The 111,185-nt window shown below is 67.9% G+C and carries 105 protein-coding genes, 1 tRNA gene and 1 other RNA gene (1 of these 107 cut by a window edge); 49 read left to right on the top strand and 58 right to left on the bottom strand.

Features of this window, described 5'->3' with window-relative positions; genetic code table 11:
- On the bottom strand, window positions 1–1,028 hold the 5' portion of the coding sequence (locus ACLF6J_RS01890) for a PQQ-dependent sugar dehydrogenase (RefSeq protein ID WP_134353768.1). Its footprint begins 34 nt before the window's first position; 1,028 of the gene's 1,062 nt are visible here — the first part of the coding sequence; its start codon is at window positions 1,026–1,028; its stop codon lies off the left edge, out of view.
- 134 nt (window positions 1,029–1,162) lie between these two features.
- Between ACLF6J_RS01890 and ACLF6J_RS01885 the strand changes: the two genes are divergently transcribed.
- Window positions 1,163–1,609, top strand: a complete 447-nt coding sequence (locus ACLF6J_RS01885; RefSeq protein ID WP_134354018.1) for a GIY-YIG nuclease family protein — start codon at window positions 1,163–1,165, stop codon at window positions 1,607–1,609.
- Between the two features lie 59 nt (window positions 1,610–1,668).
- On the opposite strand, the gene ACLF6J_RS01880 is transcribed toward ACLF6J_RS01885, so the two are convergent.
- Window positions 1,669–2,055 carry an SPW repeat domain-containing protein gene (locus ACLF6J_RS01880; RefSeq protein ID WP_047519453.1) on the bottom strand — a complete coding sequence of 129 codons (387 nt, stop codon included), beginning with the start codon at window positions 2,053–2,055 and terminating at the stop codon, window positions 1,669–1,671.
- A gap of 244 nt (window positions 2,056–2,299) precedes the next feature.
- Here ACLF6J_RS01880 and ACLF6J_RS01875 point away from each other — a divergent pair, with 244 nt between their 5' ends.
- A complete protein-coding gene (locus ACLF6J_RS01875; protein WP_134353769.1) occupies window positions 2,300–3,457 on the top strand; it encodes a DUF1611 domain-containing protein in 1,158 nt (385 codons plus the stop codon).
- On the opposite strand, the gene ACLF6J_RS01870 is transcribed toward ACLF6J_RS01875, so the two are convergent.
- The 3 genes from ACLF6J_RS01870 to zapE all read right to left on the bottom strand — a co-directional run bounded on the left by ACLF6J_RS01870 (window position 3,423) and on the right by zapE (window position 6,541).
- Window positions 3,423–4,007 (bottom strand): type II toxin-antitoxin system PemK/MazF family toxin, encoded by a 585-nt coding sequence (locus tag ACLF6J_RS01870; RefSeq protein WP_208526553.1) that lies wholly within the window; start codon window positions 4,005–4,007, stop codon window positions 3,423–3,425. The two genes, ACLF6J_RS01875 and ACLF6J_RS01870, sit on opposite strands and share 35 nt — an antisense overlap.
- Window positions 4,008–4,142: 135 nt before the next feature.
- Window positions 4,143–5,381 (bottom strand): ammonium transporter, encoded by a 1,239-nt coding sequence (locus tag ACLF6J_RS01865; protein WP_047519451.1) that lies wholly within the window; start codon window positions 5,379–5,381, stop codon window positions 4,143–4,145.
- A gap of 134 nt (window positions 5,382–5,515) precedes the next feature.
- The gene (zapE, locus tag ACLF6J_RS01860) at window positions 5,516–6,541 is read right to left on the bottom strand and encodes a cell division protein ZapE (RefSeq protein ID WP_134353770.1); all 1,026 of its coding nucleotides are present in this window, start codon (window positions 6,539–6,541) and stop codon (window positions 5,516–5,518) included.
- Window positions 6,542–6,687: 146 nt separating this feature from the next.
- Here zapE and ACLF6J_RS01855 point away from each other — a divergent pair, with 146 nt between their 5' ends.
- Entirely contained in the window at window positions 6,688–7,581 is an 894-nt protein-coding gene (locus ACLF6J_RS01855; protein WP_421076809.1) for a sulfurtransferase, read from the top strand.
- 19 nt (window positions 7,582–7,600) lie between these two features.
- The gene (locus tag ACLF6J_RS01850; RefSeq protein WP_134353771.1) at window positions 7,601–8,032 is read left to right on the top strand and encodes a SufE family protein; all 432 of its coding nucleotides are present in this window, start codon (window positions 7,601–7,603) and stop codon (window positions 8,030–8,032) included.
- On the opposite strand, the gene ACLF6J_RS01845 is transcribed toward ACLF6J_RS01850, so the two are convergent.
- Entirely contained in the window at window positions 8,016–9,170 is a 1,155-nt protein-coding gene (locus tag ACLF6J_RS01845; protein ID WP_134353772.1) for an alpha/beta hydrolase family protein, read from the bottom strand. The genes ACLF6J_RS01850 and ACLF6J_RS01845 overlap by 17 nt on opposite strands.
- 25 nt (window positions 9,171–9,195) lie before the next feature.
- Here ACLF6J_RS01845 and ACLF6J_RS01840 point away from each other — a divergent pair, with 25 nt between their 5' ends.
- The 4 genes from ACLF6J_RS01840 (at window position 9,196) to ACLF6J_RS01825 (ending at window position 14,395) form a co-directional block, all read left to right on the top strand.
- Window positions 9,196–9,777, top strand: a complete 582-nt coding sequence (locus tag ACLF6J_RS01840; RefSeq protein ID WP_047519441.1) for a DUF3000 domain-containing protein — start codon at window positions 9,196–9,198, stop codon at window positions 9,775–9,777.
- Window positions 9,770–10,963 (top strand): ribonuclease D, encoded by a 1,194-nt coding sequence (locus ACLF6J_RS01835; protein WP_134353773.1) that lies wholly within the window; start codon window positions 9,770–9,772, stop codon window positions 10,961–10,963. Before ACLF6J_RS01840 ends, ACLF6J_RS01835 begins: the two co-directional genes overlap by 8 nt.
- 73 nt (window positions 10,964–11,036) lie before the next feature.
- Window positions 11,037–12,242 (top strand): thiolase family protein, encoded by a 1,206-nt coding sequence (locus tag ACLF6J_RS01830; protein ID WP_047519437.1) that lies wholly within the window; start codon window positions 11,037–11,039, stop codon window positions 12,240–12,242.
- A gap of 8 nt (window positions 12,243–12,250) precedes the next feature.
- Window positions 12,251–14,395, top strand: a complete 2,145-nt coding sequence (locus tag ACLF6J_RS01825) for a 3-hydroxyacyl-CoA dehydrogenase NAD-binding domain-containing protein (RefSeq protein ID WP_134354020.1) — start codon at window positions 12,251–12,253, stop codon at window positions 14,393–14,395.
- Window positions 14,396–14,505: 110 nt separating this feature from the next.
- On the opposite strand, the gene ACLF6J_RS01820 is transcribed toward ACLF6J_RS01825, so the two are convergent.
- Genes ACLF6J_RS01820 through ACLF6J_RS01810 form a run of 3 tightly spaced genes read right to left on the bottom strand, consistent with a single transcriptional unit; the run spans window position 14,506 to window position 18,659 of the window.
- The gene (locus ACLF6J_RS01820; RefSeq protein ID WP_134353774.1) at window positions 14,506–16,137 is read right to left on the bottom strand and encodes a GMC family oxidoreductase; all 1,632 of its coding nucleotides are present in this window, start codon (window positions 16,135–16,137) and stop codon (window positions 14,506–14,508) included.
- Window positions 16,130–17,035 carry a YegS/Rv2252/BmrU family lipid kinase gene (locus ACLF6J_RS01815; protein ID WP_134353775.1) on the bottom strand — a complete coding sequence of 302 codons (906 nt, stop codon included), beginning with the start codon at window positions 17,033–17,035 and terminating at the stop codon, window positions 16,130–16,132. The genes ACLF6J_RS01820 and ACLF6J_RS01815 overlap by 8 nt, the downstream gene beginning before the upstream one ends.
- 1 nt (window position 17,036) lies before the next feature.
- Window positions 17,037–18,659: an FAD-binding oxidoreductase gene (locus tag ACLF6J_RS01810; protein ID WP_244093660.1), complete on the bottom strand. Its 1,623-nt coding sequence runs from the start codon at window positions 18,657–18,659 to the stop codon at window positions 17,037–17,039.
- Window positions 18,660–18,679: 20 nt separating this feature from the next.
- Between ACLF6J_RS01810 and ACLF6J_RS01805 the strand changes: the two genes are divergently transcribed.
- Window positions 18,680–19,258 (top strand): TetR/AcrR family transcriptional regulator, encoded by a 579-nt coding sequence (locus ACLF6J_RS01805; protein WP_134353776.1) that lies wholly within the window; start codon window positions 18,680–18,682, stop codon window positions 19,256–19,258.
- Complete coding sequence (locus ACLF6J_RS01800) at window positions 19,255–20,706, top strand: glycerol-3-phosphate dehydrogenase/oxidase (protein WP_134353777.1); 1,452 nt, start codon at window positions 19,255–19,257, stop codon at window positions 20,704–20,706. Before ACLF6J_RS01805 ends, ACLF6J_RS01800 begins: the two co-directional genes overlap by 4 nt.
- A gap of 16 nt (window positions 20,707–20,722) precedes the next feature.
- Here ACLF6J_RS01800 and dxs read toward each other — a convergent pair whose 3' ends face one another.
- The 5 genes from dxs to dut form a co-directional block, all read right to left on the bottom strand.
- Window positions 20,723–22,663, bottom strand: coding sequence for a 1-deoxy-D-xylulose-5-phosphate synthase (gene dxs, locus ACLF6J_RS01795; protein WP_131491126.1), 1,941 nt, complete (start codon window positions 22,661–22,663; stop codon window positions 20,723–20,725).
- A gap of 156 nt (window positions 22,664–22,819) precedes the next feature.
- The gene (locus ACLF6J_RS01790) at window positions 22,820–25,654 is read right to left on the bottom strand and encodes an aconitate hydratase (RefSeq protein WP_134353778.1); all 2,835 of its coding nucleotides are present in this window, start codon (window positions 25,652–25,654) and stop codon (window positions 22,820–22,822) included.
- Between the two features lie 153 nt (window positions 25,655–25,807).
- Window positions 25,808–26,542 carry a DUF3159 domain-containing protein gene (locus tag ACLF6J_RS01785; protein WP_134353779.1) on the bottom strand — a complete coding sequence of 245 codons (735 nt, stop codon included), beginning with the start codon at window positions 26,540–26,542 and terminating at the stop codon, window positions 25,808–25,810.
- The gene (locus ACLF6J_RS01780; protein WP_134353780.1) at window positions 26,539–27,126 is read right to left on the bottom strand and encodes a DUF3710 domain-containing protein; all 588 of its coding nucleotides are present in this window, start codon (window positions 27,124–27,126) and stop codon (window positions 26,539–26,541) included. The genes ACLF6J_RS01785 and ACLF6J_RS01780 overlap by 4 nt, the downstream gene beginning before the upstream one ends.
- Window positions 27,119–27,592, bottom strand: coding sequence for a dUTP diphosphatase (dut, locus tag ACLF6J_RS01775; protein ID WP_134353781.1), 474 nt, complete (start codon window positions 27,590–27,592; stop codon window positions 27,119–27,121). The genes ACLF6J_RS01780 and dut overlap by 8 nt, the downstream gene beginning before the upstream one ends.
- A gap of 12 nt (window positions 27,593–27,604) precedes the next feature.
- Here dut and ACLF6J_RS01770 point away from each other — a divergent pair, with 12 nt between their 5' ends.
- Window positions 27,605–28,075: a DUF3093 domain-containing protein gene (locus ACLF6J_RS01770; protein WP_134353782.1), complete on the top strand. Its 471-nt coding sequence runs from the start codon at window positions 27,605–27,607 to the stop codon at window positions 28,073–28,075.
- A gap of 66 nt (window positions 28,076–28,141) precedes the next feature.
- Here the strand turns inward: ACLF6J_RS01770 and ACLF6J_RS01765 are convergent, their stop codons facing one another.
- Window positions 28,142–28,435: a DUF4193 domain-containing protein gene (locus tag ACLF6J_RS01765; protein WP_029259298.1), complete on the bottom strand. Its 294-nt coding sequence runs from the start codon at window positions 28,433–28,435 to the stop codon at window positions 28,142–28,144.
- A 198-nt stretch (window positions 28,436–28,633) separates the two neighbouring features.
- Here ACLF6J_RS01765 and sepH point away from each other — a divergent pair, with 198 nt between their 5' ends.
- Window positions 28,634–29,680 (top strand): septation protein SepH, encoded by a 1,047-nt coding sequence (gene sepH / locus ACLF6J_RS01760; protein ID WP_134353783.1) that lies wholly within the window; start codon window positions 28,634–28,636, stop codon window positions 29,678–29,680.
- A gap of 30 nt (window positions 29,681–29,710) precedes the next feature.
- On the opposite strand, the gene ACLF6J_RS01755 is transcribed toward sepH, so the two are convergent.
- Window positions 29,711–30,832 carry an alkaline phosphatase family protein gene (locus tag ACLF6J_RS01755; protein WP_244093661.1) on the bottom strand — a complete coding sequence of 374 codons (1,122 nt, stop codon included), beginning with the start codon at window positions 30,830–30,832 and terminating at the stop codon, window positions 29,711–29,713.
- Window positions 30,833–30,876: 44 nt separating this feature from the next.
- Between ACLF6J_RS01755 and ACLF6J_RS01750 the strand changes: the two genes are divergently transcribed.
- Complete coding sequence (locus ACLF6J_RS01750) at window positions 30,877–33,318, top strand: DNA gyrase/topoisomerase IV subunit A (RefSeq protein ID WP_134353784.1); 2,442 nt, start codon at window positions 30,877–30,879, stop codon at window positions 33,316–33,318.
- Between the two features lie 58 nt (window positions 33,319–33,376).
- On the opposite strand, the gene ACLF6J_RS01745 is transcribed toward ACLF6J_RS01750, so the two are convergent.
- On the bottom strand, window positions 33,377–35,515 hold the full coding sequence (locus ACLF6J_RS01745) for a DNA gyrase/topoisomerase IV subunit B (protein WP_421076808.1): 2,139 nt from the start codon (window positions 35,513–35,515) through the stop codon (window positions 33,377–33,379).
- A 181-nt stretch (window positions 35,516–35,696) separates the two neighbouring features.
- On the opposite strand from ACLF6J_RS01745, the gene ACLF6J_RS01740 reads away from it, so the two are divergent.
- On the top strand, window positions 35,697–35,915 hold the full coding sequence (locus tag ACLF6J_RS01740) for a DUF7455 domain-containing protein (protein WP_047519411.1): 219 nt from the start codon (window positions 35,697–35,699) through the stop codon (window positions 35,913–35,915).
- 21 nt (window positions 35,916–35,936) lie between these two features.
- Here ACLF6J_RS01740 and ACLF6J_RS01735 read toward each other — a convergent pair whose 3' ends face one another.
- Window positions 35,937–36,977 carry an alanine racemase gene (locus ACLF6J_RS01735; RefSeq protein ID WP_134353785.1) on the bottom strand — a complete coding sequence of 347 codons (1,041 nt, stop codon included), beginning with the start codon at window positions 36,975–36,977 and terminating at the stop codon, window positions 35,937–35,939.
- On the bottom strand, window positions 36,974–37,684 hold the full coding sequence (locus tag ACLF6J_RS01730) for an alanine racemase (protein ID WP_244093662.1): 711 nt from the start codon (window positions 37,682–37,684) through the stop codon (window positions 36,974–36,976). The genes ACLF6J_RS01735 and ACLF6J_RS01730 overlap by 4 nt, the downstream gene beginning before the upstream one ends.
- An 80-nt stretch (window positions 37,685–37,764) precedes the next feature.
- On the opposite strand from ACLF6J_RS01730, the gene ACLF6J_RS01725 reads away from it, so the two are divergent.
- Complete coding sequence (locus ACLF6J_RS01725) at window positions 37,765–38,781, top strand: sugar-transfer associated ATP-grasp domain-containing protein (protein WP_047519407.1); 1,017 nt, start codon at window positions 37,765–37,767, stop codon at window positions 38,779–38,781.
- Window positions 38,782–38,843: 62 nt separating this feature from the next.
- Here ACLF6J_RS01725 and ACLF6J_RS01720 read toward each other — a convergent pair whose 3' ends face one another.
- The 3 genes from ACLF6J_RS01720 to ACLF6J_RS01710 form a co-directional block, all read right to left on the bottom strand.
- The gene (locus ACLF6J_RS01720; RefSeq protein ID WP_134353786.1) at window positions 38,844–39,539 is read right to left on the bottom strand and encodes a coenzyme F420-0:L-glutamate ligase; all 696 of its coding nucleotides are present in this window, start codon (window positions 39,537–39,539) and stop codon (window positions 38,844–38,846) included.
- Window positions 39,536–40,777, bottom strand: coding sequence for an RNA polymerase sigma factor (locus tag ACLF6J_RS01715; RefSeq protein ID WP_134353787.1), 1,242 nt, complete (start codon window positions 40,775–40,777; stop codon window positions 39,536–39,538). Before ACLF6J_RS01715 ends, ACLF6J_RS01720 begins: the two co-directional genes overlap by 4 nt.
- 168 nt (window positions 40,778–40,945) lie before the next feature.
- Window positions 40,946–41,887 (bottom strand): proteasome assembly chaperone family protein, encoded by a 942-nt coding sequence (locus ACLF6J_RS01710; RefSeq protein ID WP_131491133.1) that lies wholly within the window; start codon window positions 41,885–41,887, stop codon window positions 40,946–40,948.
- Window positions 41,888–42,000: 113 nt separating this feature from the next.
- On the opposite strand from ACLF6J_RS01710, the gene ACLF6J_RS01705 reads away from it, so the two are divergent.
- The 3 genes from ACLF6J_RS01705 (at window position 42,001) to sucB (ending at window position 46,672) form a co-directional block, all read left to right on the top strand.
- Window positions 42,001–43,473 carry a leucyl aminopeptidase gene (locus ACLF6J_RS01705; protein WP_134353788.1) on the top strand — a complete coding sequence of 491 codons (1,473 nt, stop codon included), beginning with the start codon at window positions 42,001–42,003 and terminating at the stop codon, window positions 43,471–43,473.
- Between the two features lie 3 nt (window positions 43,474–43,476).
- The gene (gene lpdA / locus ACLF6J_RS01700; protein ID WP_134353789.1) at window positions 43,477–44,850 is read left to right on the top strand and encodes a dihydrolipoyl dehydrogenase; all 1,374 of its coding nucleotides are present in this window, start codon (window positions 43,477–43,479) and stop codon (window positions 44,848–44,850) included.
- Between the two features lie 67 nt (window positions 44,851–44,917).
- A complete protein-coding gene (sucB, locus tag ACLF6J_RS01695; protein ID WP_134353790.1) occupies window positions 44,918–46,672 on the top strand; it encodes a 2-oxoglutarate dehydrogenase, E2 component, dihydrolipoamide succinyltransferase in 1,755 nt (584 codons plus the stop codon).
- A gap of 9 nt (window positions 46,673–46,681) precedes the next feature.
- On the opposite strand, the gene ACLF6J_RS01690 is transcribed toward sucB, so the two are convergent.
- Window positions 46,682–48,211 (bottom strand): hypothetical protein, encoded by a 1,530-nt coding sequence (locus tag ACLF6J_RS01690; RefSeq protein WP_134353791.1) that lies wholly within the window; start codon window positions 48,209–48,211, stop codon window positions 46,682–46,684.
- 158 nt (window positions 48,212–48,369) lie between these two features.
- Between ACLF6J_RS01690 and ACLF6J_RS01685 the strand changes: the two genes are divergently transcribed.
- On the top strand, window positions 48,370–49,080 hold the full coding sequence (locus tag ACLF6J_RS01685; RefSeq protein WP_047520099.1) for a DUF4191 domain-containing protein: 711 nt from the start codon (window positions 48,370–48,372) through the stop codon (window positions 49,078–49,080).
- Between the two features lie 57 nt (window positions 49,081–49,137).
- On the opposite strand, the gene ACLF6J_RS01680 is transcribed toward ACLF6J_RS01685, so the two are convergent.
- Complete coding sequence (locus ACLF6J_RS01680) at window positions 49,138–50,325, bottom strand: RimK family alpha-L-glutamate ligase (protein WP_047520097.1); 1,188 nt, start codon at window positions 50,323–50,325, stop codon at window positions 49,138–49,140.
- Between the two features lie 20 nt (window positions 50,326–50,345).
- Between ACLF6J_RS01680 and ACLF6J_RS01675 the strand changes: the two genes are divergently transcribed.
- On the top strand, window positions 50,346–50,837 hold the full coding sequence (locus ACLF6J_RS01675; RefSeq protein ID WP_052193283.1) for an ATP-dependent zinc protease: 492 nt from the start codon (window positions 50,346–50,348) through the stop codon (window positions 50,835–50,837).
- 27 nt (window positions 50,838–50,864) lie between these two features.
- Here the strand turns inward: ACLF6J_RS01675 and ACLF6J_RS01670 are convergent, their stop codons facing one another.
- Window positions 50,865–51,293, bottom strand: coding sequence for an RDD family protein (locus tag ACLF6J_RS01670; protein ID WP_047520095.1), 429 nt, complete (start codon window positions 51,291–51,293; stop codon window positions 50,865–50,867).
- Window positions 51,294–51,440: 147 nt separating this feature from the next.
- On the opposite strand from ACLF6J_RS01670, the gene glnA (ACLF6J_RS01665) reads away from it, so the two are divergent.
- Both glnA (ACLF6J_RS01665) and ACLF6J_RS01660 read left to right on the top strand, forming a co-directional pair.
- The gene (glnA, locus tag ACLF6J_RS01665; RefSeq protein WP_047520093.1) at window positions 51,441–52,865 is read left to right on the top strand and encodes a type I glutamate--ammonia ligase; all 1,425 of its coding nucleotides are present in this window, start codon (window positions 51,441–51,443) and stop codon (window positions 52,863–52,865) included.
- Window positions 52,866–53,036: 171 nt separating this feature from the next.
- Window positions 53,037–54,170 (top strand): AI-2E family transporter, encoded by a 1,134-nt coding sequence (locus ACLF6J_RS01660; protein ID WP_134353792.1) that lies wholly within the window; start codon window positions 53,037–53,039, stop codon window positions 54,168–54,170.
- A 34-nt stretch (window positions 54,171–54,204) separates the two neighbouring features.
- Here ACLF6J_RS01660 and ACLF6J_RS01655 read toward each other — a convergent pair whose 3' ends face one another.
- Genes ACLF6J_RS01655 through ACLF6J_RS01640 form a run of 4 tightly spaced genes read right to left on the bottom strand, consistent with a single transcriptional unit; the run spans window position 54,205 to window position 59,723 of the window.
- The gene (locus tag ACLF6J_RS01655; RefSeq protein ID WP_131491140.1) at window positions 54,205–55,125 is read right to left on the bottom strand and encodes a diacylglycerol/lipid kinase family protein; all 921 of its coding nucleotides are present in this window, start codon (window positions 55,123–55,125) and stop codon (window positions 54,205–54,207) included.
- Window positions 55,126–55,175: 50 nt separating this feature from the next.
- Window positions 55,176–58,151, bottom strand: coding sequence for a bifunctional [glutamine synthetase] adenylyltransferase/[glutamine synthetase]-adenylyl-L-tyrosine phosphorylase (locus ACLF6J_RS01650; RefSeq protein WP_134353793.1), 2,976 nt, complete (start codon window positions 58,149–58,151; stop codon window positions 55,176–55,178).
- 7 nt (window positions 58,152–58,158) lie between these two features.
- Complete coding sequence (gene glnA, locus ACLF6J_RS01645; RefSeq protein WP_047520084.1) at window positions 58,159–59,496, bottom strand: type I glutamate--ammonia ligase; 1,338 nt, start codon at window positions 59,494–59,496, stop codon at window positions 58,159–58,161.
- A gap of 2 nt (window positions 59,497–59,498) precedes the next feature.
- The gene (locus ACLF6J_RS01640; RefSeq protein ID WP_047520082.1) at window positions 59,499–59,723 is read right to left on the bottom strand and encodes a hypothetical protein; all 225 of its coding nucleotides are present in this window, start codon (window positions 59,721–59,723) and stop codon (window positions 59,499–59,501) included.
- A gap of 68 nt (window positions 59,724–59,791) precedes the next feature.
- Here ACLF6J_RS01640 and ppgK point away from each other — a divergent pair, with 68 nt between their 5' ends.
- Complete coding sequence (gene ppgK / locus ACLF6J_RS01635; protein ID WP_134353794.1) at window positions 59,792–60,538, top strand: polyphosphate--glucose phosphotransferase; 747 nt, start codon at window positions 59,792–59,794, stop codon at window positions 60,536–60,538.
- 71 nt (window positions 60,539–60,609) lie between these two features.
- Here ppgK and ACLF6J_RS01630 read toward each other — a convergent pair whose 3' ends face one another.
- The 5 genes from ACLF6J_RS01630 to ACLF6J_RS01610 form a co-directional block, all read right to left on the bottom strand.
- Window positions 60,610–62,091, bottom strand: a complete 1,482-nt coding sequence (locus tag ACLF6J_RS01630) for an arylsulfatase (RefSeq protein WP_134353795.1) — start codon at window positions 62,089–62,091, stop codon at window positions 60,610–60,612.
- A 109-nt stretch (window positions 62,092–62,200) separates the two neighbouring features.
- Window positions 62,201–62,557, bottom strand: an RNA gene (gene rnpB / locus ACLF6J_RS01625) — RNase P RNA component class A.
- Window positions 62,558–62,597: 40 nt separating this feature from the next.
- A complete protein-coding gene (locus tag ACLF6J_RS01620) occupies window positions 62,598–64,298 on the bottom strand; it encodes a bifunctional 3'-5' exonuclease/DNA polymerase (protein ID WP_134353796.1) in 1,701 nt (566 codons plus the stop codon).
- 22 nt (window positions 64,299–64,320) lie between these two features.
- Window positions 64,321–65,055 (bottom strand): zinc ribbon domain-containing protein, encoded by a 735-nt coding sequence (locus ACLF6J_RS01615; RefSeq protein ID WP_134353797.1) that lies wholly within the window; start codon window positions 65,053–65,055, stop codon window positions 64,321–64,323.
- Window positions 65,056–65,091: 36 nt separating this feature from the next.
- The gene (locus ACLF6J_RS01610) at window positions 65,092–65,514 is read right to left on the bottom strand and encodes a YchJ family protein (protein ID WP_134353798.1); all 423 of its coding nucleotides are present in this window, start codon (window positions 65,512–65,514) and stop codon (window positions 65,092–65,094) included.
- Between the two features lie 42 nt (window positions 65,515–65,556).
- Here ACLF6J_RS01610 and ACLF6J_RS01605 point away from each other — a divergent pair, with 42 nt between their 5' ends.
- Window positions 65,557–66,405 (top strand): aldo/keto reductase, encoded by an 849-nt coding sequence (locus ACLF6J_RS01605; RefSeq protein ID WP_134353799.1) that lies wholly within the window; start codon window positions 65,557–65,559, stop codon window positions 66,403–66,405.
- 12 nt (window positions 66,406–66,417) lie between these two features.
- On the opposite strand, the gene ACLF6J_RS01600 is transcribed toward ACLF6J_RS01605, so the two are convergent.
- Entirely contained in the window at window positions 66,418–67,254 is an 837-nt protein-coding gene (locus tag ACLF6J_RS01600; protein ID WP_134353800.1) for a helix-turn-helix transcriptional regulator, read from the bottom strand.
- 100 nt (window positions 67,255–67,354) lie between these two features.
- On the opposite strand from ACLF6J_RS01600, the gene ACLF6J_RS01595 reads away from it, so the two are divergent.
- On the top strand, window positions 67,355–68,119 hold the full coding sequence (locus tag ACLF6J_RS01595) for an SDR family oxidoreductase (RefSeq protein ID WP_134353801.1): 765 nt from the start codon (window positions 67,355–67,357) through the stop codon (window positions 68,117–68,119).
- Between the two features lie 37 nt (window positions 68,120–68,156).
- Here ACLF6J_RS01595 and ACLF6J_RS01590 read toward each other — a convergent pair whose 3' ends face one another.
- From ACLF6J_RS01590 to ACLF6J_RS01570, 5 genes are all read right to left on the bottom strand, one after another.
- Window positions 68,157–69,110: an L-lactate dehydrogenase gene (locus ACLF6J_RS01590; RefSeq protein WP_131491148.1), complete on the bottom strand. Its 954-nt coding sequence runs from the start codon at window positions 69,108–69,110 to the stop codon at window positions 68,157–68,159.
- Window positions 69,111–69,168: 58 nt separating this feature from the next.
- Window positions 69,169–70,056, bottom strand: a complete 888-nt coding sequence (locus ACLF6J_RS01585) for a TIGR01777 family oxidoreductase (protein WP_134353803.1) — start codon at window positions 70,054–70,056, stop codon at window positions 69,169–69,171.
- Between the two features lie 83 nt (window positions 70,057–70,139).
- Window positions 70,140–70,697, bottom strand: a complete 558-nt coding sequence (locus tag ACLF6J_RS01580) for a dihydrofolate reductase family protein (RefSeq protein ID WP_134353804.1) — start codon at window positions 70,695–70,697, stop codon at window positions 70,140–70,142.
- 74 nt (window positions 70,698–70,771) lie between these two features.
- Complete coding sequence (locus ACLF6J_RS01575; RefSeq protein ID WP_134353805.1) at window positions 70,772–71,461, bottom strand: potassium channel family protein; 690 nt, start codon at window positions 71,459–71,461, stop codon at window positions 70,772–70,774.
- Window positions 71,462–71,493: 32 nt separating this feature from the next.
- Window positions 71,494–71,566, bottom strand: a tRNA-Val gene (locus ACLF6J_RS01570).
- Window positions 71,567–71,719: 153 nt separating this feature from the next.
- On the opposite strand from ACLF6J_RS01570, the gene aceE reads away from it, so the two are divergent.
- The 6 genes from aceE (at window position 71,720) to ACLF6J_RS01540 (ending at window position 79,344) form a co-directional block, all read left to right on the top strand.
- On the top strand, window positions 71,720–74,446 hold the full coding sequence (aceE, locus tag ACLF6J_RS01565) for a pyruvate dehydrogenase (acetyl-transferring), homodimeric type (RefSeq protein WP_134353806.1): 2,727 nt from the start codon (window positions 71,720–71,722) through the stop codon (window positions 74,444–74,446).
- Between the two features lie 31 nt (window positions 74,447–74,477).
- Window positions 74,478–75,674, top strand: a complete 1,197-nt coding sequence (locus ACLF6J_RS01560) for a PucR family transcriptional regulator (RefSeq protein WP_047520064.1) — start codon at window positions 74,478–74,480, stop codon at window positions 75,672–75,674.
- A 99-nt stretch (window positions 75,675–75,773) separates the two neighbouring features.
- Window positions 75,774–76,694, top strand: a complete 921-nt coding sequence (locus tag ACLF6J_RS01555; protein ID WP_134353807.1) for an ACP S-malonyltransferase — start codon at window positions 75,774–75,776, stop codon at window positions 76,692–76,694.
- Window positions 76,691–77,692 carry a beta-ketoacyl-ACP synthase III gene (locus ACLF6J_RS01550; RefSeq protein WP_131491154.1) on the top strand — a complete coding sequence of 334 codons (1,002 nt, stop codon included), beginning with the start codon at window positions 76,691–76,693 and terminating at the stop codon, window positions 77,690–77,692. Before ACLF6J_RS01555 ends, ACLF6J_RS01550 begins: the two co-directional genes overlap by 4 nt.
- Before the next feature lie 68 nt (window positions 77,693–77,760).
- On the top strand, window positions 77,761–78,009 hold the full coding sequence (locus ACLF6J_RS01545) for an acyl carrier protein (RefSeq protein WP_017202249.1): 249 nt from the start codon (window positions 77,761–77,763) through the stop codon (window positions 78,007–78,009).
- 96 nt (window positions 78,010–78,105) lie between these two features.
- Entirely contained in the window at window positions 78,106–79,344 is a 1,239-nt protein-coding gene (locus ACLF6J_RS01540; RefSeq protein ID WP_134353808.1) for a beta-ketoacyl-[acyl-carrier-protein] synthase family protein, read from the top strand.
- 196 nt (window positions 79,345–79,540) lie between these two features.
- Here the strand turns inward: ACLF6J_RS01540 and ACLF6J_RS01535 are convergent, their stop codons facing one another.
- On the bottom strand, window positions 79,541–80,206 hold the full coding sequence (locus ACLF6J_RS01535) for a YczE/YyaS/YitT family protein (protein WP_134353809.1): 666 nt from the start codon (window positions 80,204–80,206) through the stop codon (window positions 79,541–79,543).
- A 94-nt stretch (window positions 80,207–80,300) separates the two neighbouring features.
- Here ACLF6J_RS01535 and ACLF6J_RS01530 point away from each other — a divergent pair, with 94 nt between their 5' ends.
- A complete protein-coding gene (locus ACLF6J_RS01530; RefSeq protein WP_134353810.1) occupies window positions 80,301–81,704 on the top strand; it encodes a PLP-dependent aminotransferase family protein in 1,404 nt (467 codons plus the stop codon).
- A 139-nt stretch (window positions 81,705–81,843) separates the two neighbouring features.
- On the opposite strand, the gene ACLF6J_RS01525 is transcribed toward ACLF6J_RS01530, so the two are convergent.
- Window positions 81,844–82,347 carry a DUF3145 domain-containing protein gene (locus ACLF6J_RS01525; RefSeq protein WP_134353811.1) on the bottom strand — a complete coding sequence of 168 codons (504 nt, stop codon included), beginning with the start codon at window positions 82,345–82,347 and terminating at the stop codon, window positions 81,844–81,846.
- 183 nt (window positions 82,348–82,530) lie between these two features.
- On the bottom strand, window positions 82,531–83,304 hold the full coding sequence (locus tag ACLF6J_RS01520) for a hypothetical protein (protein WP_047520053.1): 774 nt from the start codon (window positions 83,302–83,304) through the stop codon (window positions 82,531–82,533).
- 176 nt (window positions 83,305–83,480) lie between these two features.
- On the opposite strand from ACLF6J_RS01520, the gene ACLF6J_RS01515 reads away from it, so the two are divergent.
- The 3 genes from ACLF6J_RS01515 to ACLF6J_RS01505 are packed head-to-tail and all read left to right on the top strand — an operon-like array spanning window position 83,481 to window position 87,075.
- The gene (locus ACLF6J_RS01515; protein WP_134353812.1) at window positions 83,481–85,484 is read left to right on the top strand and encodes a DUF262 domain-containing protein; all 2,004 of its coding nucleotides are present in this window, start codon (window positions 83,481–83,483) and stop codon (window positions 85,482–85,484) included.
- 2 nt (window positions 85,485–85,486) lie between these two features.
- The gene (locus ACLF6J_RS01510; RefSeq protein WP_166804728.1) at window positions 85,487–86,734 is read left to right on the top strand and encodes an alpha/beta fold hydrolase; all 1,248 of its coding nucleotides are present in this window, start codon (window positions 85,487–85,489) and stop codon (window positions 86,732–86,734) included.
- A 59-nt stretch (window positions 86,735–86,793) separates the two neighbouring features.
- Entirely contained in the window at window positions 86,794–87,075 is a 282-nt protein-coding gene (locus tag ACLF6J_RS01505; protein WP_134353814.1) for a hypothetical protein, read from the top strand.
- Between the two features lie 80 nt (window positions 87,076–87,155).
- On the opposite strand, the gene ACLF6J_RS01500 is transcribed toward ACLF6J_RS01505, so the two are convergent.
- From ACLF6J_RS01500 to glgA, 3 genes are all read right to left on the bottom strand, one after another.
- Window positions 87,156–87,413, bottom strand: coding sequence for a type B 50S ribosomal protein L31 (locus ACLF6J_RS01500; RefSeq protein ID WP_047520045.1), 258 nt, complete (start codon window positions 87,411–87,413; stop codon window positions 87,156–87,158).
- A gap of 91 nt (window positions 87,414–87,504) precedes the next feature.
- The gene (locus ACLF6J_RS01495; RefSeq protein ID WP_047520043.1) at window positions 87,505–88,290 is read right to left on the bottom strand and encodes an ABC transporter ATP-binding protein; all 786 of its coding nucleotides are present in this window, start codon (window positions 88,288–88,290) and stop codon (window positions 87,505–87,507) included.
- 17 nt (window positions 88,291–88,307) lie between these two features.
- A complete protein-coding gene (gene glgA, locus ACLF6J_RS01490) occupies window positions 88,308–89,492 on the bottom strand; it encodes a glycogen synthase (RefSeq protein ID WP_134353815.1) in 1,185 nt (394 codons plus the stop codon).
- A 46-nt stretch (window positions 89,493–89,538) separates the two neighbouring features.
- Between glgA and ACLF6J_RS01485 the strand changes: the two genes are divergently transcribed.
- From ACLF6J_RS01485 to ACLF6J_RS01475, 3 genes are read left to right on the top strand one after another with little or no spacing between them, the layout of a single operon-like run.
- Window positions 89,539–90,780, top strand: coding sequence for a glucose-1-phosphate adenylyltransferase (locus tag ACLF6J_RS01485; protein WP_047520039.1), 1,242 nt, complete (start codon window positions 89,539–89,541; stop codon window positions 90,778–90,780).
- A 49-nt stretch (window positions 90,781–90,829) separates the two neighbouring features.
- Window positions 90,830–91,465: a phosphoserine phosphatase SerB gene (gene serB / locus ACLF6J_RS01480; RefSeq protein ID WP_134353816.1), complete on the top strand. Its 636-nt coding sequence runs from the start codon at window positions 90,830–90,832 to the stop codon at window positions 91,463–91,465.
- A 44-nt stretch (window positions 91,466–91,509) separates the two neighbouring features.
- Window positions 91,510–92,205, top strand: coding sequence for an alpha/beta fold hydrolase (locus ACLF6J_RS01475; RefSeq protein WP_134353817.1), 696 nt, complete (start codon window positions 91,510–91,512; stop codon window positions 92,203–92,205).
- A gap of 15 nt (window positions 92,206–92,220) precedes the next feature.
- Here ACLF6J_RS01475 and ACLF6J_RS01470 read toward each other — a convergent pair whose 3' ends face one another.
- Window positions 92,221–92,931: a beta-ketoacyl-ACP reductase gene (locus tag ACLF6J_RS01470; protein ID WP_047520033.1), complete on the bottom strand. Its 711-nt coding sequence runs from the start codon at window positions 92,929–92,931 to the stop codon at window positions 92,221–92,223.
- A 139-nt stretch (window positions 92,932–93,070) separates the two neighbouring features.
- Here ACLF6J_RS01470 and ACLF6J_RS01465 point away from each other — a divergent pair, with 139 nt between their 5' ends.
- From ACLF6J_RS01465 to ACLF6J_RS01450, 4 genes are read left to right on the top strand one after another with little or no spacing between them, the layout of a single operon-like run.
- Window positions 93,071–93,718 (top strand): DUF4190 domain-containing protein, encoded by a 648-nt coding sequence (locus tag ACLF6J_RS01465; protein WP_134353818.1) that lies wholly within the window; start codon window positions 93,071–93,073, stop codon window positions 93,716–93,718.
- A 50-nt stretch (window positions 93,719–93,768) separates the two neighbouring features.
- Window positions 93,769–94,116 (top strand): DUF3099 domain-containing protein, encoded by a 348-nt coding sequence (locus ACLF6J_RS01460; RefSeq protein ID WP_047520031.1) that lies wholly within the window; start codon window positions 93,769–93,771, stop codon window positions 94,114–94,116.
- Window positions 94,113–94,307, top strand: coding sequence for a hypothetical protein (locus ACLF6J_RS01455; protein WP_047520029.1), 195 nt, complete (start codon window positions 94,113–94,115; stop codon window positions 94,305–94,307). Before ACLF6J_RS01460 ends, ACLF6J_RS01455 begins: the two co-directional genes overlap by 4 nt.
- Window positions 94,304–95,116: an SURF1 family protein gene (locus ACLF6J_RS01450; RefSeq protein ID WP_134353819.1), complete on the top strand. Its 813-nt coding sequence runs from the start codon at window positions 94,304–94,306 to the stop codon at window positions 95,114–95,116. Before ACLF6J_RS01455 ends, ACLF6J_RS01450 begins: the two co-directional genes overlap by 4 nt.
- Before the next feature lie 15 nt (window positions 95,117–95,131).
- Here the strand turns inward: ACLF6J_RS01450 and ACLF6J_RS01445 are convergent, their stop codons facing one another.
- The 3 genes from ACLF6J_RS01445 to ACLF6J_RS01435 form a co-directional block, all read right to left on the bottom strand.
- Window positions 95,132–95,566 (bottom strand): cupin domain-containing protein, encoded by a 435-nt coding sequence (locus ACLF6J_RS01445; RefSeq protein WP_047520024.1) that lies wholly within the window; start codon window positions 95,564–95,566, stop codon window positions 95,132–95,134.
- A complete protein-coding gene (locus ACLF6J_RS01440; protein ID WP_208526560.1) occupies window positions 95,563–96,141 on the bottom strand; it encodes a pyridoxine/pyridoxamine 5'-phosphate oxidase in 579 nt (192 codons plus the stop codon). The genes ACLF6J_RS01445 and ACLF6J_RS01440 overlap by 4 nt, the downstream gene beginning before the upstream one ends.
- A gap of 66 nt (window positions 96,142–96,207) precedes the next feature.
- Entirely contained in the window at window positions 96,208–97,806 is a 1,599-nt protein-coding gene (locus tag ACLF6J_RS01435; protein WP_047520019.1) for an ABC-F family ATP-binding cassette domain-containing protein, read from the bottom strand.
- Window positions 97,807–97,969: 163 nt separating this feature from the next.
- On the opposite strand from ACLF6J_RS01435, the gene ACLF6J_RS01430 reads away from it, so the two are divergent.
- The 4 genes from ACLF6J_RS01430 (at window position 97,970) to ACLF6J_RS01415 (ending at window position 101,920) form a co-directional block, all read left to right on the top strand.
- Window positions 97,970–98,587 carry a DedA family protein gene (locus ACLF6J_RS01430; protein WP_134353821.1) on the top strand — a complete coding sequence of 206 codons (618 nt, stop codon included), beginning with the start codon at window positions 97,970–97,972 and terminating at the stop codon, window positions 98,585–98,587.
- A 5-nt stretch (window positions 98,588–98,592) separates the two neighbouring features.
- Entirely contained in the window at window positions 98,593–99,843 is a 1,251-nt protein-coding gene (locus tag ACLF6J_RS01425; protein WP_134353822.1) for a sensor histidine kinase, read from the top strand.
- Window positions 99,840–100,511 (top strand): response regulator, encoded by a 672-nt coding sequence (locus tag ACLF6J_RS01420; protein ID WP_134353823.1) that lies wholly within the window; start codon window positions 99,840–99,842, stop codon window positions 100,509–100,511. The genes ACLF6J_RS01425 and ACLF6J_RS01420 overlap by 4 nt, the downstream gene beginning before the upstream one ends.
- 98 nt (window positions 100,512–100,609) lie before the next feature.
- Window positions 100,610–101,920 carry an acyltransferase family protein gene (locus tag ACLF6J_RS01415; protein WP_134353824.1) on the top strand — a complete coding sequence of 437 codons (1,311 nt, stop codon included), beginning with the start codon at window positions 100,610–100,612 and terminating at the stop codon, window positions 101,918–101,920.
- A gap of 3 nt (window positions 101,921–101,923) precedes the next feature.
- Here the strand turns inward: ACLF6J_RS01415 and ACLF6J_RS01410 are convergent, their stop codons facing one another.
- Together ACLF6J_RS01410 and ACLF6J_RS01405 are read right to left on the bottom strand one after the other, a co-directional pair.
- Window positions 101,924–102,517 carry a CbiQ family ECF transporter T component gene (locus ACLF6J_RS01410; protein WP_134353825.1) on the bottom strand — a complete coding sequence of 198 codons (594 nt, stop codon included), beginning with the start codon at window positions 102,515–102,517 and terminating at the stop codon, window positions 101,924–101,926.
- Window positions 102,514–103,218: an energy-coupling factor ABC transporter ATP-binding protein gene (locus tag ACLF6J_RS01405; protein ID WP_134353826.1), complete on the bottom strand. Its 705-nt coding sequence runs from the start codon at window positions 103,216–103,218 to the stop codon at window positions 102,514–102,516. The genes ACLF6J_RS01410 and ACLF6J_RS01405 overlap by 4 nt, the downstream gene beginning before the upstream one ends.
- An 85-nt stretch (window positions 103,219–103,303) precedes the next feature.
- Here ACLF6J_RS01405 and ACLF6J_RS01400 point away from each other — a divergent pair, with 85 nt between their 5' ends.
- Window positions 103,304–103,888: a TetR family transcriptional regulator gene (locus ACLF6J_RS01400; protein ID WP_052193278.1), complete on the top strand. Its 585-nt coding sequence runs from the start codon at window positions 103,304–103,306 to the stop codon at window positions 103,886–103,888.
- A gap of 81 nt (window positions 103,889–103,969) precedes the next feature.
- Here the strand turns inward: ACLF6J_RS01400 and ACLF6J_RS01395 are convergent, their stop codons facing one another.
- From ACLF6J_RS01395 to sufB, 6 genes are all read right to left on the bottom strand, one after another.
- Window positions 103,970–105,124 carry a MalY/PatB family protein gene (locus ACLF6J_RS01395; RefSeq protein ID WP_134353827.1) on the bottom strand — a complete coding sequence of 385 codons (1,155 nt, stop codon included), beginning with the start codon at window positions 105,122–105,124 and terminating at the stop codon, window positions 103,970–103,972.
- 88 nt (window positions 105,125–105,212) lie between these two features.
- A complete protein-coding gene (locus ACLF6J_RS01390) occupies window positions 105,213–105,542 on the bottom strand; it encodes a metal-sulfur cluster assembly factor (protein WP_021200756.1) in 330 nt (109 codons plus the stop codon).
- A 9-nt stretch (window positions 105,543–105,551) separates the two neighbouring features.
- Complete coding sequence (gene sufC / locus ACLF6J_RS01385; RefSeq protein WP_047520007.1) at window positions 105,552–106,322, bottom strand: Fe-S cluster assembly ATPase SufC; 771 nt, start codon at window positions 106,320–106,322, stop codon at window positions 105,552–105,554.
- Window positions 106,323–106,325: 3 nt separating this feature from the next.
- The gene (locus ACLF6J_RS01380; RefSeq protein ID WP_131491174.1) at window positions 106,326–106,652 is read right to left on the bottom strand and encodes a non-heme iron oxygenase ferredoxin subunit; all 327 of its coding nucleotides are present in this window, start codon (window positions 106,650–106,652) and stop codon (window positions 106,326–106,328) included.
- Complete coding sequence (gene sufD / locus ACLF6J_RS01375; protein WP_421076807.1) at window positions 106,649–107,854, bottom strand: Fe-S cluster assembly protein SufD; 1,206 nt, start codon at window positions 107,852–107,854, stop codon at window positions 106,649–106,651. The genes ACLF6J_RS01380 and sufD overlap by 4 nt, the downstream gene beginning before the upstream one ends.
- On the bottom strand, window positions 107,854–109,272 hold the full coding sequence (gene sufB / locus ACLF6J_RS01370; protein WP_131491175.1) for a Fe-S cluster assembly protein SufB: 1,419 nt from the start codon (window positions 109,270–109,272) through the stop codon (window positions 107,854–107,856). The genes sufD and sufB overlap by 1 nt, the downstream gene beginning before the upstream one ends.
- Window positions 109,273–109,517: 245 nt before the next feature.
- On the opposite strand from sufB, the gene ACLF6J_RS01365 reads away from it, so the two are divergent.
- Window positions 109,518–110,636, top strand: coding sequence for a COX15/CtaA family protein (locus tag ACLF6J_RS01365; RefSeq protein ID WP_421076806.1), 1,119 nt, complete (start codon window positions 109,518–109,520; stop codon window positions 110,634–110,636).
- 65 nt (window positions 110,637–110,701) lie between these two features.
- Complete coding sequence (locus ACLF6J_RS01360) at window positions 110,702–111,139, top strand: tetraspanin family protein (RefSeq protein WP_244093663.1); 438 nt, start codon at window positions 110,702–110,704, stop codon at window positions 111,137–111,139.
- Window positions 111,140–111,185 lie beyond the last annotated feature (46 nt).

The following is a 111,185-nucleotide window of genomic DNA, read 5'->3' as shown; positions in this document are numbered from 1 at the left end:
CCGGTCGCAGGTCGACCCCGGCCATCCGTGTTGTTGGTCAGAACCCAGAGCGCGCCATCCGGAGCCACCGCCACATCGCGGATCCGACCGTACTCGCCCGAGAAGAACTCGGTGGACGCGGACAGGTCGTCCAGCGGTACCCGACGCACTCGCTCGCCGCGAAGGTTGGCGACGAAGATCGCACCGTCCGCGATCGCGATCCCGCTGGGACTCGCCGTATCGGGAGCCCACTGCTGCACGGGATCGATGAAGGTGCCACGATCTCCGACGCCCTCGACCTCCGGCCACCCGTAGTTGCCGCCCGCCTCGATGACGTTGAGCTCATCCCAGGTGTCCTGGCCGAATTCGCTCGCGTACATCGTGCCGCGATCGTCCCAGGCCAGTCCCTGCGGGTTGCGGTGGCCGAGGCTGTACACGGGTGAGCCCTCGAACGGGTTGTCCTCGGGTATGCCGCCGTCCGGTGCGATGCGGAGGATCTTCCCCGAAAGACTCCTCGGATCCTGTGCGCTCTCGCGATCGCCGGCGTCGCCGACGGTCACGTACAGCATGCCGTCCGGACCGAACGCGATGCGGCCTCCGTTGTGATTCGTCGCGGCCGCGAGTCCCGAGAGTACCGTGTCGGACTCGCCGAGCTCGATCGATCCCGGGGAGCCGGACAGCGGAAACCGCTGCACCCGGTTCTCGTCCGCCGCAGTGGAGTACGCGTAGAGCCATCCCTCCTGGACGGCGATGCCCAGGAGACCGCCTTCGCCTCGTGGCTCCGCTCCGTCGATCACCGCGACCTCACGCACGTCCCCGTCGTCGGAGACCTCCAGCACCCGCGCGGTGTCGCGCTCGCTGATCAGCGCGGCCCCCTCATGGAAAGCGATGGACCACGGCGCGGCCAGATCTTCGACGACCGTCGACGTCTCCCCCGGGGCTTCGCGCTGAGAGACGCTTTGCGGCAGCGGCGCGCAGGCGCTCAGAAGCAACGAGGACAACGACGCGATGCCCAACGCGCGCAGGACACGTCGCACCTTCGACTCCATCACCGCTCCTTCCGGACCGTACGCTTCCCCTCGAGGCTAAACGCACGACCACGCAGGCAGAAGACCCGGGGGCACCGTTCCTCGGTCGCATCGTCGGTTCTGTCCGACCGTGCGCGTATCCTGCCCCGGTGTCGATGACTCACGCTCTCCCCGGTCCGTGCGCGCTCTGCGGCGGCGACGCGGGCATCCGGAACGAGGACCTCTGGTGCTGTGCGGCGTGCGGCTGGCGCTACGGCGACGTACCGGACGCCGACCTCCCGCTCCCCCGCGTCGACGTCGTCTACTACATCCGCTTCGACGAGCGCGTGAAGATCGGGACGAGCAGCAACCCCCGACGACGCCTCTCTGCGCTTCGGCACGACGAGCTCCTCGCCTTCGAACGAGGAGGGCGGTCCCTGGAACAGCAGCGCCACCGCGACTTCGCCTCCATCCGCGAGGGCGGCGAATGGTTCACCCTCACCGCGGCTCTGCGCGCGCACGTCTCGCACCTCCGCCACGAGGGCGAACCCTGGGTGCTCTACGCGCGTTGGCTGAGCGCAGCGCTGCGCGGAGACGATGACCGCGGGTGGACCGTCACATGACGATGCCGGGCGACTGCTTCGGGAAGTCCAGTCGCCCGGCACCGCGTATCGGGACGTGATCAGGCCGTGGCTGCGCGTCCTCGTGCGTTCGCAGGCTCCGGCTGCGAGAAGAGCACGACGACGATCACCGCTGCCCCCACCACGACGTGCGGCAGCCAGACGTTGAGAGCCTCTCCGGAGAAGCCGAAGATCCAGGGCGACAGCGCGAGGAACAGGCTGGCGACGATGTCGAACACGAGATGCACGGGCATCGGGATGAAGCCGAACGGACCCCACTCGTACTTCGTGAACAGGCTGTAGACGATGAGCCCGATGCCGAGGACGATCGGGATGATGACCGCGGGTCCGCCCATGCTCGCGAAGCCGAACAGCCAGGGCGCGGCGATCAGGGCGATGCCGACGATGTAGTCGAGAGCTCCGTGGACCTTGGTGGGGATGAAACGCATGATTCCTCCTTGTGTGGCGCCGCTGAACGCGACTCACCACTGGTTCGAAGCCCTCCTCGCATCGGATTGCCCGCGGCGCGAGAAAGGGTCGCGGACGAGTGTTCGCGGCTCGGTCCCAGGCGGCGCTGCTACGGTGAGCAGTGTCGGCAACTCGCCGGCATCAGGGAAGACTTCTCGTCGACCAACGGGCCTCATCGGTCATTTCGTTCTCCGTCGCCTCCTCTGTGTGAGCCCGAGGAGCGTCATGCCCATCCCGTCAACCCCTGCCTTCCGAGACCCTGCGCACGCATGGGCCGCACCCATCGCCCTCCCGAGCGGCTCGACGGCGATCGTCTACTGCGAAGGTCAATTCGGGGAGCAGGACGGCAAGACGGCGAACGGACTGGTCCGCCACTCCGAGAAGTACGAGATCCTCAGTGTCATCGACAGCACCCGCGCCGGTGCGGATGCCGGCATGCTGCTGGACGGCACCGCGAACGGCCTCCCGATCGTCAGTGATCTCGTCACGGGCATCGCGCACGCCGGTCACGTCCCGGACTACCTGATCTGCGGCGTCGCACCGGCAGACGGCCTCCTCTCCGCGGGTCAGCGCACCGTACTCCTCGACGGGATCGCTCGAGGCATGCACATCATCAACGGTCTGCACGAGTTCCTCACCGACGACGCCGAGTTCGTGGCCGCCGCGCTGCTGGCCGGAGTGACGATCACCGACATCCGCCGCCCGCGCGAGAAGAAGGACCTCCACCTGTTCTCCGGGCGGATCTTCGCCGTGACCTGTCCGCGCATCGCGATCCTCGGCACCGACGGAGCCATCGGCAAGCGCACCACCGCGACGATCCTGGTTCGTGCGCTGAACGAACGCGGCATCCATGCCGTCATGGTCGGCACCGGACAGACCACGATCATCCAGGGCGGCCGCTACGGCGTGGCGCTCGACGCACTCGTCCCGCAGTACTGCTCAGGTGAGGTCGAGAACCAGGTGGTCGCGGCGTTCGAGGGCGAACACCCGGACGTGATCATCGTCGAGGGGCAAGGCGCGCTCAGCCACCCGGCGTACATCACGTCGGCGCACATCCTCCGTGGGAGCCGGCCTGCCGGAGTGATCGTGCAGCATGCCCCGGGCCGCACGGTGCTCGGAGACTTCCCGATGGTCGCGATGCCGACGGTCGACAGCGAGATCGCTCTCATCGAGGCCTTCGCCGACACGCGTGTGATCGGTGTGACCGTGAATCACGAGAACCTCTCCGCGGATCAGCTCACAGCGGCGATCGACGGGATCGAGATCGACACCGGCCTCCCCGCCACGGATCCGCTGACCCGCCCGCTGGGGGAACTCGTCGACATGGTGCTGCAGGCGTTCCCTGCCCTCACCCCGCGGCCGACCATCCGTAGCGTCGTGTGAGAGCGGCACCGACCCGGTCGTAGCGGTGTCGGTCGAGGACAGCGGCTTCTCGACGGAGTCCTCGCTCGTGCACGCTGTAGAGCTGTTCGATGTCGACCCAGGATTCGCGTCTCTGCGCGTCCCACTCCCCCGTGCCGATCGAGAGATAGTCGCGATCGCCGTCGTGGGGTCTGCTCGTCATGCGCACGGCGTACACGCGCTCAGCGGACTCGCGTCCGATCACGAGAACGGGACGATCCTTGCCGCGTCCGTCATTCTCCTCGTAGGGCACCCAGGTCCAGACGATCTCTCCGGCATCCGGCGCCCCGTCGCGCTGCGGCGCGTAGGCGACCTCCAGACGCGTGATCCGGTCCGGATCGACGCGAACGGTCTCGCTGCCACTCATCCGCCCCCGCTCCACCGTCGACGACGACGGCGCGGGTCGTTGCTCCTCGGTGCGCAGACGCGCGACCGGGCGCCTCGGACCTGATGTCCGAGGCGCCCGGCCGGAACCCACTGCCTTGCGCAGGATGTCCAGGAGTGATGTCAGGATGCTGTTGCTCTTGCCCACTCGGTCACCCTAACCGCAGTTCACGCGTCGANCCCCCCCCCCCCCCCCGGCCGGAACCCACTGCCTTGCGCAGGATGTCCAGGAGTGATGTCAGGATGCTGTTGCTCTTGCCCACTCGGTCACCCTAACCGCAGTTCACGCGTCGACGAGTGCGTATCCCTCCTCGCCGTGGACGACCTGGTCGACACCGGCGATCTCGTCCTCGCTCGTGACGCGGAATCCGATCGTCTTCTCGATCGCGAAGCCGATGAGGAAGGCGACTACGAAGGAGTAGATCAGCACGCCGACCGCGGCGATGACCTGCACCGCGAGCTGGCGGGCGTCGCCGCCGACGAACAGACCCGTGTCGGTGGCGAAGAAGCCGAGGTACAGGGTTCCGATCAGACCGCCGACGAGGTGGATACCGACCACATCGAGCGAGTCATCGAAGCCGAGACGGAACTTCAGCTCGACAGCGAGGGCGCAGACGATACCGGCTACGGCACCGAGCAGGAGGGACCAGCCCGGGGTGAGGTTGGCGCAGGCCGGGGTGATGGCGACGAGACCGGCGACGGCACCGGAGGCTGCACCGACCGAAGTCGCCTTGCCGTCCTTGATGCGCTCGATGAGGATCCAGCCCAGGATCGCGGCCGCGGTGGCGCCGAGCGTGTTCAGCCCGATGAGTCCGACTCCGCCCATGTCCTCAGCGAGCCACTCCGCACCGGCGTTGAAACCGAACCAGCCGAACCACAGCAGTGCGGCACCGAGGAGGGTCAGCGGCACGTTGTGCGGCTTCAGGATGCCCTTCTGGAAACCGATGCGCTTTCCGAGGACCAGAGCGAGCGCCAGGGCGGCTGCACCCGCGTTGATGTGGACCGCAGTACCGCCGGCGTAGTCGATCACGCCGATGCCGCTGTCCTCACCGAAGAGCGTCGTGCCGAGGTTCATGATCCAGCCGCCACCCCAGACCCACGCGGCGACCGGGAAGTAGCCGACCGTGGCGAAGATGCCGGCGAAGATCAGCCAGCTGCCGAACTTGGCACGATCCGCGATCGCTCCGGAGATCAGCGCGACGGTGATGATCGCGAAGGTCGCACCGTAAGCGACGCCCAGGAGCGCGACGTTCGATCCTTCACCGGACGCCAGGCTGGACAGCCCGAAGTCGGCGAAGGGGTTGCCTGCGAAGGCGGTCGGGCTGTCGACGGCACTCATCGAGAAGCCGAAGAGAATCCACAGCACGGCGACAAGTCCGATCGAGCCGAAGCTCATCATCATCATGCTGACGACGCTCTTCGCCTTGACGAGACCTCCGTAGAAGAAGGCGACGCCGGGCGTCATGAGCAGAACGAGCGCTGTCGCGGTGATCGCCCACGAGATGTTGCCGGGAGCATCCATAGGAAAACCTCACATCCGAAGTAATTGAGAGCTTCAGTGTGACGACGCGCCGTTTCGCGCATGCGTGAGGTTTGTTTCCCCGCTGTTACAGCGCCGCTCCTGGTGTGAACATCGCGTTACGCGGCCCTTCGGGGTTACGCAGAATGCGTCAAGGCGTTGAGTCGAGAGACGGCGCGCAGGTACTTCTTGCGGTATCCGCCGGCCAGCATCTCCTCGGAGAACACCGAATCGAGCCCGAGCCCGGTCGCGATGACGGGGATCTGGGCGTCGTACACGCGGTCGACGAAGGCGACGAAGCGCAGCGCCTCGGACTGATCGGTGAGCTGATGCACGTCGCGCAGCCCGACCTGGTCGAGACCTTCGATCACACGGATGTAGCGAGACGGGTGCACCTGGGCGAGGTGACGGATCACATCGTCGAAGCGGTCGTCGGATGCCGTGCCGTCCGCCGTCGCTGCTGCCGCTTCATAGGCGTCGTCATCCAGGACCACGGCGTGTCCGTCGATCGCCCGCTGGCGGAAGTCCACTCCGTCGATGCGGAGGGTCTGGAAGCTGTCGGACATGGCGTGGATCTCGCGGAGGAAGTCCTGTGCGGCGAATCGTCCCTCGCCGAGTGCGTTCGGTGGAGTGTTGGAGGTCGCCGCCAGGCGGGTCCCCGTGGGAACGAGCTCTCCGATGAGGCGGGTCATGACCATGGTGTCGCCCGGATCGTCGAGCTCGAACTCGTCGATGCACAGCAGATCCGCGCCCTTGAGCAGGTCGACGGTGTTCTTGTATCCGAGGGCCCCGACCAGGGCGGTGTACTCGATGAAGGAACCGAAGTACTTCCGTCGGGCCGGCATCGCGTGATAGATGGAAGCGAGCAGGTGGGTCTTGCCGACACCGAAGCCGCCGTCGAGGTAGACACCGGGTTTGAGCTCGGGTTCCTTCTTCGCGCGGCTGAAGAGGCCGCCGCGCTTCACGGCGGGACCGCGGCCCGCGAAACGCATCAACGTCTCCTTCGCCTCCTCCTGCGAAGGATAGGCAGGATCCGCGCGATAGCTGTCGAAAGTCGCCGTGTCGAACTGGGGCGGCGGCACCAGGCTCGCCAGCATCTCGGGTCCGGTGACCGTCGGCTGACGATCGGTGAGGTGCACGGTGCGGCTGGTCGTGTCGGTCATCACGGTCCTGAATCGGGTGCTGGCCTGTGTCGAAGTCTTACGAAACGGGCGCAGGGTGCTCGGCGGGGATCTATCGTCGAAGGGACGGATCAACACTACGCCGTCCACACTCACCCCCTCATCCACTCACACGCTTCGGAGATCCCATGGCCATCGAGTTCGATTCCTCCCCCCCCAAGTTCGCCGAATACGCCGAACCCGGTCGCCTCGTGACCACGGAGTGGCTCGCCCAGCGACTCGGGACGCCCGGACTCGTCGTCGTCGAGTCGGATGAGGACGTGCTTCTCTATGAGACGGGCCACATCCCGGGTGCGGTGAAGGTCGACTGGCACACCGAGCTCAACGACCCCGTCGTCCGCGACTACGTCGACGGCGAGGGCTTCGCGGAACTGCTGAGCCGCAAGGGCATCTCCCGTGACGACACCGTCGTGATCTACGGCGACAAGAACAACTGGTGGGCGGCCTACGCCCTCTGGGTCTTCTCCCTGTTCGGCCATGAAGACGTCCGCCTTCTCGACGGCGGACGCGATCGCTGGATCGCCGAGGGCCGAGAGATCACCCGCGAGGCGACCAGCCGCCCGGCGACCGAGTACCCCGTGGTCGAGCGCGATGACTCCGTTCTCCGCGCCTACAAGGAGGACGTCCTCGCCCACATCGGCAACCCGCTGATCGATGTCCGCTCCCCCGAGGAGTACAACGGAGAGCGCACGACGGCTCCCGCATACCCCGAAGAGGGTTCGCTCCGTGCCGGCCACATCCCGACCGCGCAGAGCGTGCCGTGGGCGAAGGCGGTCGCGGAAGACGGCGGTTTCCGCAGCCGCGCCGAGCTCGATGAGATCTACCGCGACGGAGCAGGCCTGAACGAGGGCGATGAGATCGTCGCCTACTGCCGCATCGGCGAGCGTTCGAGCCACACCTGGTTCGTCCTCAAGCACCTCCTGGGCTTCGAGAACGTGCGCAACTACGACGGCTCCTGGACCGAGTGGGGTAGCGCTGTACGTGTTCCCATCGTCACAGGATCCGAGCCCGGCACGCTCTGAGCATGTGACAATGACAGGGATGAGCACAAGCGACGTTCCTGAGGCCCTCGCCGACATCCGCGACGGATTCCTGGAGATTCCCGAAGCCGACCGTCTCCTGCTGCTGCTCGAGTTCTCGGACGAGCTTCCCGACGTGTCCGCAGAGGTCGCGGCGCACCCGGAGATGTACGAACGGGTCGCCGAGTGCCAGTCGCCGGTGTACATCCACGTCGAGGTCGACGACGACATCGTCACCATGCACGCCTCAGCGCCGCCCGAGGCGCCGACCACGCGTGGGTTCGCGAGCATCCTGGTCCAGGGCCTGACCGGCCTCACCACCGATGAGGTGCTCACGATACCGAACGACTACCCGCAGTCGATCGGGCTCACCAAGGCCGTATCGCCGTTGCGGATCGGGGGCATGACCGGAATGCTCATGCGCGCGAAGAACCAGGTCATTCAGAAGCGGTGAAGCCCTGAGCCTCGAGCCAGTCCGTGATCGCGGTCGTCCAGCCGACCTGATCGTAGTTCCACAGCTTCGTGTGGCGGGCGACCGTGAACCGCGGCATGGTCACGAGGTCGGGGCGCGCCTCCTGCAACGCATGTGAGGAATCCGCCGGCACGAATCCGTCGTCGTCGCTGTGCAGGATCAGCACCGGCGCGGTGAGTTCGTCCGCACGAGCGACCATGTCCAACCGGTCGAACGGGATCGGCGCATCCGCTCCGCTGAGGCGTGCGGTGAGGGGCATCTGCAGCGCTCCCATGGCCAGCTCCGGAAGCGGCGCCCGCACGCGGGCGAGCTTCGCCTGGAATCTCAGCACCGTGCGCCAGTCGACGACCGGCGATTCGAGGATGATCCCGGCGATACGATCGCGGTGCCCGGAGGTGACTGCTGCTTGCAGCGACACCGCACCTCCCATCGACCAACCCATCAGGATGACGCGTTCGGCACCGTGCCGCAGCGCATAAGCGATCGCGGCATCGACGTCACGCCACTCCGAGGCACCGAGGGCGTACGCACCCGCCTTCGTGCGCGGGGCCTCGCCGTCGTTGCGATAGGACACGACGAGGTTGGGAAGGCCGGCGGCATGCAGCACCGGCACCGCACGGAGACACTCGGCGCGTGTCGCCCCACGGCCGTGCACCTGGACCACCCAGGTCTTCGACGACGCCGGGAAATACCAGGCCGGGCACGGCCCCGCGGGCGAACCGATCAGCAGGTTCTCCCACCGCAGATGAAGCTCACTCGGCGAGGAGTAGTAGTACCCGCTGAAGGCCGCGGCGCGGTCGACGCGAGCACCGGGCTCGATCTGTGTCAGGAGCTTGCGACGCACCGTCCCCGCGTCCGCGCTGAGCACGGCGCCGAGCTTGACATAGCCGTAGGTGCCCGTCGTGAACAGGCCGTAACGACCGGGAAGCTCGGTGTCGGGAGTGCGCTGCAGCTCGATGGTCTGTGCGCCGGTGTCGACGGCGAGGATCTCGGTGTCGGTCACGCGACGCATGGGGGTGACCACTCGCCGAGCCACGGCGAACACGACGAGAGCGAACGCCGCCCCGAAAGCGAACAGGGCGGGGACAAGGAGGGTAACGGCGTGCCTGAGACTCTTCATCGCTTCCTGACTCTAGCCTGTTGCCGTGACCGCACCCCCCGAAGCCGGGACGCCCTTCGAGAGCGCCGTGGCCGAACTGCGCGCGACCGAGTTCCGCGATGACATCACGGTGCGCGAGATCGCCACGCCACAGGGCCTCGCGCCCTTCGCCATCGCCCTCGCCGCCGATGTGCGCCCGGAGGGTGACGGCGAGTCCGTGTACGGCACCGGCCGGTTCGTCCTGCTGCACGATCCGGAGGAACCAGGGGCATGGGGCGGCTCCTGGCGCATCGTCATCTTCGCGCAGGCCCCGCTCGAGACCGAGATCGGCACCGACCCCCTCCTGGCCGATGTGACGTGGTCGTGGCTGGTCGATGCGCTCGACTCCCGCCAGGCCGTCTACCACTCGGAATCGGGCACCTCGACCAAGACGCTGTCGAAGGGATTCGGCGGGCTCGCCATCGAGGGGGACGGAGCCCAGATAGAATTGCGGGCGTCCTGGACTCCGGAAGGCCCGTTCCGACCCCACGTCGAAGCATGGGCCGAGCTGGTCGGAATGCTGGCGGGACTTCCGCCCGGCTCCGAGGGCATCGCCGTGATCGGCGCGCGAAAGGCTGTACGTGACTGAATACTCCGTGATCTCGGATGCTGAGGAGTTCCGCGCGGCGTGCGCCGTGCTCGCCGCCGGTACCGGGCCCGTGGCCGTGGACGTGGAGCGCGCGTCCGGCTTCCGATACTCGCAACGTGCCTACCTCGTGCAGGTCTTCCGTCGCGACGCCGGGGTCTTCCTGTTCGATCCACCTGCGATCGGTGACTTCGATCCACTCCAGGACGCGATCGGCGACGTGGAGTGGGTGCTGCATGCCGCGAGTCAGGACCTCCCGTCCCTTCGGGAGCTCCACCTGGAACCGCCGACGATCTTCGACACCGAACTCGCCTCCCGCCTGCTCGGTCACGAGCGCGTCGGGCTCGGGGCGGTCGTCGAGGACACCTTGGGCATCACGCTCAAGAAGGAGCATTCCGCCGCCGACTGGTCGACGCGTCCGCTTCCGGACTCCTGGCTGGAGTATGCCGCTCTCGACGTCCTGCATCTGATCGACGTCCGCGACGTCCTCGTCCTGGAGCTCGAGGAGCAGGGCAAGACGGAGATCGCGGCGGAGGAGTTCGCCGCCACCCTGACACGCGCACCCAAACCCCCGAGAGAAGACCCCTGGCGCCGACTCAGCGGCCTGCATCAGGTGCGCGGCGCCCGCAACCTCGCGGTCGCCCGTTCTCTGTGGCAAGCCCGCGAGGCATACGCGCAGGACCAGGACGTCTCGCCCGGACGACTCGTGCCGGACCGCTCCCTGGTGGCCGCGGTGATGGCGAACCCGCCGTCGAAGCAGGCTCTCGCCGGCGTCAAGGAGTTCCAGGGGCGCGCCAGTCGCACACAGCTCGACCGCTGGTGGCAGGCCATCGTCGAGGGCAGGGCGACGGAAGACCTCCCCCGTGAGCGCGTACCGAGTGAAAGCCTTCCCCCGCCCCGCGCGTGGGCAGACCGGAATCCGGAAGCGGATGCGCGACTCAAGGCAGCGCGACCCGTCGTGGAGGCCACGGCCGAAGAGCTGGGGATGCCGACGGAGAACCTCCTGACGCCGGAGTATCTGCGCCGCGTGGCCTGGGAGCTGCCGGGAGAGACTCCGGAGGAGATCGGCGCTGCACTGGCCGCACTGGGCGCCCGCCCCTGGCAGATTGAACAGACTGCACAGAAGATCGCTGCGGCCTTTGTAGAAGCCGCGCAAACGCCCGACGCGACCCCCGCGACCGCTTCGTAGGTTCGATCCAACCGATTCCTCCCGGTTTTCACGGGCTTCGTAGACTGAGGCCACGCACTAACTTGGAGGCAGAGTGGCCGAGATCTCGGACGTCTTCTTCGTCGATGGAGTACGCACCCCTTTCGGGCGCGCCGGCGAAAAGGGCATGTACTGGAACACCCGCGCGGATGACCTCGCCGTCAAGGCGACCATCGGCCTGATGGAGCGCAACGCCGCCGTGCCGGCCGACCGCATCGACGATGTCGCGATCGCGGCGACGAGCCAGACCGGCGACCAGGGGCTGACGCTCGGGCGATCCGTGGCGATCCTCGCCGGCCTTCCGCAGACCGTGCCCGGTCTCGCGGTGGAGCGCATGTGCGCAGGCGCGATGACGAGCGTGACGACCATGGGGGCGTCGATCGGCGTCGGCATGTACGACTTCGCCCTCGCCGGCGGCGTCGAGCACATGGGCCACCACCCCATCGGTGGCAACGCCGACCCGAACCCGCGCTTCGTCGCCGAGAAGATGGTCGATCCCGGCGCGCTCAACATGGGCGTCACCGCGGAGCGGATCTTCGACCGTTTCCCGCACCTCACGAAGGAGCGCTCGGACCGATTCGGGATGCTCAGCCAGCACAAGGTGCAGGCAGCGTACGACGCCGGCAAGATCCAGCCCGACCTCGTCTCGGTCGCCACCAAGGGTCCGGATGGCGCCTGGGGTCTCGCGACCGAGGACGAGGGCCGCCGCCCGCAGACCACGATGGAAGATCTCGCGTCCCTCAAGACGCCGTTCCGCCCGCACGGGCGCGTCACCGCCGGCACTTCCTCCCCGCTCACCGACGGCGCGACGATGTCGCTGCTCGCCGGGGGCGGAGCGGTGAAGGAGTTCGGACTCGCGCCGAAGATGCGGATGGTCTCGTTCGCCTTCGCCGGTGTGCAGCCCGAGATCATGGGCATCGGACCGATCCCGTCGACCGAGAAGGCCCTCAAGAAGGCCGGACTCACGATCGACGACATCGGCCTGTTCGAGCTCAATGAAGCATTCGCCATCCAGGTGATCTCTCTGCTCGACCACTTCGGCATCGCCGACGACGACCCCCGCGTCAACCAGTGGGGCGGCGCGATCGCGCTGGGACACCCGCTCGCGGCATCCGGTGTGCGCCTGATGATCCAGCTCGCGGCCCAGTTCGCTGAGCGCCCCGATGTCCGCTACGGTCTGACCGCCATGTGCGTCGGCCTCGGTCAGGGCGGTTCGGTCATCTGGGAGAACCCGCACTACGACGGCAAGAAGAAGAAGTGAGCGCCACTGTGACCAACTACGACGAGATCGACTTCTCCCCCATCCAGGCGCTCACCGAGGGCGAGGTCATCACGCAGTCGCCCGTGCGCGACATCCGTCTCGCCTCCGGCAAGGTGCTCGCCCTGATCACACTCGACAACGGCCGCGATCACACGCGTCCGAACACACTGGGTCCGGCGACCCTCACTCAGCTGGGTGAAACACTCGACGCTCTCACGGCACGAGCGGCCGCGGGCGAGATCCAGGCTGTCGGCATCACGGGAAAGCAGTACATCCTCGCCGCCGGCGCCGATCTGTCCGACATCAGCAAGGTCGGCTCGCGTGACAACGCCCGCCTGATCGCGCAGCTCGGCCACAAGGTGCTCGGCAAGCTCGGCGATCTCGGTGTGCCCTCGTTCGCGTTCGTGAACGGCCTCGCCCTCGGCGGTGGCCTGGAGATCGCTCTGAACTCCAGCTACCGCACGGTCGACGCCTCGGCGGCGGCAGTGGCCCTGCCCGAGGTCTTCCTCGGCATCATCCCCGGTTGGGGTGGCGCATACCTCCTGCCGAACCTGATCGGCATCGAGAACGCGCTCGAGGTCGTCATCTCCAACCCGCTCAAGCAGAACCGCATGCTCAAGCCTCAGCAGGCATTCGATCTGGGCATCTTCGACGCGATCTTCCCCGCGGCGAACTACCTCGAGAACTCCCTGTCGTGGGCGGACGCCGTTCTCGGCGGCAAGAAGGTCGAGCGCAAGAACGAGCCCGGCAAGATCGAACGCCTCACCAAGTGGCCGATCGCCATCAAGATGGCACGCGGGATGCTCGAGTCGAAGATCGGCACCGTGCCGAGGTCGCCGTATGCCGCACTCGACCTGCTCGACAAGGCCAAAGCCGGAACCAAGGCAGAGGGCTTCGCCCGCGAGGACGAGGCACTCGCCGAACTCGTCACGGGCGATCAGTTCGCGGCGTCCATGTACGCGTTCGACCTCGTGCAGAAGCGCGCGAAGCGTCCTGTCGGCGCTCCGGACAAGCAGCTCGCGAAGAAGGTCACCAAGGTCGGCATCATCGGCGCCGGTCTCATGGCGAGCCAGTTCGCGCTGTTGTTCGTGCGCAAGCTACAGGTGCCCGTGCTCATCACCGACCTGGACCAGGCGCGCGTCGACAAGGGCGTCGCGTACATCCACGAGGAGATCGGCAAGCTCGAGGCGAAGGGACGCCTGGACGCCGACTCGGCCAACAAGCTGCGCGCGCTCGTCACCGGCACCACCGACAAGAGCCTCTACGCGGACTGCGACTTCGTGATCGAGGCCGTGTTCGAAGAGGTCGGCGTCAAGCAGCAGGTGTTCGGCGAGATCGAGAAGGTCATCGCCGAGGACGCGATCCTCGCGACCAACACCTCGTCGCTGTCCGTCGAGGAGATCGGCTCCAAGCTGGCGCACCCCGAGCGTCTCGTGGGCTTCCACTTCTTCAATCCGGTCGCAGTGATGCCGCTGATCGAGATCGTGAAGACACCGGCGACGGACGATGCCGCGCTGTCGACGGCTTTCGTCGTCGCGAAGAATCTCGGCAAGAACGCGGTGCTCACCGCCGACGCGCCGGGCTTCGTCGTGAATCGACTGCTCGCCAAGGTCATGGGCGAGGCGGCCCGCGCGGTCTACGAGGGCACGCCGATCGCCGACGTCGAGAAGGCGTTCGGCCCGCTCGGTCTCCCGATGGGGCCGTTCCAGTTGATCGACCTGGTCGGGTGGAAGGTCGCCGCCCACGTGCAGGACACGATGGTCCACGCCTTCCCCGACCGGTTCTACGCCAACGAGAACTTCCATGCGCTCGCGGAACTCGACGCGGTCGTGGAGAAGGACAAGGGCGGACGCGTCATCGGCTGGACCAAGCAGGCCGAGAAGGTGCTGAAGCCGGCGGTCGGCAAGACCCCTGCCTCCGCAGCGACCATCCTGCAGCGCGTTCAGGACGGCCTGGCACAGGAGATCAAGCTGATGCTGGACGAAGGCGTCGTGCCCGAGGTCGAGGACATCGATCTGTGCCTCATCCTCGGCGCCGGCTGGCCGTTCATCGACGGGGGCGCCTCGCCGTACCTCGACCGTGAAGGAGCGTCCGAGCGGGCCTTCGGCAGCTCGTTCCACACTCCGCAGATCCGCGGCGTCGAGAGCCGCTGACCGCGAACACCATCACGCGACGCGCCCCACGGGATTCCCCGCGAATCCGGTGGGGCGCTTCGTCGTCCGTTCTGCGATGACGTGGCACCGCAGATTCCCGTCGCCGAGGCTCAACCGGCGGACTGAACCGGTCGGCCGTCGACCTCACCGTAGCGAGGCCAGTACGACAGTGCCCTCTCCGCAAGCGCGGTGATCGTGAGCGAGGGGTTCACCCCGGGATTGGCGGGCACAGCGGCGCCGTCGACGACGTGCAGCCCGGGATGCCCCCAGACGCGGTGATACGCATCGATGACCCCGTGTGCCGGCGATGCGGAGATCACGGCACCTCCGAGGAAGTGCGCCGTGAGTGGGATGCCGAACACCTCCGGCCAGGATCCGCGCGGAGCTGCGGGCACCCCGCCCTCGGCCTCGACCCGCGCGGCGATCGCCGCAGCCGCGGTGTGAGCTTGGGGCAGGTAGCTCGGGTTCGGCGATCCGTGACCCTGCGCACTCGTCATCACGAGGCGACCGAAGCGGCGGCGTAGCGAGAGGGTGAGCGAGTTGTCCGCCGTCTGCATCACCAGCGCGATGATCCCCCGCTCACTCCAGCGCCGGAGGCTCCCCAGACGGAACTGCCGCAGCGGAGAGCGGAGCACCTGCGCGACGAGGCTGCGCAGCCGCACCCCCAGCGGCCGCCCTCCGGGGACGATGATCGTCGCCAGCGCCCCCATCAGGTTCGAGCCCGGCCCGTAGCGGACGTTCTCGACGTGCGTGCGCTCGTCGATGTGGAACGAGGTCGTGATCGCGACGCCGCGAGCGAGCTGGAGAGACTCCGGGACGTCCGTGGCGACCGCGCCGTCCAGCGCTTCCGAATTGGTGCGGGTGAGACGGCCGATCGACCCCGAGATCCGCGGCAGTGCGCCGGACTCCTTCATCCGATGCAGGAGCTGCTGCGTGCCCCACGTGCCGGCCGCCAGCACCACCTGCCTGGCGGTCACCGTCCTCCGCGCGTGCCGGAGCCACGCCCCGCTGCGCTGTGTCGTGACCGCGAATCCTCCGCTGGGGAGCTCCCGCACCTCGCTGACCGTTCGCAGCGCCTCGATCGCGGCCCCGCGGCGTTCCGCGAGAGCGAGGTAGTTCTTCATCAGTGTGTTCTTCGCGCCGACACGACAACCCACCATGCAGTTCCCGCAGAGGGTGCATCCGGTGCGATCGGGGCCCTCACCACCGAAGAAGGGGTCTGGTGTGCGCTCCCCCGGCTTTCCGAACCAGACGCCGACCGGCGCGCGCCGGAAGGTGTCGCCGACGCCGAGGTCCTCCGCGGCACCGGCCATGATCCTCTCCACAGGTCCCGTATGCGGGTAGTGCTCGACGACGCCGAGCATCCTCTTCGCCGTGGCGTAGTGCGGTGCGAGCTCCGTCTCCCACTCCGCGATACCGCGCCATTGCGGGTCCGCGAAGAAGGCCGATCCGGGCTGGTACAGCGTGTTCGCGTAGTTGAGCGATCCGCCTCCCACGCCTGCCCCGGCCAGGATCATCACATGCGGCAGTCGGTGGATGCGCTGGATCCCGTAGCAGCCCAGGGCCGGTGCCCACAGGTACCGGCGGACGTTCCAGTTGGTCTTCGCGAAGTCGTCGTCCTCGAAGCGACGCCCCGCTTCGTAGACGCGCACACGGTAGCCCTTCTCCGCCAGTCGCAGTGCGGCGACGGAACCACCGAATCCGGAACCCACGACCACGACATCTTCGTCGAACTCAGTCATCGCTCTCCTTCGGCACCATCATGGTGAGCGCTCCCGGAATGACCGAGATCGTGCACTCATCCTCGCCGATCCGCTCGCCGTCGGCGTAGACCACCAGACCCGGGGCCGACACCGTGACCGACCGCGCGCGACGATGCGCGACCTCGCCGCGCGCGAGATGCGTTCCGCGGAGCAGCAGCGGAAGGAGCCGCAGCAGGCGCAGTCGGCCCAGCGGGGCGACATGAACGATGTCGAGGAACCCGTCGTCCGGCACAGCCCCGGCGCAGATCGGCATCCCGCCCCCGTAGCTGGAGGTGCTGCCGGCCGCGACGAGCGTCCCCGGCGACCTCCTGGCGGGTTCACCGTCCACCGCGAGCGTGAAGTCCATCGGCGTCAGTCGCAGGAGCTCGATGAGCAGTGCGAGGTAGTAACGCGGCGCGCCGTGCGGCCAGCGGAGCCGGTTGGTGCGATCACTGACTTTCGCGTCGAAGCCCAGCGCCGCGATGGTCAGGAACCTCCGGCTTCCCTCCGCGGTGCGGACCACGCCGACATCGATCGCTCGCGGCACGCCCGTGAGCGCGAGTTCGGCGGCGGCCCGGGCGTCTCCGCGCGGGAGCCCGAGTGCGCGGGCGAGATCGTTCCCTGTGCCCGCGGCCACGAGGACGATGGGGACGGCGGCGTCGCACACCGTGTCGAGCACGCCGGAGAGCGTACCGTCACCCCCCACGACCACGAGGACACGCGGCTCATCCGCCAGCGCGGCGACAGCGAGTCGGGCGGTATCCGTCGCGGAAACCCCCGCGTAGGTGCGCACGTCGACGCCGCGCTCCCGGAGGAGTCGGACGGCCGTCTCGGTCGCCCGCTCGCCTCGGCCTTTGCCAGCGTAAGGGTTCGCGAGCACGGCGATGTGCTCGGACACGTCAGTGCATCCGCTCGAGAGGGAGCACAGCGCCGGGGTTGAGGACACCGGCGGGGTCGAGTTCGCGCTTGATGGCGGAGAGGATGCGGATGCCGGTCTCGCCGATCTCCTGGCGGAGCCACGGCGCATGGTCCCTGCCGACCGCATGGTGGTGGCTGATGGTCCCGCCCGAGTCGATGATCGCATCGTTGACGCGCGCTTTCACCGCGTCCCACACCCGGAGCGGCTCTGCACGGAGAGCGGCGAGCACCGTGAAGTACAGCGACGCCCCACTCGGGTAGATGTGGGACACATGGCACATGACGTACGACTTCGCACCGACGTCGGCGAAGCCTGCCTTGAGCGCCGATTCGACGGCCGAACGCAGCGTCTGCAGGTTCGACCAGGTCGTCGCGGTCTCGAGCGTCTCGCAGAAGACTCCGGCGTCGAGCAGCGAATCGCGCAGGTAGGGGCCGTCGAATCGGCCCTTCCGCCATTCCTCGGCCGGCCCTTCGCCCGCAGAGACCCCTCCAGCGGCAGCGAGTCGGGCTCCTGTCCGGGCGCGCCGCTCGGCGATGTCCTCTCCTTCGTAGACCGTCACCACGCTCGCGCCCTTCGCGAGGGCCTTGCCGATCCTGCCGACCTGGGCGAGACTCACCGCGGTCTCCGCCTCATCCGACAGCCGGATGACGGTGGGGCCGCCACCCTGCTGGGCGACCCCGCGGAGTCCCTCGGCACCGCTCGCGAAGTCGGGGAAGGACCACGACTCGAACATCCGGTCGCGCGGGAGCGGGTGCACGCGTACCCGCACCTCGGTGATCACACCGAAGATGCCCTCCGAACCGAGGAAGATCCTGATCAGGTCGGGCCCCGCCGCGGACCCCGGAGAGCGTCCGAGTTCGATGTCACCCGTGGGTGTCGCCACCCTGATCCCGGTGACCATCGTGTCGAAGCGCCCGTTGCCCGCGGAGTTCTGCCCCGACGACCGCGCCGCCGCGAATCCGCCGATCGTGGCGTAGCGGAAGCTCTGGGGGAAGTGGCCGAGCTCGAATCCGCGCGCAGACAGCAGCGCCTCCGCCTCCGGCCCCGTCGTTCCCGCCGCCAGCACGGCATCCCCGCTGATCTCATCGAGCCGGATCAGACCGCTCAGGCGTCGCAGATCGAGGCTCACGACAGCGTGGTGCGGGCCCCGTTCGGGATCCAGCGCTCCGACGACGCTCGTACCGCCACCGAACGGGATCACCGCGATCCCCCGTGCGACGGCGACGTCGAGGCACGCTCGGACTTCTGCATGATCCGCGGGACGAAGGACGGCGTCCGGCGCGTCCTGATGGACCTCGCGGCGCCGGAGGAGGTCCGGCGTCGACCGCCCGCCGGCGTGACGGATACGCGCCTCGGCGGCGGCATCGACGTTCTCCGGGCCGACCGCGGTGCAGAAGGCCGCATGGTCCTCATCGGTCAACCGCGAAGGTGCCAACTGCACATGTGCCAGTTCCACGGCGGGGTCAGGCTTGCGTACCCGCCCGAGCAGCATCGGAAGCAACGCTCGCACGGCGAGCGGCAGGTCCTTCGCCTTCGCCGGATCACCCCAGCCGTTCCATCTCATCGACGGGTCCGCATCGACCACGACATCTCCTTGCGCCATGCGTTACAGTGTGACACATCATGGAAGAACGTCAACCTCTCGGGGATGCGACACAGACCCGGATCCTCGATGCCGCCGACGACCTCCTCGAACGGCGCGGCGTCCGCGGTGTCACGATCGCAGAGCTCGCGCGTCGCTCCGAGCTGAGCCGCCCCACGATCTACCGCAACTGGGCCGACGCCGACGATGTCGTCCGCTCGACGCTCCTGCGCAGGGTCGAACGCATCCTGAGCGCGCTCCCCGCCAGAGTGCACACCCGTGCGGCGCTCGTCGACGACGTCCTGCTGTTCACCGCCCTCTTCCGCCGAGACCCGCTCTTCGCGCGCCTGCTCGCGGATGAACCCGAAGCCTTCACCCGATACACGCTCGAACGGGTGGGATCGAGTCAGCGCCTGATCCTGCAGTGGCTGACCACCGCGATCGGCACCGCGCAGGCTCAGGACTCGGTCCGCCCCGCGCCGCCCTCGGAGATCGCGGTGATGCTCCTGCTCGTGGCCCAATCCGCGGTGCTGTCGCACGGGACCGTGTCGGAGCTGATCTCCGAGGACGCGTGGGAACGCGAACTGCGGGCGGCACTCGACGGACTGCTCCGGCCATGATGTCCGAGTCGTCCGCACTGAACGTCGCGCGGCGACGCGTGGAGTTGGCGCGGTCCGCAGAGGAGAAGGTCGACGTCCTCGTGGTCGGCGGCGGAATCACCGGCGCGGGCGTCGCTCTCGATGCGGCATCCCGCGGGCTTCGCGTCACCCTGATCGAGGCGGAGGATCTCGCCTTCGGTACCAGCCGCTTCAGCTCGAAACTCGTACACGGCGGGCTGCGCTACCTTGCGACCGGCGACTTCGAGACAGCGAAGGAGAGCGCGCTCGAACGGCATCTGCTCCTGACGACGATCGCCCCGCATCTGATCCACCCGCTCGGACAACTCCTCCCGTTCGCATCCGGCATCTCGCTGCGTCAGCGCGTCGCGGGCGCGGTGGGCATGGGAATGGGCGACCTGCTTCGGATGCGGGCGCGTACGCCCCGCGCAGTCCTCCCCGCCCCCTCGTTCGTGTCGGCCCGCTCGGCGACCCGCTTGGTGCCCGCACTGGGGCCACGAGGCCTCCGTGGCGGCATGCTGTCCTACGACGGCCAGCTCGTCGACGACGCCAGGCTCGTCACGACCGTCGCCCGGACAGCAGCAGCACTCGGCGCCCGCATCCTCACCCGGGTCCGCGCCGTCGCCCTGCGCGGCGATGGGGCATCCGTGGAGGAGACGATCACCGGCGAGCGGTTCGAGCTCCGCGCACACGCCGTCATCAATGCGACGGGTGTCTGGGCAGGAGGGCTCGACCAGACGATCCGCGTGCGGCCGAGTCGAGGAACGCACATCGTGCTGGACGCCGCCGATCTCGGGAACCCGACGGCCGCGCTCACCATCCCGCACGAGGGATCGATCAGTCGCTACATCTTCGCTCTGCCGCAGGCTCACGGCCGCATGATCGTCGGCCTCACGGATGAGGACGCACCCGGTCCGGTGCCTCAGGTCGCTGAGCCGACGGAACGCGAGATCGAGTTCCTTCTGTCCAGCCTCAACCGTGTCGTGGCCACATCGATCCGGCGTGACCAGGTGCGCGGCGCCTTCGCGGGGCTGCGCCCCCTGGTCGACAGCGGCAGCGACACGACAGCGGACGTCTCGCGGAAGCACCTGGTGACGACGGCCGACGACGGCTTCATCACCGTGCTCGGCGGAAAGCTGACGACCTATCGGAGGATGGCCGAGGACGCGGTCGATGTCGCCGTCCGCACGCGCGCATTGCCGGCATCGTCCAGCAGAACCTCCTCGCTCCGGCTCGTCGACCGAGTGGTCGCCGGTTCCGACGAGGTGATCGACGCGTCCACCGGGCTGACCCATGCTGAGGTCGACTTCGCGGTGCGCGTCGAGGGGGCGCTGACCGTCGAGGACGTGCTCGACCGCCGCACCCGCATCGGTCTCGTCGCCGCCGATCGCGAACGCTGCCGACCGATCATCGCACCGATCCTCGCGCACACGCTCGCCGACCTCGGCTGAACGAGCAGACGCCGTATCAGCGGCTTTCGCGCAGTGGCAGGTCGATCGTCCCGGTCTCCCCTGCGTGACGCGCCTTCGGGATCCGGGTGCCGAGCACCTGGGACACGATGTCCTGGGCGATCTTCGGCGCTGTCAGTCCCGCGTCACCGAGGATCTGGTCCCGTGACGCGTGATCGATGAACTCGTCAGGGAGGCCCAGCTCGTCGACAGCGGTGTCGATCCCGGCCTCGCGGAGCACCTGCCGCACCCGCGTACCGATCCCGCCGACGCGGATGCCGTCCTCCAACGTGATCACGAGGCGGTGGTGAGCGGCCAGCTCGACGATCGACGGCTGCACCGGGATGGCCCACCGCGGATCGATGACGGTCGCCCCGATCCCCTGCGCCCGCAGCCTGTCGGCGACATCCAGCGCGAGTTCGGCGAAGGGACCGATCGCCACGACCAGCACGTCCTCGGATTCACCACGGGCGAGCACGTCGACACCGTCATGCAGCCTCTCGATCGCCGGAAGGTCTGGCGCCACCTCCCCCTTCGGGAATCGGATGACGGTCGGCGCATCATCGACCTGCACGGCTTCTTCGAGCGCTTCGGTCAGCCGAGCGCCGTCGCGAGGAGCCGCGATGCGGATGTGCGGAACAATCTGCAGCATCGCCAGGTCCCACATGCCGTGGTGGCTGGGGCCGTCAGGGCCGGTCACGCCGGCACGGTCGAGCACGAAGGTGACGCCCGCGCGGTGGAGTGCGACGTCCATCAGGACCTGGTCGAAAGCGCGCCCCATGAAGGTGGCGTACAACGCGACCACGGGGTGCAGTCCACCGAAGGCGAGACCGGCGGCCGACGCCACCGCGTGCTGCTCGGCGATGCCCACGTCGTACACCCGATCCGGGAACCGCTCGGCGAACGGCGCGAGACCCGTCGGTCGCAGCATCGCGGCCGTCATCGCGATGACATCGTTCCGGCGCTCCCCCACCGAGACCAGAGCATCGGAGAAGACGTCGGTCCAGCCGCGCCCCCCCGATGACAGAGTCTCACCGGTCGTCGGATCGATCTTGCCGACGGCGTGGAACTGGTCCGCCTCGTCATCACGCGCAGGCTGGTAGCCGCGGCCCTTCTCGGTGATCGTGTGGACGATGACCGGCGCGCCGTACGACTTCGCGAGCTCGAGCGTCTCGAGGAGGGCGGGAAGATCGTGCCCGTCGACCGGGCCGAGGTACTTGATGTCGAGGTTCGAGTACAGCGCCTCGTTGTTGGCGAAACGGGAGAGGAACCCGTGTGTGCCGCCCCGGACACCGCGGAACACGGCACGCCCCACTGGACCGAAGGCGCGGAACAGTCGGTCCGACTTGCGGTGGAGATCCTTGTACGCGGCAGCGGTGCGGACGCGGTTGAGATACCGCGACATGCCGCCGATCGTCGGCGCATACGAACGGCCGTTGTCGTTGACGACGATCACCAGGTTGCGGTCGTTGTCGTCGGAGATGTTGTTCAACGCCTCCCAGGTCATGCCGCCAGTGAGCGCGCCGTCGCCGACGACGGCGACGACATGACGATCTGCACGCCCCGTCGCCGTCAGCGCCCGGGAGATGCCATCCGCCCAGCTGAGGGAACTCGACGCGTGCGAGGACTCCACCACATCATGGTCACTCTCGCCGCGCTGCGGATAGCCGGCGAGTCCGCCGCGCACCCGGAGCCCGGAGAAGTCCTGTCGCCCGGTGAGCAGCTTGTGCACGTAGGACTGGTGGCCGGTGTCGAAGATGAACGGATCGTCGGGCGAGGAGAAAACCCGGTGCAGAGCGATGGTCAGCTCGACGACGCCCAGGTTGGGGCCAAGATGGCCGCCGGTGCGGGACACGTTCTCGACGAGGAAGGTGCGGATCTCCGCGGCGAGTTCTGCGAGCTGATCCGTCGACAGCGCATCCAGATCACGGGGTCCTGAGATGCTCGGAAGAATGGGCATCTGCGCCTCCTCACAGGCTTCACCGGAAGCGTCGGACAGGGCGCCGACGCCATCCCGATCCTATCGCGCTCACACGTGAGAACCGGGTGAGCGAGCACCCCCTTGACAGGACGATGGGGCTCGGGTCCGAAGACCCGAGCCCCATCGTCGCCCCGATCAGACCAGCGAACGCAGCACGTACTGCAGGATGCCGCCGTTGCGGTAGTAGTCGGCCTCACCGGGGGTGTCGATGCGGACGACCGCGTCGAACTCCACCGGCTGCTTGCCCTCGGGCGAGTTCTCGCTCGGGGTGGCCGTGACCTTGACCGTCTTCGGCGTGACCCCGTTGTTGAGCTCTTCCAGACCCGAGATCGAGACGATCTCGGTGCCGTCGAGACCCAGCGACTCCCAGCTCTCGCCGGCGGGGAACTGCAGCGGGACGACACCCATGCCGATCAGGTTCGAGCGGTGGATGCGCTCGAAGCTCTCGGTGATGACCGCCTTGACGCCCAGCAGGCGCGTGCCCTTGGCCGCCCAGTCACGCGACGAACCCGAGCCGTACTCCTTGCCACCGAAGATGACGAGCGGCGTGCCCTGCGCCTGGTAGTTCATGCTCGCGTCGTAGATGTACGACTGCGGCCCACCCGGCTGGGTGAAGTCACGCGTGAATCCACCCTCGACGACCTGTCCGTCGTTGACGGCCGCGACCATCGCGTTCTTCAGACGGATGTTCGCGAAGGTGCCGCGGATCATGACCTCGTGGTTGCCGCGACGCGAGCCGAAGGAGTTGAAGTCCTTGCGGTCGACGCCGTGCTCGGTGAGGTACTGGGCCGCGGGCGTACCGGGCTTGATGTTTCCGGCCGGCGAGATGTGGTCGGTGGTGACCGAGTCGCCGAGCGTCGCCATGACGCGAGCACCCTCGATGTCCTTCACCGGGGTGAGCTCCATCGTCATGCCGTCGAAGTACGGAGCCTTGCGGACGTAGGTCGAGTTCTCGTCCCACTGGAAGATCGCGTCATCCGGGGTGGGCAGGCTGCGCCAGCGCTCATCGCCGTCGAAGACCGTCGCGTACTGCTTGATGAACTGGTCTCGCGAGATGGACGAGTCGACGATCTCCTGCACCTCGTCGGGCGTCGGCCAGATGTCCTTCAAGAAGACGTCTTCGCCGTCGGTGCCCTTGCCGAGCGCGTCGTTCTCGAAGTCGAAGTGCATCGAGCCGGCGAGAGCGTACGCGATCACCAGCGGCGGGCTGGCGAGGTAGTTCATCTTCACGTCGGGGCTGATGCGTCCCTCGAAGTTGCGGTTACCGGAGAGGACCGCCGTGACGGCGAGGTCGTGCGAGTTGATCGCCTCCGAAACCTCTTCGATCAGCGGACCCGAGTTGCCGATGCAGATCGTGCAGCCGTAGCCGACGGTGTAGAAGCCGAGGCCCTCGAGGTCCTTGTCGAGACCGGACTTCTCGTAGTAGTCGGTGACCACCTTCGAGCCCGGACCGAGCGTGGTCTTCACCCAGGGCTTCTGCTTCAGGCCCTTCTCGAGCGCCTTGCGTGCGACGAGGCCGGCGGCGATCATCACCGACGGGTTCGACGTGTTGGTGCAGGAGGTGATGGCCGCGAGGGTGACCGCGCCGTTGTCGAGGATGTACTTCTCCCCCGACGGCGTGGTGACCGGCACGGGCTTCGAGGCATTGGCGGGAGCACCGCTGTTGATGTGCACCGGACGCGTGGACGGCTCCTCGTCGCCGGGTGCCTGACCGGGGTCGGACGCCGGGAACGAGTGCTTCGACTCGAGGTCGACGATCGAGTCCGAGGTGGACGGCGACGCGTAGCTCAGGATGTCCTGCTCGAACTGCGACTTCGCCTCGGAGAGGAGGATGCGATCCTGCGGGCGCTTCGGACCCGCGATCGACGGGACGACCGTGCCGAGGTCGAGCTCGAGGTACTCGCTGAAGGTCGGCTCGTGCGCGGCATCGTGCCAGAGCTTCTGCTCCTTGGCGTAGGCCTCGACCAGCGCGACGGCCTCTTCGCTGCGGCCGGTGAGGCGCAGGTAGTCGAGCGTCACGTCGTCGATCGGGAAGATCGCGGCGGTGGAGCCGAACTCCGGAGACATGTTGCCGATGGTGGCGCGGTTGGCGAGCGGAACGGAAGCGACGCCTTCGCCGTAGAACTCGACGAACTTGCCGACCACGCCGTGCTTGCGCAGCATGTCGGTGATCGTGAGCACGACGTCGGTCGCGGTCACGCCGGCGGGGATCTCGCCGGACAGCTTGAAGCCGACGACGCGCGGGATGAGCATCGACACGGGCTGACCGAGCATCGCGGCCTCGGCCTCGATACCGCCGACGCCCCAGCCGAGCACGCCGAGGCCGTTGACCATGGTGGTGTGCGAGTCGGTGCCGACGCAGGTGTCGGGGTAGGCGCGGAGCACGCCGTTGACGTCGCGGTCGTAGATGACCTTGGCGAGGTGCTCGATGTTCACCTGATGGACGATGCCGGTTCCCGGCGGGACGACCTTGAAGTCGCTGAACGCCGTCTGACCCCAGCGCAGGAACTGGTACCGCTCCCCGTTGCGCTCGTACTCAATCTCGACGTTGCGCTCGAGGGCGTTCTCCGAGCCGAACAGGTCGGCGATGACGGAGTGGTCGATGACCATCTCGGCGGGCGAGAGCGGGTTGATCTTGTTCGCGTCGCCACCGAGTGCCGTGACGGCCTCACGCATGGTGGCGAGGTCGACGATGCAGGGGACGCCGGTGAAGTCCTGCATGACCACGCGCGCCGGCGTGAACTGGATCTCGGTGCTGGGCTCTGCCGCGGCATCCCACGATCCCAGCGCCTCGATCTGCGCCTTCGTCACGTTCGCGCCATCCTCGGTGCGAAGCAGGTTCTCCAGGAGGACCTTGAGACTGAAGGGGAGCTTCTCGAAACCGGGCACCGTGTCGATGCGGAAGATCTCATAGTCGGTGCTGCCGACTGTCAGGGTGCTCTTGGCACCGAAGCTGTTCACCGTGGACACGAATCCGTCTCCTTCTATTCGGATGGGAGCGACAGGCGCCTCCATCTTGCTCGCCAGCGAGCCCCTGCGGCTAGCAAGGCGGACCTAACCAGTCTGCTCCGCGCAGCCCGCGGGCGAAAGCCTGCGATTTATCTTGATATCAAGATAAATCTATCACGCCTCGGAGGCATCCTCGCGCGCCGGCTCTCGCGGGTGGAGAGCGCGGACGACCAGCCAGGTCACCGCGATGAGGGGAGCGAACAGCGGCAACCCCATGACGAGCTTGAGGGTGCCGAGGGCGGTGACGTCTCCCGCGAGATAGAGCGGCAGCTGCACGGCGAGCCGCGCGAAGAACAGCGCAGCCCACGCGATCCCGAGCCAGAAGTAGGCACGGCGCTTACGGCGATCACTGCGCCACGTGGTGCCCTCCCCCATCAGGAATCCGACCGCGAGGCCGATCAGCGACCATCCGATCAGGGCCGACACCAGGATCACCGATCCGTACACCGCGTTCGTGATGAGTCCGGGAACGAAGTTGTCCGCCCCTCGACCGGTCCACAGCGCGAGGGCGGCGGCGGCCACCGCGGCGATGAGACCGCCGAGCGCGGCCGACGGCGGCGACTTCTGCAGGAGTCGTACGACCGTGAAGACCGCCGCGAGCCCGACCGAGACGCCGAGCGACAGGATCAGCGGTTCGGGGCGGATCGTGAAGATGATGACGAATGCGAGGCTGGGCAGCACCGATTCGAGGATGCCGCGCCACCCACCCATCGCGGACCACACGACCTTGTGCGTGCTCGAACTCTCCGCCGGGTCGAGGCCGGCCCGGCGAGCGGCACCGCCGAGCGCCTCACCGAGGATCTCGGAGGTGCGCTTCTCTCGCTCGGGGTCCTGGTCCGGGGTGCTCACGCGGATCCCGGTGTCGCCGGCATCTTGAGCGGGATCAGGTCACGAGGGGGCATCGGCGAGCCGCCGCGGACCACGACGATCGATCGGAAGAGATCCTCGACCTTCGCACCCGCCTCCGGATCCGACGCGCCTGCTCCCCCGATGACGCCGCGGAGGAACCATCGCGGACCATCGATGCCGATGAAGCGCGCGAGACGCAGCCCGGACCCCTCGCTCGCGGTGGCGGGAACCTCGGCGAGGAGTTCCTTGCCGAGTGGACCCTCGCGCTCTTCGACGCGACCGCCCTGCGCCTTGACCTGGTCGCGCAGCTGCACACGGGTCTCATCCCACAGACCGCCCGATCGCGGGGCGGCGAACGGCTGCACCTGCAGCGAGGAGTCCGCGTAGTCGAGCCCCACGGCGACGATGCGCTTGGTCTGCTCCTCGACCTCGAGCCGAAGGTTCAGGCCCTCCCTGGGGAGGATCTTGATCCCACCGAGGTCGATGTAGGGACGAACCGGATTCGCCTCGGAATCGTCGAAGGGCCCCTCGGTGGCGCGGTTCTCGGGCGCCGACTTCGGGGAAGTCTCGTTGCTGTCAGTCATTGGCCTGCCCTGCTTCGTTCTGCGTGTGCCCCGCCTGGTAGCCGGTGGAGCCGAATCCGCCGGCGCCGCGGACGCTCTCCGGCAGCTCATCGACCGGAAGGAACGTGGCGCGAGCCACCGGCATGATGATCAGCTGTGCGATGCGATCGCCGACCGCCACATCGTACGCGCTGTGGATATCGGTGTTGATCAGACTCACCTTGATCTCGCCCCGATATCCGGCGTCGACCGTCCCGGGCGAGTTCACGATCGAGATCCCGTGCTTGGCTGCGAGACCGCTGCGCGGAACCACGAACGCGGCGTAACCGTCGGGAAGGGCGATACGGACGCCCGTACCGACGAGGGCGCGCTCGCCCGGTCCGAGATGCACGGCCTCGGCCGCGACCAGATCTGCGCCGGCATCACCCGGATGCGCGTATCCGGGCACCGCCGCGGCGATAATGGGGATATCAACGGAATCGGTCACCCCATGAGGCTAATGCAGAACACCGGCACAGACACACGCCCGCGCTATCGCGAACGACTCGCTCCCAGCCTGTGGCTGCTGGTCACCGTCGCGGTGGCGGGGCCGATGGTGTCGCTCGTCTTCGTCCCGATCGGATCGACGGTCGCGCTCGTCGTCGGAGCGGCCGTCTCCGCGCTCCTGGTGCTGACGTTCGTCGCCGCGACGCCGGTCGTGTCCGTCGAGGGCACCATCCTGCGCGCAGGCCGCGCACATATCGATGTCGCGCACCTCGGCGATCCCGTGGCGCTGACCGGAGCGGATGCGCGTCATGCACGCGGGCCCGGACTCCCGGCGCGTGGTTGGCATCTCATCCGCGGTGGGATCGACGGCATCGTCGTCGTGCCGAATCTCGATGTCGACGACCCGGTCGACGCCTGGACCATCTCCACGCGGACTCCGGACCGCCTGGCCGCAGCGATCCGCGCGGCGCAGACCGGCGCCTGACCGGAGACGACAGCGCGCCCCGGACCACGATGGTCGGGGGCGCGTGAGACGTCGCTCGGAGGGCTGCTACGCAGCGCACTCCTTGCAGATGGGCCCGGATGCGCCCTCGTGGTCGAGCTGCGAGCGGTGCTTCACGAGGAAGCAGCTCATGCATGTGAACTCGTCCTGCTGCGCGGGCAGCACGACGACATCGAGCTCGAGGTCGGAAAGGTCGGCACCCGGAAGGTCGAAGCTCGACGGGTTGTCGGAGTCTTCGTCCCCGCTTGAGCCGGAGAGCTTGTCCGGCACACGCTCCTTCAGGGCTTCGATCGACTCGGAGTCGTCTTCGCTCTTTCGGGGGGCGTCGTAATCGGTTGCCATGCGGTAGATCTCCACTTTCATGGTGCGAGTGGGTGGTGCGCCGTCGGGTATTCGGCGGCCATAGTTTGCACGACCCGAGGTCATAACGCAAATGCTCGTCCGTGCGACAGAGGAAACTCACGGCACGCCCACGCTATTCCCGGTCACGAGCCCCCTCGCGTGACACCATGAACGGACACCCATCAGAGGGGCATTCGCATGGAAAACGTCACCATCGTCGGCACAGAAGCAGGAGTCCTCGTACTCGCGACCGAGTCGGGCGAGCGGTTCGCGCTGCCCATCGACGACATGCTGCAGCGCGAGATCCGTCGCGCCACCCGACAGGCCGAGCCGACCGCTCAGAAACTTGCGGCGAGCCCTCGTGACATCCAGGCCCAGATCCGCGCCGGGCTGACAGCTCCCGAAGTCGCCGAGCTGCTCGGGATCAGCGTCGAGGACGTCGCCCGGTTCGAAGGTCCGGTCCTCGCCGAGCGAGAGCACATCATCGGCCAGGCTCTCGCTGTGCCGGTGTTGATCGGCAGCGAGGTCGAGCCCGACGCGCAGCCCACCTTCGGCGTCGCCGTCCGCGCCAAACTGGCCGAGATCGAGGCGACTGCAGAGCGCTGGGCCAGTTGGAAAGAGGACTCCGGCTGGACCATCAAGCTCGAGTTCACGGCCAACGATGTCGAACACGACGCGCGCTGGAGCTTCGATCCTCGCCGCAGTGCACTGTCACCCCTGAACGCCGACGCGACCCAGCTCTCACGGCAGGGATCCCTGCCGGAAGGGCTCATCCCGCGACTGCGTGCGGTCGACGCCGAACGCACGACATCGCCCTACAAGGATGAGAGCCGCTTCGATTCGGGGGCGTTCGGCCCGCGTCTCCTGCCGACTCCGGAGGCGGAGTTCGAAGATCCCTCCCTCCCGGAGCGCTCCGATCTCGCGGCGCAGGACGCCGCGATCAAGCGTGCGCCCTCGACACCGAGCACGAACCCCGAGACGGCCGACCTGCTCGAGGCCCTTCGACGCCGTCGCGGACAGCGCGAAACGGCTCCTCTGCTCGACGACGCGGAAGACGCAGAGCGCTCCGACCCGATCTCCCTCTTCGACGCGCTGGATCAGCCGGAAGAGGAGCCGGAGGCATCGACGCCCGCATCGTCGCAGCCCACACCCACGGATTCCGGCGAGTCCGGTGGGCGCCGTCGCCGTCGAAACGCGATGCCCTCGTGGGATGAGATCGTCTTCGGCGCTCGCACGGACGAGTAACGCCGCATCGCGTCGCCGCACCGACGACGATCAGCGGGCGAAAGCCCCGAGTCTGATCAGCGGAACCTGACGCTCCTCGGGCGTGAGAGCGCCGTGTTGACCGATCATCGCCCGCCCGCGTTGGTCGGCGGCCGTGCCGTCGTACACGGCCCAGGTTCCGCGCGCGATCACCAGCACGTCACCGATCCGTGACGCTGCGGCATCGGTGACCGTCGGGCCGAAGAGGCGCGCATCCACCGCGTCGCCGCGTGTGAGGACATCGGCCGACCCGTGGAGGTCGGAACGCCAGCGCGTCATCACCTCAGCGACATCGACCTCAGGCTCGAGGTAGGCGTGCAGCATCCGGGGTTCACCCCCCAGATGACGGATCCCCGTGAGATGCGCTTCCTCCAGGACGATCTGACGCTTCTGCGGCACGTCGACCATCCCGTGGTCGGACGTGACGAGAACGCCGACCCCTGGAGGCACGCGTGCGGAGAGCGCCGCATCGACGTCCTCGAGCGCTGCGACCCACTCGCGCGAAGCGATCCCGTGCTTGTGGCCGGCTTTGTCGACCTCGGGGAGGTAGCAGTAGACGAGCGCCCCCGGATGGGTCTGAGCGAGTGCGTAGGCGGCTTCGATCCGCGATGCCGCGGTGTCCGCCGCGACGAACTCCGCGCCACGAAGAGTCGCCTTCGTGAAACCGCTGTGCGCATAGGCGGACAGACCGACGGCGAAGCTCTCATGACCGCTGCGTCCAGCGCGCTCGAAGATCGTGGGCGCCGCCTGCCAGACGAGCGGGTCGATCCCGTCGCTCTCCCAGCCGCTGAGCTGGTTGACGAGCACGTCGCGACTCGGGTCGAGCACGCGGTACCCCACGAGGCCATGCGCACCCGGCCACGCGCCGGTGACGATGCTGGTGAGGGCTGCGGCCGTCGTCGAGGGGAACACCGACTGGGCGACGTCCTTCTTCACCATGCCCGCCGTCAGCGCCCGAGCGTGTCCGGCGTGTCCGCGAAGGCTGATCGCGCCGAGCCCGTCGATGACGACGAGCACGACCGATTCCGCAGGGGGCAGCACCTCCGACTCGCCGCGCAGGGCGGCGAACAGGTCCGCCGCCACCCCGACGACGCTCCGGGCGCCCGCAGAGTCGGACGGTAGCATGAAGGACATCCGAGCCAGTCTGACACAGGCTCCCGTACGCCCTCAGGAAGTCCATGCCGAAAACCCCGCCGCCCGAGCCCGTCGAGGAGCGCATCCAGGACATCGACCTCTCCACGGAGATGCAGGGTTCGTTCCTCGAATACGCGTATTCGGTGATCTACTCGCGCGCCCTGCCCGACGCCCGCGATGGCCTCAAGCCCGTCCAGCGCCGCATCCTCTACCAGATGGCCGAGATGGGCCTGCGCCCGGATCGCGGCCACGTGAAGAGCGCTCGCGTCGTCGGTGAGGTGATGGGGAAGCTCCACCCCCACGGCGACTCCGCGATCTACGACGCGCTCGTACGCCTCGCCCAGGAGTGGGCGTTGCGCGTCCCGCTCGTCGACGGCCACGGCAACTTCGGCTCCCTGGATGACGGTCCGGCCGCAGCCCGGTACACCGAAGCCCGACTGGCCGCCGCCGCGCTCGCCCTCACCGAGAACCTCGATGAGGATGTCGTCGACTTCATCCCGAACTACGACGGGCAGTTCCACCAGCCGGCGGTACTGCCGGCCGCGTTCCCGAACCTCCTCGTCAACGGTGCCAGCGGCATCGCGGTCGGCATGGCCACCAACATGGCCCCGCACAACCTCATCGAGGTCGTGGCGGCGGCGACCCACCTGCTGGAGAATCCGGACGCCACGACCGAAGAGCTCATGGAGTTCGTCCCCGGGCCGGACTTCCCCTCCGGGGGCATCCTGATGGGTCTGGACGGCGTCAAGGACGCGTACACGAACGGACGTGGCGCCCTCAAGGTCCGGGGCAAGACGTCCATCGAACCTCTGGGCCCGCGGCGCACCGGCATCATCGTCTCGGAACTGCCGTACATGGTCGGTCCCGAGCGTCTGATCGAGAAGATCCGCGATGCCGTACAGGCGAAGAAGCTGCAGGGCATCAGTGATGTCACCGACCTCACCGACCGCAACCATGGACTGCGCGTCGCCATCGGCGTGAAGACGGGCTTCGACCCGAACGCCGTCCTCGAGCAGCTGTACCGCCTGACGCCGCTCGAAGACTCCTTCAGCATCAACAACGTCGCGCTCGTCGAGGGCCAGCCGCGCACGCTCGGTCTCAAGGAGATGCTGAGCGTCTACGTCGGGCATCGCCTCGAGGTGATCACCCGGCGCAGCCGGTACCGTCTCGCGCGCCGTGAGGAGCGCCTGCACCTCGTCGAGGGATTGCTCATCGCGATCCTCGACATCGACGAGGTCATCCAGGTCATCCGCTCCTCCGACGACTCCGAGCAGGCCCGCACCCGGCTGCGTTCGGTGTTCGATCTGAGTGAGCTCCAGGCCGAGTACATCCTCGAGCTGCGGCTGCGTCGCCTGACGAAGTTCTCGCGGATCGAGCTCGAGAGCGAGCGTGACGCGTTGCTGGCCGAGATCGCCTCGCTCCGTGAGCTCCTCGGGAGCCCCGCGTTGCTCCGCGCGGCGGTCGCGAGAGAGCTGGATGCCGCTGCCGACGCCTACGGCACACCTCGCCGGACGCTCCTGATGAACGCGGCTCCCCCGAAGCCCCGGGCGACCAAGGGCGCGGTCGACCTGCAGATCGCCGATGCCCCCACGGTGCTCGTCCTCTCGACCACCGGCAGAGCCGTGCGCGTCGATCTCGGAGAGGGCCAGGAGCTCACGGTTCCGGCGCGTCGGAGCAAGCACGACGCCATCCTCGCGACGGTCGAGACCACGGTACGCGCCGAGATCGGAGCGCTGACGAGCCTCGGCCGAGTCGTACGGTTCTCCCCCGTCGACCTCCCCTCCGTCCCCTCCTCCTCGGTGCAGTTGGCGGCCGGTACGCCGTTGCGCGACTACCTGGGCATCACGACCAAGAACGAGCGTGTCCTCGGCTTCGTGCGCTTCGACAGCGACATCCCGATCGCTCTCGGCACCGCCCAGGGCACGGTGAAGCGCGTCGTTCCGTCCTCGCTCCCCGCGCGCCCCGAGCTCGAGGTCATCGGCCTGAAGGCCGGTGACACGGTCATCGGCGCGGCGGAGGCAGCGGATGACTCCGAGATGGTGTTCGTGACGACCGACGCCCGGCTGCTCCATTTCCCGTCGTCATCGGTACGTCCCCAAGGTGCCCCCGCCGGAGGTATGGCCGGGGTCAAGCTCGGCCCCGGGACCTCCGTCCTCTTCTTCGGCGTGGTCGATCCGACAAGCGATGCCGTGGTCGCCACGGTGTCCGGCGGCGAGAGCATCCTGCCGGGAACGGATCCGGGTCGCGCGAAGGTGTCGTCGTTCGCTGAGTACCCCGCCAAGGGGCGCGCGACGGGTGGCGTGCGCGCGCACGCCTTCTTGAAGGGCGAGGATCGGCTCACGGTCGCGTGGGTGGGCCCCGGTCCGGCGCAGGCCGTGGACCCGACCGGTGCGGTGCGCAAGCTCCCCGAGGCCCGTGCCCGTCGCGACGCCTCCGGCCAGCCCATCGACGGCGTGATCGGGACCATCGGACGCACGATCGTGTGACGTCGTTCGGGAGGCCTCCGTCACCGGCGGCCTCCCGGACGCCCGCGATCAGTTCAAGTCAGGCGTCGATCGACTCGCGCGAGAGCCGGTCGGAGGACTCGATGATGAACTCGCGCCGCGGGGCGACCTCGTTGCCCATCAGCAGCTCGAACATACGGCCTGCCGCCTCCGCATCCTCCATGCGCACCCGACGCAGCAGACGCCCGGAGCGGTCCATGGTCGTGTTGGCCAGCTGCTCGGCATCCATCTCTCCGAGTCCCTTGTAGCGCTGGATCGGCTCGTGCCAGCGCTTGCCGGCCTTGCGGAGCTTGGTGAGCAGGGCCTGCATCTCCTGCTCGCTGTAGGTGTAGATCGTCTCGTTGGGCTTCGACCCCGGGTTCATCACGATCACCCGATGCAGCGGGGGGACGGCAGCGAAGACACGGCCGTCCTCGATCAGCGGCCGCATGTAGCGGAAGAACAGGGTGAGCAACAGCGTGCGGATGTGCGCGCCGTCCACGTCGGCGTCGCTCATCAGGATGATCTTCCCGTAGCGTGCCGCGCTGAGATCGAACGTCCGGCCCGAGCCGGCGCCGATCACCTGGATGATCGATGCGCACTCCGCGTTGGAGAGCATGTCCCCCACGGAAGCCTTCTGCACGTTGAGGATCTTGCCGCGGATCGGGAGGAGCGCTTGGAACTCGCTGTTGCGTGCGTTCTTGGCCGTGCCGAGAGCCGAGTCACCCTCGACGATGAACAGCTCGCTGCGATCGACCTCGTTGGTGCGGCAGTCGACCAGCTTCGTCGGAAGCGTCGAGGACTCGAGCGCATTCTTGCGTCGCTGCGTCTCCTTGTGGGCGCGCGCCGAGACACGGGCCTTCATCTCCGAGACGATCTTGTCCAGGAGCTGTGATGCCTGGTTCTTGTCGTCGCGCTTGGTCGACGTGAAGCGCTGGGCGAGATCCTTGCGGATCACCTGCGCCACGATCTGTCGAACGGCCGGCGTCCCGAGGACCTCTTTGGTCTGACCCTCGAACTGCGGCTCCGGAACGTTGACCGTGAGCACCGCGGTGAGCCCGGCCAGCACATCGTCCTTCTCGAGCTTGTCGTTGCCGACCTTGAGGCGGCGGGCGTTCTGCTCGACCTGGGTCCGGAGGACCTTGAGGAGTTCCTGTTCGAAGCCCTGCTGGTGGGTTCCGCCCTTGGGCGTCGCGATGATGTTGACGAACGAGCGGACCCGGGTGTCGTAGCCGGTTCCCCAGCGCAGCGCGATGTCGACCGCGCAGACACGCTCGACCTCGGTGGCGATCATGTGACCGTCCGCCTGGAGCACCGGGACGGTCTCCTTGAACGTGCCTTCTCCCTGGATGCGCCAGGTGTCGGTCACCGGAGGGTCGATCGCCAGGTAGTCGACGAACTCGGAGATACCGCCCTCATAGAGGTACGAGGTCTCCACGGGCACGGGGGCCGCGACGGGCCCGGCGCCCTCCTCCTCGGTGACGTTCGCGAGCTCGGGGACGGCGACGGCGCGCTCATCCTTCACCACGATCTCGAGACCGGGGACGAGGAAGGCGGTCTGCCGCGCACGGGTTTCGAGCTCAGCGAGTTGGAACGCTGCGTCCTTCGTGAAGATCTGACGATCCGCCCAGTAACGGACACGCGTGCCGGTGACACCTCGTGGCGCCTTGCCGACGACCCGCAGCTCGCTCTTCTCCTCGAAGGGAGTGAACGGCGCGTCAGGACGCTTCTCGCCGGAGTCCGTGAAGATGCCCGGTTCGCCGCGGTGGAAGGACATCGCATAGGTCTTGCCACCGCGGTCGACCTCGACGTCGAGCCGCTCGGAGAGCGCATTCACCACCGAGGCACCGACGCCATGCAGACCACCGGACGCAGCGTACGAGCCACCTCCGAACTTCCCACCCGCGTGCAGCTTCGTGTAGACGACCTCGACACCGCTCAGACCGGTCCGGGGTTCGACGTCGACGGGGATTCCGCGCCCGCGGTCGTGCACCTCCACACTGCCGTCGCTGTGCAGGATGATGTCGATCTTCGAGCCGTTGCCCGCCACCGCTTCGTCGACGGAGTTGTCGATGATCTCCCAGAGGCAGTGCATGAGACCCGGGGAGCCGTTCGACCCGATGTACATACCCGGGCGTTTGCGGACAGCCTCGAGCCCCTCAAGCACCTGGAGGTGGTGGGCAGAATACTCGGCATTCACAATCTCCGAGTCTATTCTCGCCACCTCCGCTCGGGCTGCCGACACTCCCCACGCGGAGCGAGTCCGAGGCGCACGCGTACGCGCTGAGCGAAACACGCCGCAAACCGGGCATGCACACAGGTACAGCGTGGTTGTATTGACCAAATCACGAAGCGAAGCCGACACCCGAGGAGGCACCGAGATGAACGCAACGACCGAACGTGACACCTCCACCGTCGAGTTCCGCCTGACCGCCATGGATCGTTGTGATTCCTGCGGTGCGCAGGCGTACATCGCCGCCGAGGTGAACGGTTCCGAGCTCCTGTTCTGCGCCCACCACGGCCGCAAGTACGAAGAGAAGCTCCGCAGCGTCGCCACCAGCTGGCACGACGAGACCGCGCGTCTCATCGAAGCCGTCTGATCACCCTCGACGGGCCAGGGGTCAGTCGATCACGACCCTGCGCACTCGCGCGGTGAGCCGGGTGAGGATCTCTTCGCCGACCGTGTCGATCCGCTCGGCGAGCGTGGTCGCGGAAGACTCCCCGGATTCGCCCGCGCCGAACAGCGTCACTTCGTCGCCGACCCGGGCTCCCGGCCAGCGGTCGACGATCGACGTCGTCTGACCCACGGCGGTAAGCACTCGGGCTCCACCGGGAGTCCCCACGCTCGCTCCGCCCAAGGTCGACGGGAGACCGTCGAAGCTGCCGATCGCGATCACGGCATCATCACCGTCGACCTCGACGACCGTCGCGACGAGGCTTGCTGCAGGTCGCACACCCTCGAGGTCCGGGCCGTCCGCGGATCGGATGCCGTAGCAGAACGCTCCGATGCGCGAGACCGAGCCACGCAGCTCCGGTCGCCACCAGGATGCCGCCGACGCGGTCAGGTGCAATGCGCGCGGAACCGGACCCGACTCCCCCACTACTCGCACGGCGTCCAGGAACACTGCCTGCGCCTCGTCGTCCTCCGCATCGCTCGCCTCAGCGATGTGGCTCCAGACCCCCTCCAATTCGAGGAGTCCTACGGCCTCCGCGGCCCTGGCCTCGGAGACGACGTCGGCCCAGTCCTCTGGGAGTATGCCGTTACGGTGCAGGCCCGTGTCGATCTTGAGGTGCACGCGCGCCCGTACGCCCAGCGCCTCCGCGCGGGCGATGATCCGTCGCAGATACTCGGCGGTGCCGACTCCGAGATCGATGCGGTGCAGCAGAGCGTCATCGACCTCCGCGTCCGTCGAGGTAGCCCAGGCGAAGATGCGCGCGTCTCCTCCGACGACGCGCCGAACCTCTGAGCCGCCCGCGATGTCGTAGCTCCCGAACCAGTCGACGCCCGCCTTCGACGCCGCCTCGACCGCCCACGCGAGCCCGTGGCCGTAGGCGTCGTCCTTGAGCACGAGCATGAGGGTCGACGGCGCGATCCGCGCCTTGACGGCATCGACGTTCGCGCGGAAGACGTCACTGCTGATCCGCAGCTGCGGGCGGGTCATGCCTCCCACCCCCGCACAGCGTGCGCGCCCGCGACCGTGACGAGTTCCGCCGCCGTCAGCCCGGTGATCGCGCTCCATCGGGCGACTCCGGCCTTGGCCGTGCCCCACCCACCGAAATAGGTGACCTCCGATCCGGGCGCGATGTCGACCTCCGGGCCTTCCATGTCCACGACGCAGACATCCATCGCGACCCGTCCGATGATGGGTCGCGCCGTCCCGGCGACGTCGACGTGTGCGTGATTCCCGAGGGCACGGACGATCCCTTGCGCATAACCGCCCGTCACCAACGCCACGGTGGTCTCCGCGGGCGCACGGAAGGTGTACCCGTACGACACCGCATCCCCGGCGCGCAAGCGTTTGGTGGACATCACTCGGCCGCTGAGGCGCATCACCGGCTGCGTCGAGAGGACTCCGTGCTCGTCCGGCAGCCCGTAGAGCAGAGTCGGGTCGATATCCGCCTCAACCGAGGTGACTCCGACGATTCCCTCCAACCGCAGCGCCTCGATCTCACCGACGGAATCGACCAGCACCCGTTCGGCGCCGGCTGCGGTCACCGCCTGCGCTACGGCGAGGATTCCGTGGCCCCAGGCATCGCGTCGCAGATCCGCAATACGTCCTCCTGCGCGCACTGCCGCCGACGCCCCTGCCGCCAGCGCCGAGCGGGAGATCATCGCGAAAGGCAGGGCGCTGGAAGTCGTCTCACACACGTCCTCCACCCTAGCTTCCGCCTCCCAGGTGGACCTCCGAGTCCCCCGTAGACTGGTGGGGACCCCGACCCTGGAGCCATATGTCTCGTCTTTCCCTCGCGCCCCGCATCCGCTACCTGCTGGGACGTGCTCGCCGCATCGACGTCGGATCGGTGGTGGAACGGGCCAAGGAGGCATCGGAACAGCACCACAAGGCCGTCCCTGCCATCGTCGTCGATATGCTCTGGTCCGCGGCCCGGCACAACGTCGGGTTCCAGGACTACATCGACTACGACTTCGCCATGCTCACCAAAGCGGAGCGCGAGACCTACATGACCCACCCCGTGTCGAACCAGCTCTCGCAGCGATTCGACCACCCTGACTACCGCTGGATCTTCCAGGACAAGGTCGAGTTCGACAAGCAGTTCTCCCCCTTCCTGAAACGCGAGTGGATGACGGTCGAGGAAGGCAACGCGGATGCGGTGCGCGAGCTGACCGAGCGCCTCGGCACGATCGTCACGAAGGAGCCGGTCGGGCAGGCGGGAACCGGTGTGCATCGCTATCACGCGGCGGACATCGACGACTGGGACGAGTTCCATCGCGGACTGCTGGACCGCGGCGAGCTCCTCATCGAAGAGGTGATCCGGCAGCACGACGCCCTGGCCGCCGTCTGCCCCGGCACCGTGAACACGACGCGCATCACCGCCTTCTTCGACGGTGAGAAAGCGCACATCCTCGCGATCGCGCAGAAGTTCGGCCGCGGCGCTGTCAGCGACCAGATGACCTTCGGCGGCTTCTACACGATGCTCGACCAGAACGGGCACGCGATCGGCGCCGGGTACGACTCCCACGGACATGTGCACGAGACGCATCCGGATTCCGGCTTCCGCATCGCCGACTTCCAGCTGCCGTACATGGAGGAGGTTCGAGCCTTCATCGACGACGTCGCGCGCGTCGTGCCGCAGGTGCAGTACGTGGGCTGGGACATCGTGGTCTCTCCCGACGGCCCCGTGCTCGTCGAGGGCAACTGGGGAGCCGGAGTGTACGAGAACAAGCCCAGCGTGACCGGCATCCGCACCGGCCACAAGCCGCGCTACCGCGAGGTCATCGGCTTCTGAGGAAACGCAGAAGGCCCCGGATGCTCTGCGCATCCGGGGCCTTCTTCTTAGATCTGAGCGGGTCAGACCGCGCGGACGATCCCGAGCGGCGTGGACTCCAGTCCCTGACCGAGCGGGTTGTCACCGAGGATCTTCACGAGCCGGTGCTCACCGTTCTTGTCGAGCGTCGAGCCGAGGATGTTGCCACCCAGGTCATTGATGTCGACGACGGCGACCTCTGCCTGGCCACCGATCAACGCCTTCAGCCGAACGGCGACGCCATCCGGGTCCTTGGGTCCGAGCACGACCGCCTCGTTGTAGGGCGGGATCGTGTGCTTGGTGGGACCGTCGATGGCACGCGCCTTGTCACCCGCGATGCGGTAGAAGTCACCACGGCGACCGAACGCTTTGGTGACGGCGGCCACGGCGGACGCGAACAGGATTCGGGGCGTGCCGCATTCGCGGAGCGCCATCTCCATCGTCTCGGGCATCCCGAGTCCGATCCCGTACGGCGTGCGCGTGACGTACTTCGAGAGGAACAGCGCGAGCTTGCGCGGCTTGATCTCGTCGAGACGGTACGACCGCCCCTGGGTGATCGCCACGATCTTCTCGGTCACGAACAGCAGGTCACCCGGCTGCACCGCATCCTTCGCATACTCCGTGATGATCGCGTCGAGGTCGTCCTCGGGCATGACCACGCGGGTGCGCAGCGGGATACGCGCATAGCTCGTGCCGTCGACGCTCGTCTCGAGTGCCTTGCCGTCATTCGCCTGGCTCATTCGAGGTAGTCCCGCAGCGACTGCGAGCGGCTCGGGTGCCGGAGCTTCGCCATGGTCTTCGACTCGATCTGACGGATGCGCTCGCGCGTCACCCCGAACGTGTCGCCGATCTGGTCGAGGGTCTTCGGCTGACCGTCGCCCAGGCCGAAGCGCATGCGGATCACACCAGCTTCGCGCTCGGACAGCGAGTCCAGGAGCTGCTCGAGCTGGCGCTGCAGCATGGTGAAGCCCACGGCATCCGCCGGCACGACGGCCTCGGTGTCTTCGATGAGATCACCGAACTCGCTGTCGCCGTCCTCACCGAGTGGCGTGTGCAGCGAGATCGGCTCGCGGCCGTACTTCTGGACCTCGACGACCTTCTCCGGCGTCATGTCGAGCTCACGGCTGAGCTCTTCCGGGGTGGGCTCGCGTCCCAGGTCCTGGAGCATCTGACGCTGCACGCGGGCGAGCTTGTTGATGACCTCGACCATGTGCACCGGGATACGGATCGTGCGGGCCTGGTCGGCCATCGCGCGCGTGATCGCCTGACGGATCCACCAGGTGGCGTACGTCGAGAACTTGAAGCCCTTGGTGTAGTCGAACTTCTCGACCGCGCGGATGAGACCGAGGTTGCCCTCCTGGATCAGGTCCAGGAACTGCATGCCGCGGCCCGTGTAGCGCTTCGCGAGCGAGACGACGAGTCGGAGGTTCGCTCCGAGCAGGTGACTCTTCGCGCGCTGACCGTCGCGGGCGACCCACTGCAGGTCGAGACCGAGCTGACTCGTCTTCTCGGCCGGCGTCATCGCTGACAGTTTCTCCTCGGCGAAGAGACCGGCTTCGATGCGCATCGCGAGCTCGACCTCTTCGGCGGCGTTCAGCAGAGCGACCTTACCGATCTGCTTCAGGTAGTCCTTGACCGGGTCAGCCGTGGCGCCGGTGATCTGCGTCGAGTAGACCGGCACGTCTTCGTCGTCGTTGGACGAGATGACGATGGCGCCGGTCGGCAGCGGCTCGGTGAACTTCGGCTTGGAGTCCTCGTCCTCTTCGTCGGCGTCCTCCGCAGCGACGACAGGGGCCTCGTCTTCTTCGACGACGTCGTCGGACTTCTTCTTCTTGACCGGGGCGCGCTTGGCAGCAGCGCGCTTGGCAGCGCTCAAGGGCGCGGGCTTCTCAGACGCTTCGGCCTCGACCTGGGCGTCGATGGCGGTCTCAGCGGCAGCCTTCTTCGTCCGGGTGTTCTTCGTCGTGGCAGGAGTCACGTTTCGCCTTTCACGGGGCGAATCTCTCACCCCGGGACATTTCGGACACTAGTAAGACCCTTGTCAAGTCCAGCGCTCGAAAACGCCGATTGACAACGGGTCAGAGTCCTAGTATCGCACACGTGTGGCGATGCAGGCGCATTCCGACGAAGTTCTCCCCGAACGGACTCAGGCCCGGCCGGGCTTGTCCTCGTCGCCGGAGGGACGGGAGGCGAGATAGCGCTCCAGTTCCGCAGCCAGTTCGTCGGCGCTGGGAAGATCGCGCTCGCTGAACCCGCCCTCGTCGTACGAGTCGTCGTCGGGGTTCCGACCCGCCATGTACGCGTCGTATCGGCGCTCGAGGTTGTGGACCATCTGCTGGAGCTCATCGTTCCCGGCGACCTGTTCGTCGACACGGGCCACGTAGTCTTCGCGACGCTCCTGCACCTCGTCCAGCATCAGCACGAGCCCCGTCGAGGCCATCAGACGCTCGGCGGCGGCGATCACCGCATCCGGGTTCTCCGTCTCGGCGAGGTAGTGCGGGACCAGCAGCACGAAACCGACGGCGCGGTCGCCGCGCTCGACGAAACGGAACTCGAGCAGGTGCCCTGCCGTCGCCGGCACCTGGGTGCGCGGACGCCAGACGGAGTGCGCGACGGTGAGCTCCCGACGATTGCCGCTGACCGTCGTGCCGATGGGACGCGTGTGCGGAACCGGCATGGCGATCGAATGGACCCAGTGGAACCCGGAGACCTCGAACTCGGCAGCCAGCGCGAGGACGGTGTCCGCGAAGCGGTTCCAGGCGAAGTCAGGCTCGTAGCCGGCGAGGAGCAGGAAAGGACGACCGAGCGCGTCCGTCGCGAGCGACAGTTCGAGCCGCGATGGCTTGAACTCGGTGAGATGGTCCTGATCGAACGAGATCACCGGCCGCCGCGCGCGGTAGTCGAGAAGGGCATCGTTGTCGAAGACCACGACGGGCTCGGGAGAGGCTGTCTCACGCAGGTGCTCGATGAGCCCGGAGACTGCACTCCCCGCGTCGGTGAAGCCGGTGAGAAGCAGCACCAGTGGCAGGCCGTGCGGCACGGTCGGCGCATTCGCGACGCGTTCGTGGATCTCTCCGGAGAAGGGCATGTGTCCATGCTACGAGCAGGTCCCGGTGCCGGGCCCCGAGCCGTCTCGCTGAGAGCGAACACACCCACCCGGCGCGCGACTCCCCGCACCGGCGGAGATCCTAGGATGGAGACATGACGCTTCCCGTGCTCTCGCACACCACCGCTCAGTTCCCCGGAAGCGCTGCAGATGCCGCAGTGCTCGTCGTCGCCGCTCTCCCCGAGTCGGCGGATTCACTGGCCGGTTATCCCGGCCTCGCGGATGCCTTGGCCGGTGTCGGATTCACCGGCTCCGCCGGATCCTTCACCCGGGTGTATGCCCCCGAGGTGACCTCCCTGCCGTTCGCCGTCGTCGGCGCCGGCAGCACGCCGGATGCCGCGGCGGTGCGCAATGCGGCTGGAACGGCGCTGCGCACGCTCACCGGCTTCGAGCACGTCGCGGTCGCCCTCGCCGACGGGCTCGAGGGCTTCGCCCCGGCAGCCGCAGAGGGTGCTGTGCTCGGTGGACACAAGTTCGACGGCTACCGCACCGAGAAGGGCAAGACGCGCGCCGGCGAGATCACTCTGCACGCCGCGCTCGACGATGAAGACGTCGCGCACGCCCAGGTCATCGGCGAGGCGGTCGCGCTCATCAAGGACCTCGTGAACGTGCCCGCCGAGTGGCAGAGCCCCGCGCAACTCGCTCAGAGCGCGGCTGACAGCGTCGCCGACCTCGATGTCACGGTCGAGATCTTCGACGAGACGGCCCTCGCCGAGCAGGGCTTCGGCGGCATCCTGGGCGTGGGACAGGGCTCCGACCGGCCGCCGCGTCTCGTTCGCCTCGACTACTCCCCCGCTGACGCTGTGCGACACATCGCGCTCGTCGGCAAGGGCATCACGTTCGACACCGGGGGCTTGTCCCTGAAGCCCGCGGCCTCGATGGTCGGCATGAAGTTCGACATGGCGGGCGCCGCGACGTCCCTCGCCGCGATCCGGGCGATCGCCGCACTCGGCCTCCCCGTCCACATGACCGCGTGGCTCTGCATCACCGACAACATGCCCTCGGGTCGTGCGTTGCGCCCCGGCGACGTCATCCGCATCCTCGACGGCACCACGGTGGAGGTCCAGAACACCGACGCCGAGGGACGGCTCGTCCTCGCAGACGGCCTCGTGGCCGCGAGCCGCGAGAATCCGGACGTCATCATCGATGTGGCGACCCTCACGGGCGCCATCGTCGCCGCACTCGGCCACCGGCACACCGGAGTCTTCGGCGACGTCGAGACGGTCTCGTCCTTCATCTCGGCAACCGCCCAGGTCGACGAGCCCGCCTGGCACATGCCGCTGCCGGACTACATGGAGGAGTCGCTCGAGTCCCCCATCGCCGACCTGCAGAACGCGAACATGAGCGACCGGATGGGCGGCGCCTCCTATGCAGGGCTGTTCCTGCGGCGCTTCGTTGGGCGCACCTCGGACGCTGAGGACGCTCCCCGCATCCCCTGGGTGCACCTCGACATCGCGGGATCCGGCGAACATGCCGGCGCCCCGTACGGTTTCACCGAGAAGGGCCCCACCGGAGCGATGGTCCGATCGATCGTCGCCTTCGCCGAAGCATCCCACAAGGAGGCATGACCTATGACAACCCACACCTTCGACATCGTCGTCCTGGGCGGCGGAAGCGGCGGATACGCCGCGGCGTTGCGCGCGAGTGAACTCGGCAAGTCCGTCGCGCTGATCGAGAAGGACAAGGTCGGTGGGACCTGCTTGCACCGCGGGTGCATCCCCACCAAGGCCCTGCTGCACGCGGCAGAGGTCGCCGAGCACGTGCGCGATGCCGCTTCCGTCGGCGTGACCGCCACGCTGGAAGGCGTCGACCCGGCAGGCGTCCGCACGTACCGCGAGGGGATCGTCGCCAAGAAGTTCAAGGGCCTCGAGGGACTCATCAAGGCTCGCGGCATCACCACGGTCGCCGGACTCGGTCGCCTGAACCCGGACCGCAGCGTGAGCGTCGGCGACGACGTCTATGTCGGTGCGGATGTCGTGCTCGCGACCGGATCGTACAGCCGATCGCTCCCTGGCCTCGAGATCGGCGGACGCGTCCTCACGAGCGAGCAGGCCCTCGCCCTCGACGTCATCCCGGAGCGGGTCCTCATCCTCGGTGGTGGCGTGATCGGAGTCGAGTTCGCCAGCGTGTGGCGTTCGTTCGGCTCGGAGGTCACGATCATCGAGGCGCTCCCCCATCTCGTCCCGAACGAGGACATCGCCCTCAGCAAGGGACTGGAAAGGGCGTTCCGCCGACGTGGCATCCAGTACTCCCTCGGCACCCGCTTCCAGAGCGCGGTTCAAGACGATTCCTCCGTCACCGTCACGCTTGAAGACGGCAAGGAGTTCACCGCCGACTACCTGCTCGTCGCCGTCGGGCGTGGTCCGGTGACCGCCGATCTCGGCTTCGAGGATGCGGGCGTCACGCTCGATCGTGGCTTCGTGATCGTCGACGAAGACCTGCGCACCGGTGTTCCGGGGCTCTGGGCCGTCGGCGACATCGTCCCCGGACTCCAGCTCGCGCATCGCGGATTCCAGCAGGGCATCGCCGTCGCCGAACGGATCGCGGGTCTCTCGCCGGTGAACATCCCCGATGCGCAGATCCCCAAGGTCACCTACTCGAGTCCTGAGGTCGCCTCGGTCGGCGTGACCGAGGAAGCCGCCGCGGCCGAACACGGCGCGGACGCGATCGTCACCTACGAGTACAACCTCGCGGGGAATGGCAAGAGCGAGATCATCGGAACCGGTGGTCTCGTGAAGGTCGTCCGCCTCAAGGACGGCCCCGTCATCGGTGTCCACCTGCTCGGCGACCGCGTCGGCGAGCTCATCACCGAGGGGCAGCTCGCCGTCGCCTGGGAAGCGCACCCGGAGGACATCGCGCCTCTCATCCACGCGCACCCGACCCAGAGCGAGGCACTCGGCGAGGCGTTCCTCGCCCTTGCCGGCAAGCCCCTGCACGCCCTCTGAGCACCAACCGGTGCCCGAGTCACTAAGCTAGACAAGCGTCATACAACTTCCTGAAGGAGACTCAGTCATGAGCACATCCGTCGTCCTCCCCGCTCTCGGCGAGAGCGTCACAGAGGGTACGGTCACCCGCTGGCTCAAGCAGGTGGGAGACACCGTGCAGGCGGACGAGGGCCTGCTCGAGATCTCGACCGACAAGGTCGACACCGAGATCCCCTCCCCTGTCACCGGTGTGATCGAGGAGATCCTCGTGGCCGAGGATGAGACCGTCGAGGTCGGTGCCCTCCTGGCCCGCATCGGCGACGGCAGCAGTGCCGCTCCGACCCAGGACGCCCCGGCCGCTGCCGCCCCGGCTGCCGAAGAGGCTCCTGCCGAAGCCGCACCCGAGGCATCCGCGCCGGCTGAGCAGGCGGCACCCGCACCTGCGGCGGAGACGCCCGCCCCGGCCGCTGAGTCCGCGCCGTCGGCGTCCGCAGGAGATGCGACCGACATCGTGCTTCCGGAACTGGGCGAGAGCGTCACCGAGGGCACGGTCACCCGCTGGCTGAAGCAGGTGGGTGACGAGGTCGCCGTCGACGAGGCTCTTCTGGAGATCTCCACCGACAAGGTCGACACCGAGATCCCCTCGCCGGTCGCCGGCGTGCTCCAGGAGATCGTTGCCGGAGAAGACGAGACCGTCGCCGTCGGCGCCGTGCTCGCCCGCGTCGGTTCGGGTGCTGCTCCGGCATCCGCCTCCGAGCCGGAAGCGCCCGCTGCGGAGGCACCCGCTGCGGAGGCACCCGCCGCTACCCCGGCCCCGGCCACCGAAGCGCCGGCTGCGGCTCCCGCACCGGCTGCGGCTCCGGCTGCTCCCGCACCGGCCGCTGCTCCGGCACCCGCCGCCGCTCCCGCTGCACCGAAGCTCACGCTGCCGACCGAGAGCGACAACCTCTACGTGACGCCCCTCGTGCGCCGTCTGGCCTCGCAGCAGGGAGTCGATCTCGCCTCCGTCCAGGGAACCGGCGTGGGGGGTCGTATCCGCAAGGAAGACGTCCTCAAGGCCGCTGAGACCGCGTCCGCTGCGCCCGCCGCAGCCAGCGCTCCCGCCCCGGCGCCGCTCGAGGTCTCCCCGCTGCGCGGCACCACCCAGCCGATGTCGCGTCTGCGGAAGGTCCTCGCCAAGCGTGCGGTCGAGTCGATGCAGCAGACCGCTCAGCTGACGACGGTCGTCGAGGTCGATGTCACGGCTCTCGCCGAGTACCGCGACAGCGTCAAGGCGTCCTTCCTCGAGAAGACGGGCGACAAGCTCTCCTTCCTGCCGTTCTTCGCGCTGGCGACCGCCGAGGCCCTCCAGGCCTTCCCGATCATCAATGCCACGGTCGACGGCGAGAACATCGTGTACCCCGAAAGCGAGAACGTGTCGATCGCGGTCGACACCGAGCGCGGACTGCTCACCCCCGTGCTGCGCGACGCCGCCTCGAAGAACATCGCGCAGATCGCTCATGAGATCGCCGATCTCGCCGCCCGGACCCGCGACAACAAGCTGAAGCCCGACGAGCTCGCCGGTGGAACGTTCACGCTGACCAACACGGGTTCCCGTGGTGCCCTGTTCGACACTCCGGTGGTCTTCCTCCCGCAGTCGGCGATCCTGGGCACCGGAACGGTCGTGAAGCGCCCCGGTCTCGTGAAGGTCGGCGGTGCAGATGCCATCGCTGTCCGGTCGTACGTGTATCTCGCACTCTCCTACGACCACCGGATCATCGACGGTGCCGACGCTGCCCGCTTCCTGGGCGCCGTCAAGGCACGCCTCGAGTCGGCTCAGTTCGCCGCTCAGCTCGGCGCCTGACCCGAGAGTTCACCCTGGCTGGTCCGCGACGTCATACACGTCGCGGACCAGCCATTTCTCTTGTGTGCGGAGAAGCACCATGATGAGACGCCCTGACGTGTTCGCGGCATCCGCCTCTGCGTCCACGGCGACACGAACGACGGCGATGTCCCCGTACTCATCCACCAACTCGAATGTCGGTGTTCCGTCCGTCGCCGCGTCGAGGGCATCCAGGACCCTGGTCGCCCCCTCCGCCACGGCGTCCTCGCAGGACACGTCGCCCTGAACCCGACAGTCCGCGATGACACGGAGCAACGACGCTGCCGCCGCGGCAGGGTCGACTTCTGCGGGAGCGACCTCGTCCGGCTCCGGCGACACCCCGTCGGGGTCCGGCGACCCGGCGCGTCGACGGGGATCCTGCGTCACCTCGGAGTCCGCCCCGGCCTCGGTCGACGCTGCAGTGGAAGGCTCCGGGGAAGTCGCACCGCCCTCCACATCCGCTGCCTCCACATCCGCTGCCTCTCCGGACACGCCCCCGCTGGGCCACAGCAGCCCGACGGCCAGCACCGCCGCGGCAGCCGTACCTGCGATGAGCAGAGCCCGCCGCCGCCGCGACACATCGGCGCTCCCGGCGCCCGCACTCTCCGTCGCTCGCCTGGGCCCGTTCCGGCGGGCGAACGCCGTCCGTTCCCGCACCGCTCCGCCGAGCACACGCACGAGGGCGCCCGCCGCCCGTAGCCGGTCCGCGATGTCCCTGTCGCCCCGCGAGCGGAGGAGCTCCCTCCTCCCGCGACGACGACCACGCAGGGCCTCTGCGGATCGAGAAGCCTCCCCGCGTCGCGGTGACACGCGAAGGTCGTGCGACGTGACGGCGCGCGCGACCTCCCGCGCGCGCGCCGGAGAATGCAGCGCGCGATCGAGGGGTTGCGGAGCAGCGACTCCCAGCAACTCCTGCTCCCACTGTGCGAGCAGCTTGACCGGGAGGCGCGGCTGCGCAGCCGCCTTCTCCAGCCCTCGCCTGACGCTGTCGAGCACCCGCTTCACCACCTTGTCGGGGCTGTGCTCCTGCAGCCGCTCGAGGATGACGCCGATGCCCTCCCGCACATCCCCTCCCTGACCGAAGACGAAGACGGGGCGTCCGCCGTCGGTCACCCACCATTCCCCGCTGCGGGCCTCCCCGGGGTCCTCCCCGACCTCGTGGAGACCGCGCAACAGGCTTATGACGAGAGTGCTGCACTCCCCGGGTGTCAGCACCGTGCCCGCAGCCGTGCGACGGACCAGGAACCCCAGCACCCGGTCCGTGCACCACGGCAGCAGTACGTCATGCCCTCCCCTCCGACGGACCACATCGAGAGGCGCAGCGACATGCTCCGCCCCGGCATGGCGCCACCCCACCCAGCCGCTGAGTGCCGCTGCATCGACACGCACTGCCACCCCCTCCCCAGAGGTGACGAGCGCACCGGCGAACGGCCCCTCCGCGCCGTCGAGTGTCCGAACCACCCGGTGCGCCCCGGGAAGGAGCACCTCGCCCCGTCGGGCACCCGCTTCGATCTCCGCCATTGCTCCATCAGAGCGCACCGAGCGCGCTCGACGGGGTGTTCGGAGGCATTGTGAATAGACTCCGAGGGTTTCCGCGCATGTGCAGAAGAGGTGCGTGCGCCTCCGCTTCGCGCGAACGCCGACATCAGGAGGGCCGAGGACTCGGTAGGCTGGTCCTCATGGCAAAGCGTGCTTCTGAACCCGAAAAGCGTCCTGGGTTCTTCTCCCAGATCAAGTCCCTCTTCCGGTTCACCCGCGAGGCCTACTCGTGGCTTCCCTGGGCACAGCTCGCGATCCTCATCGGCGGCGTCCTCCTCGGCCTCGTCGCCGGCTATCTGATCCCGCCCTTCCAGGTCTGGACCCTCATCCTCTGGGGCATCACCGGCCTGATGCTGGGTATCCTCGGCGCACTGTTCCTCATGACGCGCCTGTCGACGTCGGCCATGTACGCGAAGATCGACGGCATGCCCGGCGCCACCGGCCACGTGCTCAGCACCAGTCTCGGCCGCAAGTGGCAGGCCTCGGAGACACCGGTCGGCATCAACCCGAAGACGCAGGAAGCCGTCTACCGCACGATCGGCCGTGGTGGCATCGTCGTCGTGGGCGAGGGCGCGCGTGGCCGACTCACCCGCCTGGTCAACGAGGAGCGCAGCAAGGCCCAGCGCGTCGCACACGGCGTCCCGATCACGGTGATCTATGTCGGACACGGCGAAGACGAGGTCGCGATCGCCGACCTCGCGAAGACGATCAAGAAGATCCCCAAGGCGATCGACAAGGCCACCATGGCTGCCGTCATCCGCCGCGTGGAATCCGTGTCGCAGTCGTTGTCGTCGCTGCCGATTCCCAAGGGGATCGACCCCACGAAGGTGCGCTCCCAGCGCCCGCGGTGAGCTGACACCCGCACCAAGAACGCGGCCGTCCTCTTTCGAGGGCGGCCGCGTTCTCGCTTACTCCGAGAGCGGCTGACGTGGCAGGCGGCGGACCTTCGCGCGACGACGGCGTCGCTCGGGGACCATCGAACGCATCTCGTCGAGCTTGCCGAAGCAGAACAGCCTGTCGTCCGCTTCCAGCACGACGTGCTTGCGGGGATTGGGAATCACGCTGACGCCGCGGTGGAGCGTGAGGACCGTGATGTCGCGCTCCCAGAGCCCTGCCTCGCCGAGAGTCTTCCCGACCAGGTCGACGGCGCCGTGCACCATGAGCTCGGCGACGCCGTAGCCCGTCGAGACGGTCAGACGCTGGCGGACATCGATCTCGGGGAAAGCGACCTGCCCGGCGATGTAGTCGATGATCGCACCGGCGACGTCGAGCTTCGTCGCAGACTCGATCCCCTGAAGCCCCGGCGAGGAGTTGACCTCCATGACCAGCGGGCCGTCATCGCCCTCGAGCATGTCGACACCCGCCACCCGCAGACCCATGATCTGGGCGGACCGCACGGCCGCACGCTCGTAGACGGGGTCCAGTTCGATCGCCTCGACCGATCCGCCGCGGTGCACGTTCGAGCGGAACTCGTCGCCGGCCGCGGAACGACGCATCGCCGCGACCACTCGATCGCCGACCACCAGCGCCCGGATGTCGCGCCCACGGCTCTCGGAGATGAACTTCTGGATCAGGACGTTCTGCTTGGTGGAGTGGAGCGTCTCGATGATCGCCTCGGCCACCTTGACCTGCGGAGCGAGGATGACACCGATCCCCTGCGTTCCCTCCAAGAGCTTGATCACGACGGGAGCACCACCGACCCGCTCGATCGCCGGTCGCACGTCGGCGCGGTTGCGCACGAACGCGGTCGGCGGCATCGCGATGTTGTGCCGTGACAGGATCTGGTTCGCCCGCAGTTTGTCGCGGGCACTCGAGATCCCGTTGGCGGTGTTCGGCGTGTAGACGTCCATCTGCTCGAACTGCCGCACCACGGCGGTGCCGAAATACGTGATCGAGTTGCCGATGCGCGGCAGGATGGCGTCGTAGTCGCTCAGTTGGCGACCGCGGTAGTGGAGATCGGGTTCATCGGCAGTCAGATCGATCGCGAAACGCAGGGTGTTCAACACCTTCACGTTGTGTCCGCGCTGAAGCGCCGCGGCGCGCAGTCGCTGAGTGGAGTACGCCTGCGGCGCGCGGGAGAGCACTGCGATCTTCACGGGGGATTTTTCCTGCCAGGATGTATCAGGTGAGTAGGTCTACCCCCCATTCAAACACCCTTACGGGGTGGCGAGAATGGGTGAGCCTGCCCGATCTCGGAGTGGACTGGATCAAGGCCAAGATCGACACGGGCGCTCGCACCTCGTCGTTGCACGCCTTCGACATCGTGGAGTTCGCACAGGACGGCGAGAACTGGGTCCGCTTCAAGGTCAAGCCCTGGCAGGACAGCCAGGAGGATGCCGTGGTCGTGGAGTGCCCCGTGCACGACCGTCGGGCCGTACGGAGCTCCTCAGGGCACGCGCAGGAGCGTCTCGTGGTGGAGCTGCTGATCCGTCTCGTGGACCGCGAAGTGCTCGCGGAAGTGACGCTGAGCAACCGCGACGAGATGGGGTTCCGCATGCTCATCGGACGCGAGGCCCTTCGACAGGGTTTCTCCGTCGACCCGGCGCGATCGTTCCTCGGTGGCCGCGCGCCCCGCGACGCGCGACGTCGCAACCGCGGCAAAGTCTGAGCGCTCGGATCAGGCGCGAATCTCGGCTCAGGCGCGGATCAGGATCGTCCCGATGGCCTTGTCATGGAGGCCGCGCTGGTCGCTGTCCCAGATCACCGCGGGGACGACGACGATGAGCAGCAGTGTCCGCACCACAGGACGCCACAGACCGATCCAGCCGCCGTCTCGACGCACCAGACGCATTCCGAGGATGCGGTGGCCCGGGCTGCCGCCCGCCGTCGGGATGAAGAGGATCTGAAGCACCGCGAACACGAGCATCGGCGCGAACTGGGTGAGCCCGGCCTCCGTGGGGAGCGCGAACTGGTCGTATCCGAGGAAGCCCGTCGCGATGATCGTCGCCGCGGCGTAGTCGATCAGAAGAGCGCCGATGCGCCGACCGGGGCGGGCGATGCTCCCGGTACCCGACTCCGGGAGTCCGAGTCGCTCACCGGGGTACGTGTTCACAGCATCCGTCACTCCCCCAGCCTACCGAGCCCGAAAAGTCGCCGTGACGACCTCACGCCTGTAACACGCCCGAAACAAAGCGGATACCGTAGAGAAATCCCCCGTCCGTACTCTGCAGAGTGGCCGTGAAGCCATCGATCCGCATTACAGGAGTCGTACATGTTCAAAGATTCGTCCGAAGTACTGACCTACATCAAGGAGAACGACGTCAAGTTCCTTGACATCCGCTTCACCGATCTCCCGGGTGTTCAGCAGCACTTCAACATTCCTGCATCGACGGTCGACGAGGCTTTCTTCACCGACGGCCAGCTGTTCGACGGTTCCTCGATCCGCGGCTTCGCGAGCATCCACGAGTCGGACATGCAGCTCATCCCCGATGTCACGACGGCGTACGTCGACCCGTTCCGCGAGGCGAGCACGCTCGTCATGCTCTTCGACATCTACAACCCGCGCACCGGCGAGATCTACTCGAAGGACCCGCGTCAGGTCGCCAAGAAGGCCGAGAAGTACCTGGCCTCGACCGGCATCGCTGACACCGCCTTCTTCGCCCCCGAGGCGGAGTTCTACATCTTCGACGACGTCCGCTACTCGGTCACCGCCGGCGAGAGCTTCTACAAGGTCGACTCCGAGGAGGCCGCGTGGAACACCGGGCGTGAGGAAGAGGGCGGCAACCTCGCCAACAAGACCCCGTACAAGGGCGGCTACTTCCCGGTGAGCCCGGTCGACAAGACCGCCGACCTGCGTGACGACATCACCCTCAAGCTCATCGAGTCCGGGTTCACGCTCGAGCGTTCGCACCACGAGGTGGGAACCGCCGGTCAGCAGGAGATCAACTACCGCTTCGACACGATGGTCCACGCGGCGGACGACATCCTCAAGTTCAAGTACATCGTCAAGAACACCGCCCAGGAGTGGGGCAAGGTCGCGACCTTCATGCCGAAGCCCCTCTACGGCGACAACGGCTCGGGTATGCACACGCACCAGTCGCTGTGGAACGGCGGCGAGCCGCTGTTCTACGACGAGGCCGGCTACGGTCAGCTCAGCGACATCGCGCGCTGGTACATCGGCGGCATCCTGGCACACGCGCCGGCGCTGCTCGCGTTCACCAACCCGACCCTGAACAGCTACCACCGTCTGGTCAAGGGCTTCGAGGCTCCGGTCAACCTGGTCTACTCGGCCGGTAACCGTTCCGCCGCGATCCGCATCCCGATCACGGGCTCCAACCCGAAGGCCAAGCGCATCGAGTTCCGCGCCCCTGACGCCTCGGGCAACCCCTACCTCGCCTTCGCCGCACAGCTGATGGCGGGCCTCGACGGCATCAAGAACCGCATCGAGCCGCACGAGCCCGTCGACAAGGACCTCTACGAGCTCCCGCCCGAGGAGGCCAAAGACATCCCGCAGGTCCCGAACTCCCTGCTCGACTCGCTCGACGCGCTGGCGGCGGACCACCAGTTCCTCCTCGAGGGCGGCGTGTTCACCAAGGAGCTCATCGAGACCTGGATCTCCTACAAGTACGAGAACGAGATCCTGCCGATGGCACAGCGCCCGCACCCGTTCGAGTACGAGCTGTACTTCGGGGTCTGACCACCTCGGAACGGCACGGAGAGGGCCCTACCTTCGCGACTGCGGCGGTAGGGCCCTTCGCGTCTCTGAAACCCGCGGCTCGTTGGGCCGTGGCGCGCTTGACCGCGTGGCATCCGGGTGATCAACTTGTGAGTCTGAGCGTCGACCGGGGGAACCATGCGCCGTAGAAGAATGACCGTGAAGACCGAGCTGCGCGCGCCGGCGGAAGACACCGCGACACAGCGATCGAACGCCGTCAGCGCGTATGCGCGGACGAACCCGTTCAAGTTCGGCCTGCTCGGCGCACTCGGTGTGCTCGTGGCCCTGGCGATCGGCGGCGTCATCGGTCAGCTCGCCACCGTGCTCGTGTACATCGGAGTGGCGGTGTTCCTCGCGCTCGGCCTCGACCCGATCGTCACGTTCATCGAACGGAGACTCCCCCGACCGGCAGCCGTCACGATCGTCGTAGCGGGCGTGATCCTCGCTTTCGCAGGCGTCATCCTCGCCATCATCCCGCTCCTCGTCGAGCAGATCAGCAACCTGATCAAGGACGGCCCGCAGATGGTCGAGGACTTCATGGCCAGCGCCTGGTACAAGGACGTCAGCGGCCAGTTCGGCTCCACCATCACGGACGCCGTCCAGGGCGTTCTCGACTTCGTCCAGGACCCGGACAACTTCCTCGACATCGGAGGTGGTGTCTTCGCCGTCGGAGCGGGCATCGCGGGCGGGGTGACCGGCGTCACGATCGTCCTGATCCTGACCCTGTACTTCATGGCTTCGCTGCGGAGCATGAAGCACGTGGCCGCCCGCTTCGTGCCGGCCTACCAGCGCGACACCTTCAGCGGACTCCTCGAAGACGTCTCCGGCGCCGTCGGCCGCTATGTGATCGGCCAAGCGAGCCTGGCGCTCATCAACGGCATCCTGAGCCTGATCTTCCTCAGCATCATCGGCGCGCCCGTTCCTGCGCTGCTCGCCCTGATCGCCTTCATCGGGTCCCTGATCCCCTTGGTGGGAACGCTGACCGCGTCGATCATCAACTCGTTGATCTGCCTCTTCGCGTCACCTCTGACTGCCCTGATCGCGATCATCTACTACCTGGTCTATATGCAGATCGAGGCATACGTGCTCTCCCCCCGCATCATGAGCAGAGCCGTTGCGGTGCCGGGAGCGCTCGTGGTGATCGCCGCCGTGGCCGGTGGAACGCTGGGCGGCATCCTCGGCGCGCTCGTCGCGATCCCGGTCGCCGCGAGCATCATCATCATCGTGCAGAAGGTGACGTTCCCTGCGCAGGACCGGAAGATCGTTCCCCCGGCGACGTCGCACTGATCGGACTCCGCCGCCGTTCGCGCAAGCGGAGTCCCTACCGGACGAGCAGAGCGCCGGGCTCCACGCGCACCTCGAAGGCGGAGACCTCCCCCATCTCCTCGCCATCGATCTCGAACATGAGCGGCGTCGCCAACTCGACGTCGATGCGCTCGACGGGAAGGTGGCGCGTGGAATCCGTGCTGACGGCTTCGTCTGTGGCGCCGAACAGACGTCGGATGCCGTTGTCCCAGACGAAGGACCGCAGGGTGTCGAGCCACTGCAGCGCCCCGTCTGCACTGACCATGAGCACATCGAGCTTGCCGTCGTCGAGCACGGCGTCCGGCAGCAGTCTGATCCCGCCCTGCACCATCCCGCAGTTGCCGATCAGCATGGTGTGCCCGCGCAGGGCGACCGCCTTCTCCCCGTCGATGGCGAGAGTGATCTCGGTCATCTCGGTGCCGGCGAGGGCGCGGCCCATCGCTTCGACATAGGCGAGCCATCCGGCCTTCGACTTGAGGTCGTCGTCGGTCTCGACCAGCATCTGCGCGTCGATACCGAAGCCGACCATCACGGCGAACGCATGCTCGGTTCCGTCGTACGACACCCATCCCAGGTCGATGCGACGTGCCTCGGCATCACGGATGCGTTCCAGCGCGGCGGTCACATCGTTCAGCGGGACCTCGAGGTTGCGAGCGAGAAGGTTGCCCGTCCCCTGCGGCACGATCCCGAGCGCCGTCTCCGAGCCCGCCAGCGCCTCTGCGACCGCGCGGACGGTGCCGTCGCCGCCGACCGCGATCACCAGGTCCCTGGCGTCAGCACGCGCCTCCCGAGCCATGCCGCGACCGGGGTCCTCCGGAGTCGTCTCCCACCAACGGACGTCATACGAATCGTCGAAGACGCCGGCTACCGCATCGTGCAGATCCGCCTGCTCGACCTTCGAAGGATTCCAGACGATGCCGATGCGCGCGTGAGTCATATCGTCAGCTTGGGACACGCGCCCCGATACTGCAAACTCGCGGCGCGGATTCAGCCGTAGAACAGGTCCTCGAAGGTCTTGCGTGCACGCCGTGTGACACCCAGGTAGTCCTCCTCGAGCTCGGTCGCCGACCGGTCGGGATAGCCCAGAAGGCGACCGATGGCATCCAGCTGTCGTCGATCCACCGGAAGCAGATCGCTCGTCTTGCCCGTCAGGAGGGTGATCGCCGAGCGGAGCCTGCTCGACAGTCGCCACGCCTCGCGCAGCCGCTCGGCGTCGTCTTCGGTCACGAGCCCCGCTTCGACGGCGGCATCGAGCGCGCCCAACGTCGAGGTCGTGCGCAGACCGGGAATCGCATGAGCGTGCTGGAGCTGCAGCATCTGCACCAGCCATTCGACATCGCTGAGCGTTCCGGGGCCGAGCTTCAGATGCCGCCTGGGGTCCGCGCCCTGCGGCAGTCGCTCGCCCTCGACCCTGGCCTTGATGCGCTTGATCTCGCGCGTGCTCTGGAGGTCGACCGCCTCGGGATAGCGGATCGTGTCCGCCAGCGCGGTGAACTTCTCGATCAGCTTCGTGCTCCCGGCCACGCCTCGTGCGCGCAGCAGCGCCTGCGCCTCCCACGACAACGACCAGCGACGGTAGTACTCGGTGTACGCCTCGATGGATCGAACGACGGGACCGTTGCGCCCCTCCGGACGGAGATCGGCATCGAGGTCGAGCGGGAGCCTGTGGTCGGTGACGTGCTCGCGGAGTCCGGCGACGATCTGCGTGGCGAGCTTCTGCGCGCGCTGCGGGTCGACGCCGTTCGCGTCGTACACGTAGAGGATGTCGGCATCCGAACCGAAACCGAGTTCGGCTCCTCCGAAACGCCCCATCGCGATGACGGCGAAGTCCAGATCCTCGTCCTCCGCAGGGACCACCTCGCGGAGCACGGCGCGCAGGGCGGCCTGGATGGTCGCCTCGGTGATGTCCGTGAGCGCCGTCGCCACCTCTTCGATGGTGAGTACTCCGAGGACCGCCCCCATCGCCGTACGGAGGAGCTCCCGGCGACGCAGCGCGCGCACGGCACGCAGGGCGTCGCCGATGGTCTCGTGACGCGTCTGGATCGCCCGCGCCTCCTCATCCAACGCCGCGGCTCCGCGGGGGCGCAGCCGTCCGGAGCTGTCCAGCCACGCGACCGACTCGGGGATCCACTCCAACAGCTCACCGATGTACCGCGAGGAGGAGAGCAAGCGGGTCAGGCTCTCGGCAGCGCCGGAGGAGTCCCGCAGCATCCGGAGGAACCAGGGGGTGTCGCCGAGGCGCTCGCTGATCCGCCGGAAGGCGAGGAGGGCATAGTCGGGGTCGCTCCCGTCGGCGAACCAGCGCACCATGATGGGCATCAGATGACGCTGGATGGTGGCCTTACGAGAGAGCCCGCTCGTGAGAGCGCCGATGTGACGGAGGGCTCCCGCGGGGTCGCGGAACCCGATCGCCGCCAGTCGATCATGTGCCTGCGCAGCCGAGAGCGTGCGCTCCTCTTCGGGGAGTCCGGCGACCGCGCTGAGAAGCGGCCGGTAGAACAGCCGTGTGTGGATCTCCCGCACCTCACGCCGCACGCTCTCCCAGCGGGACCAGACCGCGCCACCGCTCTCAGCCAATCCGGTGGCACGAGCGAGCACCCGCAGCCCCGTGGGGGTTCGGGGCATGAGGTGGGTCCGGCTGAGCTCGCGCAGCTGCAGACGATGCTCCATCAGCCGCAGCACCCGGTAGTCGTCGGCGAAGGTGGCCGCGTCCGTGCGCCCGATGTATCCGCCGGCGACCAGTGCATCGAGGCTCTCGAGCGTGCCGCGCGTACGCAGCGTCTCGTCGGTGAGGCCGTGGACGAGCTGCAGAAGCTGGACCGTGAACTCGATGTCCCGGAGTCCACCGGCGCCGAGCTTGAGCTGATAGGGCACGTCTTCGGGGTCGATGTATTCCATCACCCGCTCACGCATCCGCTGGACGCTCTCGACGAAGTCCTGCCTGGCTGCGCTCGACCAGATCTTCGGTTGCACGGCAGCGATGTACTCCGCACCGAGCTCGGGGTCCCCTGCGAGGGGGCGCGCTTTGAGCAGGGCTTGGAACTCCCAGCTCTTGGCCCAGCGATCGTAGTACGCCAGATGGGAGGCGACGGAACGGACCAGGGCACCTTGCTTGCCCTCCGGTCGGAGCGCGGCGTCCACCTCCCACAGCGGCGGCTCGATTTCGATGCCGCTCAGATTCCGCATGGTCTCGCGCGCGAGCCGGGTGGCGATGTCCATCGCCTTCGCCTCGCTCACGACGTCTTCGTCTCTGGTGCCGCCGACGAAGATCACGTCCACGTCGCTGACGTAGTTCAGTTCCCTGGCACCGGCTTTGCCCATACCGATGACGGCGAGGCGCGTGGCGGCGACCTCGTCCGTGCTCAACGACTCCTGGAGCCGTGTCCTGGCGACGGCGAGCGACGCTTCGAGTGCGGCGCCGGCGAGATCAGCGAGCGCGGCCGACACCTCCGCGACGATGGTCGCGGGCGACGGGTGCGTGAGGTCGTATGCCGCGATGGCGGCGAGGCTGCGACGGTACGCGACCCGGATCGCGACCACGGCGTCGTCATCACCCGTCTGCGCGAATCCGTCACGCGCCCCCACCGACGCGAGCAGGCGCTCTTGCAGCTCCCGCGACGTCGGCAGACCGCTGATCGAGCCTTCGAGGACCGAGAGCTGTTCGGGGTGACGGAGGAAGAAGTCGGCGAGCCCTTCCGACGCACCGAACACGCGCCACACCTGTCGACGGGTCACCTCGTCGTCGAGAAGCGCCCGCAGGGGTCCCGCATCCCGGCGCGCCACTCGGAGGAGCCCGCGCACGGCGGCATCGGGGTCCGCGGCGTCGTCTGCTTCGAGCAGCACGCCGTGCGGTCGGTCGAGGATCTCCGCGAGTTCCGTGAGGGAAGCCGCGGCCTCGCTCAGTTCCGCGAAGCCGAGCCGGGCCAGCGCCGAGAGCGAGACGGAGTCGTCCGGACGGACCATGCGCGACTCAGAGCAGCTCGAGGTTGTTCTTCAGCTCCAGCGGGGTGACCTGCCCCCGGTACGCCTCCCACTCCTTGCGCTTGTTGAGCAGCACGTAGTTGAAGACCTGCTCGCCGAGCGTCTCGGCGACGAGCTCCGACTCCTCCATGTACTCGAGGGCGTGGTCGAGGCTCGCCGGCAGAGCCGAGTAGCCCAGCGCACGTCGCTCGGCGTCGCTGAGCGCCCACACGTTGTCCTCAGCCTCGGGCGGGAGCTCGTAGCCCTCTTCGATGCCCTTCAGCCCGGCAGCGAGCATGAGCGCGTAGGCGAGGTACGGGTTCGCCGCGGAATCGAGCGCACGGTACTCGACTCGAGACGACTGCCCCTTGTTCGGCTTGTACATGGGCACCCGCACGAGCGCGGAGCGATTGTTGTGTCCCCAGGTGATGAAACTCGGGGCCTCGTCACCGCCCCAGAGCCGCTTGTAGGAGTTGACGAACTGGTTCGTGACCGCGGAGATCTCGTTGGCGTGCTTCAGCAGGCCCGCGATGAAGTGGCGCCCGGTCTTGGAGAGCTGGTACTTGGCGCCCTCTTCGTAGAAGGCGTTCTGGTCGCCTTCGAAGAGCGACATGTGGGTGTGCATCCCACTCCCCGGCTGCCCGCTGAGCGGCTTCGGCATGAACGTCGCGTAGACGCCCTGCTCGATCGCCACCTCCTTGATCACGGTGCGGAAGGTCATCACGTTGTCGGCCGTCGTCAGCGCATCGGCGTACCGCAGGTCGATCTCGTTCTGTCCGGGACCGCCCTCGTGGTGGCTGAACTCGACGGAGATGCCGAGGTCTTCCAGCATGCGCACCGAACGGCGGCGGAAGTCGTGCGCCGTGCCACCGGGGACGTTGTCGAAGTAGCCGGCCGAGTCCACGGGGACGGGTCCCTCGGGCCCGAACGACGACGACTTGAGCAGGTAGAACTCGATCTCGGGGTGCGTGTAGAAGGTGAAGCCCGCGTCCGCGGCCTTCGCGAGTGTGCGCTTGAGCACATGCCGCGGGTCGGCGACGGCTGGCTGACCGTCGGGCGTCGTCAGGTCGCAGAACATGCGCGCCGTCGGATCGATCTCGCCGCGCCACGGCAGCGTCTGGAACGTGGTCGGATCAGGCTGGGCCAGCAGGTCGGACTCCTGCGTACGGGTCAGTCCTTCGATGGCGGAGCCGTCGAAGCCGATCCCCTCCGCGAACGCGCCCTCGACCTCGGCCGGGGCGATCGCCACCGACTTGAGCGTGCCGATGACGTCTGTGAACCACAGGCGCACGAACTTGACGCCGCGCTCTTCGATCGTCCGCAGGACGAAGTCCCTCTGCTTGTCCATTGCTACTCCGTGCCCTGGCCCTTTGTGTCGCCCTTGACGTCCCAGCCCTGCTCGACGGCCTCTTCCTCCGCCCAGGCGCGGGAACGCTCGCGGAGCACCTCGGGCGCGCGGCGGGCTTCCGCTTCCGTGTCGAACGGACCGATGCGATCGATGGAGGGCGAGATCATCCCGAACTCGACCTCGCCGGTCTCCGAGTTGTACCAGTACTTGTGGTCACCGTCAGTCATGGCTGCCCCTTCTTCACGTGATGTCATCGATCCTACTGGCGTGCACGGCGGTCGCTAAGCTATCCCCCATGGCAAAAGCGATCGGCGTCGACATCGGCGGCACGGGAATCAAAGCGGGAATCGTCGACCTCGAGCACGGTGTCATGGCATCCGATCGGGTGCGGGTCCCCACTCCGACGGGCGCATCGCCGCAGGACGTGCTCGTGGCCGTGCAGACGGTCCTGAAGACGCTCGACGTGCATGAATCCACGCTTCCGCTCGGCGTGGCGTTCCCGGCGATCGTCAAGCGTGGCAAGACGCTCTCCGCTGCCAACGTGTCCAAGGAATGGATCGACTTCGACGCCGAGCGGTTCTTCCGCGACGGCCTCGGCCGCAACATCGTGTTCGTGAACGATGCGGACGCGGCCGGCGTCGCCGAGGCTCGCCACGGCGCGGCCAGGGATGTGCGCGGCTTCACCCTGCTCACGACACTCGGCACAGGCATCGGTTCCGCTTTCCTCTACGACGGCATCCTGTTGCCGAACACCGAGCTCGGACACCTCAACTTCCGCGAGTACGAGTCGGTCGAGACCTACGCCGCGACGTCGGCGCGCGAACGCGAAGGCCTCACCTGGGCCGAGTGGGCGGAGCGCCTCCAGGCGTTCTACTCGCATATCGAGTTCCTGTTCAGCCCCGACCTGTTCGTGGTCGGCGGTGGCGTGTCGAAGAACGCCGGCGACTTCCTCCCGCTGCTCGACCTGAAGACGCCGATCGTCCCGGCGATCCACCGGAACAACTCGGGCATCATCGGTGCGGCGTCCCTCGCCGGCGACTGATCCCGTCCCTCCAGACACAGTGAAGGCTCCGACGACGCGGTCGTCGGAGCCTTCATCCGTCCCGCGCGGACTCAGGCGCTGGATGTCAGGCCGTGGAGCATCTTCTGGATCTGCTGCTGCACCTGCGCATCTTCGACATCGAACATCGCGTAGCTGATGCCGGCCGACTGGAGAGGTCGGTTCGGATACTTCTGATAGCTGGGAAGAACGCTCAGCAGTCGCGCTGCCATCTGCGGCGCCTGCCACGTCTTCTCCGCGAAACTCGTCATGAAGATGTCGTACCGCTCCTGCGGATCCTGCCAGAGATCGAAGAGCTCGGGCACGATCGCCGTGTAGGACGAAGGCCCGCGCCACTGATCCCGGACGTTCCAGATCGCCTTCCACTTACCGACGCGCACGGCTCCGGGGATCATCTCGGTCTCCGTCATGTAGAGCCAGTGGTCTCGCGTGGAGCCGCCCTCGCCCTTCAGAAGCGCCGATTGGTCGTAACTGTCGAAGATCGTCGGCTCCCCTTCGCGATCCTCCGTGGGGAGGTCCGCTCCCGCCAGACTCGCGAATGTCGCCATCAGGTCGAGCGATCCGACGATCTCCGAGTTGCGACGACCGGCTTCGATGGTTCCGGGCCACCAGGCGATCGCGGGGACCCGACTGCCGCCCTCGTAGTCCGTGCCCTTGGTCCCGCGGTACGGCGTGTATCCGCAGTCCGGATACACGTCCTGCCAGGCACCGTTGTCGGTGGTCCACACGACGAGGGTGTCTTCGGCGATCCCGAGTTCACGGATCTTGTCCATGACGGTCCCCACACGGTGATCGAGCTCGACGAGTGAGTCGAGGAACTTCGACTTGCCCATCGAAGCCCCCTCGAAGTCCGGGTGCGGGATGTTGGGCTGGTGCAGCTTGGCGGTGTTCAGGTAGAGGAAGAACGGCTCATCGGCATTCGCATGGGCTTCGATGTAGTCGATCGCGCGATCCGTCGACTTCTCGTCGATGAACGGGATGTTCTCGGAACTCAGCTTCTCCACCTCGGTCGGTTCCTCCCCGGCCTTCCCGTCGAGCGCTCCGATGACGTTGCCCCACATCTTCATGGTCGCCTCGTCGTCGAACGGGAAGTCGGGGTTGAACGCCTTGTCGGTGTAGGTGTACGCGTTCAGGTGATAGAGAGTCGTGTTGTACATCTCGTCGAAGCCGTGCGCAGTCGGCATCGCGTAGTCCGCTTCACCCAGATGCCATTTCCCGATGTGGCACGTGGCGTAGTCGGCCTTCTTCAGCACGCTCGCCAACGTCCACTCCGGGGCCGGCAGCCCTCCCCCGTCTCCGGGGAACGCGACCGTCGTCATCCCGCTGCGGATCGGGAGGCGGCCCGTCAGAGCGGCAGCGCGTCCGGGCGTGCAGCTCGGCTGTCCGTAGAAGGACATGAACTGCAGTCCCTCTGCGGCGAGTCGGTCGAGGTTCGGCGTCGGAGCACCGCGGTTCTCGCCGCCTCCGTAGCATCCGAGGTCGCCCCACCCGACGTCGTCGGACATGAAAAGAATGATGTTGGGCTTCTTCGCCATGAGCTCTCCTCCGTCGTTTCGTGCGTGATGGAGGCGAACGTAGCAAGCGGCTCCTCGTGCGGGAACCGCCGCTCACCCTTTCGGGAGGAGACGATCGGTACAAGCGGTGCGAATGGGCCGACCTGTACGCCGGGTTCTGTTCCGGGGTTCTTCGCCCCTTCGACGGTCATCTCTCTCGGCGACACGTTGCCGTGGCACTCTAGCGGTCTACCCGAGGACTCGGCGAGCCGCGTCAACATCCTCTGTCTGACCTTGCTCCGGACGAGGTTTACCTGGCGGGCCATGTCACCATGTCCCCCGGTGGTCTCTTACACCACCCTTTCACCCTTACCCCTTGCGGGGCGGTCTACTCTCTGTGGCACTTTCTCGCGGATTGCTCCGGGTGGGTGTTACCCACCGCCCTGCCCTGTGGAGCCCGGACGTTCCTCGGTGCGGTTCCCCGCAACGCGACCGTCCAGTCGACCCATTCGCATACCCAGTCTACTTTCTCCCCGCGCACGCTCCCGCTACTTCTCGGCGGACTCGGCGATGCGCAGATCGAGGGGCACATCGATCGGGAAAGAGCCGAAGAGACGGGTGGTGGCGACGGACGCGGCTTCCCGGACCGCCTCAGCCGCGGTCTCCGCATGCTCCTGCGGGACGTGCAGGATCACCTCGTCGTGCAGGAAGAAGGCGAGGTGCGGCACCCGCGCGAACGGACCGGAGGCCGCGGCCGCCGTGGAAAGCTCCGGGATCAGCTGCAGGCGATGACGAATCTCGGCGAGCCAGATGAGCGACCACTCCGCAGCGGTTCCCTGCACCACGAAGTTGCGCGTGAAGCGTCCCCAATCGCGTGCCCTGCGTCGGGCGAGCGCCACCACCGCCGGCTCGGCATCGGCCCCCGTCGCATCCGACTGCAGACGCATCCACTCCGTCGATGGCCGCGGCGACGAACGGCCGAGCCACGTGGACACGATTCCTCCGTCCTCGCCGGTGCGTGCCGCCGCGTCGACCAACGCCATCGCGCGCGGGTACACCTTGCGCAGGCGCGGCACCAGCCGTCCACTGTCTCCCGTCGTGGCGCCGTACATCGCTCCCAGCACCGCGTACTTCGCCTCCTCCCGCGTCGCGACCGCACCGGAGTCGACGACGCCGGCGTAGAGGTCGCTCCCCCGCGCCGCGAGCGCCATCGCCTCGTCCGAAGCCATCGCGGCGAGCATGCGGGGCTCCAGCTGCGCCACGTCGGCGACGACGAGGGTCCATCCGGGATCGGCCCGCACCGCAGGACGAAGGCTGCGAGGCAACTGCAGCGCTCCCCCGCCGGCCGACGCCCATCGTCCGGTGACCACGCCCCCGGGGATGTACACCGGACGGAACCGCCCGTCATGCACCCACTCGGCGAGCCAGGCCCAGCCATTGGCGCTCAGGAGCCGCGACAACTTCTTGTACGCGAGCAGCGGTTCGACGACCGGGTGATCGTGTTCGGCGAGCTCCCACCGACTCGTGGACTCGACCTGCACCCCCACGCGGTGCAACGCGCGGAGCAGCTTCTGCTGGCTGTCGAGGTGAAGGGATGCGTCCCCCAAGAGGTCTCGCACGCGATCACCGAGCTCGACCATCCGGCTCGGCACGCCTCCGGCGACCGGACGGGTGCCCAGGGTCTCGGTCAGGATCGCATCGTGCACGTCCTCATCCCAGGGCAGGCCCGCGACCCGCATCTCCTCCGCGATGAGACCGCCCGCCGACTCCGCGGCGCACAGCAGAGTGAGGCGTCCGTCCGGCGCGCCAGCGATCACCCGGCGCTGCGCACGGTATTGATCGAGCGTCGAGGCGATCGGATCGTCGCCTCGCTCATCGTCGAACACATCGAACAGCGAGGGCAACGCCACGGTGGGCTCGCGACGCTCCCATTCCGGGGAGGACGGCAGCGGAGTCTCCACCGAGGACGTGTCCCGGAGGATCGCGTGGCAGAGCACCAGATCATGACTGCGCGCGATCCGCACCCCGTCGGCGAGCAGAAGCGCGTACGTCTCCACGGCCGAACGCATGATCCATCGCGGAGCGTCGGCGGCCTCGACGGACTGCACCCACGTCGCGAGATCGTCTGAGCGCAGTGGCGTGCGGCTCTGCTCTTCGTCGTCGGCATCGAGCTCGATGGCGACGTGGTCCTGCGGCCCCAGCGAGATCAGCGCGATCCGCCGTTCGACGCCCGACGCCGGCACCGTCATGAGCGGTGCGTGCGGGCACCGCTCATGCGAGCCCGGACTCCTCGGTACGAACCAGGATGCAGCCGCACTCGGGGCACGACACGACGAGGTCGTCCGCCGCACGACGGATGTCGTTCAGGTCGGTGCTGGGGAGCAGGATGCGGCAGCCTTCACAGGTTCCCCGGGTGAGCAACGCCGCGCCCGCACTGTTCGCTGCGCGGCGCGAGTACTCGGCGAGCAACTGCGGCGGCACGCTCTCGGCGACAGCCGCACGGTCGCGGGCGAGCTGACTCCCCAGATCGGTCGCCGCCGCGACGTCGGCCTTCGCCTGGGCCGTGAGCGACGTGCCTTCCGCCGTCGTCGTCTCCAGCAGCGCCTGCTGCGCGGCGACGGAGACCTCCGCCTCTTCGAGTCGTCCCATCACGTCGAGCTGCGCGTCTTCGAGATCGCTCTGCCGCTTGGCGAGGCTCGCCAGTTCGTGCTCGAGGGCCTGTGCGTCCTTCGGGTTCGTGGCCGTGGCGAGGCGTTCGGCATCGCGGTTCCGACGCGCCGCGACGACCGCGACGTCGGATTCGAGCCGTGTCAGTTCGGTGCGCACGTCATCGCGGGCACCGGTGAGAGCGGTCAGCTCACGGAGCTGCTCCTGACGGATGGCGACGAGTTCGGTGATGCGGCCCGCCTGACTCGGCTTCGTTCGTGCACGCTCTGCCTGCGCGATGCGCCGATCCAGGTCGGCGATGTCGAGCAGGGTGCGCTGGTTCTCGGGGCTGGCGTTCACGCTCTCAAATCTAGTCGCTACAGCGGCATCCGCCCATCAGCGGACGTCTCCGTCGACGTAGAGCCACTGTCGGTCCTCGCGCACGAAGCGGCTGCGCTCGTGCAAGGAACCGCGCTCCGCGCCCTGGCGCCAGAAGGCCTCGAACTCCACGACGCCCTCCCGATCGAACGGACCACCCGCCCCGCGATCCAGGACGATCAGACGCCGCCAGTGCAGCTCCGGGTCGAACTCGATGGCCTGGGGCCTCGTCGTCGGGTGCCAGGTCCGCAACAGATGCGCGGCATCGCCGAGGCGGAACGCGGTGTAGCGGGAGCGCATGAGCCGTTCCGCGGTCGGGGCCGGTGCGCCTCGCAGCAACGGTGCGCAGCACCGTCCGAACACGTCTCCGGAGGAGCACGGGCACCGCGACGTCTCGACAGCCGAAGCGTCATCCAGCGCCGTGTCCGCGTCCTTTGTCATCCCTCCAGCGTACGCTCGGGAGAAACGCCCAGAAGGAGAATCGTGACCACTCGACCCGTCGTCCCCTCGTTCACCGCGCACAACGGCTTCGCCCTTCCGGCCATCGGCCTCGGCACCTATCGACTGAACGGCGATAGCGGAGCGGATGCCGTCGCCGGGGGCATCGGGGCGGGCTACCGGCTCATCGACACGGCTTTCAACTACGAGAATGAGGGCTCGGTCGGCCGGGGAGTCGCCGCCGCAGAGGTGGATCGCTCGGAGATCGTCGTCACGACGAAGCTCCCCGGCCGCCACCACCCGTCCGAGAGAGCGCGCGACAGCATCGAGGAGAGCCGCTCGCGCCTGGGACTCGACGTGACGGATCTGCACCTCATCCACTGGCCGAACCCCAGCCAGGACGAGTACGTCCAGGCGTGGGCCGCTCTGGTCGATGCACAGTCCCGTGGCGTCGTGCGGCAGATCGGCGTCTCGAACTTCCTCCCGGAGCATGTGGAGCGCATCGAAGCCGAGACCGGTGTCCGTCCGGTCGTCAACCAGATCGAGGTGCACCCCTACTTCCCCCAGGAGGAGCAACTCGCATACCACCGGGAGAAGGGCATCCTCACGGAAGCCTGGAGCCCCCTCGGTCGCGCGAAGGCGCTGCTCGACGAGGCGGTGATCCGCGAGGTCGCCGCGGCGCACGCGATCTCTCCTGCCCAGGTCGTGCTCGCCTGGCACGTGGCACGAGGGACGGTGTCGATTCCGAAGGCCTCGACGCTGGAGCACCAGGTCGCGAACCTCGCCGCCGCAGAAGTCGTGCTCGACGAAGGCGAGGTCACGGCCATCACCGCGCTCGGACGCCCGGACGGACGACTGTTCGACGCGGATCCCCGGACGCACGAGGAGTCCTGACCCGGTATCGCGTCAGACGCGCTGCGTGCCGAGCACGCGAAGGAACTCGAGCTTGCTCGCCGATTCGCTCCCGGGTGCGGCGGTGAGGACGATCAGCGCCTGCGATTCGTCCTCGCTGAACAGCGCCTGGCAGTCGACCTCGATCTCCCCCAGCTCCGGGTGCACCATCACCTTGTGCTGCTCGAACCGTCGGCTCACCACGTGCGCCTCCCACAGCTCCACGAATTCCGGGCTCCGGGCTGACAGCGCCTCGACGATCTCCCCCGCCCGCGACCGGGGACCCATCACCCCGTGTGCGGCGCGCAGAGCGCCGACGAGGGCACGAGCCTGGCGCGCGTGATCGACCTCGCGATACCGCCGCCGCTCGACGTCGGGATGGGCGAACCACCGGTAGATGCCGCTCCGGTCGAGCCCGGTGAGTGCGGTCGAATCGCCCACGAGAGCGCGGGAGGCATCGTTCTGCACGAGAACTTCATCGAGGAGCGAGACGACGAATGCCGGGGTGTCGTGCAGCCGGTCGAGCACGCGGAGGATGCCGGGACGCACGTACTCGGTGAGGGGGGCGCGGTCCGGGGCACTGTGTCCGCAGAGCCGGAAGAGGTAGTCGCGCTCGTCCTCGGTCAGGCGCAGAGCACGTGCCAGGGAGGAGAGGATCTGCACGCTGGGCTGGGGTCCCCGCCGCTGCTCCAGGCGCGTGTAGTAGTCCGTCGACATGGTCGCCAGCTGTGCCACCTCTTCTCTGCGCAACCCGGAGGTCCGGCGTCGAGGTCCGGACGGAAGTCCCACGTCGGCGGGCCGCAGTGCCTCACGTCGCCGGAGCAGGAACTCGGCCAGTGCATCACGATCCACCTCTGAAGTATCCCCCGACGTCCGCGCAGGTTCCAGGGACCGGTGATCCCTGGATGACCGCTCTCTGGAGGGACGGTTCCGAGACGCCGAGGCTGATCGTATGAACATCAGCGGAAACACCATCTTCATCCCGGGCGCGACGAGCGGCATCGGCCTCGCCCTCGCCGTGCGTCTGCATGCCCGCGGCAACACCGTGATCGTGGGAGGACGCCGCGAAGACCGGCTCACAGCCATCGCCGGCGAGCATCCCGGTATCCACACGGTGGGGATCGACACGACCGACGCCGACAGCATCCATGCGGCCTCCCGAACTGTCCTCGCAGAGCACCCCGCCCTGAACGTGCTGATCACGATGGCCGGTGTCATGCGGGCCGAGGACTGGACCACGCCCACAGGATTCCTCTCCACCGCCGAGGAGACCGTCGAGACGAACATCCTCGGGCCGATCCGGCTGATCGCCGCTTTCGTCGAGCATCTGCGCGCGCAGCCGGAAGCGACGATCATGACGGTCTCGTCCGGCCTCGCCTTCGCCCCGCTCCGCGCGACGCCGAGCTACAACGCCAGCAAGGCCGCGATCCACATGCTCAGCGAATCCCTGCGCCTGCAGCTCGAAGGGAGCAGTGTGTCGGTGCTCGAGCTGGAACCGCCGGCCGTGCGCACGCCTCTCATGCCCGGACATGAGGAGAACGAGTCGGCTATGCCGCTCAACGAGTTCATCGACGAAGTGATGGAGCTGATCGAGTCGCGGCCGAACGCTACCGAGATCCAGGTGGAACGCGTGAAATTCCTCCGCTACGGAGAGGTCCGCGGTGACTACGACCGGGTCGTCGCAACGCTGAACGCCACCGACCCGCACGGGCGCTGAGCCGACGCGGGGTGCCGGTCCCGCACCGGCGCCCCGCTCACGGGTGCAGAGACGCCGCTGCCGCCGTCAACGCGTCGGCGGACTGCCGCAGCAGCGCGAGCTCGTGGTCGGAGAACGACGTGTTGCGGATCGGGACAGCACCCGTCGCACTGACGATCGAAGGCACCGACAGCGCGACTCCGTCGACACCGTGGAAGTCGCGCAGCACGGTGCTCACAGGCATCACCGCGTGCTCATCGTGGAGGATGGCCTCGACGATCCGCGCACTCGACAGCCCGATGGCGTAGTTCGTCGCCCCCTTGCCGAGGATGACCTTGTAGGCGGCATCGCGCACGTCGACGGCGATCTCCTGCAACTCCTCGAGGGTGAAACGAGGATGTCCCGGCGTCTCCCACTCGAGGATCGGCACGGTGCCGATGGTCGCCCGAGACCACAAGGGGAACTCCGTGTCACCGTGCTCGCCGACGATATGGGCGTGGACACTGGCCGTCGACACGCCTGCCCGCTCGGCAAGCTTCCAGCGCAGCCGCGAGGTGTCGAGCACCGTACCGGACGCGAAGATCCGCTCCGGCGGGAGTCCGGTCTCCTCCTGAGCGATCACGGTGAGCACGTCGCACGGGTTGGTGACGATCACATACACCGCGTTCGGTGCGACCTCGAGCAGTTCGGGCATCATGCGGCGGATGATCCCCGCGTTGACCTCAGCGAGCTCGATCCGGGTCTGGCCCGGCTTCTGCTTGGCTCCCGCCGTGATCACGACGACGTGCGACCCCGCGGCCACCGAGATGTCGCTGCCACCGACGATGTCGCTCGAACCCGTGAACTGCGTTCCGTGCGCGAGGTCGAGGACCTCCGCTTCGACCTTCTCGGTGGCGATGTCGTAGAGCGCGACATGACGCGCAGATCCGCGGATCAGTGCGGCGTAGGCGACGCTGGATCCCACGCTTCCCGCGCCGACGACCGTGAGCTTCGAGTTCTCGATGATCTCCATACGCTCAGTCTCGCAGTGCAGTGCGCCTCTCCGGCAGGGGGAACGCCGTCGGAAATACTCACAGCGCGGCGGCGACCGCCTGAGCGACCGTCGGATGAGCGAACTCGAAGCCCCCGCGCTCCAGAACCCGCGGCCGCACATCGGCGTCCGGAAGGAGCAGCGAGTCCGCTGCGTCGCCGAGGGCGAGGCGCAGAGCCCAGGCCGGCGCGGGGAGCCAGAACGGTCTGTGCATGCGCGCAGCGAGCTCCCGGCCGATGTCGTTCGCAGACGCGGGGGTCGGCCCCGTGAGGTTGACCGGTCCGGCGATCTTCTTGTCTAGGACGTGCCGGATCCCCCGCACCTCATCGTCGAGCGAGATCCAGGGCCAGACCTGTGTTCCGCGTCCGAGAGGACCGGAGACGCCGAAGCGGGTCAGCTGGATGAGCGGCTTGAGCACTCCGCGACGATGGATCACGGGGGCGGTGCGGAGCAGCGCGACCCTGGTGTGGTCCTCGGCGCGTCGAGCCTCGGCCTCCCAGCGCACGGTCAGATCGGCGAGAAAGGTCTCACCGGCTGCGGACTCCTCCGTGAGGACTTCGCCGGGAGCGGACCCGTAGTAGCCGACCGCGGACGCCGAGACCAGCGCCGGCGCATCCGAGCGCAGAGCACGCAGGGCCGTCGTCATGGTGCGGGTCGTCTGCAATCGCGAATCGACGAGTTCCGCGCGGTAGCGACGCGTCCAGGGCAGACGGCCGACGCTGGCGCCGCCGAGCGCGACGACGGCTTCCGCACCGGCAAGTACGTCCGGATCGAGCGGACGCTCCCCCGGTGCCCATTGCGCCTCACCCGCTCCGTACGGCGCACGACGGACCAGAACGGTGACGTCGATCCCGTCGGCGCGCAGGGAGGAGACGAGAGCTGAACCGATCAGGCCCGAGGCCCCGCTCACGACGATGCGTCGCGCCATGTGCTGCAGCTTCCTGTCCGTCGGTCGTCGAATCGTATGGTTCACCAGCGTACGCGCCGTCCCGGCGATGCCCCTAGCCGAGGTCAGTCGGCGCGACGGTAATGCAGAGCCATCGCACCGTTGCGGAACGGCGTCGACGAGACCAGCGCCAGGCGTCGAGTCGCGGAGAGTCCCCGCTCGTACAGCGTGGGACCGTGGCCCGCGATCCGCGGATGCACCAGGAACCGGTACTCGTCGATCAGGTCCAACCGGTCGAGTTCGGTCGCGAGCCTGCCGCTCCCCAGGAGGACCCCGTCGCGCGTCTCGTCCTTGAGCCTCTGCACTCCGGCGCGCAGATCGCCGTGGATCCGGTGGCTGTTCGTCCACGGGAAGTCCTGGCGTGTGGCGGAGACCACGTACTTGGGTGTGGCTTCCAGGGCGACAGCCCAGTCGCGCAGCGCCGACGGGGCGTCCGTCTCTCCTCGCGCGACGGCGGGCCAGGCATCCTCCATCATCTCGTAGGTGGTGCGCCCCCAGAGCATCGCGCCGGATTCTTCGAGGAGACGGGTGTAATAGGCGTGTGTCTCGTCGTCGGCGATGCCCACTTCGTGATCGATGCAGCCGTCGAGGGTGACGTTGATGCTGAAGGTCAGGAGTCCCATGCCGGGAGCCTAGGTCCGTGGCCGCGTGACCGCCAGAGTCCGCAGGCGTGCGGTGGGCATCGCCGGGAGACGACTCACTCGCTCCGGTCGGGGTCCGCCTTGTCGCTCGACGACGAGCTCAAGGCGTACTCGCGCACGCGGTCGGTGATGTAGGAGACCACGGTTCCCGATGTGATGCCGATGATGACGATGCCGCCCAGCATCAGGAGCACGGCGAAGAACCGTCCCGCGACGGTCACGGGGTACATGTCGCCGTAGCCGACCGTCGTCAGGGTCACGAACGCCCACCACACGGCATCGCCGAAGCTGTCGATGGTCGCATCCGGCGCGGACCGCTCCACGCTCAGCGTCGAGAGAGCGAGGAAGTAGACGAAGGTCACCGAGTACGCGGCGGAGTAGATGATCAGCTCGGTCCGCACCACGCTGCCGGTGCGGGCATGGAAGAACGGCAGTTGACGAGCGAGGTCGACCACGCGCACGGCACGGAACACCGGAAGCAGGACCGCGAGGAGCTCCACGGGGTGACGCACCACGTAACGCCATCTCGTGCCCTTCCGAGTGAGGCAGACACGGACGATGTAGTCCACGGCGAAGATGAACCACGTCAGGATCGTCGTGTTGCCGGTGACCGTCCGCACGAGCGGCGGCAGATCGGGAGCGATGACGAAGACGGAGAAGCCGATGATGAAGATGACCCCGGCGAACACGAGCGGCACACGCGCGAAGCGATCCCAGCGATCGAAAGACGAACGTGACGAATCCATGCGCCCATCTAACACGAGCGTCGCGCGCGAGGTGGGCCCTGCCGGGATCGAACCGACGACATCCACGGTGTAAACGTGGCGCTCTACCAGCTGAGCTAAAGGCCCTGGTGCCGTCAGTCTATCGGGAGGCCGATGCGCACCCGTGTCGTGGAAGAGGGATAGGCTGAATCCGGCGCGCGTTGTGCACAGCTGACAAGGCTGCCCGTGTCGCTTCCCGTTTCCTTGGCATGACCTGCCAGCTTGACGAAAGGTTCCCCCGTGACCGTGCACGACCAGGATCCGTACTCCCAGGGCCCCCTCGACAGCGATCCGGAGGAGACCGGCGAGTGGCAGCAGTCCCTCGATGAGCTGGTGGATGCCAAGGGCCACGGCCGCGGCCGCGAGATCATGCTCAGCCTGCTCAAGCGTTCCAAGGAACTGCACCTGGGCGTGCCGATGGTCCCGACGACGGACTACATCAACACGATCGCCCCGGAGAACGAGCCCGAGTTCCCGGGTGACGAAGAGGTCGAGCGCCGCTATCGGGCCTGGATCCGCTGGAACGCTGCGATCACGGTGCACCGCGCACAGCGCCCCGGCATCGGCGTCGGCGGTCACATCTCGACGTATGCCTCGTCGGCCGCTCTCTACGAGGTCGGCTTCAACCACTTCTTCAAGGGCGCCGACAACCCCGGCGGGGCCGACCAGATCTTCATCCAGGGTCACGCCTCCCCCGGCACCTACGCCCGGTCGTTCCTCGAGGGACGCCTGAGCGAGGACCAGCTCGACGGTTTCCGTCAGGAGAAGTCGCACGCGCCGCACGGCATCCCCTCCTACCCGCATCCGCGTCTGATGCCGGAGTACTGGCAGTTCCCGACCGTGTCGATGGGCCTCGGCCCCATCAATGCGATCTACCAGGCGATGTCGAACAAGTACCTCGAGAATCGCGGCATCAAGGACACCTCCCAGTCGCACGTCTGGGCGTTCCTCGGCGACGGTGAGATGGACGAGGTCGAGAGCCGCGGTCAGCTCCAGGTGGCAGCGAACGAGGGACTCGACAACCTGACTTTCGTCGTGAACTGCAACCTGCAGCGTCTCGACGGTCCGGTGCGCGGCAACGGCAAGATCGTCCAGGAGCTCGAGTCGTTCTTCCGCGGCGCGGGCTGGAACGTCATCAAGGTCGTCTGGGGCCGCGAGTGGGACGGTCTGCTCGCCCGCGACACCGAGGGTGCGCTGCTCAACCTGATGAACGTCACCCCCGACGGCGACTACCAGACCTACAAGGCCGAGTCCGGCGCGTACATCCGCGAGCACTTCTTCGGGCGTGACGAGCGTGCCGCCGCCCTCGTCAAGGACTACTCCGACGACGACATCTGGAACCTGAAGCGCGGAGGCCACGACTACCGCAAGGTCTACGCCGCGTTCAAGGCCGCGACCGAGCACAAGGGCAAGCCCACCGTCATCCTCGCGAAGACCGTCAAGGGCTACGGCCTCGGTCCGCACTTCGAGGGCCGCAACGCGACCCACCAGATGAAGAAGATGACGCTGGACAACCTCAAGACGTTCCGCGACGCGATGCACATCCCGATCACGGACGCGCAGCTCGAGGAGAACCCCTACCTGCCGCCCTACTACAACCCGGGGCCCCAGGACGAGACGATCCAGTACATGCTCGAGCGCCGTCAGGCTCTCGGCGGATTCCTCCCCGAGCGCCGGTCGACCCATGTGGGTCTCTCGCTGCCGGACGACGCCGCGTACGCGCTTCCCAAGAAGGGCTCCGGCACGCAGGAGATCGCCACGACCATGGCTTTCGTCCGTCTGCTGAAGGATCTCCTCCGCACGAAGGACTTCGGCCACCGCATCGTGCCGATCATCCCCGACGAGGCACGCACGTTCGGTATGGACGCGTACTTCCCGACCGCGAAGATCTACAACCCGAACGGCCAGCACTACACCTCGGTCGACCGCGAGCTGCTCCTCGCCTACAAGGAGAGCCCGCAGGGGCAGATCGTGCACGTCGGCATCAACGAGGCGGGCGCTGTCGCGGCATTCACGGCTGCGGGAACCTCGTACGCCACCCACGGCGAGCCGCTCATCCCGATCTACATCTTCTACTCGATGTTCGGCTTCCAGCGCACGGGCGACGCCCAGTGGGCGGCGGGCGACCAGATGGCCCGCGGGTTCATCATGGGCGCGACGGCGGGTCGCACCACCCTCACGGGTGAAGGACTGCAGCATGCCGACGGTCACTCGCACCTCCTGGCCGCCACCAACCCGGCGACGCTCTCGTACGACCCGGCCTACGGCTACGAGATCGCGCACATCGTGCGATCCGGCATCGACCGCATGTACGGCGGCGAGCACGAGGACCCGAACGTGATGTACTACATCACGCTCTACAACGAGCCCCTCGTGCAGCCGGCTGAGCCGGAGAACGTGGACGTGGACGGCATCGTGCGAGGCATCCACCGCGTGTCGGTCGGCGAGGGCGACGGCCCCCGCGCCCAGCTCTTCGCGTCGGGCGTCGGCCTGCCGTGGGCGCTCGAGGCGCAGGAACTCCTGAAGAACGACTGGGGCGTGATCGCCGATGTCTGGTCGGTCACCTCCTGGACCGAGCTGCGTCGTGACGGCCTCGCCGCCGACGAGCACAACTTCCTGCACCCCGAGGCCGAGCCGCGCACCGCGTACCTCACCGAGAAGCTGCAGGGCGCCGAGGGTCCGGTCGTCGCCGTGAGCGACTTCATGCACGCCGTGCAGGATCAGATCCGCCCGTGGGTTCCGAACCGCTTCGCCACGCTCGGCGCCGACGGCTTCGGTTTCTCCGACACCCGTGCCGCGGCACGACGGTTCTTCAAGATCGACGGACCGTCCATCGTGGTCCGGACGCTGCAGTCGCTCGCCGAAGAGGGTACGGTCGACCGTGGGCTCGCGGCACAGGCGATCCAGAAGTACAGCCTGCACGACGTGAACGCGGGAACCAGCGGCAACGCGGGCGGCGAAAGCTGAGCCCTCGGTGACAGGATCCTCTCCTTCCGGCATGGACAAGGCCGCGACGCTCACCTGGCTGCGCCGGATCTCCGGTGACATCGCCTCGGTGACGATCAAGCGCCTGGAGGACACCCTTCCGTGGTACGCCGACATGCCACCAGCCCGCCGCTCCGCGGTCGGGCTGGTGGCCCAGGCGGGCATCACGTCGTTCATCCAGTGGTACGAGGATCCGACCTCCACCCCGTGGATCGCGGCCGACATCTTCGCCGCCGCTCCCCGGGAGCTGTTGCGCAGCGTCAGCCTCCAGCAGACGCTGCAACTCATCCGCGTCACGGTGGAAGTCACCGAGGAGCGCGTCGCCGGGCGCGGGAACGACCTGCGCGAGGCGATCCTGCTCTACTCCCGCGATGTCGCCTTCGCTGCGGCCGACGTGTACGCCAGGGCCGCGGAGGCCCGAGGGCTCTGGGACGCACGTCTCGAGGCCCTCGTCGTCGACTCGATCCTCACCGGTGAGGCCGACGAAGAGCTTCCGAGCCGCATCGCGGCGCTCGGGTGGCACGGTCACGGCGAGGTCGCTGTCCTCGTCGGCACGACACCGCCGCAGTTCGACGTGGACCTGGTCCGCCGAACCGCCAGGAAGCTCGCCGTCGATGTCCTCATCGGCGTGCAGGGATCCCGTCTCGTACTCGTCCTCGGACGCGCACGCGTGGACGGGCAGGAGAACGAGGAGGAGGAACTCGGGTTCCAGGAGATCGCCTCCCGCCTCGAGCCGTCCTTCGGGCCGGGCTACGTCGTCCTCGGACCCCCCGTGGCCGCACTCGTCGATGCGAGCCAGAGCGCTCGGGCCGCCCTCGCCGGGTTCGCGGTCGCGCGTGCCTGGCGCGGTGCTCCGCGCCCCGTCGAAGCCGATGATCTGCTGCCTGAGCGGGCGCTCGCCGGAGATCCGCTCGCGAAGCAGACCCTGATCGAGCGGATCTTCCGTCCCCTGCAGGCGCATTCGACCGATCTGGTCACCACGCTCTGGAGCTACCTCGACAACGGACGCTCCCTCGAGGCGACGGCGCGCGAGCTCTTCGTGCACCCCAACACCGTGCGCTATCGCCTCAAGCGCGTGAGCGAAGTCATCGGTTGGGACGCCACGGGGCCCCGCGAGGCGCTCATCCTGCAGACCGCCCTCATCCTCGGATCCATCGGCGCCGCCGAGCAGGTGCGCAAGCGGGCGCCGCTGCGACGCCCGCAGCGCTGAGCCCGTCCGCCGCCGTTCTGTACGCCACACACAAGGGTTTTTCGGAATCTTGTGATGGATCATCCACCGCTCTGCCGCAATCGTTGGCAGACTGGGTGGGTGATTGTCGTCGTATGCCCTGGTCAGGGCTCGCAGACCCCCGGTTTCCTCGCTCCTTGGCTCGAGCTCGACGGAGTGGCCGAGCGCCTCGCCGCGTACTCGGACGCCGCGGAGGTCGATCTTCGCGAACACGGCACGGTGTCCGACGCCGACACGATCCGCGACACGCGTATCGCGCAGCCGCTGATCGTCGCGGCTTCGTTGATCGCCGGTGACGCACTGGTCCAGCGAGCGGGCCGACGCGCCGACGGCATCGCCGGACACTCCGTCGGCGAGATCGCCGCGCTCGTCGGCAGCAACGTCATCGACGCCGACACCGGAATGCGCCTCGTCGGCATCCGGGGCCGCGCGATGGCCGACGCCGCAGCGCAGGAGCAGACCGGCATGAGCGCTGTGCTCGGCGGCGATGAAGAAGCCCTCCTGGCGCGACTCGCCGAACTCCACCTCTCCCCCGCGAACTACAACGGCGGCGGTCAGATCGTGGTCGCCGGTGCGCTTCCGGCTCTCGCCGCTCTCGCCGAGGAACCGCTCAAGGGAACCCGCGTGGTTCCGCTGCAGGTCGCTGGCGCGTTCCACACCCGGTACATGGCCTCCGCGGTCTCCGTCCTCCGTGACGCGGTCGCCGATGTCACCCCCGCGAACCCCGACATCACGCTCTGGACGAACCGTGACGGTTCTGCCGTCACGGAGGGCACCCAGGCGCTGAGCTTCCTGGTCGACCAGGTCTCGTCGCCGGTGCGCTGGGACCTCTGCATGACATCCTTCGCAGACGCCGGCGTCACCGGTGTCATCGAGCTCGCGCCCGCCGGTGCGCTGGTCGGCCTCGCCAAGCGCGGCCTCCGAGGCGTGCCGACGGTCGCCGTGAAGACCCCCGAAGACCTCGATGCAGCCGTCGCGCTGCTGAACGGAGAAGCCGCATGAGCCCCACCCTCGCCCAGGTGACCGGACCGGCATACACGCGTATCTACTCCTACGGCGCCGCGCGCGGCGAGAACGCCGTGCCGAACGAAGATCTGATCGGCCCGATCGACTCCAGCGACGAGTGGATCCGCCAGCGCACCGGCATCATCACCCGCGTCCGCGCCGACAAGAACACGGATGCGATCGACCTCGCTGCGGAGGCGGCATCCGAAGCCATCGAGAAGTCGGGCGTGCCGGCCGATCAGGTCGACCTGGTCATCGTCGCGACCATCAGCAACCCGAAGCAGACCCCTTCCGTCTCGGCCATCGTCGCCGACCGCGTGGGCGCGAACCCCGCCGCGGCGTACGACATCAATGCCGCCTGCGCCGGCTACGCCTACGCGATCGCCCAGGCCGATGCACTGATCAAGGCCGGCGCCGCGCGCTACGCCCTGGTGATCGGCACCGAGAAGCTCTCCGACGTCGTCGACCCGACCGATCGCAGCATCTCCTTCCTCCTCGGCGATGGTGCGGGCGCCGCGCTCCTCGGCCCGAGCGACACGCCGGGGATCGCACCCGCCGTCTGGGGCTCCGACGGCTCGAAGGCCGATGCCGTGGGCATGAATGCCACGCTCACGGACTTCCGCGACGGTGTCGCGCCCTGGCCGACACTCCGTCAGGAGGGGCAGACCGTCTTCCGCTGGGCGGTGTGGGAGATGGCCAAGGTCGCCCGAGAGGCACTCGACAAGGCGGGTGTGGAACCCACCGACATCGCCGCGTTCATCCCGCACCAGGCCAACATGCGCATCATCGACGAGTTCGCCAAGCAGCTGAAGCTCCCCGAGTCGACGGTGATCGCCCGCGACATCGAGACCACGGGCAACACCTCGGCCGCGTCGATCCCGCTCGCGAGCCACCGGCTGATGGCCGAGCACCCCGAGCTCTCGGGCGGGCTCGCCCTGCAGATCGGGTTCGGAGCAGGACTGGTGTTCGCCGCGCAGGTCGTCGTCCTTCCCTGAGAATGCGCTGACCTTCTCTAGACTGTTCCACGGTTCCGAATACAACCCGTAAGAAAGAGGAAGACCACATGGCTTTCACCAACGATGAGGTCCTCGCGGGCCTCGCAGAGCTCATCACCGACGAGACCGGCATCAACGCCTCCGAGGTCGCCCTGGAGAAGTCGTTCACCGACGACCTCGACATCGACTCCATCTCGATGATGACGATCGTCGTCAACGCCGAAGAGAAGTTCGGTGTCACGATCCCCGACGACGAGGTCAAGAACCTCAAGACCGTCGGCGACGCCGTCAACTTCATCGTCGCGGGCCAGGAGTAATCCCGGCAGGATGCCACCCCCGCACCTCGTGGGAGTGGCATCCTCCGCCTTGCCCTCTCACCCGTTCGACTTCGTTTCGACAAGGAACCACACCCCATGACCAAGCGCATCGTCGTCACCGGCATCGGCGCCACCTCCGCCATCGGCGGAACGGCCCCGGAGAACTGGACGAACCTGCTGGCCGGCATGTCCGGCACCCGCACGCTCGAACACGACTGGGTCCAGCAGTACGAGCTGCCCGTCACCTTCGCCGCCGAGGCGATCGTCCGCCCGGAAGAGGTTCTCCCCCGCCATGAGGCGAAGCGCCTCGACCCGTCCTCGCAGTTCGCCCTGATCGCAGCACGCGAGGCGTGGGCGGATGCGGGCACCCCCGAGGTCGCCCCCGAGCGCCTCGGTATCGACTTCGCCACCGGCATCGGCGGACTCTGGACTCTCCTCGACGCCTGGGACACGCTGCGCGAAAAGGGACCCCGTCGGGTCATGCCGCTCACGGTCCCGATGCTCATGCCCAATGCGGCCGCCGGCAACCTCTCCCTGCAGTTCGAGGCCCGCGCCTACGCGCAGACCGTCGTCAGCGCGTGCGCCTCGAGCACCGAATCGATCATCCACGCGTACCACCATCTGCAGGACGGTCTCGCCGACGTCGTGATCGCCGGCGGTACCGAGTCCGCGATCCACCCGATCACGATGGCTTCCTTCGCTTCGGCGCAGGCGCTGTCGCGTCGGAACGACGACCCGGCCCACGCTTCCCGCCCCGGCGCGATCGACCGTGACGGCTTCGTCATGGGCGAGGGCGCCGCCGCGCTGATCCTCGAGACCGAAGAGCACGCCAAGGCTCGCGGCGCCAAGATCTACGGCTACGTTCTGGGCGGCGGAGTCACCGCCGACGCGTACCACATCACCGGCAACGACCCCGAGGGCAACGGCGCGGCCCGTGCCGTCACGCAGGCGCTCGAAGAGGCCGGCATCACCGCTGATCAGGTCACGCACATCAACGCGCACGCGACGTCCACTCCGGTCGGCGACCCCAACGAGTACGTCGCGCTCAAGAAGGTCTTCGGAGACCGGATCGATGAGATCCCCGTCTCCGCCACGAAGGCCTCCACGGGACACCTGCTCGGCGGCACCGGCGCACTGGAGGCCATCTTCTCGATCCTCGCGCTCCGCGACCGCGTCGCACCCCCGACGATCAACATGACCGAGCCGGACCCCGCCGTGCCGTTCCGCCTCTCGGGCGCACCCACGGCGCTCGGCGAGGGTCCGCAGATCGCCATCAGCAACTCGTTCGGCTTCGGCGGACACAACGCGGTCCTCGTGGTCGCCAGCGCCGACTGACACCACCGTGCAGCGAGAGGCCCTCCGGGATTCCGGAGGGCCTCTCTTCACATATGCATGAGAATCCGACGGATGTCTGGCCTCCTCCTGGAGATCGGTCATGCAGGCGTGCGCGGATCATGCACGTGTCGAGCGCACTTCGGCCCGGAAGACTCGGGACGGATCCGGGAAGAGCCCGGACGGATGTGGATGCCGCTCAGGCTGGGCGCAGTGTTCCGAGTCGCCGCGAACGAGCCTCACGCCATCGGGTGAGATACGGGAGGAAGACCCCGATCAACGGGCCGACCCCGAACGCGAAGAGCACTGTACCGACGCCCACAGGGCCTCCGAGGATGAAGCCGATCGCCAGGACGCTGCCCTCGATCAGGGTGCGCACCACCCAGACGGCCCATCCGGTGCGCCGAACCAGACCGGTCATCAGCCCATCCCGCGGACCGGGACCGAAGTCCGCGGCGATGTAGAGGCCGGTCGCGAAGGCCAACAGCACCAGCCCGAAGACGAACATCGGAGCCCCGATCCAGACGGAGGGAGGCTGCGGGATCAGGAGCAGCGCGAGATCAGCGCTCGGCCCGACCAGGAGCGCGTTCAACACGGTTCCGAGGCCCACACGCTGACGTAGCGGGATCCACAGCAACAGGACGACGACCGAGACGATCACGGTCATGGCGCCGTAACCGACACCCGTCTGGCCGGCCAGTCCGAGCGCCAGGACGTCCCACGGCGCCACCCCGATGCCGCCGCGCACCATGAACCCGAGCGCGACGCCGTAGAGGAACAGGCCGAACACGAGCTGCAGGAGACGCTCGACGAGGTCCCTGCGGGAGGACGCCTGGATGGGGAGCAGCACGGCACGGAGGAGCATGATTCCACTCTGGCTCCCGCATACAGCGCGATGCCGAGGCCACTGGCGACAAGTGGCCTGCCGATGCGAGTCCAGTTTGCGCCATGCTGGACTCATGGGATCACGACTCGTCGAACAGCTCGGGGCGCACAACGTGGCCGGTGCCGCCGCGAGCGTGCTGGCCGATCGCATCCGCGCCTTGGTCCTCGACGGCCGGTTGACCGTCGGCGAACGCCTGCCCAGCGAACGCGCCCTCGCGCGGGAGCTGCGGCGGTCTCGCTCGACCATCACCCGCGCCTACGGCCTGCTGGAGGATGACGGCTACGTCACCCGGCTGCACGGGGGCAGCACGCGCGTCGCCCTCCCCCACGATCACGCAGCCCCCGGCCTCGACGTTGACGACACGGCCATCGACCTCTCCATCGCCTCCATGGACTCCACCCCCGGGCTGTACGACGCCACCGTGCGGTCGCTCCCGCGGCTGGCCGCACTGCGCGGCACGAGCGGGTACTCGCTGCAAGGACTGCCGGAACTCCGAGACGCGGTCGCGCAGCGGTTCCGTGAGCGCGGAGCCCCGACATCCGCGGAGGAGATCATCATCACCTCCGGGGCGCTCAACGCGGTCAACCTGATCCTCACGGCGATCGGCCGACGGGGCGAGAGAGCGCTCGTCGAGCAACCGACCTTCCCCCACGCGCTCGAGGCTCTGCACCGCCACGGGTACCGACTGGTCCCCACGCCGGTCGACGTGGAGGGGTGGGATACACGGCACCTCAACGAGACGCTGCTCAACGCGCGTCCTCACGTCGCCTATCTGATCCCCGACTTCCACAACCCGACCGGGGCCACCCTGCCGGACGAGGACCGCCAGCGGATCGTGACGACCTCGCGCAACGTGGGTACGCATCTGATCGTCGACGAGACGACCACGGAGTTGGACATCGACCGAGGGTGGTCGCCCACGCCGATGGCCGCCAGCGGACCCAACGTCATCACCGTCGGATCGATGTCCAAGATCGCCTGGGGAGGAATGCGGATCGGATGGATCCGTGCCGAACGCTCCGTCGTCGCGCGGCTGCTCGCGGTACGGCCTTCCTTCGAACTCGGTACCGCACTGCTGGAGCAGTGCATCGCGATCGAGCTGCTCACGGAGATGCCCGCCCTCACCTCGCACGTGGGCCGACGTCTGCGCGCAGGACGCGCTGCCGTCGAAGCCGGCGTCGCCGGGATCCCCGGCTGGCACATGCCTCGCACACCGGGTGGGCTCTCAGCCTGGGTCGACATCGGCGGTCCGCTCTCCACCGCGCTGTCACTGGCCGCGCGTGAACGGCAGCTCATCCTGCCGCCGGGCCCACGTTTCACCACCGGCGGCGTCCTGGAACGACGGTTGCGTCTGCCCATCACCCTCCCGCCCGACCGCACCGCGGAGGCGATGACACGGTTGGCGCTGGCCTGGGAAGACGTGCGCAAGGGCACCGCATCCCGTGCCGACGAGCTCGAGCACGCCGCCGTGATCTGATCCGGACGACGAGGACCCCGCCTCGTCTCCGGGGCGGGGTCCTCATCGTGCGGGGTGGGGATACGTCTTCTCAGCGTCCGGGATGATTCACCGGCATCCGATACTCACGCCTCCCCGCTCCCGGTCTCTGGCGTCGGGACTACCCGACCTTGTGGAGCCAGACGACCCTGGCGTCGTCGCCGGCGTGCCTGAAGGGCTCGAGCTCCTCGTCCCACGCGGACCCGAGGGCGATGTCGAGTTCGCGCTGCAGTTCCACCGCGCTGCCCGCGGCGATCTCCATCGCGTAGCGGATCCGGTCTTCACCGATGACGATGTTCCCGGCCGCATCGGTCTGTGCGTAGTGGATGCCGAGGTCGGGCGTGTGCAACCAGCGTCCGCCGTCGCTGCGCGGTGTCGGGTCCTCGGTGACCTCGAAGCGGAGGTGCTCCCAGCCGCGGATCGAGGTGGCGAGGGCAGCTCCGGTGCCGACCGGACCGTCCCAGTAGAACTCGGCGCGTCGCGCGCCGTTCAGCACGGGCTGCTCGGTCCAATCGAAGTTCACTGCACGCCCGATAGCGCGACCCACCGCCCATTCGAGGTGCGGGCAGAGCGCGCGAGGCGCAGAGTGGATGAACACCACTCCGCGTGCGTAAGCCGTCGCCATGATCTCTCCGTTTCATCAGGTGCGTCTTCCCCAACGACCTGAACCACGAAGTGGCGAGAATATGCGGTTGTGCGCCCATTCTCGCCGAGTTCGCCCGAAATCACAAGCATGTCATTCATGACGAAGGCCCCAGTCACCGGGACCGGGGCCTTCGGACCGCAGTCGGTCCGGAGTCTGACGAGATCAGGCCTCGCTCATGGCCTGCTTCACCTGCTGGCCCTTCGCGGCATAGTAGGCCGCGCGAGCGGCGTCCTTGCGAGCCTGCTCGGCGTACCCGAACTCGAGCGTCTCCTGGTCGACCTCGTAGTTGGGCACGTCGTCGGTGCCGTGGTACTTCTCGATGTAGGCGTCGAGCTCGGGGCCCGAGGTCCACGACGTGATGAGGCAGTAGCGCGGCTCGGTGCCGTTGTGCGTCGCCGCGTGCCACAGGCGCTGCGTGTCGACGATGAGCTGCGCGCCGGCCGGGAGCGCGATGCGGTACTCGATGCTCGGGTCCGTGCGGTTCTCGCGCAGGACGAAGTAGCTGTCCTTGTCATCGGTCAGGTTGAAGAATCCGCGCACGACCCAGCCTGTGCCGTCGGGGTTCAGACGGTTGTTGTCGTCCTGGTGGAGGTTGTAGAGGCAGTCGCCGTACGGGGTCGGCTGCAGCTCGATGACGCGGCAGCGTCCGACGTTGGCGCCCGGCTCCTGCGCGCGACGCGTCAGGTTCGGGGCCTTCTCGGTCTGCGAGTCGATCCAGACGCCGTCCTTGTCGGTGCGCGGCGGCTTGTGGTTCCAGAAACCGTTGCACTCGATGTCACCGAAAGCGCTCGCGAGCGGAGCGAAGCGGGTGTCACCCGACGACTTCCAGTCGTTGTACTCGATGTCGAGCCACTCCTTGGGGTCGAGCTCCTGGTTGTAGCTGTCGAGGACGACGAATCCCTTGTCCTCGAGGGCAGCGGACTTGATGTAACCCATGATCGAGTCATGTTCCTTTCATCGGGGGCCAGCACGTTTTAACAGGCCCTGATAAGGCAAGCCTAACAGCGAAGCCTGCGCCCCCTTCGGAGGTCGGCCGTGCATAACCGAATAGACTGATCGGGGTGCCCGGCGAAGTCTCGGCACCCGTCGCTACGGGAGGACGAGACACCAGCATGAGCACCGCGACCAACGTCGAGGCGACAGCAGTCAACACGATCGAATGGCTCGCGGCGGACACGTCCACGATCGTGGTGCCGGTGTACCAGCGCCAGTACCGGTGGGACATCGGCGGCTGCGAACGGCTCCTCTCCGACATCCGTGCCGTCGCGCGCGAAGACGACGCGCACCGCCACTTCCTCGGGTCGATCCTCTCCGCGCAGGACGGCGCATCGACGGAGTCCGACCTCATCCTCATCGACGGACAGCAGCGCATCACGACGCTCATGCTTCTCGTGGCGGCCCTGCACCATGCCATCCGCGACACCGACCCCGTGCTGGCGTCGTCGCTCGAACGCGTCCTGGTCCGCTCCGATGGCCCAGGACGCACGAAGCTGCGCCCCCACGACGCCTGGGCCGAGCTCTACGAATCCGTCGTGCTCGACCGTCGCGACGACGCGGATCGTGAGTCGCGCTTCGACGACAACTACGCGTTCTTCCGCAGCCAGATCCACGTGGATGAGGTCCCCCTGATCTGGCGCGGGCTGCAGCGGCTCGAGCACGTATCGATCACTCTCGGCGCCCGAGCGAACGCGCAGCAGATCTTCGAGAGCCTGAACTCGACCGGCGAGCCTCTGCGCGATCACGAGCTCATCCACAACTACATCCTGATGGGCCTCAGCCACGCGGAGCAGGTCGACGTCGAAGCCCGCTTCTGGGTGCCGATCGAGCACCACACGGGAGAGTCGATCGGCGCGTTCTGGCGGCACTACCTCGTCCTCGTGACGGGGCGTGAGGTCGCAGCGAACGGTGAGCACGGCGTGTACAGCGCCTTCCGGCAGTCCTTCCCCCGTGTCGACGTCGCGCATCTCCAGGCCGACGCCGAGGAGTGGCGACACCATGCAGAGATCTACGGCGTCCTGCTCGACCCGACGCGCGAGCCGGATCCGGAGATCGCCCAGCAGCTGCGTCAGGTCACGACCTTCGGCCGCGCCTCCGCCCCGTTGGTGATGAGCGCCTACAGCGACCACCTCCGCGGTCGCATCGACCGCGCCGAACTCATCGAGACCCTGGAGTGGCTTCAGGCGCTGTATCTCCGTCGGGCACTGGTCAACCTGCCGTCCGAACGTCTCATCGCTCGCCTCTGCCGCGCGCGCCGCGACGGCCGCGACGCACTCGCACGCGCGTTCGCCCGCATCACTCCGTCGGACGAGCGCGTGAGCGCAGTTCTGAAGTACAGCGAACTCCCCCACCCCGCCTATGTCCTGGGACGTGTGGAAGGCGTCGACGACCTCGACGCGTACGACATCGAGCACATCGTGCCGACCGTTCCGGGAGACGCCTGGTCCGGCGACGGTGAGCGCCCGTGGAGCGAATACACCGAGGATGAGCAGAACAGCCACCGGGCGCTCGCGCCGACCCTCGGCAATCTGACTCTTCTCGAGCAGCCGTTGGCGGAACGGGTGTTCGGTGCTTCCTTCCCGATCAAGCGTGTCGAGGCCTACGCCCGAAGCTCCGTGCCTGCGACGCGCGACCTCGCTGAGATCCCCTCCTGGGGCACGGCGGCCATCACCCAGCGCACCGTCGCCCTCACCGCCGAGCTGATCCGCATCTGGGCGCGCCCCGCCCTCCCGGAGATCGACGACGACGGACTCACACCGATCCTGGACGCCGTGCGGCGTCGCGGATGGCCCACCGGATGGGAGCGCGAGTTCGACTATGTCGAGTACCGCGGTGAGCGCTGGGAGGTCCCCGACGTCAAGTACCTGTTCAACCGGGTCTTCCGTCGCGCCTGGACCGACACGAGGGAGGCAGCCCTGGCCTATTGCGCGGCACACGGCGGGCCGATCTACCAGGACATGGCCTGGAAGGGCCAGTGGGACCAGCTCGACGAGGGCCACTTCCTCTACATGGGCTGGGACTCCAACTACATGATGACCGCTGTGCAGGGCGTGCTCGAGGAGTCGGGCATCGCCTCAGAGGTCTTCGTCAAGTACTCCTACATCGGGAACGTGATGTGACCATGAGCACCACCGTCCGCCAGCTGCTCGACCTCACCATCGAGGACCACACCCTCACCGTCCCCCTGGTCTGGGACGACGCCTCCGACCCCCGCACGATCGAGGTGTTCGCCCGCGTGGTCTCCCGCGCCGGCGGGGAATCGCTCCCGTATCTGGTCTTCCTCCAGGGAGGCCCGGGCCATGAGGCGCCGCGTCCGTTCCATTCCTCGACCGCGCCCGCGTGGCTCGACGGCGCACTCGCGCACTATCGGCTGGTGCTCCTCGACCAGCGAGGTACCGGACGCTCGACCCCGGTCGGAGATCACGACCTGGAACGCGGTACGGACGCCGTGGCCGAGCACCTCACCCACCTGCGCGCGGATGCGATCGTGCGCGACTGCGAGGCCGTGCGCGAGCACCTGGGTGCCACCACCTGGAGCGTGCTCGGACAGTCGTTCGGCGGCTTCACCACCCTCGCGTACCTCTCCACCGACGCCTCTTCGCTCGACGACGTGTTCATCACCGGTGGCCTCAGCGCCGTCGGGCGCCACCCGGACGACGTGTATGCGCTCTGCTACGACAAGATGCGCGACGCCTCGGAGCGCTACTACCGCCGCTTCCCCGAGCATCGCGACGTGATGCGGCGCCTCGTCGAACGTGCGGATGCCGGAGACATCGTCCTGCCCGATGGAGAAGTCGTCTCACGCTCGCGGCTGCGGTCGCTGGGATCCGCTCTCGGCACCGACGACGGCTGGCAGACGGTGTGGTCGATTCTGGAACGTGACCCGTCCTCCAACGCCTTCCGGTACGACCTGATGCACGCGATGCCCTTCGACGGCCGCAACCCGCTCTACTTCGCCTTCCACGAGTCGAGCTACGCCGACGGACACGCCACGCGGTGGTCGGCTGAACGCACCGAGCCCTCCGACTTCCGCGACGACCCGACGTTGTTCACGGGCGAGCACATCCGTCGCGAGTGGACCGAGACGGTGCCCGCTTTCCGGCCGTGGCGCGACGTCACTCTCGCGCTCGCGGAGCACGAGTGGCCGAGCATCTACGATGCAGACGCGATCGCCTCATCCGGAGCGACGGGCGCCGCCGCGGTCTACGTCAACGACGTCTACGTCCCGATGGAATTCTCCCTCGAGACGGCACGCCTGCTTCCCGACGTCACGCTGTGGGTGACGAGCGAACACGAGCACAACGGACTCCGCTCCGGGCCGGTACTGTCGCGCCTGATCGACCTGGCCCACGGACGCCGTCTGCGCTGAGCGACTCCTCCCCCTCGGGGCGGATGCCCTCGTTCCCGCTGCCGTCTAGCCTGGAGGGCATGGAAGAAGGTGTGGGCGTACTCGTCACGGTCGGCGTGCTGCTGCTCCTGCTTTCCGCCGTCATCGTCGCCATCGCGTTCCGCTTCTCGCGGATACCGATCGAGAAGAAGTACGAATCCGGCGGAGGGGGCCTCGGCGGCGCGTTCGATGCCGTCTGGTCGCCGTCTGCGCACGAGGCGGGTATCGAGCGCGACCGTCAGACGCAGCGGACCGCCCCGGCCCCATCCCCGGGCGATCCTCGGGACACGATCGACGACGGCCGGATCCGGCTCGACATCTGACGACCGGATCCGACGCACACGTCCGAGCACGACGAAGGCCCCACGCTCCGAGGAGCATGGGGCCTTCGTCGTGGCAGTCGTTACTTGGACGAGCCGCCGAAGCCCTTGAAGCGCTGGTTGAACTTCTCGACGCGACCGGCCGAGTCCATGATGCGCTGCTTGCCCGTGTAGAACGGGTGCGATGCCGAGGAGATCTCGACGTCGATCACCGGGTACTCCACGCCGTCCAGCTCGATGGTCTTGTCGCTGGTGACGGTCGAACGGGTGAGGAACGTCTCGCCCGAGCCGAGGTCGCGGAACACGACTGCCTGGTAGTCGGGGTGAATGTCAGTCTTCATGGGATTCCTTAGTTGCTGCCCTGGATTGTGCCAGGGACGAGGGAAGTCTGCGGTACAGAGAGCACCAAGGGTCGATTCTATCAGACGCTGGTCACGCAGCTGCGCGGGCGGCGTAGCGGCCGTCTTCGCTGCTGAGCACGATGGGCATGCCGAACGCCTCGGTCAGGGTCTCGGCCGTGAGCGTCTCGCCGATGGGGCCCGCCGCGACGACGGAACCCTCACGGATCAGCATCACGTGGGTGAAGCCCACGGGGATCTCCTCCACATGGTGCGTGACCATGAGCATCGCCGGGGTGGTCGGCGACGATGCGTATCCGCTGAGCAGCGCCAGAAGCTCCTCCCGCGAACCGAGGTCGAGGGACGCCGTCGGCTCGTCGAGCAGCAGGAGCTCCGGGTCGGTCATCACCGCACGCGCGATCTGCACGCGCTTCTGTTCTCCGTCGCTGAGAGTGCCGAAGGTGCGGTCGGCCAGGTGGTCGAGACGCCAGTCGCCGAGAACACGGAGGGCTCGACGCTCGTCGATGTCCTCGTAGTTCTCGTTCCAGCGGCCGAGCACCGAGTACGCAGCGGTGAGCACGGTGTTGAGGACCGTCTCGTCACGAGGGACACGCTTGGCCATCGCCGACGACGCGAATCCGATGCGCGGACGCACCTCGAACACGTCGGTGCGTCCCAGGGTCTCCCCGAGCACGGTCACGGTTCCCGACGTCGGGTGCATGAGCGTGTCGGCGAGCTGCAGCAGCGTCGTCTTGCCCGCGCCGTTCGGGCCGAGGATCACCCATCGCTGATCGTCGTCGACCTCCCAGGTCACGTGATCGATGATGTTGCGCCCCTCACGGCGCACGACGACGTCGGTGAATTCCAGAGCACTCGGCATGGTCCCAGCCTATCGGCTCAGGGCGTCAGCTCCGCGTACAGCGCGCGCGTCGTCTCGGCGATCGATGCCCAGCTGAAGTCGCTGCGTGCACGCTCCCTCCCGGCCTCGCCGTAGGCCCGCGCCCGCTCCGGGTCCATGGCCACCTCGGTGAGCACGGCGGCGAGATCGGCGACGAAGCGGTCCGGGTCGACCGGCGTGCCGGTACCGTCCTGCACCTGATCGATCGGCACGAGCCGACCCGTGCGCCCATCCGCGACCACCTCGGGGATGCCCCCGGTCGCGGTCCCGACGACGGCTGCTCCACAGGCCATCGCTTCGAGATTCACGATGCCCAGAGGCTCGTACACCGAGGGGCACACGAACGTCGTGGCGGCGGTGAGAATCGCGGAGAGTTCATCACGCGGCAGCATCCGCTCGATCCAGATCACTCCGTCGCGACTCTGTTGGAGCATCCGCACCCCCTCCTGCACCTCCGCCATGATCTCCGGGGTGTCCGGGGCCCCGGCGCACAGCACGAGCTGGACCTCAGGCGGGAGCATCTGCGCGGCCCGGAGCAGATACGGCAACCCCTTCTGCCGAGTGATGCGCCCGACGAAGACGACGGACGGTCGCGAGGGATCCATCCCGATCGATCGAAGGAACGCCTCGTCCTGCACCGGCCGCCAGCGTTCGACGTCGATGCCGTTGTGGATCACGCGCACTTTCGCGGGATCCACCTGGGGGTAGCTGCGCAGGATGTCCTCCCGCATGCCGGCGCTCACGGCGATCACGGCGGCGGCGTTCTCGTAGGCGAGGCGTTCGATGCCGCTGGAGATGGCGTAGCCCCCTCCGAGCTGTTCGGCCTTCCACGGGCGCAGGGGCTCGAGGCTGTGGGCGGTGAGCACGTGCGGGATGCCGTGCAGCTGAGAGGCGAGGTGACCGGCGAAGTTCGCGTACCAGGTATGGCTGTGCACAAGGTCGGCGTCGGTGATCGCTGACACGATCTCGAGGTCCGTCCCCAGCGTCTGCAGCGCAGCGTTGGCATCAGCGAGCTCGACAGGCGTGCGATAGGCGAACGTACCCGCTTCTTCGCGCGGCTCGCCGAACGCACGCACCCGCACATCGACGTGCTCGCGGAGCGCAGCGACCAGTTCCGCGACGTGCACGCCGGCACCGCCGTAGACCGCGGGCGGGTACTCCTTCGTGATCATTTCGACTCGCATGTCTGAACGCTAGTACAGCAGCCGTGAACGCATCTATGGTGGAGCCATGTCCGCTCCAAAGAAGGTTTTCGGGATCATCCTCGCCGGCGGCGAGGGCAAGCGACTCATGCCTCTCACCGCGGATCGCGCGAAACCGGCGGTGCCGTTCGGCGGACAGTACAGACTCATCGACTTCGCGATCTCGAACCTCATCAATTCCGGTCTGCGACAGATCGTCGTGCTGACGCAGTACAAGTCCCACAGCCTCGATCGCCACATCTCGCAGACCTGGCGCATGTCGGCCCTCCTCGACTCCTACGTCGCCTCGGTCCCCGCGCAGCAGCGCCTCGGCAAGCGCTGGTTCTCCGGCTCCGCCGACGCGATCCTGCAGAGCATGAACCTGATCAACGACGAGAAGCCCGACATCGTCGTGGTCATCGGCGCCGACCACGTGTACCGGATGGACTTCCGGCAGATGCTCGAGGCCCATGTCGCTTCCGGGGCGAAGGCGACTGTCGCGGGTATCCGCCAGCCGCTCGCCCTCGCCTCGCAGTTCGGCGTGATCGATGCGGACGCGGAGTCGGGAAGAATCAAGCAGTTCCTCGAGAAGCCGACCGACATCGCCGGTCTCGAGGACTCGCCGCACGAGGTGCTCGCCTCGATGGGCAACTACATCTTCGATGCGGATGCCCTCATCGCGGCCGTCGAGGCCGACGGTGAATCACCCACCTCGGGCCACGACATGGGCGGCGACATCGTCCCCTACTTCGTCGACCGGGGCGAGGCCGGGTACTACGACATGAAGCAGAACGAGGTTCCCGGTTCCTCCCCGCGTGACCGCTCGTACTGGCGCGATGTCGGAACCATCGACTCCTTCTTCGACGCGCACCGTGACCTGATCTCGACGCTGCCCGTGTTCAACCTCTACAACATGGAGTGGCCCATCCACTCGCAGGCGGTCAATTCGCCTCCGGCGAAGTTCGTGCGCGACTCCGTCGGGCGGATCGGCAACGCGATCGACTCGATCGTGTCGCTCGGCTCCGTGCTCTCGGGGACCCATCTCGAACGCAGCGTCGTCGGACCGTGGACGCTCGCCGGTGGCGGGTCGACCATCACCGACTCTGTCGTGTTCGACCACGTCCAGGTGGGTCAAGGAGCCCGCGTGCATCGCGCGATCCTCGACAAGAACGTGGTGCTGGCCGACGGCGCGACGGTGGGCGTGGATCGGGAGCGCGACCTCGCTCGTGGCTTCACGGTGACGGAATCAGGCATCACGGTGGTCGGCAAGGGCGTCTTCATCGAACGCTGAAGACGTCACGCGGCGCGTCGACCCACCGGGTGATGGATAGGCTCGACGAGTGACTGCTGCACGATTCCTCGTCGTCCTCGATGCCGATTCCACCCTCATCCGCAATGAGGTGATCGAACTGCTCGCCGACGAGGCCGGACGGCGCGACGAGGTGCAGGCTGCCACGGAGGCGGCGATGCGCGGCGAGGTCGACTTCGCGACGAGCCTGCGTGCCCGGGTCGCCGCGCTGAAGGGCGTTCCGGTGTCGGCATTCGAGCGTGTGCGCGCGCGGATCGAACCCACCCCGGGCGTGCGCGAACTCACCGCCGCCGTCCGCGCCCGCGGCGGTGTCGTCGGCGTCGTCTCCGGAGGCTTCCACGAGATCCTCGACGTGGTGGCGCCCGACCTGGGCGTGGACCGCTGGCGGGCGAACCGGCTCGAGGTGGTCGACGGCTCGCTGTCCGGTCACGTCGACGGAGACATCGTCGACGGGGCGGCGAAGGCGCGCTCCCTCCAGGAGTGGGCGGCCGATCTCGGGGTCGCGCCACACGCCACGATCGCGATCGGTGACGGTGCCAACGACCTGGCGATGATGGCCGTCGCCGGGCTCGGTCTGGCCTTCAACGCGAAGCCCGCGGTCCGTGAGGCGGCGAGCCTCGTGATCGGCCCGCAGGACCTTTCCGAGGTCATCGCGCTGCTTCCGTAGGAGAACTCCTGGCGATTGTCCGAACCCGCCACTAGCGTCGGCTCATGGACATCATCCTCATTCCCGGACTCTGGCTCGACGCATCCAGCTGGGACGACGTGATCCCGGCGCTGGAGGAGGCAGGTCATCGGGTGCACCCGCTCAGCATGCCCGGACTCGGCGAAGACGCATCCGTCTCCTCCGAGATCGGCATCGCAGAGTGGATCGCTGCCGCCGCCTCCGCCGTCGATGCCGTCGACGGCGACGTCGTGGTCGTCGGGCACAGCGGCGGCGGCAATGTCGCCTGGGGTGTCGCAGACGCTCGCCCCGACCGGGTGCGCCGCGTGATCTTCGTCGACACGGCGCCGCCCGCGAACGGACACGGGATCAGCGAGTTCGACGTCGTCGACGGGGTCGTGCCGTTCCCGGGATGGGATCACTTCCCTGACGAAGACGTCAACGACCTCGATGAGGCCACGCGCGCACGGACCGCACCGCTCACGCACAGCGTCCCTGCACGGGTGCCGACGGACGGCATCGCGCTCCGCGATCCGGCGCGCTACCGTGTGCCGGTGACCCTGCTGATGGGCGACCTCGATCAGTCCGCGTTCGAGAAGGTGATCGAGCAGTGGGGCCCGTTCGCCGACGAGTTCCACGCGATCGAGTCAGCCGAAGTCGTCCGCGTCGGATCCGGCCACTGGCCGCAGTTCTCCGTGCCGGAGCGGCTGAGCGCGCTCCTCAACGCCGCGATCGCGCGGTGATGCTCGCGGAATGCGTCAGTGCCCCATCCCGAGACCGCCGTCGACGGGGATGACCGCACCGGAGATATAGCCGGCATCGTCGCCGGCGAGCCACGTCACCACACCGGCGACCTCGTCCGGCGTGGCGAAACGGGCAGCCGGGATGTTCGCCTTGTACTGCTTCTGCGTCTCCTCCGGGAGCTCCGCGGTCATGTCGGTCTCGATGAACCCGGGAGCGACGACGTTCGCCGTGATGCCGCGAGCACCGAGCTCGCGCGTGATCGAGCGGGCGAAGCCGACCAGTGCGCTCTTGGACGCGGAGTAGTTGACCTGCCCCGCGGAGCCGTACAGACCCACGACGCTGGAGATCAGGATGATCCGGCCGAAACGAGCCCGAAGCATCCCCTTCGAGGCGCGCTTGACCACGCGGAACGTCCCGCCCAGGTTGGTGGCCACGACGCTGTCGAAGTCGTCCTCGCTCATGCGCAGCAACAACGTGTCCTTCGTGATCCCCGCGTTCGCGACGACGATCTCGATCGGACCGAGCTGTTGCTCCACCTCGGTGAAGGCGGCGTCGATCGCTGCGGCGTCGGTGACGTCCGCACGGACCGTGAGGGTGCCTTCAGGGCCCTCGCCGCTGCGCGCGGTGACGGCGACGCGGTATCCCTCGCGCACGAAGCGCTCTGCGATCGCGCGGCCGATGCCGCGATTGCCGCCGGTGACGAGGACGACGCGCTCAGCGCTCATGGGGACACTCCTGATCTGGGCCGGTGGCGCGGGGTTCCGGGCCGTCATCGATCCTACCGATGTTGCCGACGCCGGCCGCGGCACCGCGTTGACAGACACTCTGCATGCTGGGAATCTGAAATCGACGAAAGGCTTCCTCGTGAGCGACAACCGCACCCCCTCTTCCGGAGACGAGACGCCGGTCAGCCCGCCGCCACCGCCCGCTCCGCCCGCACCGTCCGCGCCGCCGATCGCTCCGCTCCCGCAGAGCGGTCCCGGCCCCGCACCGTCGTACACGCCCCCTGCGGCACCGTTCCCCGGAACCGCCCCTGCCGCGTCCCCGGTGCCTGGATACGGCCCGCCGCCCCGGCCCGGCTACGCCCCGCCGCCGCAGCCGGGGTATGCACCGCCCCCGCAGCCGGGATACGGCGTCGCTCCGTCGCAACCCGGATGGGGAGCGGCACCCGTCCAGCCCGGTTACGGCCCTCCTTCAGCGCCCGGGTACCCCGTCGTCGCGCCGCGCCCCACCAGCCCCCTGGCGGTCACCTCGTTGGTCTGCGGCCTCGCCGGCATCGTGCTCTTCTGGGCGGTCATCCCGCTCCTGGCATCCGTCGCGGCGGTCATCACCGGTCACATGGCGCTCGGACAGACCAAGCGCAATCCGGGAATCGGTGGCCGGGGAATGGCGATCGCCGGACTGATCCTCGGCTATGCGGTGGTGGGCGTGGGCGTGTTCATCCTGGTCAGCACGATCATCAGCTTCCTGTTCCTCGGGGCTTTCAGCCTGCCGTTCATCTTCGCCGGCTGAGTCCCCGAAGGGCATCCGAGGGGTCTGCATCGGCGTAGGCTGGATGCATCGTGAAGAACGCGCGTCAAGTCCCGGCCGTCACCTCACTGCCGCAGTCTCCGCGGGATGAGGCAGACCATCGTGTGCGCCGCTATGCCTTGACGATGACGATCCGCATCGTGTGCTTCGGGCTCATGGTGCTGGTCCAGCCGTACGGGTGGTACACCTGGGTCTTCGGCATCTCCGCCGCTGTCCTGCCCTACATCGCCGTGGTGTTCGCGAACGCCGGGAGCGACAGCACCGAGACCACCGCGGAATCCCCCCTGCGGGAGATCGATGCCCCGCGGCCCACGCCGCTCGACTCCGAACCGTCGGCTCCGCAGATCTTCACGATCCACGAAGGCCCCAAAGAACCATGAACGACTTCGAGTGCTCGCGTGCCGGTTGCCGGAGCGCGGCGACCCGTCAGGTGGTGTGGCGCAATCCCCGTATCCATGCCGCCGATCGCGAGAAGATCTGGTTGGCGTGCGATGCACATGTCGATTTCCTCCGCGACTACCTGGCGGCGCGCGACTTCCCGGTGACCGTTCGTGATGGGGTTCCCGCATGAGCCGGCGCCTGACCCGCTGGACCGTGTACGTGCTCATCGCGATCGGCTTCGCGATCGCTTGCGTCTTCCTCTCGAACTGGCAGTTCGAGAGGAACGAGACGCGCGCCGCGCAGATCGAGCTCGTCGAGCAGAACTACGACGCGGCTCCCGTCCCGCTGTCCGCGGTGATCGGTGAGGATGGTGCACTCGATCCCGACGACGAGTGGCGGCCCGTCACGCTGCAGGGTGAGTATCTGGCCGATCAGGAGCTGCTGGTGCGCAACCGTCCGCACGGCGGGACGAGCGCGTTCGAGGTCTTGGTCCCGTTCCGTGACGCCGATGGGCGCATCTTCATCGTGGATCGCGGCTGGGTGCCTCCGGGCGAGGGCGCTGAGCCGGACTCGGTGCCGTCGCCACCGGAGGGAGAGGTCGAGGTGACCGTGCGACTGCGCCCGGGCGAGCAGCTTCCCGCCTCGGGGCGTGGCGCGCCCGAGGGGCAGGTGCCCACGATCAACCTGCCCTCGATCGCCGAGCAGGTCGACGGCGAGGTGATCACGGGGGCCTATGGTCGGGTGATCAGCGAAGCTCCCGCAGGATCCGGGTCTCTGGGGGGCTTCGACTCCCCCACCGATGACCCCGGCCCGCACCTGTCGTACGCGATCCAGTGGATCCTGTTCGCCCTCATGGGATTCATCTTCATCGGGTACATCATCCGCACGGAGATCGTGAAACACCGGGAAGAGGTCGAAGGTGTTCCTGCGCCCGTGAAGAGTCCGCGTCGCCGTGATCACGACGCCGATGTCGAGGATGAGCTGCTCGACGTGCGGTGACCCCGGGGCGGGTGCTCAGTCCTCCCAGGGCATCGGCCGCTCCGGCAGACGCGCGCTGTCATCCGGAAAGCGAGGCAACTCCTCGCCGCCGGCACGGAGACAGAGCCAGCGCAGCTCCCCCGGGCTGTCCGGCCGTGCTCGCCAGGTGCGGGCGACGCCCTGACCGACGCGGATCACGGTTCCGGGTCCGACCTCGACGACGTCGTCGTCGAGACCCATCTGACCGCGCCCACCGAGGAACACGTACACCTCTTCGATCTTCCTGTGCACGTGCCAGTACCCGGCCTCCTCACCCGGTTCGAGCGCGTTCGCCGTCATCCCGATGTACTGCATGGTCAGCTCGTGATCCACGACCCTTCGCCCGTCGCGCGCCCGGGCGGCGTCAAAACCTCCGTGGTGGGCACGCCACTCGTCGAGCGCCCCGATCTCGACCACCTGATAGTCACTCATGCCTTCTCCTCGATGCTCCAACCGGCGTCGGTACGGTCATAGACGATTCGTGTGTGGTGCCGGTCGGGCGCACCCTGCCAGAACTCGACACGGGTCGCGAGGAGCCTCCAGAGGACCCACTCCCCGGGCGCCACACCGGCACGGGCCTCGGCCGAACGCGCCGCGAGGTCGGCTGCGCTGTCCTCGACGGATGCCTCTTGAATCCGTCCGCGGACACGCACGGCACGCAGGACGGGCTGCCACCAGAAGTTCAGCGCGGCCACCGGGTGCGCGTCGAGCTGGGCGGCCTTGCGCGAGGAGCGGGAACCCGCGAAGGCCCATCCGCGCTCATCCACGTCTTTGAGGATCAGCGTCCGGGCGTCGGGCATGCCGTCGAGGTCGAGCGTCGCCAGGGTCATCGCGTGCGGCTCCGGCACTCCCGTCGCAGCCGCCGTCGTGATCCACTCCCGGAAGAGCGGTACCGGGTCATCGGGACGTTCGACGGCTTCACCCGGAGGTACTGCTCCCGTGAGCGAGGGCTGCACGCGCAACCACGCACTCATCTCGGAAGGACGGGATCGCGGCTCAGTCTGCATGCTCCCGACCATGCCATGAGTCGCCGTGTGGATCCGTCATCGACCTGCACAGCAGGGTGAGCGCGGTCAGGCGAGCTCGATGAGGTCCTGGTACTCCTGGCTCCAGATGTCCTCGACGCCGTCGGGCAGGATGAGCACGCGCTCGGGGTTGAGCGACTGCACGGCGCCGGGGTCGTGCGAGACGAGGACCACCGCGCCCTCGTAGTGCGCGAGCGCTCCGAGGATCTCCTCACGTGAGGCGGGGTCGAGGTTGTTGGTCGGCTCATCGAGCAGCAGCAGATTGGCGGACGACACGACGAGCGTCGCGAGGGACAGACGGGTCTTCTCCCCACCGGAGAGCACCCCCGCCGGCTTGAGCACATCGTCCCCGGTGAACAGGAAGGAGCCGAGCACCTTGCGCGCTTCGGTCTCGGTGATGTGGGGCGCAGCGGACACCATGTTCTCGAGCACCGAGCGGCTGACGTCGAGATTCTCGTGTTCCTGCGCGTAGTAGCCGACCTTCAGTCCGTGACCGGGCTCGAGCTGGCCGGTGTCGGGCTGATCGACGCCTGCGAGCATCCGCAGCAGCGTGGTCTTTCCGGCACCGTTGAGGCCGAGCACGACGACCTTGGACCCGCGGTCGATCGCGAGGTCGACATCGGTGAAGATCTCGAGCGAACCGTAGGACTTCGAGAGGCCGCTCGCCATCATCGGGGTCTTGCCGCACGGTGCCGGCTTCGGGAAGCGCAGCTTCGCGACCCGGTCCTCCTGACGGACCTCGTCGAGACCGGCGAGCAGCTTCTCGGCGCGGGCGATCATCTGGTGGGCGGCCGCGGCCTTCGAGGCCTTCGCGCCGAAACGGGCGGCCTGCAGCTGCAGCGTCGTCGCCTTCTTCTCGGCGTTCGCGCGCTCCTTCTTGCGACGCTCCTCATCCGCCACCCGCTGACGCAGGTAGTTCTTCCAGTTCATGTTGTAGGTGTCGATGATCTGGCGGTTCGCGTCGAGGTAGAACACCCGGTTCACGGTCTCGCCGACCAGTTCGACATCGTGGCTGATCACGATCAGACCACCCTTGTAGCCCTTGAGGAACTCTCGCAGCCACACGACGCTGTCCGCGTCGAGGTGGTTGGTCGGCTCGTCGAGGATCATCGTCTGCGCGTCCGAGAAGAGAATGCGCGCGAGCTCGATGCGACGACGCTGCCCACCGGAAAGCGTCGACAGCGGCTGGTCGAGGATGCGGTCGGGAAGGGAGAGGTTGTTGGCGATCGAAGCCGCCTCCGCCTCCGCCGCATAGCCGCCCTGGCCTTCGAACTGCTCGGTCAGACGCGCGTAGCGCTTCATCGCCTTGTCGGCCACGGCGGGATCATCCGATCCCATCGCGAGTGCCGCCTCGGTCATCCCGAGGTTCAGCTGGCCGAGACCACGAGCATCGAGGATGCGGGTGCGGGCGAGGTCTTCAGGGTTGCCCGAACGGGGGTCCTGCGGCAGGTAGCCGAGCTCGCCCGAGCGGGTCACACTGCCGCCGGACGGCAGGACGTCACCGGCGAGCACCTTGGTGAGCGTCGTCTTCCCGGCCCCGTTGCGGCCGACGAGTCCGATCTTGTCTCCGTCGGCGACACGGAACGAGACGTTCTCCATCAGCAGGCGCGCGCCAACGCGGATCTCGAGGTCGTGCACGGCAAGCACAGCGGACGTCCGTTCTTTCGGGGAGGGTGGTCGGCCGATCGGCCAGCCTCCCAGTATATGCGTCGTAGCCGGGGGCCTCGCTCAGCAAGATCAATCCGGAGAGTGACGCAGGCGATACCGCGGAGGGATGCCCCCCGCCGCACGCGCCGCATAACGTGCTCGAGTGGACATCCTCAACGAGCTCATCATGCAGGCCATCGCCTCCCCCTGGCTGTACCTGGTCCTCTTCGCGGTCACGGTCATCGATGGCTTCTTCCCGCCCGTGCCCAGTGAGACCGTGCTCGTCGCCGCGGCGGCCGTCACCGCTTCGACGGGCGAGGGGAATCTCCTGCTCCTCGGTGCGGTCGCGGCGGTCGGTGCCGCGATCGGCGACAACCTCGCTTTCCTGATCGGGCGGGCGATCGGCACCACACGCTTCGCCTGGATGCGGCGCCCCCGGGTCGCCGCCACCTTCGCCTACGCCCAGCATGCACTCGACCGACGCAGCGCCACTCTGATCCTCGGCGCCCGCTACATCCCGGTGGGTCGCGTCGCCGTCAACATTTCCGCCGGCGCTCTCGGCTTCCCCTGGCGGCGGTTCCTCCCGTTGAGCCTGATCGCCGGCACCAGCTGGAGTGTGTTCAGCCTCGCGATCGGCCTGCTCGCCGGTGCCTGGATCAAGGATCAGCCGCTGCTCAGCGCCGGCCTCGGGATCGTCATCGCCCTCGTCGTCGGGCTCGTGATCGACCGGCTCGCCGCAGCCCGTCGCCGCCGCGCCCCGGCCGCCCAACTGGCAGGATGACAGTCATGGCACGCCGACGCGAGCGCACACCGCTGCGCCAACGCATCAGCCGCCGCACCGCCGCCCTCGTGGCCTTGGGTGCGGCGGCCGCGGCGCTGTACGCCGTCCTGGTGTCGCTGCAGACCGTGTTGTACGGCACACCGCTGCCCCTGTCGTTCATCCTCGGTGCCGCTCTGTGCGCTTCGCCGCTGCTCGCACTCTCCCGCCCGGCGTTGGCCATCGGCCTCTTCACGGCGGCCGCCCTCACCCTGCCCCTCACGGTCGTCACCGAGATCGCGGTCGAGTCCCCGTGGCCGTGGTCCGTCCCCGCACTCCTGACGTTCGTGCTCTTCGTGGGCGTCGTCACCTTCGTCCACGGCGGACGACTCGGCGCGTTCGCCCTGCTCCTCGGTGCGATCGCGTCGCTTCTCGCGCCGGTCATCCGCCCCGACCTGGTGGCGCGGCCGGAGTCCTCGGCGAGTGCCACAGCCGACCTCATCGTCACGACGGCGGTCGCCGCCGCGATGTTCCTCATCGCGGCTCTGGTCGCCGGTCGCGTCCGGGTCGCCGCCGAGCTGACGCGCGAGAAGGAGCACAGCGCGCTCGAGGAAGCCAGGCGCGCCCTCGTCGAGGAGCGCACCCGGATCGCCCGCGAACTGCACGACGTCGTCGCGCACAGCATGTCGGTGATCCAGGTCCAGGCGTCGACCGCGCGGTACCGCATCCCCGAGCTGGGCGACGTGGCGACGGCCGAGTTCGACGACATCGCCGCGACCGCGCGCAGCTCGCTCACCGAGATGCGACGGATGCTCGGTGTCCTCCGAACAGAGGATCAGGGTGCCGAGCTGGCCCCCCAGCAGGGCATCGACGACATCCCTGCCCTGGTCGACAGCATCCGGCGCGCCGGTGTCGAGGTCGGCCTCGTGCTCGAAGGCGGAGACACGACGAACGCCGAACCCGCCGTGCAGATCGCCGCGTTCCGTATCGTCCAGGAAGCACTGAGCAATGCGGTCCGCCACGCGCCCGGCGCGAGGATCGCGGTGCGGTTGCACGCGGACGCTCGCACCGTCCACATCCGTGTGCACAACGCCGCGCCGCCGCACCGTCCTGATGGTCACGGAGGCGGCTACGGCCTGCGTGGCATGCGGGAACGCGCCGAGATCCTCGGCGGGAGCCTCTCCGCCGGCCCCGCGGAGGACGGCGGGTGGGATGTCGACGCCGTCCTCCCCGTCGCCCCCGGCAGCACCGCCTCTTCCCCCGACAAGGAGAATCCGTGACGATCAGCGTGCTCATCGCCGACGACCAGGCCATGGTCCGCGCCGGATTCGCCGCGCTCCTCGATGCCCACGAGGGGATCCGGGTGGCCGGACAGGCATCGACCGGGGCCGAGGCCGTCGCCCTCGCAGCACGTCTCGATCCCGACGTGATCCTGATGGACGTGCGCATGCCCGAGCTCGACGGGATCGAGGCGACCCGGCGCATCCTCGGCCCGTCGTACCCGGCCGCGCATGTCCCGCGGATCCTCATGCTCACCACCTTCGACATCGACGACTACGTGTACGACGCGCTCGAGGCCGGAGCGAGCGGATTCCTGCTCAAGGACGCGTTGCCCGAAGAGCTCGTCCACGCCGTGCGGGTCGTCGCCGGCGGAGACGCCCTCCTTGCACCGAGCGTGACGCGGCGGATGATCGAGCAGTTCGCCGGCCGCCGCCCCCGCGCGCCACGCTCCGCGACCGCGCTCGCAGAACTCACCGATCGTGAACGCGAGGTGCTCGTCCTGATCGGCAGGGGCCGCTCGAACACCGAGATCGCCGCCGACCTCTTCATCGCCGAGCAGACGGTGAAGACACACGTCGGCAAGGTGCTCGCGAAGCTGAACCTGCGCGATCGCGTGCACGCCGTGATCCTGGCGTACGACACCGGTCTGGTCGAGCCGTCGTCCTGACTCACCCCCTCGTAGGGGGTCGCAACGGCACTCGGGGGTGATGCCGTCGCGGTCACCGCATCCATAGTCTCCGGGGACACCGCTCCCGAGGAGGACTCATGGCCATCGTCCAGACGCCGCACGCCGCCGTTTCCGCGCGTCCCCGGCGCCCAGCCCGCGACACCGGGATCGACTTCGTCCGGGCGCTCTGCGTGCTGGGCGTGGTGCTCCTGCATTCGATCATGGTGGGCGTCACGGTCGCCGACCAGGGCCCTGTCTTCACCAATGCCAGCGACGGCACCGCGTGGATCGCGCCGCTCAGCTGGCTGCTCCAGGTGATGCCTCTCTTCTTCGTGATCGGCGGCTTCTCCGGACTCCTCGCCTACCGGCGGACTCGGGAGCGCGGAGGCACGGCGATCGGATTCATCGCGGGTCGACTGCACCGCCTGCTGCGGCCCGCCGTCTTCACGATCGCGGCTGTCGGGGTGGGTCTGGCACTGCTCACGGTCGCCGGGGTCCCTGCCGACCTCATCGCGACCGCGGGATTCCGCTACGGCCAACCCCTGTGGTTCCTCGGCGTGTTCCTGCTCTGCCAGACCCTGCTCCCGCTGCTCGCCTCGGCGCACGAGCGGGCTCCGCATCGTACGATCACCGTGCTGGCCGCGGCGGCGATCGCCGTCGATGTGCTGCGCGCCGTGACCGGACTGGAAGGGCTCGGCTTCCTGAACCTCGCCTTCGTCTGGATGGCCCTGCAGCAACTCGGCTTCTTCCTCGCCGACGGACGCATCGACGCGCTCCGCAGGCGCACACGGGCGGCAGCCGGATTCGGTGCGTTGCTGGTGCTCGTCGCCACGTTCGCGTCCGGCCTCTACTCCTCCGATCTGATCGCGAACATCAATCCGCCGACCGGAGCGCTCCTCCTCGTGGGTGTTGGGCACACGAGCCTGCTGTCCTTGCACCGCGAGCGGCTCGAACGTTTCAGCCGGCGACCCCGCGTCGCAGCCTTCACCGGATTCGTGACCGTCCGCACCATGACGATCTACCTCTGGCACATGCCCGTGCTGCTCGTGATGGCGGGCGTCACCGCGGTCTCCGCGATGGCCGTCGGGGCCACCCTTCCCGCACTCGCCAGCGCGGGCTGGTGGGCCGGCCGTCCGCTCTGGCTCGTCACCGCCCTGGCACTCACCGCGCTCGCCGCCGTCGCGTTCACTCGATTCGAGGCACAGCCCGCGCCGCAGGCGACGGCTTCGCGACCGAGGCTGGTGGTCGGTGTCCTGAGCGGTCTGATCGGCATCGTGCTGCTCCTGGTGCTCGGCACCTCGGTGGCCACCGCGCTGATCGCCGTCGCACTGCTCCTCAGCGCTCTCCGCCTCTGCTCCCAGGAGAAGACCTCGCCGTCACCGGCAACGGGTGTCCTCGTCCCGGCCTAGAGGTCAACCGATACCCCGGGCCGCCAGCGCGTCACCGACCTCGTCCGCATGACGCAGGGCCAGCACGAGCAGCGGGACGACCGCGCGCACCCCCAACCGCACGCCACGGGCGCGCTCCGCCTCCCGGAGGCGCTCGAGGAAACCGGCCATCACCGGGATCGTCGTGAGGGTGAGTGAGACGGTGAGGGCCGCCGCATCGGGATCCACCCCGAAACGGTGGAGCGGCCGCAGGAAGCGACGGAGCACAGCGAGGAGGTCGGACACTCGCGTCGTGAGCGTCAAGAGACTCGCGAGGAGGAGCACGGCGACGACTCGCCCCGTGTTGACCCAGGCGGCAGAAGGCGAGACGAAGACCGCCAGAGCGACGCCGAGCACGGCGACGAGCCAGCGCAGACGCCAGATCTCGACGAACGGCGCCCGGAGCGGGAGACCGCCGATGGCGTACAGCGCCACCACGAGGGTCAGGGATACGGCGATGCTGAGCGGGTCATGCGGGTACAGCGATAGGACGAGGGATCCGAGCGCCAGGGCCGCCAGCTTGAACGTGGCACGAGCCCGATGGAGGACGCCGTGCCCGGGAATGTACAGTGCGATCATGCGCACGCCCGACGGTAGGCCTCGATCACCGTCGCCGGCTCACCCACGGTACTGACCCGCCCCTCCTCGAACAGCACGACCGCCTCGCAGCGCGCGGCCAGCTCGAGATCGTGCGTCACGACCACCACCTGGGACGGCTGCGCGAGCAGGAGATCGCCGATGCGGCGCGCGTTGCGGAGATCGAGGAGAGTCGTCGGCTCATCGGCCACGATCAACTCAGGCTCGGTGATGAGCACGGAAGCGAGCGCGAGCATCTGCTTCTGTCCGCCGGACAGACTCGACGCCGGGACATCGGCGTGGCGCGCCAGACCATGCGCGTCGAGCGCCGCGCGCACCAGCGCGTCCGCCTCTGCTTTCGGACGCCCGCGCACCGAGAGCGCGAGATCTTCAGCCGGTGTCGGCATGAGGATCTGCGCGTCGGGATTGGTGAACACGAACCCCACACGCCTGCGGAGGTCCGCCCGATCCCGCTGCGGATCGATCCCGTGTACCGACACGTGACCGCGGCTCGGTGCCACCAGCCCGTTCAGAAGTCGCACGAACGTCGACTTCCCCGACCCGTTCGCTCCGATCACGGCGATCGTGGGGGCGCTGAGCTCCAGCGTGACGTCCTCCAGCACGGAGCGACCATCGAACTCCACCGACACCCCGTCGACCGCGATCACACCGTGTCCGACCGGGGTTCGTCCTGCCTTCGTCATCGCTTCCTCCGCTGCCGCGCCAGTGAACCTGAACAGTGTTCACCTGAACAGTGTTCACCTGAACGCCGTTCACTATAATGGGCGCATGACCCCCGACCCCAATCCGGCACGACACGATCGAGACAGCGTCGCCCGCAACGCGCTCGAACTCCTGGATGAAGTCGGGCTCGCGGACCTCTCGATGCGGCGCATCGCCGGTCGGCTCGACGTCCAGCCGAGTGCCCTGTACTGGCACTTCGCAAGTAAGCAGGAGCTGCTCGCCGAACTCGCCGATCGCATCACGGCGTCGATCCCCCTCCACGGCACCGACGTCTTGGAGACCGCACGCGGGATCCGCGACGCCCTGTTCGCCTATCGGGACGGCGCGGAACTGGTGCTCAGCACCTATGCCCTGCAGCTCGGCTCATCGCACGCCCAGTCTGCGCTGACACAGGCGCTGCGGGCCCAGGGAGCGATCGATGCCGACGAGCGTGGTGCCGCCCTCCTGCACTTCGTCCTCGGGCACGCCACCCTCGTCCAGCAGAGAATGCACGCCGACAGTCACGGAGCACTGCTCCCCACCCCGGAGCCCGATGTCACGGCCGGGCTCGACCGGGTCTTCGACCTCGGTGTCCGCGCCCTCGCCGGCGAACTCAGCGCGCGGGCGACTCCGACGCCTCCCCGAGGCTGAGTCCGGGATCCTCGGCTACCACGGTGAGCGGTGCCGCCCCGTGGAGCGACGACCACGCACGTCTCAGCCACGGTCCAGGGGTCAGCGATCGACGAGCGCCGCGATGCGCTCGACGGCTTCGGTGAGAATCTCCGGACTCGTGCCGAAGTTCAACCGAACGTGCCCGGCGCCTTCGATCCCGAACGCGGGGCCGAAGTGCAGAGCGACTTTGGCGTCCCTCAGGATACGGCGTGCGGGGTTCTCCCCCCATCCCAGGGCGGAGAGGTCGATCCAGGCAAGGTATCCCGCGTCGGGTATGCGATAGCGCGCGCCGGGCAGACGCGAGGCGAGCAGGTCTTCGAGGAGGACGCGATTCTCGTCCAGGGTGCGCAGCAGACCGTCGAGCCACTCATCGCTCTCTTCCGAGAACGCGGCGACGGCAGCCAGGAGCCCGAACTGCCCCGTGCGCCACTCGACTTCCACCGGAAGACCCCGCACGACCGCGGTCGTCTCCTCATCGGCCGTGACCATCAGCGCGCACTTGAGCCCGGCGAGGTTGAACGCCTTGCTGGCGCTGACCACCGCGTATCCGACCCGTCGAGCGGCGTCGCTCGCGGCGAGGAAAGGAGTGAACCCCGTCCCGGGCTGTGCGAGCGGCGCATGGATCTCGTCCGAGATGACCGCGACGCCGAACTCCTCGGCCAGGTCCGCGAGAGCAGCCAGACCCTCCCGAGCGTGCACGGTTCCGGTCGGATTGTGCGGATTGCACAGCAGCATCGCCGTCGCGCCGTCTTCGAAGGCGCCGCGAATCCCGTCGAGGTCGAGCTCCCACCCGATCCCCGTATCGCGCAGCGGCACCCTCTGGACCTCGGCACCGGACTCGGCGACCAGGTCGTAGAAGGGCGGATACACCGGCGGGGTCACGACGACTCGCTCGCCCGGCTGGGTCACCCGACGCAGGATCTCGACGAGGCCCATGCTGACATCCGCGGTGCTGCGCATGCGGGCGGGATCCGGGGACCACCCGTAGCGGCGCGCCGCGAACGCCGCGAACGACTCGGCGAGGGGTGTGCGGGAGGCCACGTAACCAGTGTCGCCGACCTCCACCGCGCGCTGCAGCGCGGCGGAGACGGCAGGTGCGAGTGGGAAATCGGTCTCTGCGACGAAGAGCGGAAGCACGTCGGCCGGATACTCGCGCCACTTCTCGCTGCTGCGCTCACGGAGTTCTGCCAGAGGCAGCGCCTTCACCTGAAGCATTCGTTCTCCCGAGATTCGACACACGCCATCGCGGTGTCCTCCGAACCGGCGCGCGTCGATGACGCCGACCGACGGTCCTCCGTGACGGTCAGATCGCGAAGCCGAGAGCGCGCATCATGTCGCGCCCGTCGTCCGTGATCCGCTCCGGACCCCACGGCGGCATCCAGACCCAGTTGATCCGGAAGCGATCGACGACGCTGTCCAGAGCCTGAGCTGTCTGGTCCTCGAGGACATCGGTGAGCGGGCACCCGGCGCTGGTCAGCGTCATGTGGATGACGAGAGCATCGTTCTCGTCATCCCAGGCGAGGTCGTAGATGAGGCCGAGGTCGACGACGTTGATCCCGAGCTCGGGGTCCATGACGTCTTTGAGAGCCTCGGTGACCGCGTCGTACTTCTCGTCCGTGAGGGTCGCTGTCATGCGATCAGCCTACGCCTCGATAGGGGCTGCAGGGTCGAGGAAACGGTCGTATCCCTCGTTCTCCAGCCGGTCGGCGAGCTCCGGGCCGCCCTCTTCCACGATCTTGCCCGCGACGACCACGTGGACGAAGTCGGGACGGATGTAACGGAGGATGCGGGTGTAGTGGGTGATCAGCAGCACGCCGAGCCCGGTGGACTCCTTCGCACGGTTGACACCTTCGGAGACGATCTTCAGCGCGTCGACGTCGAGGCCGGAGTCGGTCTCGTCGAGGACCGCGAACTTCGGCTTGAGCACCTCGAGCTGCAGGATCTCGTGACGCTTCTTCTCACCGCCGGAGAAGCCCTCGTTGACATTGCGCTGCGCGAACTTCGGGTCCATGCGCAGGTTCGACATGGCGGCCTTGACGTCCTTGGTCCACCCGCGGATCGCCGGTGCTTCGCCGTCGAGCGCGGTCTTCGCAGTACGCAGGAAGTTCGTCACCGTGACGCCGGGGATCTCCACCGGGTACTGCATCGCGAGGAACAGTCCTGCGCGAGCGCGCTCGTCGACGCTCATCTCCAGGACGTCCTGGCCGTCGAAGGTGATCGAACCGGAGGTCACCGTGTACTTCGGGTGACCTGCGATCGTGTAGGCCAGGGTCGACTTGCCGGAGCCGTTGGGGCCCATGATGGCGTGGGTCTCACCGGTGTTCATGGTGAGGTTGATTCCGTTGAGGATCGGGGTGGTCCCCGCCTCGGTCTCGACCGTCACGTGCAGGTCGCGGATCTCGAGAACAGACATTCTTCAGACTTCCTTAATCACAGTCGGATCGATGAGCACGTCGTCGCCGTCGATCTGGACGACGTAGACCGGGACGGGCTCATATGCGGGGAGATTCTGGGGCTTGCCGGTGAGCAGCGAGAAGGCCGAGCCGTGCGCCCAGCATTCCACGGTGTCTCCCTCGACGAAGCCCTCGGACAGCGAGATGTCGCCGTGGGTGCAGGTGTCGCCGATGGCGTGGATGACTCCGTCGCCGTCCTTGATCACGGTGATGGGCACACCACCCGGGTCGACGCGCAGAGGCGTGTCCTGCTCGAGGTCGGCGACACCGCAGACGCGTTCGGCGGTCATGCACTCACCTCGGCGAGCTCCGCCTCGATCGCCGCCAGCAACTCGGTCTCGAGAGCGGGGATGCCGAGGCGCTGCACGATGTCGGTGAGGAAGCCGAGCACGACGAGTCGTCGCGCTTCTTCTTCCGTGATACCGCGGGCCTGGAGGTAGAAGAGCTGCTCGTCGTCGAAACGACCGGTGGCGCTGGCGTGGCCCGCACCGAGGATGTCGCCGGTCTCGATCTCGAGGTTCGGGATCGAGTCGGCGCGCGCGCCCTCGGTCAGCACCAGGTTGCGGTTCGCCTCGTAGGAGTCGGTGCCCGTCGCGTCTGCACCGATCAGCACGTCGCCGATCCAGACGCTGTGGGCGCTCTGTCCCTGCAGTGCCCCCTTGTAGAGGACGTCGCCCTTCGTGTGCGGCCCCTTGTGGTGCAGATACACCTGGCTCTCCAGGTGCTGCCCGGCGTCCGCGTACGAGAGGCCGTAGAGGTACCCCTCGGAGCCGGCACCGGCGAGCTCGACACTCGGGTTGACCCGCACGACGCCGCCACCGAAGCTGACCACGAAGTGCTTGAGGGTCGCATCCGCGCCCACCCTGGCCTGGTGCGCGGCGGCGTGCACGGCGTCATCGGCCCACTGCTGCAGGCTGATGACGGTGAGCTTCGCCCCGTCGCGAACGATGATCTCGACGTTCTGCGCGTACTGCGCGGAGCCGGTGTGCTGGAGGACGACCGTCGCCGCGCTGTGCTCGAGCGCTTCGATGACGATGTGCGCATCGGCCCGACGCTCAGCGCCCAGACCCGTGATGGCGATGAAGATCGGCTCTGCGACCTCCTCTTCACGCGGGATGCGCACGTGAAGGGCCTCGGGGCTGCCCTGCCAGGCGACGGCGGCCGTGATGTCCTCCGCGAGGAAGACCTGACCACGGGGCTCCGCGCCGACGGCGAGCGGGGCGGCGATGTACTGCTCCCCCGCGCTGTGCGCGTAGCTGACGCCGTCGTTCGGTGACGCGACCTCGAACAGCGGGGCGAGCTGCGCGATCGGGGTGTGCTTCCAGTTGACCTCGCGCCCGGTGGGGGCACCGAAGTCGGAAGGTTCGAAGGAGTGCGGCCGCTCCGAGCGGGTCTGCACCGGGACGAATCCGGCTTCTGCGACCTGGGCCGCGGGGTCGATGTGCGCGTTCGTGTGCTGCGCCTCGGCAGGCGCTGTCGTAGCGGCGGTCACTAGCCGACCGATCCTTCCATGCCCATCTCGATGAGCTTGTTCAGTTCCATCGCGTATTCCATGGGCAGCTCGCGTGCGATCGGCTCGATGAAGCCGCGCACGATCATCGCCATCGCCTCGTCCTCGGGCATTCCGCGCGACTGCAGGTAGAACAGCTGCTCCTCGCTCACCTTCGAGACCGTGGCCTCGTGGCCGAGCTGCACGTCGTCGACACGGATGTCGATCGCCGGGTAGGTGTCGGAGCGTGACTTGGTGTCCACGAGCAACGCGTCGCATCGCACGGTGTTCGCCGAGTGGTGCGCCGCGGCGTCCACGCGCACCTCGCCGCGGTAGCCGGCGCGCCCGCCGCCACGCGCGATCGACTTCGAGACGATCGACGACTGGGTGTACGGCGCCATGTGGATCATCTTCGCGCCCGCGTCCTGGTGCTGGCCGGGGCCGGCGAAGGCGACCGAGAGCGTCTCCCCCTTGGCGTGCTCGCCCATCAGGTAGATCGACGGGTACTTCATCGTCACCTTGGAGCCGATGTTGCCGTCGACCCACTCCATGGTCGCGCCCTCGTGCGCCACGGCGCGCTTGGTGACCAGGTTGTAGACGTTGTTCGACCAGTTCTGGATCGTCGTGTAACGCACGCGGGCGTTCTTCTTCACGATGATCTCGACGACGGCCGAGTGCAGGGAATCCGACTTGTAGATCGGAGCCGTGCAGCCCTCGATGTAGTGGACGTAGCTGCCCTCGTCGGCGATGATCAGGGTCCGCTCGAACTGGCCCATGTTCTCGGTGTTGATCCGGAAGTACGCCTGCAGCGGGATCTCGACGTGCACGCCCTTGGGGACGTAGACGAAGGAACCGCCCGACCAGACGGCCGTGTTGAGCGCGGCGAACTTGTTGTCACCCGCGGGGATGACGGTGCCGAAGTACTCCTCGAAGAACTCCGGGTGCTCACGCAGAGCCGTGTCGGTGTCCATGAAGATCACGCCCTGCTGCTCCAGGTCCTCGCGGATCTGGTGGTACACGACCTCGGACTCGTACTGAGCGGCGACACCGGCGACCAGGCGCTGACGCTCGGCCTCGGGGATGCCGAGCTTCTCGTAGGTGTCCCGGATCTCGGCCGGAAGGTCTTCCCAGGACTGCGCCTGCTTCTCCGTGGAGCGGACGAAGTACTTGATGTTGTCGAAGTCGATCTCGCTGAGGTCTGCGCCCCACGTCGGCATCGGCTTGCGCCCGAAGAGCTGATAGCCCTTGAGACGGGTCTTCAGCATCCACTCGGGCTCGTTCTTGAGGGCCGAGATGCCGCGGACGACCTCTTCCGAGATACCGCGTTTCGCGATGGCACCCGCAGCGTCCTCATCGTGCCAGCCGAACTCGTACACCCCCAGACCGTCAAGCTCCGGGCGGTCGATCAGTACATCCGACATCCAACACTCTCCTCACAGGTCCCAAACGGTGTCATCCGCCCCGACACACCTGATCCCCGTCGAGTCTGCGGGAGCGGGTGCCGTTGGTGGGCCCTCATCACCGGCGCTTCCATCGCGCCTAAACTGTTGACGATGCTTCAGCGCGGTCAGCGCTCATCGCAACAATCCGATTCTACAGGTTCCGCCTGACAGACGGGCCATGCCCGCCGCGTCGCGCGCGGTCCGGAGGACTTATGCCCGAGACGATGATCCCCGCCTCCCCGAAGACGGACACGGCACCGCCGCGTTCAGCGCTGTGGGGCCGTGCGTTGACGGTCTTCGCCTGGCTCTCCTTCCTCAGCGAGACCATCATCATCGGCACCGGTGGCGCCGTGCGCCTCACCGGTTCGGGACTCGGCTGCTCGGATTGGCCGCTGTGCACTCCCGAGTCCCTCGTCCCGGTCTTCGAGGTGCAGGGCATCCACGGCCTGATCGAGTTCGGCAACCGCCTGATGACCGGCGTCGTCGGGATCATCGCGCTCGTGGTCGTGCTCCTGGTCCTGCGTCGGTACAGCGGGAAGCGCGGCCTGGTCCAGGCGTTGTGGTTCGCCGTCGGCGGCATCGTGGGAGCCGTTCTCACCTACTTCCTCGTGACCCTCGTCTCCGGCTTGTCCGGAGCGGAAGAGGCTCCTCTCGCGTTCCCCTTCGCGACGGGTGTCCTCCTCCTCGCGATCATCGCGGCCGCGGTCCACTCGGTGCGCACGACCGCCGCACGACGCGATCTCGTCGCTCTGGCCTGGATCGTCCTGGCGGGCGTCGTGGCCCAGGCGCTCGTCGGCGGCATCACGGTCCTCACCGGACTCAACCCCTTCATCGTGGGATTCCACTACGCGTCATCACTGCTGCTGGTGTGCGTCACGGCTGCCTTCCTGGTGCGTCTGAAGACCGCGCCGGGGCCGCGCGAGCGCTCGGTGCCGACCTGGTTCGCGATCGTCACCCACCTGACCGGCCTCGTCCTGGCCATGACGATCCTGTTCGGCGTCCTGACGACGGGTTCCGGTCCGCACTCCGGTGACGCCGACGTGCTGCGCCACGGCTTCGATGCGACCGTGCTCGCGCATGTGCACTCCTGGCCGGGATACATCCTCGCCGGCCTGGTGCTGTTCTTGACGATCGCTGCCTGGGTGCTCCGTCTGGAGCCTCGGCGCTGGCTGCTCGTGCTGGTCCTCGCGATCCTCGTGCAGGTCGGCGTCGGGGTGTGGCAGGCCCGCGAAGGACTCCCCCCGGTGCTGGTCGGCATCCACATGGTCCTGGCCGCACTCTCGGCCGCGACTTACACGGTGGTCGTGCTGCGCTTGCGGCGTCCGGTCCCTGCGGAAGACTGAGGTCGCACAGGCGATGCACAGGCGGCGCATCGCCGACTCATCAGCAGGTCGGCGATGATGGCCGCATGAACAAGTCACTCTCACGAAGCATCGGCTTCTGGCTCCTGCTCGTCGTCTCCCTCGCCGCGACCGCGGTGGGTGGATGGCTGATCTCCGGTCAGATCGCCACGATGACCAGCACGCTGCTCGATGGCACCGCCACCGGCATCGAGGTGTACGTCGGACAGTCGCTCGTCGTCGTGGGCGCCGGCGTGCTCGCCGCCGGCATCGTCGGCATCCTGCTGACGCTCGGACTTGTCGCCGCGCGTTCGCTCGTCCCGGTCCCTGCTCCGGCCGTCGTCGAGACAATCGACTGGACGGTGGAAGCGGAGGAGCCGTCGACTCCGGTCGCACCCGAGTCCACCGCGGTCCCGACCACCGAGGTTCCCGCGGACGGTGCCCCCGGCACCGTCGAGCAGGCGGCCGACGAGAAGACCGAGGACGACCCCTCCGTCACCCGCTGATCACCCGAGCTGGAACACGACGGGGCGGCACCGAGAGATCGGTGCC

The organism is Microbacterium sp. IO18 (genome assembly GCF_049099505.1).
Classification (GTDB): domain Bacteria; phylum Actinomycetota; class Actinomycetes; order Actinomycetales; family Microbacteriaceae; genus Microbacterium; species Microbacterium aurugineum.
This window is presented reverse-complemented; position numbering and strand designations above follow the sequence as displayed.

Bases quoted from the DNA above. Each gene is read 5' to 3' on its own strand.
- ACLF6J_RS01805 (WP_134353776.1), top strand. From the start codon at position 18,680: ATGGAAGAACGTCAACCTCTCGGGGATGCGACACAGACCCGGATCCTC.
- ACLF6J_RS01740 (WP_047519411.1), top strand. From the start codon at position 35,697: ATGAACGCAACGACCGAACGTGACACCTCCACCGTCGAGTTCCGCCTG.
- ACLF6J_RS01705 (WP_134353788.1), top strand. From the start codon at position 42,001: ATGACGCTTCCCGTGCTCTCGCACACCACCGCTCAGTTCCCCGGAAGC.
- glnA (WP_047520084.1), bottom strand. From the start codon at position 59,496: ATGGACAAGCAGAGGGACTTCGTCCTGCGGACGATCGAAGAGCGCGGC.
- ACLF6J_RS01425 (WP_134353822.1), top strand. From the start codon at position 98,593: ATGGCACGCCGACGCGAGCGCACACCGCTGCGCCAACGCATCAGCCGC.
- ACLF6J_RS01750 (WP_134353784.1), top strand. From the start codon at position 30,877: ATGCCGAAAACCCCGCCGCCCGAGCCCGTCGAGGAGCGCATCCAGGAC.
- ACLF6J_RS01520 (WP_047520053.1), bottom strand. From the start codon at position 83,304: ATGGGTTACATCAAGTCCGCTGCCCTCGAGGACAAGGGATTCGTCGTC.
- ACLF6J_RS01360 (WP_244093663.1), top strand. From the start codon at position 110,702: ATGAACAAGTCACTCTCACGAAGCATCGGCTTCTGGCTCCTGCTCGTC.
- ACLF6J_RS01575 (WP_134353805.1), bottom strand. From the start codon at position 71,461: ATGGATTCGTCACGTTCGTCTTTCGATCGCTGGGATCGCTTCGCGCGT.
- ACLF6J_RS01395 (WP_134353827.1), bottom strand. From the start codon at position 105,124: ATGCTTCAGGTGAAGGCGCTGCCTCTGGCAGAACTCCGTGAGCGCAGC.
- ACLF6J_RS01525 (WP_134353811.1), bottom strand. From the start codon at position 82,347: ATGGCGACGGCTTACGCACGCGGAGTGGTGTTCATCCACTCTGCGCCT.
- ACLF6J_RS01850 (WP_134353771.1), top strand. From the start codon at position 7,601: ATGAGCACAAGCGACGTTCCTGAGGCCCTCGCCGACATCCGCGACGGA.
- ACLF6J_RS01655 (WP_131491140.1), bottom strand. From the start codon at position 55,125: ATGACTCACGCGCGCATCGGCATCGTCTGGAATCCTTCGAAGGTCGAG.
- ACLF6J_RS01845 (WP_134353772.1), bottom strand. From the start codon at position 9,170: ATGAAGAGTCTCAGGCACGCCGTTACCCTCCTTGTCCCCGCCCTGTTC.
- ACLF6J_RS01495 (WP_047520043.1), bottom strand. From the start codon at position 88,290: ATGCCGAGTGCTCTGGAATTCACCGACGTCGTCGTGCGCCGTGAGGGG.
- dxs (WP_131491126.1), bottom strand. From the start codon at position 22,663: ATGCCCATTCTTCCGAGCATCTCAGGACCCCGTGATCTGGATGCGCTG.
- ACLF6J_RS01445 (WP_047520024.1), bottom strand. From the start codon at position 95,566: ATGAGTGACTATCAGGTGGTCGAGATCGGGGCGCTCGACGAGTGGCGT.
- ACLF6J_RS01770 (WP_134353782.1), top strand. From the start codon at position 27,605: ATGCAGAACACCGGCACAGACACACGCCCGCGCTATCGCGAACGACTC.
- ACLF6J_RS01450 (WP_134353819.1), top strand. From the start codon at position 94,304: ATGAGCCGGCGCCTGACCCGCTGGACCGTGTACGTGCTCATCGCGATC.
- ACLF6J_RS01755 (WP_244093661.1), bottom strand. From the start codon at position 30,832: ATGTCCTTCATGCTACCGTCCGACTCTGCGGGCGCCCGGAGCGTCGTC.
- ACLF6J_RS01365 (WP_421076806.1), top strand. From the start codon at position 109,518: ATGATCCCCGCCTCCCCGAAGACGGACACGGCACCGCCGCGTTCAGCG.
- sufB (WP_131491175.1), bottom strand. From the start codon at position 109,272: ATGTCGGATGTACTGATCGACCGCCCGGAGCTTGACGGTCTGGGGGTG.
- ACLF6J_RS01630 (WP_134353795.1), bottom strand. From the start codon at position 62,091: ATGGCGAAGAAGCCCAACATCATTCTTTTCATGTCCGACGACGTCGGG.
- ACLF6J_RS01410 (WP_134353825.1), bottom strand. From the start codon at position 102,517: ATGATCGCACTGTACATTCCCGGGCACGGCGTCCTCCATCGGGCTCGT.
- ACLF6J_RS01515 (WP_134353812.1), top strand. From the start codon at position 83,481: ATGAGCACCGCGACCAACGTCGAGGCGACAGCAGTCAACACGATCGAA.
- ACLF6J_RS01580 (WP_134353804.1), bottom strand. From the start codon at position 70,697: ATGGGACTCCTGACCTTCAGCATCAACGTCACCCTCGACGGCTGCATC.
- lpdA (WP_134353789.1), top strand. From the start codon at position 43,477: ATGACAACCCACACCTTCGACATCGTCGTCCTGGGCGGCGGAAGCGGC.
- ACLF6J_RS01595 (WP_134353801.1), top strand. From the start codon at position 67,355: ATGAACATCAGCGGAAACACCATCTTCATCCCGGGCGCGACGAGCGGC.
- ACLF6J_RS01545 (WP_017202249.1), top strand. From the start codon at position 77,761: ATGGCTTTCACCAACGATGAGGTCCTCGCGGGCCTCGCAGAGCTCATC.
- ACLF6J_RS01475 (WP_134353817.1), top strand. From the start codon at position 91,510: ATGGACATCATCCTCATTCCCGGACTCTGGCTCGACGCATCCAGCTGG.
- ACLF6J_RS01765 (WP_029259298.1), bottom strand. From the start codon at position 28,435: ATGGCAACCGATTACGACGCCCCCCGAAAGAGCGAAGACGACTCCGAG.
- sepH (WP_134353783.1), top strand. From the start codon at position 28,634: ATGGAAAACGTCACCATCGTCGGCACAGAAGCAGGAGTCCTCGTACTC.
- ACLF6J_RS01500 (WP_047520045.1), bottom strand. From the start codon at position 87,413: ATGAAGACTGACATTCACCCCGACTACCAGGCAGTCGTGTTCCGCGAC.
- ACLF6J_RS01400 (WP_052193278.1), top strand. From the start codon at position 103,304: ATGACCCCCGACCCCAATCCGGCACGACACGATCGAGACAGCGTCGCC.
- ACLF6J_RS01535 (WP_134353809.1), bottom strand. From the start codon at position 80,206: ATGCTCCTCCGTGCCGTGCTGCTCCCCATCCAGGCGTCCTCCCGCAGG.
- ACLF6J_RS01865 (WP_047519451.1), bottom strand. From the start codon at position 5,381: ATGGATGCTCCCGGCAACATCTCGTGGGCGATCACCGCGACAGCGCTC.
- ACLF6J_RS01440 (WP_208526560.1), bottom strand. From the start codon at position 96,141: ATGCAGACTGAGCCGCGATCCCGTCCTTCCGAGATGAGTGCGTGGTTG.
- ACLF6J_RS01550 (WP_131491154.1), top strand. From the start codon at position 76,691: ATGAGCCCCACCCTCGCCCAGGTGACCGGACCGGCATACACGCGTATC.
- ACLF6J_RS01855 (WP_421076809.1), top strand. From the start codon at position 6,688: ATGGCCATCGAGTTCGATTCCTCCCCCCCCAAGTTCGCCGAATACGCC.
- ACLF6J_RS01885 (WP_134354018.1), top strand. From the start codon at position 1,163: ATGACTCACGCTCTCCCCGGTCCGTGCGCGCTCTGCGGCGGCGACGCG.
- ACLF6J_RS01685 (WP_047520099.1), top strand. From the start codon at position 48,370: ATGGCAAAGCGTGCTTCTGAACCCGAAAAGCGTCCTGGGTTCTTCTCC.
- ACLF6J_RS01780 (WP_134353780.1), bottom strand. From the start codon at position 27,126: ATGACTGACAGCAACGAGACTTCCCCGAAGTCGGCGCCCGAGAACCGC.
- ACLF6J_RS01455 (WP_047520029.1), top strand. From the start codon at position 94,113: ATGAACGACTTCGAGTGCTCGCGTGCCGGTTGCCGGAGCGCGGCGACC.
- ACLF6J_RS01590 (WP_131491148.1), bottom strand. From the start codon at position 69,110: ATGGAGATCATCGAGAACTCGAAGCTCACGGTCGTCGGCGCGGGAAGC.
- ACLF6J_RS01675 (WP_052193283.1), top strand. From the start codon at position 50,346: ATGTATCAGGTGAGTAGGTCTACCCCCCATTCAAACACCCTTACGGGG.
- ACLF6J_RS01485 (WP_047520039.1), top strand. From the start codon at position 89,539: ATGTCCGCTCCAAAGAAGGTTTTCGGGATCATCCTCGCCGGCGGCGAG.
- ACLF6J_RS01380 (WP_131491174.1), bottom strand. From the start codon at position 106,652: ATGACCGCCGAACGCGTCTGCGGTGTCGCCGACCTCGAGCAGGACACG.
- ACLF6J_RS01735 (WP_134353785.1), bottom strand. From the start codon at position 36,977: ATGACCCGCCCGCAGCTGCGGATCAGCAGTGACGTCTTCCGCGCGAAC.
- ACLF6J_RS01690 (WP_134353791.1), bottom strand. From the start codon at position 48,211: ATGGCGGAGATCGAAGCGGGTGCCCGACGGGGCGAGGTGCTCCTTCCC.
- ACLF6J_RS01510 (WP_166804728.1), top strand. From the start codon at position 85,487: ATGAGCACCACCGTCCGCCAGCTGCTCGACCTCACCATCGAGGACCAC.
- ACLF6J_RS01800 (WP_134353777.1), top strand. From the start codon at position 19,255: ATGATGTCCGAGTCGTCCGCACTGAACGTCGCGCGGCGACGCGTGGAG.
- ACLF6J_RS01820 (WP_134353774.1), bottom strand. From the start codon at position 16,137: ATGACTGAGTTCGACGAAGATGTCGTGGTCGTGGGTTCCGGATTCGGT.
- ACLF6J_RS01710 (WP_131491133.1), bottom strand. From the start codon at position 41,887: ATGCCCTTCTCCGGAGAGATCCACGAACGCGTCGCGAATGCGCCGACC.
- ACLF6J_RS01880 (WP_047519453.1), bottom strand. From the start codon at position 2,055: ATGCGTTTCATCCCCACCAAGGTCCACGGAGCTCTCGACTACATCGTC.
- glnA (WP_047520093.1), top strand. From the start codon at position 51,441: ATGTTCAAAGATTCGTCCGAAGTACTGACCTACATCAAGGAGAACGAC.
- zapE (WP_134353770.1), bottom strand. From the start codon at position 6,541: ATGACCGACACGACCAGCCGCACCGTGCACCTCACCGATCGTCAGCCG.
- ACLF6J_RS01505 (WP_134353814.1), top strand. From the start codon at position 86,794: ATGGAAGAAGGTGTGGGCGTACTCGTCACGGTCGGCGTGCTGCTGCTC.
- sufC (WP_047520007.1), bottom strand. From the start codon at position 106,322: ATGTCTGTTCTCGAGATCCGCGACCTGCACGTGACGGTCGAGACCGAG.
- ACLF6J_RS01650 (WP_134353793.1), bottom strand. From the start codon at position 58,151: ATGGTCCGTCCGGACGACTCCGTCTCGCTCTCGGCGCTGGCCCGGCTC.
- ACLF6J_RS01610 (WP_134353798.1), bottom strand. From the start codon at position 65,514: ATGACAAAGGACGCGGACACGGCGCTGGATGACGCTTCGGCTGTCGAG.
- ACLF6J_RS01530 (WP_134353810.1), top strand. From the start codon at position 80,301: ATGGGATCACGACTCGTCGAACAGCTCGGGGCGCACAACGTGGCCGGT.
- ACLF6J_RS01640 (WP_047520082.1), bottom strand. From the start codon at position 59,723: ATGACTGACGGTGACCACAAGTACTGGTACAACTCGGAGACCGGCGAG.
- ACLF6J_RS01810 (WP_244093660.1), bottom strand. From the start codon at position 18,659: ATGGCGCAAGGAGATGTCGTGGTCGATGCGGACCCGTCGATGAGATGG.
- ACLF6J_RS01725 (WP_047519407.1), top strand. From the start codon at position 37,765: ATGTCTCGTCTTTCCCTCGCGCCCCGCATCCGCTACCTGCTGGGACGT.
- ACLF6J_RS01620 (WP_134353796.1), bottom strand. From the start codon at position 64,298: ATGACGGTGCCGGCGTCGGGCGTCGAACGGCGGATCGCGCTGATCTCG.
- sucB (WP_134353790.1), top strand. From the start codon at position 44,918: ATGAGCACATCCGTCGTCCTCCCCGCTCTCGGCGAGAGCGTCACAGAG.
- ACLF6J_RS01560 (WP_047520064.1), top strand. From the start codon at position 74,478: ATGGACAAGGCCGCGACGCTCACCTGGCTGCGCCGGATCTCCGGTGAC.
- ACLF6J_RS01720 (WP_134353786.1), bottom strand. From the start codon at position 39,539: ATGAGCCAGGCGAATGACGGCAAGGCACTCGAGACGAGCGTCGACGGC.
- ACLF6J_RS01470 (WP_047520033.1), bottom strand. From the start codon at position 92,931: ATGAGCGCTGAGCGCGTCGTCCTCGTCACCGGCGGCAATCGCGGCATC.
- ACLF6J_RS01585 (WP_134353803.1), bottom strand. From the start codon at position 70,056: ATGGCGCGACGCATCGTCGTGAGCGGGGCCTCGGGCCTGATCGGTTCA.
- ACLF6J_RS01875 (WP_134353769.1), top strand. From the start codon at position 2,300: ATGCCCATCCCGTCAACCCCTGCCTTCCGAGACCCTGCGCACGCATGG.
- glgA (WP_134353815.1), bottom strand. From the start codon at position 89,492: ATGCGAGTCGAAATGATCACGAAGGAGTACCCGCCCGCGGTCTACGGC.
- ACLF6J_RS01405 (WP_134353826.1), bottom strand. From the start codon at position 103,218: ATGACGAAGGCAGGACGAACCCCGGTCGGACACGGTGTGATCGCGGTC.
- ACLF6J_RS01415 (WP_134353824.1), top strand. From the start codon at position 100,610: ATGGCCATCGTCCAGACGCCGCACGCCGCCGTTTCCGCGCGTCCCCGG.
- ACLF6J_RS01540 (WP_134353808.1), top strand. From the start codon at position 78,106: ATGACCAAGCGCATCGTCGTCACCGGCATCGGCGCCACCTCCGCCATC.
- ppgK (WP_134353794.1), top strand. From the start codon at position 59,792: ATGGCAAAAGCGATCGGCGTCGACATCGGCGGCACGGGAATCAAAGCG.
- ACLF6J_RS01660 (WP_134353792.1), top strand. From the start codon at position 53,037: ATGACCGTGAAGACCGAGCTGCGCGCGCCGGCGGAAGACACCGCGACA.
- ACLF6J_RS01390 (WP_021200756.1), bottom strand. From the start codon at position 105,542: ATGACAGCGACCCTCACGGACGAGAAGTACGACGCGGTCACCGAGGCT.